This is a genomic window from Micromonospora sp. WMMB482, assembly GCF_019038635.1.
GTDB lineage: Bacteria > Actinomycetota > Actinomycetes > Mycobacteriales > Micromonosporaceae > Micromonospora > Micromonospora marina.
In genome coordinates this window covers 2102844-2216448 of the sequence record NZ_JAHOPD010000020.1, presented here as the reverse complement: position 1 = coordinate 2216448, position 113605 = coordinate 2102844, and the positions used below count along the sequence as shown (strand labels likewise).

Below are 113605 nucleotides of genomic sequence, written 5' to 3'. Positions count from 1 at the left end.
GCGTTCGTCGGCTACGCGATGCTGCCGAAGTCCTGGTTCGACTGGCTCTGACCGCGGCTGCCGGCTTGCCCGGCCCGGTGGTTCCGTGGCCCGGCATGGTCGTCGGCTTGCGCCGGTTCGGCGAGGTGGCGGTATCGCGGCCCGACGGACCCCGCCACCTCGCCGAACACGCGTCGATCAAGTGCGGGGTGGCCGGTACCGGGCGACCGCCCGCGCGGCCACCCGCTCGGCCGTCGCCGTACCGCCCGTCGCGGCCGCCAGCGCCGCCGCTCCCGGCAGCAACCGGGCGGCCAGCCGCAGCCCGAGCCAGCCGCCCGCCTGCGCGGCCATCGGCGTGGCCAGCCGCCAGGCCGCCTCCGCCGCCCGCCCCCACGGACCCTCCGCCGGAGCGTCAGCCGCCCGAGCCGCCGCCAGCGCCGCCCGCGCGGCGCCGTCGTCCGGGTGCACCAACGTCAGCACCAGCAGCTCGGCCGCCCGGTCCGGATGCGCCGGATCCCGCCCGTACGCCGCCGCCAGATGCAGCACCAGGTTCGCCTGCGTCCACAGCACTGTCGCCAGCTCCGCGACCGGCGCGAACAGCCCGGCGCCCGCTGCCAGCGCCCCACCCGTACCGGCCATCCGGACGAACCGCCGGGTCGCCAGCCGGGCCACCCCGTCGGCGTCCGCCTCCGGGTAGGCCTGACGCACCTCCTCCACCCACGCCGAGGCGCGCGGCCCGAGCGCGTCGACCGCCGCCAGGGCCAGCAGCTCCGGCGCGAACCCGGGGTGGTCGCGCAGCTGCGGCCCCACCGCCCGCCAGCCCTCCACCGGTGTACGCGCGAAGCCGGGTTGTGCGGACGCCCGCTCGACGACGGCCGGCTCTGCCCGAGGTGCCTGGCCGACGGCGGTGGGCTCGGATCCGGAGGCGGCACGCTTCGAGGCGGGAGGCTCGATCGCCGGCACGGTGGTGGTCCCGGAGGACGGCGGGGCGGCCGGTCCCGTGCGCTTCGCCGGGCTCGCTTCGCCCGCCGAAGGCGCGGCCTTGACGGCCCGGCGGGTCCGACCGGATCGAGGTGCGGTGGTCCGTTCCTCCGCCGCGACCGGCTCGGACTCGGCTGGCGCCTCCGGCTTCGGGGCCGATGCCTTCCGAGCAGTCCTCTTGACCGCCGGGGCGGCCTTCTTCACGGCCGGGGCAGCGTTCTTCGCGGCCGGAGCGGCCTTCTTCGCCGCGGGCGCGCGGCGGGTCCGCTTCGGGGTCTCCTCGCCGGCCGGTGGTGCCGGTGGCGCGGCCGAGCGCTCGGTGACCGGCGGCTCCCCCGCTTCCGGTGCGGCTCCGGGTGCCGGCAGCGGCTCAGCCGTCCCCGGGCCAACCGATCGAGTGCCGGGCGTGGCAGGTCCAGCGGCGTACCGCTCTGCGGACGACGTACCCGGACCGGTTGTGGCAGCACTCGGGGTGGCTTGCTCTGCGGACGGCGTACCGGAATCGGCTGCCGAGGAATCCGCGGCCGGACGCGGGCGCGGCGCCGGCGGTGCGTCGGCGTCCGGCGTCGGCGGCTGGAAGACGACCGTCGGCGCCGACCGGCGCGGACGCCGAGGCGGCGGTGTGTCGCTCGTCGCGTTCTCCGCGACGGGCTCAGGCGCCGGCGGCGGGCTGAAGGTGGGACGGGGGGAGCGGCTCCGCCGGGCCTTGGGTGCGGGCTCGCGACGGGGCGGATCGCTCGGCGGCTGCTCCTGCATATCGATGGAGCGTAGCCGTGGGCGTGATCCGGCACACGACGAAAACGCGGTCGGGGCGGTGCGTCCCGGTATCCGCTTTGCCCCGGGCGGGTGCGGGCCTGTATCCTCGGGCGCGGTGACCTCGGGGTCACCAGGGAGACTTCGCCTAGTCTGGTCTATGGCGCCGCACTGCTAATGCGGTTGGGGTCTTAAAGCCCCTCCCGGGTTCGAATCCCGGAGTCTCCGCGCGAAAGCCGGTTGTGTAGACTGGCCGAGCACCAGGCGCCCGTAGCTCAACGGATAGAGCATCTGACTACGGATCAGAAGGTTAGGGGTTCGAGTCCCTTCGGGCGCACAAGATCAGGAGGGGTCTGACCTGCCGTAACGGCGGTCAGGCCCCTTCACTGTCTGTCCCTTGTGGTCGGTTGGGTGCTCGGTGGGTGCTCGTGCGACGAGCGTCCCTCACGTCCGGCCCGGTCCGGTGGGCGGTTGTGCGTCCGCCGGGGTTTTGATCATGATTCGCTTGCCCGCCGACGAGCCCCAATGCTGGGACGCGGCGGTGTGCACTCGCCGCCGCTGACTGGGCCTGGTCGCGGTGGGGTTGGGTGGCATTCCCGCCACGGTGGATGTTGTGCCCGTCTGGCGTTGTGTGTGGGGGGCGTGGGGGTGTAAGTGGGGGATGGTGGTGGTTGCGTCAGGGCTGTTCATCACGGTTGTGGTGACCGCGGCATCGGTCACCGACAAGGCATCGGTGTTCGGCTGCTCGGCAAGGCGTCGCGCGCACCCTCGACGCTGGAGCCGCTCCTGGATCGACGCCGGGTTCAACAGGGTGTTTCCTTTTCCTTCGCCCCAGTCTGACTGATTGGCGCTCGAGCCCCGGCAGAGGAACATGTCGACTCGGGCCAGAAGGGCTCAGCGCGACCTCAGGCTCGCCACCTGAAACCCGTCCCAAGCTACGTCTCAGCCAGATTTGTGACAACGCGAAGCGTGAGAATGTGGTACCGCTTGATGTACGGGTAGTGACGATGCCTTGCCGCGTTCAGCGGTGAGTGACCAAAAAGACTCTTTGATGTTGATCTTAGTCGATGAGAAGAAATAACGTCTATTTGTCGCCACGGTAAGGAGGTGTGGTCATGCGCAAGGGCGTCGAGTGGAATTGAGATTGGTCTGACCGGCTAACGTGGAGCTCGTTGACCTTGCGATGTAGCCCACGGAGGCATGACTGATGTCGCTCCAGCGCCGGCGGGTAGCGCTGGTTGTGCTGACAGGATCCATCGCGGCGACGGCGCTGGCGTGCCTGGCGTGGGCGGTGGCTCAACTGCGCGCGCCGGTGTCGTCCACGCCTTGGATGTACGTCGTGGTGGGGATGGCGTTGATGGCGATGGGCGCGGTCCTGCCCATGCCACTGCCGTCCCGCCTGCCGATTAGAATCACCTTGATCCCGACCGCGTGCGTCGTGTGCGTGGCGGTGTTGCCCGCGCACTGGGTGGTGATTTGTGCCGCTTTCGGGGTCGCGGTTGGTCGCGCCGTGCGGCAGCCGTCTCACAGGGTGAGTCTGCACAAGCTCATCCATAACACGAGTGTGGATGTGGTCACCGCCTTCGTCGCGGCGGCCATGATGTACGTGGTCGATTTCCGTCCGGGTTCTGCCATGTTGGGTGAGGCGGGGCTGCAGCCGGTTTCGGTGATCGTCGCGTTCCTCGCCGCGGCGGTCGCGGCTCTGGTGTTCGAGGAATTGGCGACGGTCGCGGCGGTGACGTGGTCGACCGGTCAGCCGGTCATGGTGTCCGTGCGTTTCCTCTGGCGGACCCGGCTTGTCGTCGCCGTCGGCGAAGCGGTTACCGCAGTGGTCGTCGCTGCCGCCCTCATGATCGATTCTCGCGTCCTTATCGCGCTGCCGTCGACGATGATGGCACTGTATTTCGCGGTCAGTAATCGACTTCGGATCCGTGAGGAGCGCCGCGTCTGGTTGCGCCTGAACGCTTTGGGTAGCGCTCTGTCCTCTCGAGACACGGACGAGGTTCTGCACACCGCCGCGGCCGGTGCGGTCGAGCTGTTCGGCGCTCAGTCAGCGGACATCGAGCTCAGCCGAGACAGGCGGCTGGTCCGTGCGGTCTTGCGGGGGGATGCGGCGTTGGTCGCCTTTGACGGCGAGATAGAGGCCGCTCCGGACGAGGCTCCTTGGCAGATACTCTGGAGGCAGGGTTTCGGCGATCACACAACGGGCGTTGGCGGGGAAGTGCGGCTGCGGCTGGGTGGCTCCCAGGCGGCGCCCTCGGAGCGCGAGCGCGCGACGCTGCAGTCCTTCGTCGCGACGTTGTGCGCAAGCCTGGAAACCGCGCACGCGTACGGTCTGCTTGCTCGCGAGGCGACCCATGACAAGGACACAGGCCTGCCGAATCGGCTCGGGTTGACGCAATGGTGCGCGGCCCTGCCCGACGAGTCCTGCCACGTCCTGGTGGTGCAGGTGGAGAATCTGCAGTTCCTGGCGGACACCATGGGGCAGGAGCGGACGCGGGCGGTCCTCGCGCAGGTAGCTGGCCGGCTCCGGAAGTTGTCGGCGGACCATTCGGCTGGCGCGGCGCGTGTCGGTGATGCCACCTTTGCCCTTGTCCTGCGCGGGCTGACCAGCGACCTGGCTTACCAGCGAGCGTGCCGCGCGGTGGCTCTACTTCGCCAGGGCATCGAGATCACCGCCGACCGCGTCGACTTGCGGGTCAGCGCCGGCATGGCCTCGGGCGCACCGGGGCCGATGCTGCTGGACGCAGCTGAACGAGTCCTGTGGCGCGCGTTGCGTCGGGGTGAGGACAGGCTCGTCTCATACAAGGCGGGCACTGTCGGTGAGTGGTCGTTGGCCCGCGAGCTGACGCAGGCGAGGATGTCGATTTCCTGCGAGCCGGTGGTGGACCTGGGCAGCGGCCAGATCACCATGGTGCACACCGTGCCCCGCTGGTTGTATTCACGCAACGATCTGCTTGCTGCGGATGACTACGTCTATCAGCACATCAAGGACGTCGAAGGTTTGCAGGCGTTGGCGTTGCAGATCCTGGCGCGGTCACTGGTGGCGGCGGCTTCGTGGCGTGATGCGTTGCCCGACGCGGCGTTGATCGTGCCGCTGCCTTCCGCCGCGCTGACCTCGCAGTTCGCAGCCAGGGTGCAAGAGCTGCTACAGGTCCACGGGATGGAGGGGCCGCGTCTGGTGCTGGCGTTGAGTCGTCCGCCAGCAGTCTCCGACCCGGTCGTTGGCGGTTCGGGCGGTCGTAGTGCCGCTGAGCGCGTGACTGGCATGGGTGTGCGTCTTATGCTGGATAACTACGGTAGCCGGCACACCGATCTCGCGGCGCTGAGCGCCGCGGACTGGAGTTTTCTGCGCCTGCATCCGGCCTTCTCACTCGACGCGGGTTGGCGTCCGGCGAGGTCGGTCATCCGCGCGGCGGTGGACCTCGCTGCGGACCTCGATCTTGTTGCCGTCGCTGCGGGGATCAGCACTCATGAGCAGCGGCAGGAACTCGCCGTCCTCGGGTGTGCCTGTGGTAGCGGCGAGTTGTTCGGCGGTGAGATGTTCCCCAGTCAGATCCGCACGCATGCTCAAGCGTGGATCCCGCGCCCGCTCGGGCGGGCACCTGGTCAGCGCCGGCTACACCGGTTGGGCTGAGCGCGCAGCGGGTGGCAGGTCCGCTGGCGGCGGCACTATGGAGCTGCCGCCCGTCAGGTGGTACGTGCGTGACTGGCTCAACGCGGCTGGATCCACCGGCGCCCACCTGGCGATCTCCGCGGCCACGAGGGGGGAGTCGCTCATCGCCTGATCCACGCGGGCCAGGTGCCGCGCCTCAGCGCGTACATCGTGGCGGTTGTGGCGGGGCGGGGGCGGCTGCGAACCGCTTGCCGGCGGCGCCGTCGCCAGCTGCCGATGCCGCAGGGCCACGGCGATGGTCGCCGCCTCGGCCACCGCGTCCGTCGAGGCGGCGTCGAGGCGGTGGCGGCGGGCATGTGCGGTCGCGCTGGCGTGCACCTGTGTGCTGCACCAGGGACGCAGCGCCCGCAACACCTCGTGTATCTCAACGACAGTACGGTGGCGCTGGCGGTTACCTCCGATCTCGGTGGGAACCGGTGTGGCGGTGCTGGTGGTGACGATGGCGAGCTGCGGCATGCTGTCACGCAGAGTCATCCACAGGTGCAGTAGATGCCAGTCCGAACGGCGTTCAGCCCACCAGTTCGTCGTCACCTGGGGAAGCCATCCTGGATGGTCCGTCAGCTGATCGCTGTCGGCGTCGTCGTGAGCGGCAGCCCGAGTGAGTTGTTGATAGAGCAGGTCCGCGGCGAGTTCGGCCTCGGCCTCGACAACCCGGTCGACGCCGTCGTGCCAGATGTCACCTGGGTGTTCGAGAACGAGGTGGGCGAGTTCATGCAGCACGGTCTGGGTTCGGGTCACCGGCGGCAGTGAGCGGTCGACCAGGATGACGTCGCCCTCCGGCCGGTCGGTGATGAGAACGCCGGGCGGGTGACCAGCTTCCAGATCGACGTCGCCGACGACGAGGTTCTGGCGGCGGGCGGCGCCGATCGCGGCACACCAGGCATCGACGGTGTAGGGCGGACACGGATCAGGCAGACCGGCCCTCGCCAAGCGTCTCCGCAGGCGAGCCCGAGCCAGCAGCATCCTGACCTCCCGACACCGATGCCAGCGCCGATCAAAGGCCAGAGTGTAGCCGTTCCTGTCGGTATCCACACGTGCACGCGTTGTCAGGGTCACCATTGAGGACGGACGTCGGCTAGGCTCGCCGTCCACGAGCGATCCCAGCAGCCGACGGGAGCAGCGGTGACCGACCAGCAGAAAACCACGCCGACAACGCCCCGTCCCCGGGCCACTGTCGCCCGGATCTACGACTACCTCCTCGGCGGCAAGCAGAACTTCGAAGCCGACCGTCGCGCGGCCCGGGACATCCTGAGCAAGGTTCCCGCAGCGGCCGACCTAGCCCTGTCCAACCGGCTGTTCCTGCGCCGCGCCGTCCAGACGCTGGCCGAGGCCGGCATGCGGCAGTTCCTCGACCTCGGCTCCGGAATCCCCACCCAGGGCAACGTCCACGAGATCGCCCAGGCCGTCGACCCTGAGATCCGCGTGCTCTACGTCGACATCGACCCCGTCGCGGTGGTGGCGTCGAACCAGATCCTCGACGGCAACCTGCACTGCCGGGCGATCGAGGCCGACTTCACCCAACCCGACGTCATCCTCGACGCCCTCGCCGACAAGGACGCCGCCTCCATCATCAATCTCGATGAGCCGCTCGCGGTGCTGTACTGCTCTGTGCTGCAACTGATCCCCGACGACCAGATCGACGCAATCATCACGCCCATCCGAGACTTGCTCGTACCGGGCAGCGCCATGGTCATCAGCCATGTGGGCGTCGACGTGCCCGACCGCTGGGGCGAGTCGACCGTGCACCAGGCCACCGACGTCTTCCGCACACAGGCGGCAACGGACATCCACTTCCGCACCGACGAACAACTCACGGCGCTGTTCAGCGACTTCGAGATGATCGACCCCGGCCTCGTGCCACTGGACCGCTGGCGCCCCGAACTCAGCGAACCCGATCCCTTCGTCGCCGCGTCGATGCCCTCACCCATGCGCGGCGCGGTCGCGTTCCGCCGCTAAACCACCACCCCTCACCCGCACCCCCGCCCCAGCAGTACCTCGCCGAAGGACTGCCCGATCATCCGAGATCGACGGATAACCGGCAGTCCCGTGCAGCAGCTGGTCAAGCAGGCTCGCGTCGCGGGTATGGACCTAGGCCGGCCCGGACGGGTTGCTGCCCGGGGCCGACCACGACAGTGCTCCGAGACCGCCCTGGACGCTTCGATGACCGAGCACCTGGGCCATGACAAGTGTGAGCCGGCGGGCCACGATGGCGGCAACTTCGTAACAGCACCCCCCGGGGCTCCCAACTTTCCTGCGCCACACGGCCTGCGCGACGGCGGGCTCCCACCCAGGACCGGCTCCCGGCCGTGTGTTCCCGCGAGCCATGCGCCTCACGACGGCAACTGGCTCCCGCGTGCTCTTCACGTATCGCCCCGGACACGGCCTCACCTTCAGCCGATGCGGCCGGGTGCGCCCAAAAGGCCGGTCCAACCACAGTTGCCAGGCTTCGAACCACGGTTGACACGGCGTGTCGGCGCGTGCTTAGCTCACCACATCCCCAACTACGGTTAGGGAAGCCGCAACCACAGTTGCCCAAGGGCGTGGTGGGCGGCTTCGCCACCGGGTCACCGGCACCCGCCGGTGGCGGCGAGGCGCGGCAACGGCCGAAGGCCGCGCCGAAAGCGGTCATCTGATCGGCGGCGCGACATCCAGGACCGCGAGGCCGGTCGCGTCGCCGCCTTCAGGAGGCGCGATCACCACTGACACCACCTGCGAAACAGGCCGTCTCCGCCGCCGGCCGGCCGCTCATGGGCCGGGCACGCATCGGCCTACGCCTAGTGGTGGCTGTCGAGGCCAGTACGGCGTTTTCAAGAATGCGAGGCAGACGATGATCCTCTACAACACCGTCCTCGGCGTGGCCGCGGGACTGGCCCTGCTCACCCTGGTTCGGTTCTGGGGCCGTGTCCGCCAGTTCCAGCCTGCTGCGCAGGCCGCAGCCGCGCTGGCCAACCAGGCCACCAACAGCGCCAGAGGCTCGGCAGAGGACGCGGGCGGATCGGCAGTGGCCCTGGCCACCCGCCAGCAGACACTGATGACATCCCCGCCCGGCGACGCCGTGTCCGACTTCGACCCCGCCGACTACGCTCCCACCTTTTTCGTCCTCGGAGCCCTGCTCACCGGACTCGGCGGTGCGATGAGCCTGACCCACCCGCTGACCGCCAACCCGCCCGTCAACATCGCCTTCGGCGAACCCTGCCTGTGGCTGGGAGTGATGCTCCTCGCCGGCGCCATGCACCTGTGGCGCGGCGGCAAGCTCACCGCCGGAGCACTCAAGGCCATCTCACCGGTCGTGGTCGCCGTCGGGCTCATCCTGGCGTTCTGCGCCGCGGCGATCGTGCGGTTCAACCTCGTCGGCTCAGCCCCTGCCGAGGAACCGGTCACCGGACAGCTGCACAACTACCCCCTCGTGGAGAACACCTTCTTCTTCGTCCTGTATGCCCTAGCCGCCGCCGGCGCACTCGCCTTCCCTCGTGTAGTCGCAGGCACCAACCACCTGGCCTGGACGGTCATGCGGTCCTGCTGGACGGTCGCCGGAGTCAGCTTCGTGCTGTTCAGCGCGATGAACTACTACACCCACATCGGCCTGATGATCAACCTCTCGCGGTCGGGTCCTGACTTCCCGGTCTGACACCCCCGCTCCGACCTGCCGTACCTCTGCGCACCGCGGCGCAGAGGTACGGCCCACGTCGACCGCTGGCCCGCGCCCGGCGGCGCGGACCTGATCCACCCCTGCGACCGGGGGTCGAACTGCACCTCGTCCGCTTCGCCCAACGCCTGGCCAGCAACGGCATCCTGCACTCTTCGACGCGTTGGCCGCACGCCGCGGCACATGAACTTGAGTCACGCCCTGCCAGGGGTGCTGCCGTAGAACCACGGCCTGGGGTAGCGAGCCGGCGGGAGGCACCCGGCCGGTCGTGGTCGCGTCGCAACGCGACGGCGGCGAGGGCGGGTGGTGCGCAGATGATGCGCCCCGCGTTCAGGTGTGGCTGCCTCATGGGCCGACACACGAAGCAGCGCCTGGTCAGGGCATCCCTTGCATGCCTCTCCAGGCTGCGCGGCGGGATCTGAGCAGACGGCGGCGAAATTGCTGCCGATGTCGGCAGCAATTATCGACACGCTCTGCACGGCTGTGCTGAATTGGAGGCCGAAGCTGGTGCGGGCGCGCCAGTAATCGTTTCCACCGAATTCAGTCCGCCGCGTGTCGCGTTGTCGGGCTGATGACTCGCGTCTGGGTAGGTGCCCTTGATGATCAGTAGGAAGCAGGTCCGCCATCTGACCGCTGTGGCGCTGCTGGTGGTCGGCGGCGGTGGTGTGTGGGGGTCGGGGTGCGCCTCGAGCGGGGCAGGCACTGACCGGCACGAGCCGGGGCGGGCGTCATCGGGTCGGCCGGCCGGAGCACCCACGGCTACGCCGTCGGTCTCGTATCGTGCGGCGGACGATCTGTGTGCCCGCTTGGACCTGCGGGAAGTCGGGAAGCTGGTCGGGTCGACCGGTGACCAGCGCAGCGTCTCCGAGGGCGTGGGCCGACTCGCGGGAACGTCGTGCGCGGTCACGGTCGGGCGGCTACCTGACGGGGTGGTGGTAACGGTCCGCGCGGACATCGGCGGCCCGGGGTCCGGCCGAGTCATGTACGAGGGGCTGCGCCAGGCGCAGCCGGCCGGCCTGCCGGTGACCGACCTGCCGGGGCTGGGTGCCGCCGGGTACTTCTGCGTCGATCCCGTTGTCGGGGCGACGGTGGCCACGTACGACGCGAACGTCTACCTCACGGTCACCGCCGCCGCGCTGCGCCCGCGCGGTCGCCTGCCCGGGGCGGTGGCCTTCGCGTTGCGTGATACGGCGTCCTCCGCGCTGCAGGCGCTGCGCGCCTGACGACCCGCATTCCCTTGCTCCTCGAACTGATCCTTGTCTGGAGGTCTTGTCATGGTCACGTCTTCGCTGCCCGCGGTATTACCGGGATCTGGCGCTACCGATTACGCCCGGTACATGCGTACCGATGAGCTGCTGCGTTTGCAGAAGGAGCCGGCGCAGTGGGTGCATCCGGACGAGTTGCTGTTCCAGATCGTGCATCAGAGCACCGAGCTGTGGTTGAAGCTGACGCGTTCGCACCTGTCCCGGGCGCTGGCGCACCTGGCGGCGGGGCAGCCGGGTGCGGCGGAGCCGCTGGTGGATCGGGCGGCGGAGGCGCTGCGGTTGATCACTGAGCATCTGCGGATCCTGCGGTCGCTGCCGCCGGCGCACTTCGCGGTCATCCGCGGTGTGCTGGGTAACGGGTCGGGGTTCGAGTCGCCGGGCTGGCGGTTGCTGCGGGCGGCGACGACGGAGTTGGACATCGCCTACAGCCGGCTGTTGTCCTCGCTGCGGGTCACGGTGGCGGACGTGTACGGCGGTCAGCCGTCCGACCCGCTGTACCGGCTCGCGGAGGCGCTGGTCGACCTCGACGAGCGGATCGCGTTGTGGCGCACCGAGCATTACAGCGTCGCCACCCGTGTCATCGGCCACGAGGTGCGCGGCACGCGCGGCACCCCGGTCGACAGTCTCCCGGCGCTGATCAGCCACCGCAGGTTCCCCACCTTGTGGGAAGCGCGGACGGCGATGACGCGGGCCGGCTCGGCGGGTGGCTGCCCGGGCGGGGCGCGGTGAGCGCGCCGGTTCTGCGCGACTCCGCGCCGTCGCTGGGCGGGGTGCGGCAGCGGCTGGTCACCACGACGGCGGCGCAGACGCATCTCGCGGTGTGCGGTGTCGCTCCCCGCAGCCAGGATGTGGAACAGGCGCTGTCGTGGCTGATGCGGGATCTGTCCGGGCCCGGCTTCTGGCGCGAATGCGAGCAGCAGGTCGAGCGGGCGCGGGCGCTGTTCGCGCGGCTCATCGGCGCCGACGTCGGCCAGGTCGCGGTCCTGCCCAACGCCAGTGTCGCGGCATACCAGGCGGTGTCGCGGCGGCGGTGGCGGCGACGCCGGGACGTGGTGGCCACGCCGGCGGAGTTCCCCGGCGTCGCCCACACCTGGCTCAACCAGCCCGCGGCACGCGTGAGGTGGACCGGTCCCCCCGGCAGCGCGGTTCGCACCGCCGACTTCCTACCACTGATCACCGCCCGCACCGGGCTGGTGTCGGTGCCGGCCGTGACCTACCGCGACGCGACCGGTCTGGACGTGGCGCGGATCGCTCGGGCCGCGCACGACGTCGGCGCGCAGGTGTTCGTCGACGCCTGCCAGGCAGCGGGGGTCATGCCGCTGCAGGTCGACGCTCTGGGCTGCGACTACCTCGTGGCCGGCGCCGGCAAGTACCTGATGGGGCTGCCAGGTGTGGCGTTCCTCTATGTCCGCCATCCCGACGGGCCGCCGCCGGCTCTGACCGGCTGGCTCGGTCGCGCCGACCCGCACGCGCTGTGTGCCACCGTCCTGGACTGGCCGTCGCATGCCCGCCGCTACGAGACGGGCACCCCCTGTGCCGCCGCGGTGTACGCCGCCGTCGCGGGCCTGTGGCTGGTCAGCGGCCTCGACCTGGACCAGGTCCGCCGGCACACCCAGCGGCTGATCACCACGGCCGCGCGGCGCCTGAGCGCGCTCGGCGAAGTCGTGCGGATCGCGGTCGCTCCCGACGCGCAGGGCGCGCACCTGGCAGTGGTCGATCCGCAGGCCGAGACGTTGGCGGTGTGGCTCGGGGACCGCGGTGTCATCACCGCCCCACAGGCCGGCGTGCTGCGCCTGGCCGTGCACGCCTACAGCACCGACGAGGACATCGACGTCGTCTGCGACGCCGTCGCTAGCTACCGACGCCACCACCACCGCAGATCGGGAGGAATTCGATGAATCCCGCGCCCTTGCAGGACTGGCTGGCCCGCCGCGCACCCGCCGCGCGGTGTTTCCCCTACGACCGGGTCGTGGATGCCTACCAGCATCACGGCAAGCAGTTCGTGCCACGCGAGTGGACGACGCTGCTGCACCGCACCCGCCAGCGGCTGCCGAGCGTCCGCGGTGCCGATCAGCAGCTGACCGCCTTCCTCAGCGTCGCGCTGGACAAGGTCGATGACCGCTTCGACTACCGCACCTACCTGGGCCTGCGGCTGCTGCCGATCCCGGATCCCGACAGCGACACCGAGCCGGCGCAGCGGCTGCTGGCCCGCCGGGACCGGCTCCACGTGCTGCTGCTGGCCGACCTGGCCGCCTTCGAACTGCGGGCCCTCGACAGCCCCGGCACACCGCCGGGCGGCCTGCGCCCGCCGGGGCCGCTGGTGGCTAAACGCCTGCGGCACGCGATGCGCGCCGCGAGTCCCGCCCTGCACCGACTCTGTCTTCCCTTGCGCGAGGTCAACGACCCGGTGGCGCTGGCCCGCCGACTGGTGACCATGGCTTGTGTCGACCGCACCGAGGCGGAGCGGCTGATGCTGCGCACCAGCCTGCTGCCCGTGTCGACCGTGCACGACGAGCGGCTGTTCCTGCGCACCCTGCAATGCTTCGAGGTGACCCTCGGCCTGCTCGCCGTCGACCTCACCGCCGCCGTCACCGCCGCAACTGAGGACCGGCTGTCCACGGCCGGGGTCCGGCTCACCCTGGCCGCCCGGCTGCTGCAGGAGACCGCGCCCCTGTGGTCGATGCTGGCCACGCTGCAGCCGCAGGCGTTCCACCGGTTCCGCGTGCACACCGACGGCGCCAGCGCCATCCAGTCCCGCGCCTACAAACTGGTCGAGTCGCTGTGCCGGACACCCGAGCCGCACCGCCTGCGCTCCCCGGCGTACCTGTCCGTGCCCGACGTGCGCGACCGGATCCGGGCCGGGCAGATCAGCCTCGACGACGCGCTGTCCGCCATCCGCGCCGACCGCGACATCCTGGCCGAATCACCGACCCTTGCCGACGGCATCCGCGCCTTCACCGCCGCCATGTTCCACTGGCGGCGCACCCACTACCGCCTCGCCGTCAAAATGCTCGGCACCGAACGCCCCGGAACCGGCGCCACACCCGGCACCCCATACCTGCTGGACAGCCGCGACACCACCGTCTTCGGCGACCACACCACACCCCGCCCCATGGCCGACGTCCGATGACCACCAGCCCCGCCGCCGACGAGGCGCTGCACCGGCAAGCGCACCAGTTCCTGCGCCAGTACCACGACGAGACCAGCGCACCCGAGTTCGCCACCCGCTGGCGGCGGGTCCGCGCCGAGGTCGCCGACACCGGAACCTGGCAACCCACCCTCGACGAGCTGACCTACGCCGCCCGGGTCGCCTGGCGCAACGCCGGCCGCTGCATCGGCCGGGCCCGCTGGTCCAGCCTGACCGTGCGCGACCGCCGCGACACCATCACGGTGCTCGCGCTGCGACAGGAGCTGACCGGCCACCTCGACGAAACCACCGCCAACGGACGGGTCCGCTCGGTGCTCACCGTCCTGGCCCCCGCCACCGCCACCGCGCCAGCCCCACTGCGCATCATCAACCCACAACTCGCCCGCTACGCGGCCTGGCACACCGACGGCGGGGTCGTCGGCGACCCCGCCAACCTGCCCCTGACCGCCTTGGCCGTCCGCCTCGGCTGGACCGGCCCCACCCACCGCGGCGCCTTCGACCTGCTGCCCTGGATCGCCGCCACCGCCGACGGCCGGCTGCACCTGCTGCACCCCGACCACACCCGCATCCGCCAGGTGCCGATCCACCACCCCCACCACCCGTGGCTGGCAGACCTCGCCCTGCGCTGGCCCGCCGTGCCGGTCATCAGCAACATGACCCTGCACCTCGGCGGACTCCAGTTCCCCGCACCCTTCTCCGGCGCCTTCATGGCCAGCGAAATCGCCGCCCGCAACCTCGCCGACCCCGACCGCTACCACCAACTCCCCGCCGTCATCGACGGCCTCGGCCTACCCGACCACGACCGGCTCCGCGCCGACAAAGCCCTCCTCACCCTCCACGAAGCCGTCCTGCACAGCTACGAGAACGCCCGCGTGTCCATCACCGACCACCACCGCGAGAGCCGCGCCTTCGCCCGCTTCACCGCCCGCGAGGAAGCCGCCGGCAGAACCGTCACCGGCGACTGGAGCTGGCTGAACTCCTACCCCATGACGCCCCAGGACCCGTCCTGGCCCCGCTACTACGACACCAGCCAACCCACCCCGGCACTACGACCAAACCCACACACCCTCACCACCGGGTAGCCCGCAAGCCCGGCCAGGAACCCGCACCGCGTCGGCAAGCCGCTGTCCCCCCGGCCGCCGCCCCACCCACCCGCACCACCAGGGAGGACCCATGCCGACATCAACCATCACCGCACCGCCCCGACGGTGGGCAGCACGCCTGGCCGCGGCGGCCGTCGCGGCTCTCGTCGTCACCACCGGGCAGGTCGTCGTCGCCGCGCCGGCACACGCCGCCGGCTGCCGCTCCTCGCCGTACAGCGCGAAACTGTCCGCCGCCGACCCGTTCATGATCTACGACGGCCCCGACGTCATCAGCTACCCCAAGTACCCCAGCTACTACCGCACCACCAGCCAGTGCCGCGATATCCAGATCCGCAACCTCGGCGACGGCGACGACTGGGGACCCTTCGACGCCTGCATCAACTTCTACGGACACGCCACCTGCAACTACTGGACCCACGTGCCCACCGGCCAATGGCGCAACCTCGCCACTAACGTCAAAGACGGCACCAAGTTCTACATCTGGATCCGCATCGACCTCGGCCGCTACTACGGCTTCACCGCCGTCGGCGACTGGTAACCCCCAGCCCGCAGCACACGACATCCGAGCGAGGCGCCGCAACAGATCAAGCAAACCGCCCGCCGCCGCTCCCGCCCCTACGCCTAGATCACTCGGCCTGCCCGAGCCCTCACTGACAGCAGCAGGCAAGTCCACCCGAGCGGCAGCCCGCGGGTCGAGAACCTGGTCGGTACACGAGCGCAGGAGACCCGCAGGTCGGAGTCGGTATGGACGCGAGTCTGCCCACGGTAGCGGCCCAGGAAGGCGGACACCGCGGCGCGCAAGACGAGCTGATCGGTCGGCACGACGCTGCAAGCGGAAGGAGGAAAGGCAGCCATACATCACCGTGCGTCACCGACGGCGATGAACGCCAGCCCACCCGGAGCGGCAGATGCGTGCACGAAAGCTGGTCCCAACACACCGTGGGGGCGTCCGTTTCTGAGATGCGCCTTCGGCGCCGCAATGCCGGATGATCTCTTCGTGGAAATCACCCAACTGCTCCGAGCGGGAGTGACCAAACCGCACCCCGATCAGGCGGCCAGTGCCACCTGGCTGGCCACGGTGTACGCCAGCATCAGGGCAGTCGGCGGTGTGGTCACCACCTCGGTCGAGGAGCCGACTACCGGCCGAAATCACTACAGGGTCGGTGTGCGACTGCGTGATGGCAGGGCCTTGAGCATCCTCTTCAACGCTGCGGCATTCCTGGTCGCTGGAGCCGAACGACAAGATCCCCACATGGTCAACGCGGTGTTCGTCGACGTCCCCGGCGGGGAGATCTACCGCCGCGCAGCGCTGCGGCTCGCCACCACGGCAGAGCTGAATCAGCCGCTTGAAGACCGACACCTGCATCGTCTTACCGAAGAAGAACGCCAGGATGTCGCCTACCACCAACCGAGTCGGCTCGGTGACCTGCTCTTCAACTGGTTCGACTGAGCTAGCCCTCCGCTCTGGACATGCGGCATGAGCGGATGTCTGGACAGACAGTGCTGCCGGTCAGCGGGCCAGGACAAGCAGGGCCGTGATCATCATCTGAGGTTCGATGGTGGTTGGTCGGTCGCTCACCTGCCCATCGCCCAGTTCAATCACCCGCCATTCGCCGTCCGCGCGCAGAGCGAGGTCGACGGTGACGAAGGGCAGGCCGAGCCCGGCGATCATCGGTGCGATCGGGGCCAGGTCGATCCCGGCCGGCGCGGGATCGTGCGGGCTGTCGGGATGCGGTCCGATCAGGACGCACACACCGTCGACCCACCACGTTCGTACTTCGGCGGATGTGAAACGCTCGAAGCGCCGCAGTACGAAACCGCCCTCGAAGTCGTCGTCGCGCAGCTCCAGAAACCGCCTGGCCACGTGCCACGCAGCCGCGCCGTCCGCCAGGTCCGGGATGAACGTCGCCTCATGCCAGTAGTGCTTCATCGACTTGCTGTAGTCACGCAGCACCGCCGGTCCCGCGCCCAGCTCGACCCGCGCGCGGTCGAAGCCGGCCCGGTCCGAGCCCGTGGTCCACACCGACTGTGGGGTGGCCGCAGCCAGCGCGGCATACCAACCGGGTAGCTCGTGTGCCCGCCGGTAGTGCTCAGCAGTGGTCCTCAACACCACACCGCGATCGGCGAGCAACCCGGCGAACGCCGCGTACCGCTCGCTGCGCAGCATCCAGCCGCGGTACACGGCCGCACCACTGCCCGAAACCGAGGCGACCGCCCGTCGCGCATCTACGCCCCGCGCCAACGCATCGTGGTCGACCACCGCAACATCGATCCCGGCGGCACGGGCGGCCTGTGCCTCCACCGCGAAATGCTCGTCTGGGTGGCGCGGCCCTAGCGGGTTCGCGGGAACGAGAAGGATCACGCTCCTATCCTGCCCCACGCGGCCAATCGACCTCGACCTGTTGTCCCGGCCGCCACCCGAAACGCCGTACCCATCTCTGCGCTCAGACCTGTACGCCGAACAACACCTGGCGAACCATTCGCACTGACACGCTTCGATGCGTGCCGGGATTCGGTCTAGCGTCCGTGCCTGGCGGTCTACGACCGCTGGCTGGGCGGGTCACGCCCGTTGCGATCCCGGGCGATCGAGCCCTCACGTGAGACCGTGCGGCCCGGCCAGCCCTCATGCTCGCCGAACGGGACGCTGTTGGAGTACTACGCCGGCTTGGACTGGGGCGAAAGCCACCACGATCTCGCCGTGGTCGACGACCAAGGCCGCCTTATCACCCACACTCGCCTACCCGACAACCCCGAAGGGCTGGCGCACCTGTTGGCCGTCCTCGCCGCGATTCGGCGAAACCGCCGGTCGATTCCGATCGGTATCGAGACCGGTCGCGGTCTGATGGCCGCCGGCCTGCTGAAGGCAGGCCAGCCCGTCGTCGTGCTCAACCCGACCCAGGTCGCCAACTACCGCTCCCGCCTCGCCGTGCACCGAAAGAGTCAGACCGTGGCGACGCCCACCTGCTCGCGCACGTCCTGCGTGTCGACGGGACCGCACACCGCGCCACGCCAGCGGTGACCGCTCATGTCGCGGCGCTGCGGGAGGTGACCCGCGCCCACCGCCAGACGCTGCAGAGCGCCGGCCTGCTCGCCCGACGGCTGCGCTCCGTGCTGCGCGAGTACTACCCGGCCGGGGCCGCCGCCTGGGCGCACCTACCCGCCGGACTGACCCGGCCCGAAGCGCGGATCGTCCTCACCACGGCTCCCACCCCGACCCGCGCCGCCCGGCTCACCCAACACCGGTTGGAGACACTGCTCACCGCCGCCGGGCGCAGCCGACTCATCAGCGCGGAGGCCGCCCGCCTGCACGAGCTGTTCCACGCCCGGGCGCTGCGCCAGCCCGCCGACATCGAAGCCGCGATGGGGCACCGCACCGCCGCCCTGCTCACCCAGCTCGACGCCACCCTCACCGCCGCGCAGACCTTATGGGCCGAGGTCGAGGATCTGGCGCAGCGGCATCCGCAGACGACGATCTACCGCAGCTTTCCCGGCATGGGCGCCCTGCTCGCCGCCCGGCTCCTCGCCGAAATCGGCGACGACCCACAGCGATTTCCTCACCGCGCGTAGCCTGCGGGCGTTCTGCGCCGCGACCCCGATCACCTGGGCCAGCGGCACCTTCCACAAGGTCAGCCACCGCCGCAAAGCCAACCCGATCCTCGCCGAGACCGGACACCTGTGGGCCTTCGCCGCGCTGACCCGCTCACCCGGTGCCCGCGCCTTGTACGACCGCCGCCGCGCCGCCGGCGACCGCCACCCCGCCGCCCTGCGCAGGCTGTACGCGCGACTACTCGGCAGCCTGCACCACTGCCTCCGCCACCACCTCCACTACGACGAGACCATCGCCTTCCCGCCGCCGCCGGCCGAGGCCGCGGAGGCACAGGGCGGGACATGAGCCGGAGCCGGGGCGACGCCCAGGATCACCCCGGGCTGCGAGTCCTCGCGTGGGTACGGCGCGCCCCGGCTCCCCAGCATCGCCACCACTACGCCGATGACCTACCGATTGGTGACCGGGACCGGCGGTGTGCGGGAACTCGCGGGATCCTTCGACGCCCGGTAGGTCCCGACCGATGACGACAGTCTCCGCCTCGGGCATGCGCTGTCGTCCGTCCGCCGGATATGCCACGCCGCCCCGACTCGACGACGATCATCGGCATGTGTGAGCATGAGCTGGCGGCGACGTGGCGTCGCATCATTCGAGGTGACGGCAAGTCGTGGGTCGTGTTCGCCCATGGCACGTGCGTCGTTCTTCCGGATGCCGGGCCCGGGGTCGACCTCGCCGTTGCGGCCATCGATGTCCTGCGCGAGTACGGTCCCGTGCACGTCGGCTGACCGGCTGGGGACTTCGGCACCCTCACCCTCGATCCTGGCTTAGGTTGGATGGTCTACGGCCACCACAGCGACGTGTTGACCTACGTAGCGGCCGGCGAGGTTCTCGACAGCGGCGACCTGGCCGTCGGCCTGCACGGGCGTGGGAAACGAGACCTCGACGGCCGTGAACTTCACGTCGTTCACGTCGAGGACAGACGCTCACGGCAGAATCCGGTCTGAGCCCTCGCGGCGAGACAAGGAAGCGGGCCGTCATTCGCGGGAGAGTTGGCGAGTCAACTCACTGGCGAGCAGGGCCACCGCCGCGACCAGCGTGCCGATCGTGCGGCGCAACTCCGCGTTGTCCCTGGTCAATCGGTCGATGTCGAAGGACTGCGGTCCTGTCGACGCTGCGCTCGGCTCCGTGTGGTCCTGAGCGGTGCCGCGAGCGGCCGTGGGCGGCGCTGCGTCGTGCTCGCCGTCGGCCTCCGCCCTGCGGACCCACGCGCGCAGTGTCTCGGCCGACCGGATACCGAACCGCTCGGAGTTCGCGAGGATCGCCTGCCACTCGGACGGGTACTGATCGCGGGTGCTGAACAGCGCGCGCACCGCCCTTCGGCGAAGCTCCTGCGGATAAGGCCCGCGCACCATCAGATCCTCCTCACACGGTCATGGCCATAGGTTCATGGTGTCGAGCTACGGCGGCGTTGCGCCACTTTCGGTCATCCGAGCGCGGACACGCGTCCGATGGGTGCTCAAGGCGGTGGCGGCCTTGCGACGACTGACGAGCTGGTCCGCGCAGCACGCCTGGACGCCAGGCGGGGCCGAGGATCAGCCCGACCCGGTGGGCGGAGGTCACCGCGAGTCGGGTGGTCATCGGATCCTGCCCAGCGCCGCCAGCGGATCCTGACGGAGGCTGTCGCGGCTGTCGAAGCGCGCGTCGTGTGACTCGGCAGGCCGCGGGTTCGTAGCGGGTGGACAGCAACGGCGGCGGGCGAGCACGGCAACGGCTACGGCGGCGGGAGCCAGCAGATAGGTCGTGCTGAGGGCGGCAACGACGGCCACGGCCAGTGCCGCGACCACGGCGCAGGCGCGTTGACGTCGCTGGGGAAGCAGGCGCGCGGCTGCGGCGAGCCCGACGAGGGTGACGCAGGCGAGCAGCGCGGCGAACACTCGCATGAGCGCCTCGACGGTGACGGTGTGCGGTGCCACGACGGCGGTGACCGCGACGGTGGCGGCGGCGCCGGCCTGGACCAGGACGCTGCGGCGCGGTTCAGCGTCGTGTCCGGTCACGGCGAGCGCGGCGGGCAGGACGCGGTGGCGGGCCAGGGCCAGGCCGGCGCGGGCGCCGGCGGCGACGAAGGTGATGCTGGCGGCCACGGTGAACAGCACCGCCGCCACGGCGACGACGGTCGCGGCCCATGGCTGATCGGTGGGAGTGAGAAGACGCATCAGCGGCACGGGGGTGTCGCCGGCGTCATCGCCGAGGACACCGACGGTGCAAACGGCCAGGCCGGCGTACAGCGCGGCGACGACGGCCAGGCTCGCGCCTGCTGCCCGCCGTACCTGGGTGGGGTGGGTGTATTCGGCGGACAGGTTGGCGGTGGCCTCCCAGCCGCAGATGGCCGTGAACAGCACCGCGACGGCGCTGCCGACGCCGGCGAGGCCGTGCGGCGCGAACGGGGTGATCCGCTGCGGGTCCACGTGCGGGCCGGCGATGGTGAGCACCGCGGCCAGCATGGCGACCAGGACGCCGGTTAGCGCGAGTTGCAGCCGCGCCGACAGCCGCAGCCCGACGAGGTTCGCCGCGTACACGACGCCGAGCAGCGCCCCGGCCACGATGCCGGTCACCGTGGTGGAGACGCCGAGCGCGGCGGTGATGTAGCGGGCGCCGGCGATGCCGCCCGCGACCACCCCGGCCGGTACGGCGGCGTACAGCCAGCAGCCGACCACGGCGGCGGCTCGGGCACCGAAGGCACGCCGGGTGAACGCGGCGACGCCACCGGCGTCGGGGTAGCGGGCGCCGAGGGTGGCGAAGGACGTCGCGATCAGCGCGGACACGCACAGCAGCACCGCCCACGCCACCAGCGACGCCGGTCCGGCGACCTGCACCGCCATCGCCGGCAGCACCAGCACGCCGGGGCCGAGGACCGCGCCGACGCTCAGGGCCACGCCTCGCGCGGTGCCGATCCCGCCGCTCACCGGCTTGTCCCGGAAACCGGATGGCCGCCGGTGGCGTCAGCTTGCCGGGCCAGGGCGGCGAGGGCGACGGCGAAGTCGTTGTGCCGGGGCATGCCGGCGGCGGCGAACATCCGCGCCAGCTGGGCGGCGATGTCGCGGCGCAGCATCTGCGCGAGTCGGGCGCCCGCCGGGGTCGGCCGCACCACCGTCCGCCGCTGGTCGTGCTCGTGCAGCTCCCGCACGACCAGGCCGCGGTCGGTCAGCGTGGCGAGAGCGGCGGTGGCCGTCGACCGTGCGACACCGGCCAGGGAGGCGATGTGCGGAGGTTCGATCACCCCGCGGGCGCACACGAGAAGCAGCACGTCGTAGGTCGTCCAGGTCATCCCAACCTCCTGCAGGACCACGCGTTCCAGATGCGTGCGCACCGCCTGGGCGGTGCGGCACAGCTGCGTCACCGGATCGATCCCGGCCGGGCGGGCGGGATGACGTCGCGGCTGGGGCCGGTAGATGCGATCGGTTGGCCGGCGGGTCGTCGCGCTCACCGCGACCACCTGCCGCGGCGGGGCCGCCGTATCGTCAGCCGATCCCGGCGGCGGCGCCCACCACGCCGGTCGGCCGGCGGAGGCTGCCGCGGTGCCCGTACGCGGCCTGGGCACGACGTGTCCGCATGCATGTGTAGACCCCCTGTTCGTCGAGGTGAGGCGTGATGAGTGAGGGCGTTACCGGTGCTGGTCGTCGAAAGAGGCGGCGAGGGCGGCGTTGACGTGCCAGGCGAGCCGCCGGAGTTGGTGGTGAACATCCACCAGCACAGACCGCTGTGACTCGCACCGGTCGCGGGCCGACACGGCGACGAGGGCCTCGACGTCACCGCCGAGCCGCTGCAGCACCGCCCCGACCGCCGGGTGCGGCGCCGCGTCGCCCGCGGACGGTCCGGACGGAGGCTGCCGGTCCGGCACGGGCGGCGCGCTGCCCAGCTGCTGATTCGCGTCGTCCGCGTCGCTCGGTCGTTGCCCCATCGCCCCTCGACTCCTTCGCATCCGTTGTCGGTCGGGCCGCGGCAACGACCGACCGCACTGCCATTGATCGGTCAGCTCGGGGTTGCCGCGGGCAGAGGGTGCGGGAACCCTGGCCGGCGAAGCCCTCACCTCACCGGCCAGGTCCCGCCCGCCACGCGCGTCCTCACGGGGGTGAAGGACGATGCGGCGAGCGGCGCTCCCGCCTCGTGCGCCCAGGCCCGCGCGGCACGCGGAGGCGTGGCGGCGCCAGCGGCGTCTACGCGACGGCCGCCGGCTCGGGCGGGGCTCCCACCAGCGTCGGTGGTGCACGGAAGCGGGGCGCTCGCGGCGACGGCGTGTCCCCCTCTGACCGCCATCGCCCACGCACCGGGGTGCCTATCGCATGCGGCATCCCGATCCGCTACGCTGCCAACAACTAAAGTTCGATAAAGCCGAACCACAGTTGGTGAAGCGATACGGCGAGCTAAGCACGACACCACGATCTCGTCAACCACAGTTGGTTCAACATCAGACACAGTTGGGGAGGTCTGGTGAGCGAAAAGCCTGGTGAGGCGGCCGAGGACATCACCTCACGACTGATCCAAACTCGTCTGCGCGAGCTGTTCGAAGCCCGCGACGAAGCCCGCCCGCCCTACACCGAGACCGAAGTCGCCCGCGCGCTCACCGCGCGAGGCCACAAGATCACCGCCGAGGGCATCCGCAACCTCCTCCGCGCCGAGCGCGTCAACCCCAAGGCCACGACCCTGCGCGCCCTCGCCGAGTTCTTCAAGGTCCCCGCAGGGCACCTCCTCGGCGACGACGAACACGAGACAGCCAGCCGGCAGGCGAAAGTGATGGCCCGGTCCTTCGACGAGCTCAGCCCTCAGTCCCGGGCCAGCCTCGCGCGGGTCATCCGCGAATTCCTCAAAGTCGACAAGGCAGCGCGAGGCGACACCGACGATCACACGCCGCACGACCGGCAGCAGTAACGAAGCCGGTCTCACGCCGCCGAACGGAACAGGGAGTGACAACCCGCCGGGGACGATCACTCGTGTCCGAAGCCGTCATAGGCAAAAGGTCCAGGCACGTCAGCGCTGTCGAAGCGTCCACGGGCAACCCGCGGAGGACTGCCGACTGTGCCGGTCTCTGCCGGTCGGCGGCAGGCGGTTGCTCTGGATCGAGATCCGACGCCCGAGGGCCTTCAATGCCTGCCCGCGACAGGCGTAGCAGCGTCCCGATGCGCGTGACCCGGAAGCGGCGTCCGGCGACGATCACCTCGTCTACCGGATTGGCGCCGAGGCCTTCGACGGCCTGCTGATAGCGGCACGCCTGCACGTCGGCGAGACGGAGCCGGCGCGGCTCGATGTGGCACACCGGGCACTGCCCGACCGGATCACCTCAAGGGCTCGCCGAGCCTGGTCGGGCTGCTCCTGCATCGCGATGACGATGCACAGCTGGATCGGCCCGTACGGGTTGCCGAGGATCGGGTGACTGTTCACCACGACGATCGCGCCGAAGATCGCGATCACGGGTGCGATGCGGCGAAGTGCCATCGTGACCATGGCCGCCAGCACCACGAGCAGAGCGCCGTTCACCTTCAGCCCCGCTGACGGTGAACGGCGCTCTGCGTTCCGGCCACGATCAGCGTGCCGAGTACCAGGCACACCGCCAAGGCGGCACCCAGCACCAGGCCCAGACCCGACGGGCGAAGGCGGGAGGAGCCAACGTTTTCACGCCGGAACGCGCTGGCTGCGGATCCCCCGCCAGCCCATAGCGGGGATCGAGGAACCTGGACCGGCACCGACGGGCGCGGCATATGCAGGCGGTCGTCCCAGCCGGCTTCGACCAGCGGAGGCCGGACCGGCGGTCGTGCGCCGGGGTCCACAGGTGGCGGACAGGCGACATACAGTCCTCGCCGAGCCACCGCACTTAGCGTGATCGCATGAACGCGAGTGAGGAGACTTCCCGTGTCCAGGACGGATGAACCGCGCAGGTATCAGGGCCGACGGCTACCCCGGCCCGACGACGAACTCGTCGATCAGGGTCTGTCGTTCGACGTCGGTACGCTGCTGAGCCGACGTCGCGTGCTGGGGCTGTTCGGCGCGGGCGTGGCGGGGCTGGGTCTGGCCGCGTGCCGCAGTGGCATCAGTGACTCTCCGGGTTCGACGGGAGCGACGAGCGGCAGTTCCGGGCTGACCGAGATCCCGGATGAGACGAACGGCCCGTACCCGGCGGACGGGACGAACGGCCCGGACATCCTCGAGCAGAGCGGGGTGATCCGTCAGGACATCACCAGCAGCTTCGGCACCAGCACCACGAAAGCCGAAGGCATCCCGATGACGCTGACGCTGACCGTGCTGGACATGGTCAACGGAGGTACGCCGTTCGCCGGCGTCGCCGTTTATGTCTGGCAGTGCGACCGTGACGGCAACTACTCGATGTACAGCAGCGGCGTGGAGGACGAGAACTACCTGCGTGGCGTGCAGATCGCCGACGCCGACGGGAAGGTCACGTTCACCAGCATCTACCCCGCCTGCTACTCCGGCCGCTGGCCGCACATCCACTTCGAGGTGTACCCCAACCAGAACAGCATCAGCGACGCCGACCAGCGTCTGACCACTTCCCAGGTCGCCCTGCCGAAGAACGCCTCTGACACGGTGTACGCCACCACCGGCTACCAGGCGTCGATCGACAACTTCGCCAGACTGACCCTCGCCACCGACAACGTGTTCGGAGACGACGGCGGCGTCCACCAGATGGGTACCGTCACCGGTGACGTCACCAGCGGCTACCAGGTGTCGTTGACCGTGCCGATCGACACCAGCACCAAACCCACCGGCGGAAACGCTCCCAGCGACGGCGGTGCGCCGCCCAGCGGCGGTGCCCCCCCGGGCGGTGGCGCCCCTCCCGGAGGCGGAACCCCGCCGTCCGGCGCACCGAACGGTGGCATCCCCGGCTGACATCCGGTCGGCGGCGGCAACGAACGCCGGGTACCGCCGCCGGTCTCGTCCCCGTCGTCGCGCGTCGGCGCGGTCCGCGGGCGCACCCGGGAGACGGCCCGCCCCGCCACCTCCGCCACCTCCGCCACCTCGGGCGTCAGGCCGGACAGCTCGATCGTCTCGCCGGGTGTCCTCAGAATGTGGCCCACGTGCGCCAGGACCAGGCCGGCCACCGTCGTGTAGTCCCCGGCCTCAAGCGTGGCGGCACCGATGTCGACACCCACGTTGGCCAGGTCGTGCAGCGGGAAGGCGCCCGGCAGCAGCAGCGCTCCGTCCTCCTCCCGTACGACAGCCCGCACGTCGCGATCGGTCCGCAGAGCCGACTCCTCACGGCTCACGCGGAGGATCGGGCAGAAGGCTCCTCCCCGGCACGTTGAGGTCAAGCCCATTTCCTGGCCATCTGGGGAGGTCGCGCGCTCTCGTCGCTGGGCGGCGCCCGCAGGTGAGATGCGGCGTCGACGGAAAGGTGGCGCCAGCGACGGGTTACCGTCGCGGGGTGGACGTGCTGCTACGCGGCGGGCCGGGCGACGGCCAGGTCGTACCCGCAACCGGCGACGTCGCGCTGTGGAAGGCATGCCTGTACGACATCACCGGCGACTACGGCCACCGACGTCGCGGGCCGAGCCTGCGCATCTACCAGCACCGCCCCGACTGCTGCGAACCTCACGGCCGCGGCAGCGACGACCGCTGCGAGTAGCCAAGCCACCCACGACAGCTCATCGAACACGTGTACGATCCCGGTGTGGGAGAGGTGGTCAAGCGGTGGTGGAACGGCAGTTGGGGCCGGCTCACCCGACGCGACGTATGGCTCGTCCGCGAGAGCCGCTGGACCGTCGTAGCCCGCGCCGGAGACACCGACACCGGCAAAGTATTGCGCTGGACATACGACAACCGCGACGACGCCTCCGCCATGATTGAACGCCTCCTACGCGCCGACACCGCCGGCCAGTGGCGCGAGCGGCAGAGCGGTCCAACCCAGCCGGCAGACCCCCAGAGCGGCATCGGCCGACACGGAAGCAGCGGTCACACCCGATCCGGACGTCAGTACGTTCCGGCACTTTGCGGACTGAGACGAACGGTCGAACGCCTACTCGGTCCGAGCGTCTTTCGGTGTGGATCTAGGTGGTGCGTCAGGGCTGTCTCTGCTCAGTAACTGGTGGTGAGCTGTTCGGACTCAGGCAGCATGCGTAGCTGTGCGGCTAGGACGGTGTCTCGCGGTCCCGTGACGATGACTAGGGACTCTCCAATGTGGCCGCCGCATGCGGCCAGTGGAGCTTCGCTGGCCATGTCGGGGCACGCGAGGTAGAGCCATGCCGGTCCGCGCTTGCCGTCTATGGTCAGGGCGTGGGTGCCGGCGGGCTCGGGCGGATTGTTGGTGTCGAGCCGGTCGATGAACTGCGGTGGCGGTGGGCCGCTGCCCCACGGTGGTGCGCCTCGGCGCCCGGCGAGGGCCAGTTGGTGATTGATCAGCGTCGCCCAGAGGTGATGCACGACCGAGGCGCCTCCGGTGGCGTCGCGGACGGTTGTGACGTCGACGCTCGTGTTGTCGTAAAGTTCGTGGCCGACGCGGACCTCGACTGGTCGGGCGCGCCCCAGGCCGCGGGCGACGCCGTGCGTGTCGATAAGGGTCGTCTCGCTGTGCCGGCCGACCACGTGAGCGCGGTAGCGCGGGGCCTCCAGCATGGCGAATCTCGTCCCGAGCCATCCGTAGATTTCCTGGGACGTCGGCGTGGTGGTCCATGCCGCACCGGCCTGGCTGTCATCTGACGGTTCGGGGACATGCGCCATGCTGGGAGGCTTCCTCACATCGTTCGTACACGCGCTATGGGTTCCCGCTCATGTGCCGCGTCCGGGCGGGACTACAAGTATGCGCTGGCGGAGGGACCGTGGGAGTAGCAGATGGTGCCGTTGGCCAGGGTGGCGATGCTGCCTAGCAGCACGTCGGCGTACGCGTAGCCCGGGCCGCTGGAGGTGAAGCCCTTGCTCTTCGCCCAGAAGTGCGTGGGCGTGGACGGGTCGTTCCAGCTCTTGGTGCTGGCCCCGTAGTTGTCGATCACGCCGACTTTCCAGTTGGTGTAGACCGCACCCGGCCAGCCGGACCGGATGGTGTAGCCGGTGTAGATGGACGTGTAGTGCTTCTTGGTGTCCACCGCCGTGAAGTAGACGAAGGAACTACCGCACTCACCGGGCAGCTCGTTGAGGGTGGCGAACTCACCCTTCTTCACGGCGTACTCGATGCCCTTGCTGTCAACCCGCACTTCGTAGCCGTTGGCCGCGGCGATTTTGTGGTCGACGCCGACACGCTTCAGCGGCATGACGATGTAGGTGGAGGTCGGGTCGGGCTGCGTCGCGGTCGCCTGGGCGACTGCGGGCGACAGGCCGGCGGCCAAGGCCATACGGGGCCGAAGCGGCAGACCTCCCTGGGTGTGTGCGGCTGGCGTACCTCGCTCTGCACCGAAGCCTGTACGCCGACAGATGACGGTTTACCGTGTTTGGGGTGAGGATGGCGACCCACTCACTGCCGGAGCCCGACCTGCGCGCGCTGCTTGCTGTCGTGCTGGTGGTGCACGCCGAACTGCGCCTCGGCGAGCTTCCCGAGGGCATCTTCACGCGGCTCGCTCGGCGGCTCACCACCGACGGTCTGATACCCCGAGCGGCGTCGAAGGGCGAGGTCAATGCGCTACTCGGCGACCTGGGGCAGCGATTGCACTGGGCCATGAACCCGAATCCGGACCAGGCCTATCCCCGGCCAGCGCCGCGTCAGGTCACGCACTCCCTGCTGTTTGCCGCCGGAGAGGCAGCCGCTCGCGGGTTCCTGGTCAGCGCGACGGCGCTCGGCGGCACCGATGCCTGGGTGCGTCGAGAGCCGCGTCCAGGCACGGAGGAGCCGGGAGGCGCGAACACTCGGGGCGGCTCGCACGATGTCTGGCTCGTCGACGTGGCCTTCGCCGAACTGCCTCCGGATCCGGATTTCGTCGCCCGGCGGAAGCAACTTGCCGCCCTCGCGGCGGACCACGGCGGCCGATACATCGGAAGCCACTCGTGATCCGGGTCGCAGCGAGGGTGCGGATGGCGACAGTGGCAGGAGTACCGGGGCCTCGATACCCGACTCATCTCCAGCACCTCGGTGCGCGCCTGTCGTAGCGACCGGATGCTTCGTCCCGTGGCCGCAGCGTTGACGTGGATCGCTCTCGCTTGCCTGGGCAGCGGTTTCTTTCCGGCCGGGAAGCCGATCGACACGTGCATGCTGCCGGTCCTGGACCGGCCGTTTGTCGCCTTCGCGGTCGCCGCTCCGTTGCCGCTGGTCCCTCGGAGCCGGTGGTGGACAGCGGTGTGATGGTTCGGGTGTGCGGCGTCAGGGGCCGGCGACGGAGACCGCGAGGAAGGCCCCGGCCACGAGGTAGGGGCCGAAGGCGAGGTCACGCGGCCGGCGTAGCGTGAGGCGCATGAGGGCCTCGGGGGCGGCCAGCGGGTAGGGCAGCAGTGCTCCGTAGAGCACCGCGGGCCATCCCAGCGCGCCCAGGGCTGCGCCGAGGAACGCCGCGAGGCGGACGTCACCCAGTCCCACCGAGCTGCTGCCGAGGATCGCGAGGAGCAGGTAGCCGCCGCCTACCGCGCTGGCCGCCAGGCCCGCCCTGATGAGCGTCTGCGTCTGCCCCGTGGTGAGGGCGTGACCGGCGAGGGTCACCGCGAGCGCGAGCGCCGCGGTGCCGATGACCGGTGTCGGGAGTCGGTGCGTCACGACGTCCACCACAGACAGCAGCACGCCGGCGTACAGCACCACCAGCCAGCCGGCGGTCAGCAGCGGTCCGCCGGGCCGTTCACCGGTCAGCCGGGCTACGGCGGCTGAGGCGCCGGCGCCCGCACCGCAGGCCAGTGGCATCCACCACCGTGCGCGCACGGTGATGGGAAACCCGCTGGCAGGGCCGCAGAGGCGGGCGGGGAGCAGCATGCGCGCGGTTCGGGCGCAGGCGTGCGGCAGGGCCACCGCAGCCAGTGCCCCGCACAGCGCGCTGCACCACACCATCGCGCTCATCGCCGACCGCCGGGAACGCCGGCCTGCGCTCCGGCGGCACTGATCGCGGCGGGAGCCCGCCGCCCCGGGGTTCGGGGGGTCTGTTGCGGCGGTGTTCGCACACCGTTGGCACGCCGATCGTCCCAGATGACAGGTGGCGTCGGACGGAGCGCCCCGACTCGATACGACCACACCATGCAAGCAACCATAGTTGGCTGACGGTGAAGTGTGGTTGACGCCGGTGAGTGCTTTGTGCTTAGCTCGACCACGAAGGGCCAACTGTAGTTGGATGTTTGTTAATTGCAGTTCAGGCTGCGGGGTGTGGCGGATCCGACCGTCACGGCGGCGGTTCGGCAGTGTGCTCTCGCTTCTCGCGCTGTGCTCCACCGACCGGGCGGGGCAGCTCCGAATCTGAGCCTTTGCGCTGATGACGCGGCATCGCCCGCCCCACGACCACCGCTCCACCCTTACGAGGAGACGTGACTTTGATGACGACACCCAGCGGACAGCACCGGCGCGCCGGCCAGCCGTCGTACCGGCGGCGCCTGATCGTGATTCCCCTCGGCCTGGGTCTCACGGGGCTGATCGGCGCGTGCACCGCAGACGACACCGCCACGGAGCCGTCGGCGGCGAGCTCGCCGCCGTCAGGGCGGCCAGCCGTGACCTCGGCCGCTGGACGTGAGCAGGCGGCGTTGGACGCCTACCGGGGTATGTGGCAGGCGTACGCGAAGGCCGGTCTGACCGCGAATCCGCAGGAGCCCGACCTGGCCCGCTACGCCACCGGCCCGGCGCTGGCTCTGCTCACGTCGGGCCTGACGAAGCTGCGCGCCGACGGCGAGGTCATCAAGGGCCGGTACCAGTCGTCGCCACACGTCGCCGCCACACCCGCTTCGGCCGGGGACACGATCACCGTGCGGGACTGCCTGAACACCACCGACTTCCTCACCTACAAGGCGTCGTCCGGGGCGCTGTCCGACGACACTCCCGGCGGGAACCGGGCGGTGCTCGCCACGGTCACGCGCGACGACGACGGGTGGAAGGTGTCGACTGTCGCCGCTCAGGCGGTGGGGACGTGTTGAGCCACCGCGCGTGCGGTCTCGTGGTGCTGCTGGTCGCGGTTGCCGTCACGACATCGTCAGGCGTCGCGTTCGCCGACGACGGCATCGGCCGCGTCGACTGCGCGCAGAAGCCGTCGACCCCGGGCTGTGAGCTGACCGCCGAGGTTCCGGGTGTCGCGGGCGGCACGTCTGACGGCTCCGGCGACGGTTCCGGTGGCGCGAGCGGCAACGGCGACAGCGGCTGTTACTGGGCGCCGGTGCCCGATGATCGGCCGCCGCCTGCGGGAAAAAGGCCGCAGGGTGGCTGGTACGCGCGGACCTGCACCAGCGGCGGCATCGGTTCGCAGGGCATGCCGCAGTGGCTGGACCAGCCGCCCGGGGTGGACGTGGGGGCGTTGGCGCTGGCCGCGCGGTCGCGGTTGCGGCTGCCCGCGCCGGGGATCCACACGAACCCCGAGGGGACGCCGTTCGTGCTGGTGCGGGTGCCCGTGTGGTTATGGGTGGATCCGGTGTCGTGGGGCGCCCGGTCCGCGTCGGTGTCGGTGCCGGGGGTGGTGGTGACGGCCACGGCGACGCCGGCGAGGGTGCGGTGGTCGTTCTCCGACGGCACCCGCGAGGTGACCTGCGCCGGCCCGGGAAAACCGTGGACGCCGGGGACGGATCCGCGGGCGGCGTCGCCGTGTGGGCACACCTACCAGCGGTCGTCGGCTGCCGCGCCGGGTGCGGTGTTCCTGTTGCGGGCGACGGTGACCTGGTCCGTGGTGTGGTCCGGTCCGCAGGGTGGGGGCACGTTGGCGCCGTTGACGACGACGGCGAGCGCGCCGATGCGGGTCGCGCAGTCCCAGGCGATTGTCGGGAACGCCCGGTGAGCGTCACGGCCCACCGGCCGCAGCCGACCACCGCCGCACCCCCGCCCGCGCCGGGGTCGGGGTCGGCCCGGCTGCGGGTGAGGCGGCGCAGCGGGCGGCGGGTCGCCGCCGGGCTGCTGCTGGTGCTGGCGACGGTGTTGACGTTCTGGCAGGTCGACCTGCGCCGGCACGCCGGGGAGCAGTTCCTGGCCGTGACCCGGCCGGTGCCCGCCGGCGCGGTCATCGGCGAGGCGGACGTGCGGGAGGTGCGGGTGGCGAACCCGGATGGCCTGAACCTGCTGGGCGCGGATCGCCTCGGCGAGGTCGTCGGTCGCCCGGCGGCGGTTCCCCTGGCCGCGGGAAGTCTGCTGGTCGCGGGGCAGGTGGGGCCGCCGGTGTGGCCGGCGGCGGGGCAGGCGGTGATCGCGGTCGCGGTCAAGGCCGGCCGTGCCCCCGCCGGCCTGGTCGCGGGCGCGCGGGTGGTGGTGCTGGTCGCCCCCGCCGTGGATACCGGCCAGTCCAGTGTCGGCCCGCCCGCCGCGCAGGTCCGGCGGGCGGTGGCCGCCGTGGTGTCGGTGACCGAGGCGGAGCAGGGCGGGCAGGTGGTGACGCTGCTGCTTGCCGCGCAGGAGGGCGAGGCGGTGGCGTCTGCGGCGGGCGACGTGGCGCTGGTGCAACTGGGACCAGGCCGGTAACGAACGACAGGAAGGGTGGCGTCATGTTGGTGATGCTCGCGTCGGTGTCCGGGGCGCCGGGGGTGTCGGCCGCGGCGGTGGGGTTGGCCGCGTTGTGGCCGGGCGGGCCGGGTGTGGTGGTGGAGGCCGATCCGTGTGGCGGGGTGCTGGCCGCGCGGTTCGGGGTGGCGCAGGAGCCGGGACTGGCCGGGCTGGCGGCGGCGTCGCGTCACGGCCTGCCCGCGGGCGGGCCGGCGCGGTTCGCGCAGCCGCTGCCGCCGGGCGTGCACGCGGTCGTGGGGCCCGGCGCGGCCGACACCTGCGCGCAGGCGGTGTCCGTGCTGAGCGCCCGGCCGGACGTGGTGGCCGGGCTGGCGCCGGTGGTGATCCTCGACGCCGGTCGCCTCTACCCGGGCAGCCCCGCCTGGGGCCTCGTGCCACGGGTGAGCGTGCTGGTGGTCGTGACGGCCGGTGACACCGAACACCTCGACCACGTCGACACCCGGCTGCCCGCCCTGCGCGCACAGATGCGCAGCCCGCATCTCGGGGTGGCGGTCTGCGGCAGGAGCGCCTACGGGCCGCGGGAGGTCAGCGGACGGCTCGGGGCGCCGGTGTGGGCGCACCTGCCCGCGGACCGGTGGGGCGCGGCGGTGCTGACCGGCCGGTTGGCCGGGCCGGCGTGGACACGCACCCGCCTGGCGCAGGCGCTGCGCGGCCTGGCCGCCGCCCTCGCCGCACCGCCGCGGCAGCCGGCTGCGGCAGGCGCGGCGCTGGAGGTGGCGCGGTGAGTGCGCCAGTGACCGTGGCGCCGGACCTGGTGGCGGTGCTGCGGGCCCGGGTCAGCGACCGGCTCGCCGGGCACGGCGCGCAGCTGCCCGACGCGCAGCGCCGGGCGGTCATCGCCGGGTACATCGCCGAGGAGTTGCTCGCCTACGCCGGTGAGATCATCACCGCCGGTCGTACCCCGTTGTCGCGGCACGTCGAGGCGGCGCTGGCGCGGGCCGTGCGCGACAGCTTCCTCGGTCTGGGCGGTCTGCAGCCGCTGCTCGACGACGAGCGGGTGGAGGACATCTTCGCCAACGGCTGCGACAACGTGTGGATCCGCACCACCGACGGCCAGGTGTCACGGGTGCCGCCGGTCGCGGCCACCGACGACGAACTGGTCGACCTGGTGCGCACCGCGGCGGCGCGCAGCGGTCAGGAGGAGCGGCGCTTCGACCGCGGGTCGCCGGGCCTGTCGCTGCGCCTGCCGGGCGGGCAGCGACTGTTCGCGGTGATGGCCGTGTCGAAGAGGCCCAGTGTGTCGATCCGCCGCAACGTCCTGCGGCAGGTCACCCTCGACGACCTCGTCGCCCGCGGGGAGCTGACACCCGGGCTGAGAGACCTCATCCAGGCGATGGTGCGGGCCCGCAAGAACCTGGTGATCTGCGGCGGGACCGGCGCGGGCAAGACGACGCTGCTGCGCGCCGCCGCCGCCGCGATCAGCCCGTCCGAGCGGATCGTCACCGTGGAGGACGCGTTCGAGCTCGGCCTCGACGAGGACACCGACGCGCATCCGAACACCACGGCGCTGCAACAGCGCGAGCCGAACCTGGAGGGTGCCGGCGGGATCGACATGGCCACGATGGTGACGTGGGGGCTGCGGATGCGCCCGGACCGGGTCATCGTCGGGGAGTCCCGCGGCGCCGAGGCGGTGCCGATGCTGCTGGCGATGTCGCAGGGCAACGACGGATCGATGTGCACCGTGCACGCCTCCTCCAGCAAACAGGCCCTGACCCGGCTGGCGATGTACGTGATGCAGGCCCCCGAGAAGCTGGGCTTCGACGCGGCGAACGTGCTCATCGGTCAGGCCGTCGACTTCGTGCTGCACCTCGACGTGGCCACCGACGGCACCCGCGTGCTGTCCTCGGTGCGGCAGGTTCTGGAGACCGACGGCACGCAGGTGCCGTCCAACGAGATCTACCGGCCCGGCCCCGACCGGCGGGCCGTGCCGGGCGCGCCGCTGCGCGCCGACACCCTCGACGATCTGATCGCCGCCGGCCTGCACCCCGACGCGCTCACCCGGGAGCGGTGGTGACGGTGAGCCTGCTGCCGATCCTGCTCGCTCTGGCCTGCGCGGCCGGTCTGACCCTCATCGCCGACGGACTACGCCGCCGGCCGCCCGGCAGCCCGGCGAGACGGCGGCGGCCGTGGACGAGCGTCGACCGGGCCAGGCTGCTGGCCGCCGTCGCCGGGGGCGTTGGTGCCGGGGTGGTGACCCGGTGGCCGGTGGCGGTGCTGCTGGCCGGAGCCGCCGTGTGGGCGCTGCCCCGCGTTCTCGGCCCGGACCGCGAGCACACCCGCGCCGTGGCCCGGATCGAGGCGATCGCCACCTGGGCCGAGCTGCTGCGCGACACCCTGTCGTCGGCCGCCGGGCTGGAGCAGGCGATCACCGCCACCGCCCCGGTCACCCCCCAGCCGATCCGCCCCCAGGTGCAGGCCCTCGCGGGGGCGGTGCGCGGCGGCGCCCGCCTGCCGGACGCGCTGCGGGTGTTCGCCGACGACCTCGCCGACCCGACCGCCGACCTCGTCGTGCGCGCCCTGACACAGGCCGCCGGCTACCACGGCGGGCAGCTGTCGCAGTGCCTGACCAGCCTCGCCGTCACCGCCCGGGAGCTGGCCGGGATCAGGATGCGGGTGGCTGCGAAGCGGGCCGCGACCCGCACCGCCGCCCGCGTCATCACCGGCACCGCCGCCGCGATGGTCGCCGGACTGATCCTGCTCAACCGCGGCTTCCTCGCCCCCTACGGCACTGTCACCGGGCAGCTGGTGCTCCTCGTCGTCGGCGCCGTGTTCGCCGCCGGGTTCTGGTGGCTGGCCCGCGTCTCCCGCCTGCCCGAACCCCCGAGAGTCTTCGCTGGCCCCGCCGGGACCGCGCTCGGCGCGGGGCGGGCGTCGTGATCGTGCTCGTGTGCGGCCTGCTCGCCAGCCTCGGCCTGCTCCTTGCCGTCTCCGGTCTCGTTCCGGCGCGCCCCGGCCTCGGGGAGGCCCTCGACGCGCTGCGCCGCCCGCCCGCGCCGCCCGAGCAGCCGACACCGGCGCGGGTGCGGCTGATGGCCGCGCCGCTGCGCGCGCTCGGTCTGCCCCGGCGGCGGATGCGCGCCGACCTGGCCGTGCTCGAACGGCCCGTCGCGCTGCACCTGGCCGACCAGACCCTCGCCGTGCTCGCCGGCCTGGTCCTGCCGCCGGCAGTGATGGCAGCCCTCACCGCCGGTGGGATCACCTTCGCCACCGGCATGCCCGTGTGGGCCTGCCTGGCCGGCGCCGCCGGCGGCTGGTGGCTGGCCGAGTCCACGGTGCGCGCCGAAGCCGGACGCCGCCGCGACGAGCTGCGCTACACCCTGTCCGCCGTGCTCGACCTCGTCGTGATCTCCCTCGCCGGCGGCGCCGGCGTCGAGCAAGCCCTCGACGACGCCTGCGCCGACAACCCCGGCTGGGCATCGCAGCGGCTACGCCGCGCGGTGGACACCGCCCGCCTGCTGCGGATGCCGCCCTGGCAGGCCCTCGACCAGCTCGGCGTCGACACCGGCGTGGTCGAGCTGCAGGAGCTGGCCGCCACGGTGAGCCTCGCCGGCAGCGAAGGCGCCCGTATCCGCGACTCCCTGGCCATCCGCGCCGCGACCCTGCGCGCCCACCAAGCATCGGCCCTGGAAGCCCGCGCCAACGCCGCCACCGAACGCATGTCCATGCCGGTCATGCTCCTCGCCGCCGCCTACCTGCTGTTCCTGCTCTACCCCGCGGTGAGCACCGTCGACACGTTCTAAGGAGGCCAGCCATGTCGCTGATAAGCAGGTTCCTCACCCGGCTGACCCTGCTGCACCTGATGGCGGCCGACCGGATCCGCCGACTACGCCAGGGCGGTGACCGGGGCAGCGAAACCACCGAGAAGGTCATGTGGATCGCCCTGCTGGTCACCCTCGTCCTGACCGTGTACGGCGTCTTCCGCTCCAAGATCCTGTCAAAGATCAACGGGATTAGCCTGTGAACCGTCCCACCGCCCGGCGCAGCGACCGGCGACGTCGGCAGGCCTCGGACCGCGGGTCGGTGACCACCGAGGTGGTGCTGTACGCGCCGCTGCTGTTCCTGCTCGTCCTGCTCGGCGTGCAGATGGCGCTGTGGGCGCTGGCGCAGCTCGGCGTGCAACACGCCGCCAACCACGCCCTGCAGACCACCAGGGTGTCCGGCGGCACCGCCGCCGCCGGGCACGCCGACGCCACCGCCGTGCTCAACCAGGTCGCCGGCCACGTCGTCAGCGACGTACGGGTGTCCGTGGACCGCAGCGCCGACACCGCCACCGTCACCGTCGCCGGCCGCGCACCCGCCGTCATCCCCGGCCTGCGGCTGCCGGTCGACACCCGGGTCAGCGCGCCCGTCGAGAGATTCCGCCCCTGACAGGACGAGCCAGTCCCCTGCCCCGCCGACAAGGAGCACCGGTCATGCAACATCCTCCCACCAGCAGAACCCGCGCCCGCCGGCGCGCCGGCCCGGCCGCCGACCGGGGCTCGGTGAGCGTGGAACTGGCGCTGGGCTACGTCCCGCTGATGGTCCTCGCGGTCCTCGCCATCGTGGCCTGCCTGCGGCTGGCCTCCGCGGCGATCGACGTGCACTCCGCCGCCGCCGCGGCCTCCCGCCGGGCCTCTCTCGCCGACACACCCGCCGAAGCCCGCCGTAGCGGCGCCGACGCGGCCTCCGCCGCGCTCACCGCCCGGGGAACCACCTGCCAGCCCTCCACCGTCACCATCGACCCCGGCACCTTCACCCCCGGCGGGCAGGTCAGCGCCACCGTGACCTGCCGTGTACGGCTGGAGGACCTCTCCGGGCTGGGACTGCCCGGGACGGTGAGCATCTCCGCGACCTCCCACCAACCCCTCGACCCGTTCGGCGCGCGGCCGTGACCGGCCGCCGCGCCACCCGGCCACGCGACGACCGGGGACAGATCACCCCATGGACCGTGGTCGGCACGCTGATCGTGCTCATCCTCGCGGGCCTCGTGTTCGACCTCGGCGCCGCCATGGCCGCCACGGTGTCCGCCTACGACACCGCGCAGGCCGCCGCCCGCGCCGGCGCCGGCCAACTCGACCTGACCGCCCACCGCACCACCGGCGCCACCCGGCTCGACCCCGCCGCGGCCACCACCGCCGCACGGGCCTTCCTCGCCCAGGCCGGTCAACCCGGCGCGGTGTCCGCCACCACCGACGCAGTCACCGTCACCGTCACCACCGGCCACCGCACGCAGCTGCTGCACCTGGTCGGCGTCACCAGCATCCCTGTGACCGCCACCGCGACAGCCGCACCCGCAACCGGCGTCACCGCCCCCGAGTAAGCCCTTCCCCCGCGCCGAGGAGGTGCCATCGTGATCGCGACGCTGACCGGCGTCGTCCGCCGCGCCGCCGCAGCCGCCTTCTCGCTGCTGCTGCTCGCCGGCCCGCCCTACCTGCTGCTGCGCTTCACCGAACCGCCCCTGCCCGACCAGCCGCCCACCTGGGACACCGTCGTCACCACCCTGACCGGCCGCCTGAGCGACGACATGATCCTCACCGTGCTCACCGCCCTGCTGTGGGCCGCGTGGGCGTCGTTCGTGTGGTCGCTGCTCGCCGAACTCGCCACCGCCCTCACCGGCCGACGCCTGCCCCAGCCCCGCGCGCTGACTCCGGCCCGAGGCCTGGCCACCCTCCTCGTCACCATGATCACCGGCAGTGTTCTCGCCACCGCCGCGCACGCCGCCACCGCGCCCCCCGCCGCCCACGCGCGGCCCACCGCAGCCGCCGCCGTCACGACCGGTACCGACGAGCAAGCCGTCGCCAGGACAGCCGACACGGCACGAACGTCGTCGTCACCGGCGGGCACCGCCCAAGCGCGCGCCCTGGCGGACATCCCGGTGACGCTGGTCGCCAACGGCCGCCAGTACACCCACACCGTCCGCCGGGGCGACACCCTGTCGAAGATCGCCCAGCAGTGGCTCGGTGACGCCGACCGCTGGCCGGAGATCTTCGCCCTCAACCGGGGCACCCACTACCCGCACGTCGGCGGCACCCTGCGCAACCCGGACATCATCCACCCGGGCTGGACCCTCGACCTGCCCGACGACGCCACCCCGCCCGCCGGGCACCGCCCCCACCGGCCAGCACCACCACCCGAACCCCCAGCGCCGCCCATACCGGCACCGGCCGCCCCGACGCCCAGCAGCCCACCCCCGGCCACCGCCCCCTCCGGTAGCACCGTGGCTCCCGGCGAGAGCACACAGGCCACCCCAGACCACGGCAGCAGCCGGCCGTCGAGAGCCGACCGGGGAGTGTCACTGCCGACCGGCAGCTGGATCGACGTCGGACTCGCCGCGGCGATCATCGCCGCGGTCGCCCTGGTCTGGGCGCACCGGCAACGCCGCTACCGCCCACGCACACCGCCCGGCCCGCGACCCGACGGCGAACCCGCGGCGGCGCCCATACCCCGCGTCGTACGGCAGATCCGACGCGGCCTGCACGCCGACGCCACCGCCGTTCACCTGCCTCACCTGGACCCGCCCGAGACCAACGACAGCGAGGCCGTCGACGCCCCGCCCGGCGGTGACCACGACGCCGACATCTGCCCCACCACCTCACCGGTCGGCGCCGTCGCGGCAACACCGACCGCTGGCCTCGCCGGTCTCGATGCCGGGCCGGTGGCGCCGGCTCTGGCCCACCCACTGTCGGCGGTGTGGCCGCCCGCAGGCTTGGGCCTGACCGGGCCCGGCGCGGACGCCGCCGCTCGCGGCTTCCTCACCGCCGCCCTCGCCACCAGCGGCGACGAGCCCCCCGAGGCCCGCCCCACCGTGATCATTCCCGCCGGCACCGCCGCTACCCTGCTCGGCGCCGCCGCGATCGACCTGCCCCGCACCCCACGGCTGACCGTCACCGCCGACCTCGACGAGGCCCTGACCACCCTGGAACACCAGACCCTGCACCGCAGCCGGCTGGTCTACGACCACGAAGTCGACACCGTCGACGCCGTGCGCGCCGCCGACCCATCCGAGGAAACCCTCGCACCGATCATGCTCATCGCCGATGCCAGCAGCCGCCACGGACGCACCCGCATCTCCGCGCTGCTCGCCCAAGGCCAGCGCCTGGACATCCACGCAGTGTTCCTCGGCGCCTGGCCCGACGGCGACAACGCCATCGTCGCCGCCGACGGCACCGTCACCCGCGCACCCACCGACGCCCGCCACGGCCCCCACCCCGCCGACGTCGGACGCCTGGCCGTCCTCGACCCCACCGAAACCGTCGACCTGCTCGGCACCCTCGCCGAATCCCACACCGGGCACCCTCCCGCACCCGCGCCTGTCGAACCCGCACCACCACAACCCGACCCGCACCACGACCCGGCCACCCGCACCACGACACCCGAACCCGGCCCCATCGACCAGGAACCACCCGACCCCGAAACACCAGACACGGCCGCCGGCCCTCAACCCGACACAGCCGGCGACGACGTCGCAGGCCAACCCGACACCGCCCGCACCGGCAACCACCCCGAGCCGCAGACGCCGAACGCACCCCCCGAACCCGAATCACCCACCGACGCCCTCGACGCCCGGACTCCCGAAGCCGGCGCCGACGACACCTCCGCGAGCCGGGCTGAGCCTGCCGCGGACGACCCGCCACATCCCGACACCTCGCCGTGGCAGACGGAGCAAGCCGCCGCCGGCGCGAGCGCCGCGGCCCGCGTCGAGCGGGTGAAAGTGACCGTGCTCGGCCGGCCCGCCCTGGTCGACGCCAGCCACCCGCGCAGGCTGCGCACCAAATCGCTGGAACTGCTCGTCTACCTCGCCGCCCGCGACGGCACCGCCTCCACCGAGGAAATCCTCGAAGACCTGCTCCCCGAGGCGCCCAGCAGCAGAGCCCTGCACCGCCTGCACACCTATGTCTCCGACCTGCGCGCCGTCCTACGCCAGCACGCCGGGCCCGGCAGCTACCTCACCAACCCCCACCACCACTACCGCCTCAACCCCGACCGCTTCGACATCGACCTGTGGCGGCTACGCGCCGCCCTGCGCGCTCCCGGCAACGACCACACCCGGCTGCCCGCCCTGCGCCGAGCCGTCGACCACTACCGGCCCCTGGCCGAAGGCTGCGACTACGAGTGGCTCGACGCCTACCGGCACACCGCGCAACGCGACGCCCTCGACGCCGTCACCGCACTACTCGACGCCTACCACGACAACCCGAACGAACAAGCCGCCGTCTGCGCCGCCGCCCTGCCCCACCACCCCTACAACGAACAGCTCTACCAACAGGCCATGCGCGCCCACGCCGCACTCGGCGACCTCGACGCCATCCGCGCGCTACGCCGCACCCTGACCCAGCGCCTCAACGACATCGACGCCGAGCCGACCGAGGAAACCCTCCACTTGGCCCACCAGCTCATCGACGGCATCAGGCCCCAGCACCTCCCGCGGCCCTCCGACCGTCGGTCGGCATGACCCACACCGCCCCGCAGGCCAGCTCTGCGGCACCCGCCGCCGCCCGCGAGACCGGGCGGCTGAGCCTGCTGCGGTGGGCGGTACGCGCCACCCTGACCCTCGGCGTCGCCGCGTCGGTCGCCGCGAACGTCCTACACGCCCGACCGAACCCGATCAGCCAGATCATCGCCGCCTGGCCACCCCTGGCGCTGCTGCTCACCGTCGAGCTGATCTCCCGCGTGCCGCACCACCGCTGGCAGCTCGGCGCGATCCGCGTCACCGCCGCCACCTGCATCGCGGCGATCGCCGCGTGGGTGTCCTACTGGCACCTCGCCGGCGTCGCCGCTCGCTACGGCGAGAACAGCTACGGCGCCGCGTACCTCCTACCCCTCTCCGTCGACGGCCTCGTTATCGTCGCCAGCGTCAGCCTCGTCGAGATCAGCGCCCGCATCCGCGCCACCACCATCCCCGATGACACCATGTCGCTGCCGGCACCGACGTCGCAGATCGCTGAACCCTCGAACGCGGCAGCCGCTCAGGGCGCCGCGCCGACTGCATCCGCCAGTCAGGGCGAGAAACCAGTGACCGGAGCATCGCCGCAGCCACTCCCGCTCGCCACCGAGCCAGGCACCGCACCGGTCACCGGCGACAGCTCAGCCGTGCCCGCACCGGCGGCCGAAGGCAAGTCCCGCACCTGTATGGCCGACCTCGAGACCGAGACGAACCGTGAGTCCGTGCAGGCGGATGATCAACGCGGCGCCGGCACCGAGGAACATGCTGCGACGCCGCCGGCAGACACCAGCACCGCCGCTGCCGTGGCCTACTGGCGACACCACGATCCGCAGCTGCAACCCGCCGACGTCGCCGTACGCATCGGCAAGTCTGAACGCACCGTACGCCGCCACTGGCAACCGGCAACGCCGGGCCGCGCCGCACGTGCCAACGGCCGCTCAGCCCGCCAGCGCCGCCGCTGACCCCCATGGCGAGCGGAAGCCGGGCGGCTGCAGGGTGAACTACGGCAGGGAGCTGGCTGAGACCACGCGAACTATCCCAAACGCACGGCACGGCGGACGACGAAAGGCCCCGTGTTCTCACTCCAGGCCCGCCGAGCCGCCGAGAAGAGCCGGCCGCTCGCTAACGCTCAGTGACTGGCTATCGGTGTTGACCCCGGTGACGGCGTGGACATCGCTGGCGACACCCACAGCCCGAGCCGACGTAGGCGAGCGCACCCGGTCGTGGCCGGGATCCGAGCGCCGATAGGGGTGCCCGGATCCCGGCGGACCGCAGTTGGCGTGCTCTGTTACAGCTTGGCGATGAGCGGTTGTGCCTGCGGGGCGACGTTGTAGCCGTGGTCCCAGGGGAACCGGGCCTGCTGGTCGGGCCACACCAGCTGCTGGAGGCGGATCTGGTCGCGGCCGTAGCGGCTGATCGCCAACCCGGGCAACAGGTCGTCCGTCGGCGGCCCGTCGATGATGATCGCGTCGTAGCCGGCGATGAGATCGCTGATGCGCTGGCCGTGAGTGAACCGTTCGGCCTTGTCGTCGACCCGGCGGGCCAGGTCGTTGAGCAGACTGTGGGCGACCTCGGGTGGCAGCCCGGCGGTGATCAGTTCGGGGTAGTCGTGGGCCGTGAGCCCGACGGTGTAGGCGAACGGAGCGGTGGTGTCCGGGTCGTCGTCGGTGGGCAGGACGTACGTGACGGCCCAGCCGATGGTGTCGATGATCCGGTCTTGGCGTTGGAGGAAGTCGTCGGTGTTTGGCACGTGCTGTCTCCTGGTCATTCGGGCGTACGGGCGGAGTCCGGTCGGGTGGCTCGACGTCGACGAAGCCCCAGAGCCGTTCCATGACCTGGAGTTGCCAGGTGCGGTAGCGGTCGGCGAAACCACGGCAGACCGGGGGCGGGACCGGACTACCGGCGTAGGCCAGCGTCGAGTGGCAGATGATGTATCCCGCCGCACCCCGCGCCTCGGCGACCATCTGCTTGAGCCGGCCGGGGTCGAGGTGCATCGGGTTGCCAGGCTTGAAGATGCAGGTGGAGCACTCGCGGGCGAGCAGGCGAGTCTTGCGCAGATCCGGGTCGCCGACGCTGAGCCGGGGTGACCGGTCGGTACCCGGTTCGTCGACGGGATCGAACATGCTGTCCATAATCAACTCCTTGGCGTAACCGCGTGGGGCCCGCATCCGTCGATGAGGGCCCCGCGAATCCGAGTGAGCGGAAGGCCTCGGCGCCCGGGCGGCGCCGGTGTGGCCTGGTCAGAGCCGGCGCAGCCAGGTCAGCACCGTGTCGATGTCGGTACGGCGCAGCCCGTCGTACGGGTCGATCCGGTGGAGCAGGGTGGGTGCGCCGTCGGCGGTGCGCTGGTCGGCGGTGGTGCGGTCCTTGCCGCCGAACTCGTCGTCGAGGACGGCGAGTGGCCGTCGCGTGGCCCAGGGGTAGAGGGCGGTGAGTTTGCTCTGGTGGCCGAAGCGGACCCCGCCCGCCTGGACGGGGACGTGCGGCCAGGTGGTCGGCAGGTCGAGTCGTGGGGCGATCCACTGGGCGGCGAGGTGGTTCCAGTTGGTGCACCACACCGGTTGGGCGTGTTCGGCCAGTTCCCGCAGCCACGGCCCGTGGTCGGGGTTCAGCCAGACGGTGCCGGCGACGTGCTGCCCGTCGGGTCCGAGACCGTCGTAGCGGTGCGGCTGGTAGCCAAGCGCTGCGGCGTAGGCCGGGTTGACGGGGTTGAGGACCCCATCGACGTCGAGGGCCACGATCGGCGGAAGCTCTGGGTGTGCCAGGGGTCGGATGCTGGTCACGGCTGGGCCTGCTCGATGGTGATCGGGTGCAGGGGCACGATGAGCCGGTCGGCTGCGCGGCCGGGTCCGCCGTCGGGTTGCCACGTGTCGGCGGCGGCGTGGGTGGGGAACGGGCCGACGGCGGCGAGCCAGCCGTCGGCGCGGTCGAGCAGCACGAGGACGGCGGTGCGGGCGTCGTCGAGGGCCGGCCGCAGGATCGGGGCGAGGCCGGGTGGTAGGTCGACCCACCCGGTGGCGGGTAGATCCGTGACGGCGGGGTCGTGCAGCGGTACGGGCCTGGTCACGGCGAGCGTGGTGCTGTCGAGCGCGAGCGTGGCGGCGTAGGAGTGGGCTGCTTCGGCGCCGCTGGTGGGGCCGTGGGCGGCGAGGTCGCCGCTGGTGTGGACCGCGAGCAGCGCGTGCGGGTCGCGGATCTCCAGGGAGTCGAGGACGGCGAGGGTGACGGTGTCGCCGGTGCGCATGTCGCGCAGTGTGAGCAAGACCGGCCGTCCGTCCGGTTCCCGGTTCCAGGTGATGACGTCGAAGTGTTCGCTGGTGACGTCGTGCAGGCGCCGCCAGGCACGGTTGTCGGTGTCGAAGGGATGTTGGTCGTCGGTGCCGTAACGCATGAGGAACTCCTTGTGTTGGGCAGCGTCGTACCGCGTCCGGACCCGGGGTCGGTCAGGACGCGATGCATGCACGCTTCGATGGCGCGGGATGGTCAAGTCGCGGGGGCGGCAGCGAGGCCGTTCGGCGTCGGCCCTCCGCGGGATGCGAGTGGAACCGCCTGGGGCAGCGCCGCATTCCAGGCCCTGGTATGTCGTGGATCCCGGCGCACGGTGCGGGCCGCAGCATTAAGATCGCCGAGCCGTTTGCGCAGCTTGCGCTCGTGACGTACGCGTCCGCGACGGCTGAGAGGATGGGTTGCGCCTGTGCGTGCTGCGACGCAACCTCGCTGGTGCGGATCCGCTTGGTGCGGCAGAGTTCGTGGTTGTGGCGGGCGAGATCGCGCGGCTTATCGGGCTGCTGAACGACTCGACCCGGCAGCATGCAGCGGGCCTGGCCGGCTGCCCGGCTTGTGGACGTCGTCAACGACCTGGCTGACCACGATCAGGCGGTGCTGTACTTCCAGCTGTGGGCGGTCATCGACGGTGGCGCGTTCTGGAGCGGACACGAGCGCCTCGACGAGTCGCTCGACTTCGGCAAGCCGTGCGGGAGGTCATCGAGGATGCGCGGGAGGCCGCACTCATTGAGGCCGCCCTCGTGGTTGCGCGGCCGAACCTGTTCGCGACCGTGGAGTGGATCAATCGTGCGGATGCCTGAAAGTGAGGGAAACGGAGATACACCGCGCAAGTCGATGACCGGCGATGTGGTTGACATCGTCGCGCTGTCGCGGCTGTGGGATGAGCGGTGGCCAGGCTGCTCGAAGCTGCCGTACGGACTTCGAGGTCAGCATGGGGGCCGTGGTAGTCGTCGTAGCTCTCGCCGTCGTCCAGCGATATTCCTCAGCGCAACGCCACCTTCCTCGAAGCAGCACACGCCGTCGGGGTCGGGCGTCCGGTTCGGGCACGGCGACGGGTGAGGGGTGCGTCAGTACCCGAACTCATAGGTCTTTCCGATCAGCGACGGGTCGCTGCACGCGGTGACGGTCACGTCGTACCAGGAGTTGCCGCTGGTCCGGCCGGTGCCCGTGAACGAGAAAATGTGCTCGTACTCCCAGGCGTCCTGAGCATCGGCGTCGCCGTCAGCGGGCGGGGCCGGGATGAGAGCGCCGGCCACCGTGGTGGGGATCATGTCGCCGCCTTCGTAGCGGTTCTCGATCGCCAGGCTGATGGAGATCAGCTCGCTCGTCGTGGGCCTGCTGAATTCGGCGGGATCGTCGCCGAGATGGGACGTCTGTTCCATGGTGTCTGCCTTTCAACAGGGGCGACGCCCGATGACGACGCCCTGTGGCGTCCGGTGTCGGCGTTGTGCCAGTCGACGACGTCGGATCCCTTGAGTCGGGGTGCGGAGGTTCGACCGCGTTCGGCTCGTGGCGGAAGGTCATGGCACCTCCGATGGTGTGATCTCGGGAGAGTTCACGCGGCGCGTGGGTGGGTGCGGGAGGGCCGGAACCAGCCGGTGAGGGCGGAGGCGACGCGGGCGCGGGGGCGGGGGGCGGCGGTGGCGGCCTGTTGGGCGCGGTGCGCGTCGCGTGCGGGCGGGCAGGGGTACGCCTGGTCGGTGCAGCGCAGGTTGGTGCATCGGCCGGGGTTGCGGGGGTGGGGTTGGTGGGCGGCGGCGACGTCGGTGGCGAGGAGCCAGAGCAGGACGTCGGTGACCGTGTGGGGGATCGCGCGGCGGTGACGGGCCATGAGCGGTACTCCCTTTCCGTTGCGGGCGTGGTGGGTGGCCGCCTCCGTCCGCGGCTGGCGTCCGGGGTGCACGCCGTCGGGTTGCCGTGGGCGGTGGCGGGCCAGGTGCAGTGACGCTCGACTTCCGGTTTTGATCAAGTCGTCGCGACCTCATGGCGGGGTGCCGCCTGCTCCGCTTCGTGTGACTTCCTGTTTTAGCTGTCACTTTTCAGCGATAGCCGTCACCACAGCGATCGACCCGCCGCGCCACCCCGACCCCGGCGATCCGACCGGCCGCCCGCGTGAACACGCTGGCGAAACGCGACGTCTCGGTCGTCGAACGACGTGCTGGTTGAAGGAATCCGAAGCGGGCCGTATCAATGTCGGCGCTCCGACGAGAAGGGTGACTAATGTCGAGGACCGCACTCGTCGCATCGCCGGTCATCGTCAGCGAACAAGTCGGCTGGCGCGAGCATATTCCTTCGCATGTAACGGTCAATCCCTATAGATATCGCCGACAGGGCGGCATTTGCGTTTCTCGGCCTCGGCTCTTGTGGTTCGCCGAGTTCCTGCGCGCACCATGCCCACCCCCGATCGGTTAGTTCTAAAAACAATCTAGGGCCGCTCTTGCGCACGTCGACCAAGCCGAGATCGGTGAGAGCGTCACGATCGCGCTTGAGGATGGTGAGTCCGCAACGGTCCTGTAGCTCCCGACTGCTGGCTGGGCTTTTGCCGATAGACATCAGTGTTAGCAAAGCCATCCTCTGGCCCGCCGGCAACAATGGATTCCTGGGGCCGGGGGTAGCCGACGGAGCCGTGGCACTTGCAGTAGTCATCTGAGCCTGGTGCTGGAGGGTGCTGCCTATCGGGCGAGTCGGTTGGCGGGTTCTGGAGCAGATCGCACTCAGGGGACCACAGGCCGTCGCGTCCAGCCGTTGCCGATCCGGGATGACGATCTTCCAGCCATTCGAGGTCAGATCAACTTGCCCAGCCTCGATGTGGCCCCAGTAAGCGACTTTGTTGTCGACGTCCACCAGGACAAGTAGGACCGGCAGTTCGTACCCCAACCAGTAGTCAAGGTGTTCGGGGATTCCTCGGTACACCCACCCGTCGGGAGTCCGCTCACGAAACCACGATGATCCACTCTTGATCTGCGCACCAATCAAACGGCCTGTCGCCCTACCGGCAGTGCGCTGCTCGATGATCGCATCGATGCCAACATCACTGACCGGTTGTTCCCGGAAGATCCATTGGAGATGTTCATGCACGAACTGGTCGACGAGGGCGACGCCCAGGCGCGCCGTCAGCTGGCATTGATCGAAATGCACCAGCTCAGTGTGCTCCAGAACGCCCGACACGGGAACACCAGAGCTGCATCTGTCGAGGAACTGCTCCGGTTCACAGGCCCAACGCGCAAGCGCGCTCGCCGGAATCTATACGACAGCGTTCAAGCGTTGTCTGCGGCCTACGCTACGTGGTTGAGCGTCGGATTGCCGCTCGGGCGTCCCGGCCTCGACGGCGACAACTCGTACTCGGCGCCCCGTCCAAGTGACAACTATTGCTGAGCGTTGGTGACAACTACCGCTCGAAACCGCCGCCCGCGTCCAGGTCCCTTGGCGCGGCTGGTGACACCTACGCCTGGAAGTCACACTTCGGCGCGCCGGTGTGGGGCAGGCGGGACTGTCACGCCGCGTGTGGTGTCGCTGGCTGAGGTGTCACCGTCCGCTGAGCGGGCGGTGGTGGGCTACCTCGCGCCTGCGTCGCGGGGCGAGTGAACGGCTGGTAGTTCGGTTCAGGTGAGGTTGAGGCGGCGGCGTTCGGTGGCCAGGAGTGTGCGGGCGGGTTGGTGCCAGGTGTCGTCGTCGAGCGGGGCGGCGGTGGTGCCGTCAGCGAGGGCCTGGATGGTGGGGACCTGCTCGGCGTAGACGCCGCCGAGTGCGGTCAGGTCGGTGCAGGCGCGCGTGACGGCGGCGCGGGTCTTGGCGGTCCAGGGTCCGGGGCGGCCCCAGGTTTCGCGTCGGCGTCCGCGGATGGGGCCTTCGCAGAGGTGGTAGCCGAGCCACACCACTGGGGGGTGCAGGCCGGCGGCTTCGGCGAGCAGGGCGACGTTGTCGTAGTCGCCGGCTTGGTCGCCGCGGATGGGACGGTAGCCGATGGGTCGGGGGTTGGTGAGCAGCCGCCAGTAGCCGGGGTACACGGCGGTGGAGGCGACCATGTCCTTGGCGTCGCGGAACCCGCCGGCGGCCAGGGCGTGCGGGAGTTGGTCGAGGAGCAGGTGGGCCAGTTCGCGGCGGACGGCGGGCACGCTCGGGTCGTCGGCCCGCCAGTGGCGGCCCCGCCTGCCGGGTGTGCCGGCCTTCGGGGTGCTGTCCTGCCTATCGCCGCTGACCGGTTCGAGGGGTGGTAGGGCGTTGCCGTGGGCGAGGTGGCCGAGCAGGTGGGCGGCGAAGTCGCTGAGCATGTGTTCGAAGCCGCGGCTGCGGTCGTAGTAGTCGGGCACGGGTGTCCAGTGGCCGCCGCCGCGGTGCGCGACGCGGTGCGCGGCTTCGTGCAGCAGTACCAGCCGGGTGCGGTGCCGGTCGGTGAGCGCGTCGCGGTGGATGGCCACGTCGCCGGTCAGTGGCCGGTAGAAGCCTTCGGCGCAGGGGGATTCGTCGCTGTGGTCGTACACCTTGACCCGGTCCAGGGCGAACGGGCCGATCGCGCGGCGCACCAGTTCGCAGCTGTCGCGCAGCACCTCGCGTTCGGTGTCGGTCAACGCCTTGAGCGTGACCCAGCTGGTGCGGTTGCGGTTGCGGGTGTGGTGGCGCTGCTGGCGGGCCCGGGCCATCTCCACGCCCAGCAGACCCATCACGGCGGCCTGCTGGTGGCCGGCCAGGCCGGTGGTGGACAGCTCGGTGTAGCCGTTGTCCTTGAGGTCCAGTGCCGCTTCCTCGCCGCCGGGGATGGTGTAGTAGGTGTTCTCGGGGAGGTTGGCGCGTCCCCAGGTCCGCCAGGCGGCGCGGAGGCGGGGCAGGTTCACCGCGGTGAAGAACTGTTCCTGTTCGCGGAGTTTCCCGCCGTCGAGGACGTGCCGGGCGAACAGGCCGATGAGTGAGGGGTCGTCGCTGCCGGCGAGGATGTCGCGGACCGCGGTGCGCAGCGCGGCGGCCTCGACGACGGTGCGGTCGCGGTTCTGCAGCGCCTTGTGGTCCAGGGACAGGTCGTAGGAGGCGAGGAAGCCGGGCATGCGGGTGACCAGCACCCCGCCGATCCACACGCGTCCCGGTTCGCCGTCGCGCACGCACACGCCGGGCGAGGCGGGTGGCTGGTAGCCGGGCTCGGCCAGGGCGCGGAACCGTCCGATGGCCTCCTGCGCCAGCTCGCGACCGCATTCGATGGTGAAGACGGTGCCGCTGGTGCGGGTGTTGGGGTGGAAGTGGTAGACGAGGACTTCGCTGCCGTGCTGGGTGCGGGATGGGATGAGCCCGCCGAGCAGCTTGCGGCGCTCGACGGTGGGCACGAACCCGTAGGACACGGTGTCGCACCGCACGGCGCCGATGTGCGGGCTGCGGGCCAGCACGAGGCAGGCGAGTTTCTTGCCCTCGCCGAACTGGCCGATCTGCTCGTCGGTCTTGCTGGACATGCCGAGGATGAGGCCCTCTTCGGGGATGCCGGGGCCATCGTCGGCGATGGTCAGGATGCCGTCGGTCCAGCTGACCGCCGCGTTAGGGTCCTCGTCGAGGGCGTTGGCGATCAGTTCGGAGATCGCCCGCACGGGCGTCCATGACTTCACGTATTCCGGGGAGATGGGGTAGGCCAGGCTGTCGGCGTCCGCGGTGGTGCCGCTGGATGAGGCCGCTGTCGTGCCGGGGGTGCCGGGTGCGTGGGTGGGGTCGGACACGGGAGTTCCTCCGCAGAAATGGACTGATCCGCGACCGCGTTCGGTCGCGGATCAGCGAGGTGGAAAGGGTTGTGGTGCTGGTGGGGGTTGGCCGGTGGCGCGGTGCCCGGCGGGCCCCGCCGCTGCTCGGGGCGGGGCCGTCGGCTGGGTTGGTCAGGCGAGGCGGGGTGTGCGGGTGAACCGGTGGGTGAAGGTGCTGGTCTGGACCACCAGGTCCAGCCACTGGTAGCCGACGGCGTGCGCGCGCCGCATCTCCTCGATCAGCGGACGGGGTTCGTCGGTGAGGTGCAGGTGTTCGACGAAGTCGTCGCCGCCGAGGTCGGGGTCGCTGCGGTGTCCGTCGAGGCGGGGGTTCCAGCCGTGGGCGTGGACGGTGAGGTTCGCGCCGGGCCGGCCTGGGTCGGTCAGGCGAGGCAGGCCGTTGGACATCAGGTACACGCCGTGGTCGTGGACCCACTCCAACGCCCCGGGGCAGGAAACCCCGTCGTGCCGTTCGTCGAGGCTGGGGACGTGCTCGCTGGCGGCGGCGGCGTGTTCGGCCAGCCGCAGCGTCGCGGTCAGGTCGAAGTAGAGGTGCAGTGTCATCGCAGAGACTCCTGGGCGGTGTGGTGGTCAGGGCTGGTGATTGCCGAGGTGGGCGCCGAGACGCGGTCCTTGCCGTAGGGCGGTGATGGCGCCGGGGAGCTGGCGGCGTTGCCAGCCGTCAAGGGCGGTGGGCAGATCGGCGCCCCACCGGTGGTGCTGGGTGAGGGCGGTGGCGAGGGCGGCGGCCTGTTCGATGCCGTTGTTGGCGCCTCGGCCGGTGTGGGGGCGCACGGGGGCGAGGGCGTCGCCGATCAGCACCGCCCCAGCCGGCGCCGACGGGCCAGGCCATGCGGGTGGGCGGGTCGATGTCCATCACCGGCGCGGCCATCCGCACGGTGGTGGTTTGCACGGTCGCGGCGTGCGGGGCGGGCAGCACGAGGGCGGCGTGGGCGTCGACCAGGGCGCGGGCGGTGCCGGAGACGTGGCGGGGCAGGGCGAAGGTGCGCCGGTGCGGCGGGGCACCGAAGCAGTGGGTGTAGTCGGTGGCGCTGCAGGCGAGGTACAACGTCCAGTCCAGCCCGCCGGGGACCGGGGCGACGTTGTACTGGCAGCCGGGCCCGGGTTCCAGGCGCAGGAAGTCCCGCACCTGCGCGGGTGTGCTGTCGGTGTGCCCGCGGTGGGCGACGTAGCCGGCGTAGCGCAGCCGCCGCCCGGGGTCGAGCAGACGGCGGCCGGTGGAGGCCCGGCCGTCGGCGAACACCACCAGGTCCGCGGCCTCGTGACTGCGGCCGGCGAACAGCAGGTGCGGGCGCCCGCCGTGTTCGGTGAGGCCGGTGACGCGTCGTCCGGTCTGCAGGACACCTGCGGGTAGGCGGCGGGTCAGGGCGTGGTGCAGCAGCGACCAGGTGGTGTTGCGGCCCGGATACAGGCGCCGGGCGGTGTGGATGGGCTGCCGGGCGCGGACGGTGACTTCCAGGACCGATTCGGAGGGATGCGCGACGATCTCGTCCTGGCTGATGCCGAGGCGGTCGAGGACGTCCAGGGCGGGGTGTTCCAGTCCGATCAGCCCTCCGCCGCGCGGCGCCGCGGAGGGAGCAGCCTCGTACAGGGTGACCGGGAGGCCGGCCCGCAGCATGAGCAGGGCGCAGGTGGCGCCGGTCAGGGAGCCACCGACCACGGCGATGCGGGGCTGAGACGCTCGTGGCGGTGTGAGCGCCGGGGCGGCGGTCATCGCGGTGATCGGATTGTGCGGTTGAGTCATCCGGGGTTCCTTCCGTCGAGGGGGAAGCCCGGGCACGGCCGTACGGCCGTGCCCGGGCGGGTGCGCGACGTGCGCGAGGTGGCCGGGCATCGGCCGTGTGTGATGCGGTTCAGATCAGGTCAGCGCGTACCGTGACGAGATGGTCGGCGCGTCCGGTGCGCAGGCGTGACGGCTGCGGATGGGCGGGATAGCTACCGTGAAGGGCCGTTCAGGTGCCGGGGTGCAGCATCCGTGCCAGCGTGCGGAGCAGGTCGAGCATTTCGCTGGCGCCGGCCTGCGGGTCTTCGTCGATGGCGATGAGGCCTTCGGGTTGGTCGCGGAAGCGGGTGAGGAGGTAGGCGGTGCCGTCGGCGTCCACAGCCGAGATGTGCCGGACGCGCTGGGGTGGGTCCACGGCGTCGGTGACGGCGGCGTGCATGAACACCCAGGCCACGATGCGGACTGGACCGGTGGCCGTGACGAAAGTGGCCTGCACGATCGGGTTGTGCAGGTGGGCGGCGGCGTGACGCAGCACCGCGACCGGGTCGTCGGTGCTCGCCAGGTCCGTCGCGGCGGTGGGAGCGGTGGCCACGCTGATGTGCCGGGCGGTCGGGTCGGGATGCCCGGGGACCGGGGCTTCCCGCAGCACCGCCAGCAGGGTCGGACCGGGCCACGGGTAGGCGCGGTCGGCGTGCTGGTCCATGGCGTGCAGGCAGTACGAGATGGCTTGTTGCCGTGGGGTGAACACTCGTGCTCCGTTCATCGTGACGAGATCACTGGACTGGTGGGTCAGTTGGGGAGGACGCGGGCGCCTGGTGGGCCACGGCTCCGTACGGCAGGTCGCGGCCGGCGCTGCACCGCAGTGCCGTCTGGTGTCGGTGTCATCGGTATCCGTCGCGGGCGTGGAGCTGCTTGGTTGGTTCGTCGAGAAGGCGCTGGCGGCTATCCGAGGGCGAGAGGCGCCGCGATCAGGTCGGGCAGCCGTTCACGTTCGGAGTGGGCGGGCGGCAGTGGGCGAGCGATGGGTTACGCCTGTTCGAGGGTGGTGACGGCGGCGTCGGCGATGGCGTCGACGGCCTGGATCGGGTCGTCGACGAGCAGGGTGGTGGTGTGGGTGAAGGTGTGTCCGGGCAGGTCGACGGGTCGCAGCCACAGCACCGCGCATCCGGATCGGTGCAGGGTGGTGATGAGTCGTTGTGCCGGCTCGATGTCGGGCAGGTCGCCGTCGGAGACGACGGCGAGCATCCGCAGCCCGCCGGGCTGACGCAGCTGCAGGAGCTGGTCGCCGAGTTTTACCGCGTCGAGGAACGCGGTGGTGCCGCCGAGCGCGGACATCTGCAGGACCTGGGTCGGCTGCTGGCGGGGTGGCACGAGCACGGTGGCGCGTGAACCGAAGCCGATCATGGTGGTGGTGGCCTGGTTGGTGCGGGCGGCGTGGGCGAGGATCCATCCGGCGGAGGACATCGGCGCGGCGTAGGGGCGCATGGAGCCGGAGGTGTCGACGAGTACGCCCAGGTGCAGGGTGGGTTTCGGCGGCGGGGTCTGGGTGCGGCGCTGCCAGGGCGTGGCGGTGGGCAGGCTCCCGGAGGCGATCTGCGCCTTGGCGGTGATGGCGTGGCGGGTGCGCAGCCGTCCCGGTGGTGTAGGGCTGGGGCGGCTGTCGGGTTCGGGAACGTGAGTGCGGGCTTTGCGTAGTCGGGCGGCGAGCAGGGTCGCGGCGGCCCGCTCGGCGGCGGTGGGATCGCGGCGGGTCCAGGCCGCCGGCGCGTCGTGCTGGGACTGGATGTGCAGGTCGGTGTACTGAGCCGGGGTGAGTCCGAGGTCGTGGGCGAGGTAATCGGTGAGGGCTTGGGCGAGGCGGCCGGCGAACTGCCCAGCATCCGGCTGCGGGGGTTGCGGCTGGCGGTGGGGGTCGATGCCCAGGACGTGGCACCACCGCCACGCGAGGTCGATCATGGTGTTGGCGTCGGTGTCGTCGACGGTGTGCGCGTGCCGCCAGATGTCGCGCAGCTGCCGCAGGGTCTTGCGACCGAGGACGGCGGTGACGGCGGCGCGGACGCCTCGGATGTCCTTAGCGGTGATGATGCGGGCGTCGACCCGCGCCAGGAGCAGACCGGCGAGATGGGCGGCGTGCCAGGCGTCGTCCACGGGGGCGTCGTCTGGGTTGATCAGGGTGGTGACGGTGTGGCGCAGCCACCGGCGGTCACCGCGGCGTCGGCCGCGTTGCCGGTTCTCGGCGCGGGACTCCTCGAGCACGGCGGCGACGTCGGCGACGACCGGCGGGGTGCCGGGCGGGGTGTCCCACAGGCTGTGGGCGCCGTGGGCGGCCTCGTGGACCAGCAGCCCGTAGGCAGTGGGCACGACCTTCTTGTGACCGGCCTTGTAGGGGTCGGTGATGTCGGGCGCGCCGATGTAGGTGGCGTCGACCTCGACCCGGCGGGCCTTGGTTAGCAGGCGTGCGGGAGCGCCGCCGCCAGCGCCGGGAGCGACGTGGACGGTGAGGTCGTGGCGGCCGGTCAGGGTAGGCAGGTGCCGGGTCCAGGCGTCGCTCCATGCCCGCCAGTCCGGGCTGCTGGCCGGTGCGGTGCCCGCCGCGGTGCCACGGTGGGTGGAGGGATGAGGCATGAGGGTGGTCCTTCCAGGATGAGGGGTTAGTCCTTGTCGCTCCGCTACGCGAAGCGGCCCTAATCGGGAGGAGTAGGTCTACTTCCGGGTTAGCGCTGCTTGCCGAGGGTCAGCGGGATGACGTCCGCGCCGAAGCGCGCCTTGAGGACGGCGAGGACGTGGTCGCGGTCTTCGGCGGGGGCGCGGCCGGCGAGGTTCGCCACCGCGGCGACGACGCCGAGGGTCTTGCTGACGCGGGTGAAGCCGAGCAGCTCGCGTAGCTGCGGCGCCCAGCTGACCCGCCCGGCGGCGAGATCACCGTTGAGGGCGACGGCGGTCTCGACGGCGGGCCGGGGGACGCCGAGGTGACGGGCGAGGTCCCAGTCGGTGGTGACCTCGATGTGCACGTCGAAGCGGGACGCGAGGGCTTCGGTGAGGATCGCGCCGTGCACGCCGGGGTTGTGGCCGGCGACGACGTAGAACCCGTCGGCGGCCTCGACGCGTTCGTTGCGGTAGCCGGGGATGGTGATGACCCGGCGGCCGTCCATGGCCGGGTAGAGCACGGCGAGGACTTTCGGCGGGATGAGGGTGGCGTCGTCGACCAGCAGCGCCCGCCCCTCGCGCATCGCGGTCACCAGGGGGCCGTACACGAACTCGAAGCCGCCGTCCGGCAGGGGGATGAAGTTGCCGAGGAAGTCCTCCACGACGGTGTCGCCAGTGCCGGCGACGGTGAGCAGGTCGGGGTAGGCGGCCTCGACCAGGGCGGTCTTCCCGGTGCCGGGCGGGCCGTAGAGCAGCACCGGGATACGCTTGTCCCGCAGCCGTTGCAGCACGTCCACGTCGGTGGCCCCCGCCAGCTTGCGCGGGAAGTAAAACTCGCCGTTGGGTCGGGTGACCGGCTGCCGTCGACCCGTCCCGCGCTGTCCTTGGCGGGGTGTGCGCGGGGCGGGCGGCGGCATCGTACCGGCGGCGTCGATGCCGGCCTGGGTGATCTGGTAGCGGTGCGGGCCGGTCAGGTGGGTGGCGTAGCCGGCGGCGTTCATCTTCTTCAACACCTCGTACACCGCCCCGGTCGAGGGCACGTCGAGGACTTTCGTGAGTTCACCGACGGTGAAGACCTGATCGGGGTGAGCGGCCAGGTGCGCGGCGACCTTCTGGTACAGGTAGCCCGGCCGCCGGTTGCCGACAGGTGCGCTCGGGCCGGCGGGTGTGGCCGTAGGATTCATGCGGGTTTCCTCCCATTCGTCGAGGGGTAGGAGCCCGCGCGCCCCGTCTGCCGGGGCGCGCGGGCTATCGGTGTCCGCGCGCTGCGGAGACGGGTGATCACATGCGGCCGGGGGCCCGGTCGACGGGATGCCGCACCGGATCCGGCCCGGGAAGCTGCTGCCTGGACGCCCGTGAGCGGATCAGCAGGTGGTGGCCGCTAGTGGGTGCGGGCGAGATCCATCAACCGGTCGAGGCCGGCCGCGATCCGGCTGTGGGGTATGCCCGGTGGCGGCTGCGACGGTCGGCTGACGGTGGCCTGCCGCTCGCCGCGAACGCGCGAGATCTGATGGAGCTGCCCGTCGCAGTCGACGGCGGCGACGACGCGGGTCTCGATGCGCGCCGACGGCGGCGCCGTGGCGAGGTCACCGGGGCGGTAGTTCAGCGGCCCCTGGACGGCCCATGCTTCGAAGACCAGAGCGAAGGCGACGCAGCGCCGGCCGCCGAGGTTCAGCCACGCACGCAGCTTCGGGCGCGCGGCCGGGCTGGCGATCAGGTCGGCCAGGCTGTGCAGGATCACGCCCGGGGGCAGGGTCGGGTCGCCGTGGGCGAGGACCCGGTCGTGCCAGACGTTCGGGCCGAACAGTCCCGCGTCGACGTGCACGCCCTGACGCGGCGATGACGGCGGCAGGTCGAACACGCCGACCAGCGTGGGCGCAAGGTTCCATCCGCGACGTTCGTGCGCCGCCTCGACATCGATGAGGGCGCGGATCAGCGCGTCCCGGGTTCGAGGTTCGAGCACCATGGTTGTTCTCCTTGAGAGGGTGTGAGAGGTGTGGACAGGCCGGGCACCAGAAGGTGGGGTGGACGCCGTCGGCATGCGGCGTCGGCCGCCACCGGCCGAGGAGCGGCGCGGCGGTCGTGGCCGGCGGTGCGCGCGGACCCGGGAACTCGCGCGGCGCGTACTGCGGCTTCAGGTGCCGCCGACGACGATGTCGCAGCGGCGCGGATCCACTGCCAGCCACGGCAGGCCCCACCCGATCCGGTAGCGGCCGTCAACGGCTTCGACCCGGTGAACGCCGCCGCCCAGCGACAGCGGCCGGGAAACGGTCAGCACCCCGTCGTCGAGGTCGACACTGCGCCAGTCCCCGCCCACGTACTCGGCCATCCCGTCGAACGAGGCGGCGATAGCGTGCAGGGCCGCGCCGTCGACGCTGAGTTCCACGGCACCGTTCCACCAGCCCAGCACCACCGCGACATAGCCGAGGACGTAGCGGTCGACGCCGGGGGCGGGCTGGTAGCGCAGCCACGGCCCGGAGAACACCGCCGTGCTGCCTCGCGGGGGCAGGTAGTCAGGAGTGCGCATCGACCACCGCCACCGACCAGGCGTTCGGGTTGAACCGGTTACGTGGTCGCCACGAACGTCCCGGATACCGCCGCTGGTGGACCGCCCAGCCGGCCGGGCTGGGCGTGCGACGGGCCGGCACGGTGCCCGGGTCGCGGCGCTCGTGCAGCAGATCCCGGAAGACCTGCAGTAGCCGGGGCGGCACCGCGCCGGTGTCGGTGCCGGTGGGCGCGGCGTGGTCCGTGTCGAGCCACACCACCCCGGCGGCGTCGACCCAGGCGACCGGGGTGCGGCCCGCCGGGAACCGCCACCCGGGATGCAGCAGCCGCGGCAACGCCACGATGTCCCCCGCGTACGGCGCCCAGTCGGTGTGGTCCCAGGGCACCACTGTGCCGGGCCGCCGGCCCGCGGCGTCGGCGTCGGCGCAGTCAGGGCAGGTGACGTCACCGACGCGGGTGGTGCCGCCGCACGTGCCGCAGGCGCGCCAGTTGCTCGGGTCGGCGTGCGGCTGGTAGGTCGGGTCCCACGCGCCGGTGACCTGCCCGCCGAGCCGGTATCCGTCGATGGGGAGATGGCGGGCCAGCAGCCGCATCGGCCGGGTCAGGTGCGCATCGATCGTGTGCACGGTGGCGGTGGCGCGGACCAGCACCGCGATCAGGTGATGCGCCATCAGCGCGTCCCCGGCCCGCGCCCCGAGGCACGCGTGGCGGTCCGGCGGCCGGCGGCGGTGTACGGGGCGAGCGCCTCCCGCAGGCGCCGCAGGTTATCCGGGCCGAGGTCGATCTCGTAGACCACCCCGTCGAGAGCGAGGTGGTGGGTGGTGACGTTGTCGCTGCTGTGGTCGAGGTCGTCGGTGACCACGACAATGGTTCTGGTTGCCATTTCGGGGTTCCTTCCGATCGATGCAGTGCGGTGCCGCCCTCCGGTCGTTGTGGGTGACCGGGGACGGCACCGGCAGGGCGGTGAACAGCGGCCGGATCCGTGGCGGATCCGGCCTCAGCGGATTGCGTCATCCGGCCGGTGCAGACGGCCGCGTGGTGCGATGGCATGGGCAGCAGGCGGCGTGCACGGTGAGCAGGGCGGCCTGCGACCGCGAGTTGCCACGGTGTGGACACGGTGCGGCAGACACGCGCCGGGGCCGGCGGCCGACACCGCCGGATGGGCGGCTACGCGGGTGCGTAGGCCGCGGTGTCGCCACCGGTGGATACGCGCACAATGCGCTGGGGGGCGACCGGGATGATGTCCTGACGGGCGACGTTGGGCCACTGGTAGCCGTCGCCGCCGAGCAGCGCGAGGGTGTAGCGGGGGTCGTCGAAGCCGTCGATGACCACGTACAGGTGCTCGCCCATCTCGGCGGCCAGCGCCGCCGTGACGGTGACGATCTCCCCCGGCTCCAGCGCCCGCTCGTCGCGGTTGACCTCAGGCATCGGATGATCCTCCTGACAGGCTGACGCGGCCGGTGGTCGGCGGCGGGTCGGGGATGGTGCCGGCGATGCGGTCGCAGTCGTAGGGGTGCACCGCCTGCCAAGTCCAGTTCCAGCCCATCACCACGTACTGGCCGTCCGCGTCAGGGCTGATCCGGTCGACTGCGTCCGGGTCACCCTGGACGCGGCTGTCGTCGGCGACGATCACGTCACCGTCGAACCACATCCGCCCCAGCGACTCGTCGACCTGCCGGTCGGCGTCGCTGTCGGTGGCGCCGCCGTCGAGCAGGTGCCGCCGGTACCGGTCGCGGTGGGTCTGCTGGTCGGCGACGATCGCCTCCGCGACCTGCCGGGTGCAGCGGAACACCGCCCAGCCGTTCCACCAGTCGATGAGGGTGCCGGCGAAGCCGACCGGGAACCGTGCCTGCCCGTCGGCGTCGGGCGTGGCCGCCCAGTCACCGGCGAACACCCCCGGGCCGCCCACCCGCACCGCGTCGGGGTAGACGTGGCGCAGGTCCCGGTCGTCGCCGTCGGGGTGCAGGACCATCCGGCACTGCCGGGCGGTCTCGGCCTCGACACCGTGGTCGAAGCCGTCACACCACGCCTGCCGCGCCTGGTCAGCCTGCCGGCTGGTCAGGGCGGTCCAGGCGGAGGCGCCAGGTGGGGCGTGTTCGGCGTAGCGGGCGCGGCCGGCGGCGTCGTCGCGGTCGGCGAACGGCAGCCCGTCGATGTCCCGCCCGTCGGCGGTCTCGATCGCGGCCAGGACAGCGCGGGCGGCGCCCGCCACGTCGCCGTGGGCCCGGCCGCCGATCGTGTCCTGCGCCCACCACTGCGCGGCGTCACGGCCGGCCGCGACGCCCGCCTCACGCAGCGCGGTCAGGACCGGCTGCCAGGCCGGGTCCGGCAGCGGGCGGACGCGGTCGCCGTCGTCGAGGGTCATCGACAGCCGGGAGCCGCTGTCCCAGGCGACGTCGAGGATCCGCTGGTCGGGATCGTAGCCGCGAACGGTGCCCTCGTCACCGGGACGCAGCCGGGTGTAGGGGTCACTGGTGTGCCGCAGCGCGACCCGGTCGCCGCGCCGGTAGTCATCCGCCGCGGGCGGGCCTTCGGGGTGGCTGTTACTGGTAGGGCTTGTCATCGTGGTCGTCCTTGTCCTTGTCCTTGTTGCTGTGCTGTCGTCGTGCCGGTCCGAGCAGGGTGGTGATGGTGGTGGTGGCGTCCAGACGCCGGTGCGTGAGCCAGCGGTGTGGCGGTTCTCGCCTGCCCGCTGGTGGTGTCGTCGCGGCGGGCAGGTAGGCGTCGTGGGGCCGGTCAGCCTTCAAGGCGGATCTGATGCGCCCACACCGCGGTGGGGATTCCCGGTCGGGGTTCCCGGGCGCAGTAGGCGGTCACGGTGGGCGGGGCGGTCGCCCCGAAGACGGCCCGGTTGTCGGAGCGCACGAGCACGCGTTGCCCGGCGGGGACATCCACCGGCGCGGCCGGGTTGTCGCGCCAGTGGATGTCGGCCACGACGCGGCCGAACACCCAGCCGGCGAAGTAGGCCGTCGTGTACTGGGGATATCTGCCGTAGTCGGAGGCGATCTCGGCGATGCGCTCCCGCGCCTGTTGCAGAGTCAGGCCTTCAAGGAGGTCGTCGGGCACCGGCGGATGCTCGGCGAAGCTGACGACCTCGACCGCCACACCGGCCACTGTGTGTGGCGTGCCGCCGTCGCCGGTGACGGTGATCAGTCCGGTGTGGTGGTCGACGGCGGTGACGCGCTGCCGGGTGGCTTCGCCGGCTGGTTGGACGATGTCCCCGACGGCGATGGCACTGCCGGGATGACCGCGGCCGGCCAGGAAGGTTTCGGCGGCGACGCGGTCGAGGACCGGGCTGCCCGGGTCGTGGACGTAGGCGTCGAGGTCGACGGGCGCGGCCGGCGGCAGCGGCGGCGGCAGACGCAGGATGTAACCGGTGGGTTCGGGCGAGGGCGGCACAGACGTCGCGTGAAGTGCTCCTTCCAGGGAAGAGGGCGGGACGGGAACCGGCCGCGACCCGGGTTCGGGTCGCGGCCGGTGGTGAACCAGGTGGTGGGCGGTCGCGCTGGGGCTGCTCCTGGCAGCCCCAGACGCGGCCGTCGGGGGTGCAGGGCTGACCGGCGGCCATGCGGGTGAAGGCGTCACGCCAGTCGGTGTTCTCGCCGGTCGGGGCTGTGCAGCGGCCAGCCCTTCGGTGAAGCGGTGATCCTCGGCGCCCCGTGCGGTGCGGCACGCGTGCTCAGCCGGTGCTGCCCGACGCGCCGCCGGTGGCAGGTGGCGACGGCGGCCAGGGTTTGCGCACGAGGTGGTCACCGAAGATCGGGTCGGTGGCAATCAGGGATCCGCAGCGGTTGCAGGAGGTGATGGTGTCGAGGCCATAGCCGGCCATCGACGGCACCTCGACGTGGTCGATCTCGTCGACCGCGCCGCACACCGTGCACACCGTCATGTCCGGGCCGCCGCCGTCGTCGAGCGCGGGTGCGGTGACGAACAGGTCCTCAGCCGGGTCGAGGTGGTGGGCGCTGTGCCGTAGCCAGCGGCCGTGGACGGTCGCCTCGTATGCGACCAGCCGCTGGTGCTCCAGGTGCAGCAGGTACAGCCACTCCACCGGACCGTCGACGCCCTCGCGCAGCGAGCCCCGCCACAGGGTGTCGGGGCCGGTGGCGGTCGGGTAACCCACCCCGGGCACGGGCGGGTGCCGGTCCCACCGGCGGGCTTTCGGGTTGACGGCGAGCCTCAGCCAGGGGCGGGCCAGCAACGCGGCGGCCATCTTGTTGATGTCGCGGTCGAACGTGTCGGTCCAGATCCGGCGCAGCAGCGGAACCAGAACCTCCGGTGCCTCGCCGAGCTGGACGGGTCGGGCGGTGTAGGTGCCGCGGAACGCGGCGACACCGATCAGCGCAGGTGCGCTCACGTGGCTTTCCTCCTCAAGGGATGTGTGGATGGGGTTGCGGCGGTCGTCCCGGGCGGGACGGCAGCCGAGCTTGGGTGCCAGGGATGCGCCGGCATCGCCGCTCGGGGCTGTGTTGCGGCCGATGCGAAATCCGGCCGCGCCCTGAGGCTGACGGGGCGCGGCCGGGTTTCGGACGAGCTGAGGGTTGGCGGCCAGAGGTCGTGGCGGCGGCCGGTTCTACGCGGTCAGTCGGCGGGCGACGCGGACCCCAGCGCTTTTCGGATGGTGTCCAACGCTGCGGTGGCCTTGTCGCGCTCCCGGTATGCCTCGTCGCGCTCCCGTATCGCCGTCTCAGCGCGGCGCTGCCACTTGCCGCGCGATGCCGACAGTTCCTCGACCAGCCCGAGGTACGTGTCGATGCGGTGTTCCCGCGTGGGGTCGATGGCGTCGCTGATCGGCGGCTCCTGCTCGTCCTCGTGGTCGTCCGTGTCGGCGGCCGGCGTGGGGGGCGGCGTGAACGTGGCTGGCGGCACGGCCGCAGCGGCGAGCGTGAGCGGAGAGGCGACGGCCGGCGGCTCGTCCGCGGGTGGCGGGTTGTCCGGGTCCAGCCCACACACGCGAAGCCGTTTGAGCAGCGTTTCCGGGCGCATGTTGAGCCTCGCGGCGGCGTCGGTCAGGCCGATGGTCGGTTCGGCGCGCCGCAGTTCGCAAAACGCGTCCCGTGTCATCTCGGGCGTTTCACGGTTACGCTTCTGGATCTTGAAGCCGGTGGCCTTCAATCTGCGGGACAGGGTTACGCGGCTGATGCCCAATGTCGCCGCCGCGGCCTCGGCGGTCGGCTTCTTCTCGCCCCTGCGCTTGGCTGCCCGCACCAGCTTGTCGTAGGCGGCGCGGGTTTCCCGCGCCCGCGACATGAACGCCGCCCCGGTGGCATCACCGGGGTTCGAGGCCTGCGCCTGCACGCCCTCCGGCTCGGGTTCGCCCGAGGTGGGCGCCGCGGCGGCGCTGCCGGCGGAGGCAAGGCGGTTACCGTTGCTGTGGTCGCGGGCGAGGTGGCTTTCCACACCGCGGACCGTGCCGAACACCCGGTTGCAGCGGTCACATGCCTGCAGGTCGATGGTTCGGGGCGCGCCCGGCTCGCCGATGTCGACGGTGACGGTCATGAAGTAGTCGGCCCTGATCTGGCTTTCCGGCGTCGACCGTGACGTGTACGCGTCGGACAGGTTCGTCACCGGGTAGGGGCCGACGGTGCAGGCTTCCTTGTCGAACTGCAACGCCTCAAGCTCGGCGCGCTTGCTGCGGGTGAGGCTGGTCTGTGTCATCGTGACCTTCCTGTGCGGGTTAGCGGCCACGTCGCCCTGCGCGGCGCGGCCTGTCGGTGGCAGCCGGTGCGCGTGGTCGCCGCTGGTGATCGGCGTGTGCCCACCGGAGGTGCCGGTGTCGAAGCCGGTGAGGCCGACATCGACCCGGCACGCCTGGCGGAGTTGAGCGATCAGCCGACGTCGGCGATGCGGCGGACGGCCGCGAGTTGGCTGGCCCAGCCCCCGGTCAGGCGGCTGACCTTGACGACGTCGCCGGTGTGGGGTGCCTGGATCAGCAGTCCTTGGCCGAGGTACATGCCGACGTGGCCGGGGCGGGCGGCGCTGCCGCGGCTGCCGGGGATGAATAGCAGGTCCCCGGGCCGTAGGTCCCGGTGGTCGGTGACCGCGCTGCCGGCGTGGACCTGCTCGCTGGTGGTGCGGGGCAGGCTGATCCCGGCGGCCCGGTATGCCTGCTGCATCAGGGACGAGCAGTCGCATTGGCGGGCGGGGATGCCGGAGTGGGGTGCGGTGCAGTCCCCGCCGAAGGTGTACGGGGTGCCGCGCTGGGCCAGGGCCCAGCCGATCGCCGTCACGACCGGCAGCGGTGTGCCGGGTGGGAGCGTGAACCCGTCGGGTAGGGGCACCTGGTCGGCGCCGGGTTGGCCGTCGCCGCCGTCGAGCAGGCACAGCGGGTTGGTCATGGCCTGTTCGAGATCGACGGCGACGGGCCCGGCGGGGGTGCCGCCGGTGAGGACGCGCAGCAGGGCGATGGCGTCGTCTTCCCATGTGGCGTAGGCGCCGGGGAAGGCAGAGCGTTGCACGGCCTGCGCGGCGTCGGTCAGAGCCATAGCCTGCCAGCCGTCGACGGCGAGCAGGGCGGTGTAGAACCGTCCGGCCGCGTAGCGGGGGTCCTGGAGCTGGGTGGGTGTGCCCCAGCCTTGGGAGGGGCGTTGTTGGAACAGGCCGACGGAGTCGCGGTCACCGCCGGCGAGGTTGCGCAGGGCGGATTCCTGCATGGCGGTGGCCAGGGCGATGACCCAGCCGCGGGGCGGCACCGTGCGTTCGACGCCGACGGTGACGATGACGGCGGCGTTCGCGGTCTGCTCGCGGGTCCACCCGCCGGCGCCGTTCGCGGGCGGGGTGATGGTGGGGGTGGGCAGCAGCGGCTGCCCGCCGGGCCCGAGGGTGGTGTAGCAGCCGGCGGCGGAGGCGCCGCCCGAGGTGAGCAGGGCGCCGAGGCCGCCGGCGCACAGCGCCAGCAGCGCGGTCACGGCGGCGGCGACGCCGGCGAGCGCGCGGGCGCTCACCGGTCGTCCCGCACGGGGGTGGGCCGGTGCGGACGTTGGGCCGGCGGGGTGGGGGGCAGGTGCCAGCGCAGGGGGTAGGTGGCGATGCGGGTGCCGTCGCTGGTGTGCACGGTGACGGTGTCCGTGTCGGGGCGCAGGAGGTAGATCCACTCGGCGTCGAGGTGCCGGGCGTGGCACAGCGGGAACACGGTGACCGGCTCCGGCGGGTCGACGACTCCGTTGGTGGTGCTGGCCAGGGTGACGCCCACGCCGGCGACGGGCCGCTGCCCGGCCAGAGGGCTGGTGGTGGTGGTGACATTGGGATCGAGGTGCTCCCAGTCGTGGGCGAGGATCGCGGTGATGAGCGCGGCGGTGTCGTGGCGGGCGTGGCGGGCCCAGATCGCGGCGAGGGCCGGCAGGACGGCGGCCGGATGGCCGTCATCAAGCACGACCCGGGCCTGCACGCGGTGCGGCTGTTCGGGGGTGGTGGCGCCGATGTAGCAGTGGGTGCTCACGGGACACGGGCTCCTTCAACAGGCGGTACGGCGATGGGCGGCGGTCAGGGCTGACGAGCCTCGACCGGAGGTCGCCGGCGGACGGGCTGGGGTTGCCAGCCGAGGACGTGGTCGGTGGTCTCGACAGATCAGCAGCGGTCGCAGTGGGCGCCAGCGTCCACGCCACCGCCGTCGGGTGTTTCGGTTGGCGGTGACCGCGTCGAGGGCGTCGGGGGTGAGGCGGCGGATGGACTCGCCGTGCGGGTCGGACCTGGTGAACCCCGGCCGCCGCAGCTCGGCGAGGGTCATGACGGGCGGTGTCCGATGGGGCCGACGGTGGCGGTCAGCAGCGCCGCCAGACCTGACCGGGTGGCGGGGGTGTCGGCCGGGTCGGCAGCGTCGTCGACGAGGACGAAGGGGCGGTCCTCGTCGAGCGGGTGGGTGAGCTGGTAGACGCGCTGATCGATGTCGACGGCGTCGACCCGGCGTACCAGCGCGGGGCGGCCGTCGCGCAGGTGGATGTCGTGGTAGCAGACGGCCCAGGCCAGCAGCCGCACGTCCGGGGCGGTGGCGCGGGCCCGGGCGAGCATCGTCTGCAGGATCTTCTGGTACGGGGTGACGGTGGCCGGGTCGCGCAGCTGCTCGGCCAGGCGGTGCAGCAGCGCCGGCAGGCCGGCGGGATGCGCGAGCAGGTCTTCGGGATGCAGGGGGAACTCCAGGCTGCGCATCTTGCGCCGCCGTGGCAGGGCAGGGTTGAGGGGCCAGTCGTGGATGAGCAGCAGGGTCGCGGTGTCGCCCCAGCCGAGGTGCGCGGCGTCGGCGTCGGCTTCTTCGAGGCAGGCGGTGAGGGTGCGGACAGCGTTGGCGGACAACATGCGTGTTTGCCTTGTCAGGTGTGGAAAGGCGAGAGACCCCGCAGCCAGGACGGCTGCGGGGTCTTCGCTTGCGGGTTCGGCAAGGGCGGGATCAGCGGTGGTGGCGGTCACGGCTGCGCAGGGCGGGCGTGCGGTGGGGCAGGTACTCACGTACCCCGCCGTCGACGCGCTTCGCTTCGTACATGGCCATGTCGGCTTGGTGGAGCAGTTGTCGGGGGCCGGCAGCGGAGTAATGGGTGTGGGTGTGGCCGACGGAGGCTGTCACCGATAGGTCGCCGTTGACGACGCGGATCGAGTGGGCGGCGATGGCCTGCCAGGCGGCGTGGGCGGCGGTTTCGGTGGCTTCGCGGTCACCGGTGACGAGCAGCGCGAACTCGTCGCCGGACAGCCTGGCTGCGAGGATCGGGCCGGGCAGGCCGGCCAGCCGGCGGCCGACCTGCTGGAGCAGGTCGTTGCCGACCTCGTGACCGAGCCGGTCGTTGACGGTCTTGAAGTCGTTGAGGTCGAGCAGCGCGACTCCGGTCGGGGTGTTGTCGGCGAGGGCTGCGCGTAGCCGGTCGAGGAATAGCCGCCGGTTGGGCAGGCCGGTGACGTCGTCGTGGTTCGCCATCCGGCGAACCGTGGTCAGGGCCCGCTGTTGCCGCACCAGCGCGGGGATGGCGAGGGCGAGGCCGGCGAGCACACCGCCGAGGACGGCGGCGAGGTGGTGCATCATGGAAGCGCTCCTTTTCGCAGAAGGAGCACCGGGGCGGGCGGTGAGCGGTCAAACTTGTCCGCCCGCCTCCGGGCTACCTCGAACGTGGCTGGTTACGGGGTGGGGGCGAGCTGGACAGTGGCGGGCTTGTCGGCGGTGCGGATGGCCTTGCCGGCGATGACGAGCTTGTCGGCGGCGTTGGCGATCGCCCCGGCGCTGGCCTTGCGGGCGTCGGTGCCGGCGTTCGCGGCGTCGATGAGCCTGCACAGCTCGCCGGTCTTGAACGCCCGGTCGGGGTGCGCTTCGAGGACGTCGAGGACCGCCGCCCGCAGTGAACCCATCGCCCGGCGAGGGCGGGCAGCCGGGCCGGAGCCGCCGCGTGGCGTGGCCGCCTCCGGCGGGTCGGTCTTCTCGCCGGCCGGCGGCGTCTGCTCGTCGGTGTCCGCCGCGGGGTCGCTGGAGATCGCCGGCGCGTCGGGGGTGGGCTCCGTCTGCTGTGCGGGTGGGCAGTCGCTGCTGGCCGGCGGGTCGGCCGGCAGTGGTGGCGGCGTGGGCGCCGTGTCGATCGCCTCGGCGTGCTCGCCGCCGGCCTCGGACGTTCCGCCTTGGGGGGCTGGGCCCTCCTGCGGTGCGGCGGATGCGCCCGTGGGATCAGCGAGGTCGTCAGTGGACGGCGAGGGCGGACTGTCCGTGCCGGTGCCGGTGCTGGTGCCGGTGGGCGGCTGGGCGTTCGCGGCGCCGACGGTGGCGCGGCCGGCGTCGGTGAGCCGCCAGACGGCGCGTTTGCTGTCGGTGTGCACGCGTTCGGCCTGTCCGGTCGTCTCCCAGGCGCGCAGCTTCGACGTGGCGGTGGAGTAGCCGAGACCGGCTTTGTCCGCGACGGCGGCGGCGGTGTCCTCGCCGAGTTCGGCGAGCGCGGCGAGGACCTTGAACATCGCATGGGCCGGTGCGGGTTCCGGTGTATCGGTCATGGGCGGATTCCCTTCTGTGAGGTGAGGTCACCACTGATCCACGCTTCGTTCGCGGCGTGGATCAAGTGCGATTCGCGGGTTCGTGGGATCGGTGCGGGGCGCGGCGGGTGGGATCACCGGCGGTGGATGGCGGGAACCCGCGAGAGGCGGCGGGTCACGCCTGCGACGGCTCCCCGGGGAGCAGGTGCGGACGCGGCTGCAGTGCCGGCTTCCCCACCGATCGCTGGCTGTCGGCCTTGGTTGCGGCCGGTGCAGGATGCTGCCGAGGCTGCAGCGGTCATCCGGCGCTGGTTGGCGGCTGCTGTCGCCGGGCGCGGAGGTCGCGGAGACGGCCGGTCACGGCGGTCGTTTCGAGCCGCAGGCGGCTGCGCAGGGGCATGAACCGCCCGGCCCGCGTCGGACGGGAGACGGCGCGCCACTGCCACTGGTAGGCGCCGATGCTGTAGTAGCCGTCCCGGTCGGGGTAGCAGCGGTCATTGATGGTGAGGCGGATTCCGTCGCCGAGGTCCATCTCCTCGAGCAACACCAGGCAGGTGCCGTCGAAGCGCGGCAGCGGGTGCTCTCCCGGCATCGTGGCGGCCCGCCACGGCCCCGACAGGTCCTCGACGAGGTGCCGGGTGGTGTGCGGGTCGAAGCGGCAGATGAGATTCCCGTCTTCGCCGGTGTCGTAGCCGTCGGCGACCAGCGCGGGATAGCAGCGGTGGTCGACTCGGGGTGAGGTGACCACGGCTGGCCGCCACCTGGTGCCCGCGGGGGCGATCTCCGCGCGGTGGTCGACGAGGTCCACATGGGCGGCGTCGAGTGTCGTGCCGGGCCACACGTCGGTGTCGACCGCGAGCCAGGTGCGCTCCAGGCTGCGTCCGGCGCGCAGGACGTCGATCAGCCGCCGCCCGTCGGGGTCGGCGTGGCGAAGCGGAAGGTAGAAGTGCTGCTCGGGTGGCGGGGACTGGTCGACGCGCCGCCACGAGGCGCCGTCGGCGACCTGCTCGATGCCCGCGCTGGTGTGCCAGAGCGGCACGCCGTTGGAGCGCAGCGACCCGCTGCTGCCGCGGCGTCGAAGGGCCAGCGCCGCGGTGTTGTGCTCCCCGGCCGTCATCTGGGCGCGGGTGAGGCGGTGGGTGGGGCACGCGAGGGCGTGCTCTGCCAGTGGCAGTACGTCCTCGACGCGGAACCACAGTCGGTTGGACATGGTGAGGGAACCTCCTCGGGTGAAGGGAAAAGGGGGGTGGGAAGATGAACAGGGCGGCCTGTCTCAGGCCAGGGCCGGTGTCGCGCCCCTTGCCCGGGGCACCCCGGCATGCCGGGTGGCCGCTCGCGGAAGGCCCGGGGCCGCTCCTGCCTTCCGGAAGCCCGCCACGGCGTACGTTGAGGGCCGGCCCACGTGGTGTGGTGGCGGCCTGACGGGGCGGTACGGACGTGGCGGCGTGGCACGCGGGCGCAGGTGGGCATCGGCGCGGTCACCGATACGCGAGGCGGCCGGTCCGGCAAGGTGTGGGTCAGCTGCGTGCGGCAGCGAGCGGCCGGCGCAGGTCGCCGTAGATGCCTCGGTCTCCGGGCTGCGCGGGCGGCTGGTCCAGCACCCCGCCGGTCGTGGTGGCAGCGCCGCGGTAGCGCAGGATCTGGTAGCGGCGGCCGTGGACGTCGCAGGCGGTCAGGGACCGCACCGCGATTCCGTCGTCGTCGGCCGGCAGGCCGAGGGCGGCAGCATCACGGCGGCCCGACTCGCTGGTGTCCAGTCCTTTACCGAGAAACGCCACGGCGAGCAGGGGCCCGGTTGCGCGTGGACCCAGGCCCTCAGTGCGGTGACCTTGGCGGTGGCCAGCACGTCGACCACGGCGTGGAAACCGATCTGGTAGGGCAGCTTCAGCCGGGGGCCGAGCCCCGCGTGCAGCTGCCACACCCTCGGGTCGATGGGAAGTTCCTCGACGTCGAGGCTTCCCACGCCGGTGTGAGAGGTGGAGTCGAACAGGCCGAGCACCGCCGGGTAGGCGTCCCAGCCCTGCGCGTCGGCCAGGGCTTCAACGGTGGTCAGGGCGGTCGTGACGGCGGCGGCGTGCCGTTGCGGGTTCATCGCGTGCCTCCTTGTCGGTGGGTGGGTCAGGAAGCGGGTTGGTGCCTGTGCGGGCTGAGCACCGTCCGGACCGCGTGCCGGGGTCCCCGGGGTGCGGGGATGCAGGCGCGCGGTCCGGCGAGGTGTCTGTGGAGCGACCGTGATCAGCGGGGCGTGCGGCGCAGGCGGCGACGGCCGACGCCGACGGCGAGCGTGTGCGGGTCGACCAGGACCAGGGGCGCGCCGTCATCGAGTCCCTGGGTGATGAGGTCCATCAGCTGGGGGCCGGTGTTGGACAGCAGCGGCAGGCTCTGCGGGTCGCTGCCGTGCGGCAGCCGGACGGCGGGGACAGTGAGACTGGTGTTTCCCTTGACCGCTGCGGGCAGCGGGTGAGGGAACGGTCGGACGCCGTTGCCGGCCAGCCAGGCAAACCCGCCGAGGCGGTACAGGTGCAGCGCCGGCTCGGCCGCACGTGTCGGGCCGTCAGCAGATTCCGTGAGCAGGTTCCGGTCGGCGAGTACGGCGTGCTGCGCCTGAGCGGCGACCGCGGGCAGGTCGAAGTACAGGAAACGGGACATGGTGCTCCTCGGAAAGGTGTGTGTGTGATGGGTGGGGTGGAGCCGGTCGGGCAGCACACGTCCCCTGGGGTTGCGAGGGAAGACGGTGTGCTGGCCCGACCGGTCCAGGTGGTGCGCTGGGTGCTCAGCTGCGATGCGGGCGCGCGAGTTTGCGGACGCCGATGATCGACCCGTCCAGGTCGCGGACGGTGTCGTGGCAGACCAGCAGGTCGTCGCGGCCGGTTGCGGCCAGGCCGACGACCAGGGACACCAGGTAGTAGGTGCCCGCGGCCGGCGACGGCAGTGGCGGGACGCCGTGGTGTGTCGCGCCGAACGCGACTCGCTCGACGGGGATGTCGAGGCCGAGGTCGTCGGGTCCGACGACGTGTTGTCCCAGCCTCACCGGTGCGTGCTGCGGGGATGCGGGGATCACGCGCAGCGGCACGACACTGTCCGGCTCAATGCGATCCGGGGTGTCACTCGGAAAGACGCGGACCGGGTGCGGCGTCAGGTTCACGATGTGCGTCATCAGGTTCCTCCGATCGTTTCTGGGGTTGGTTGCCTGGTCCCTGCTGGTGGTTGCCGGGCGGCGCGTCTGGTGTCCCTTGGTTTCAGGGGTCAGGGCGCGCCGTCCGGTCGGCGGGGTGGTGCAGCGGGTTCCGCTCCGGCCGCGGTTACGGCGTTTGCAGGTCGATGGCGAAGATCTGCTGGGTGTGGTGCAGGGATTGCAGGTGCCGGTACGCCTGGTGCAGGTAGGTGATCCGGTCGGCGAGGTACGCGCTGGCCGGGGTCATCTGGGTGCCGTCCTCGGTGAGGAGGGCGTCGGTGCACAGCGCCCACAGGGCGCGGTAGTTGGCGTAGGCGGCGGCGCCGGCCTGGAACATCTCCAGGTCGTCGGTGTCGAGGTGTCCGGCGGTGTTGGCCGCGGCGTTGTGCAGGCGCATGGCGTGCACGCGCGGCTGCCGGTGGAACTCGGCGCTGGCGACGTCGAGCGGGTAGTCCGACGGGTCGCTCAGGTGCCGTTGCAGGAACACCGTCCACGGCGTGGCCGGGCGGGTGCCGGCGACGACGTGGGCCCACTGTTGGTGGCGCAGCATGGCGCTGACGTGCGCGCCTTCGCGCATGCCGGTGAAGTCGAGCAGGCGGATGGGGCCGCCGGCGCAGCACTGCGGGCCGGTCTTGGCCTTCTGCCAGTCGATGAGCTGGCGGCGCTGCCACACCCGGATGGCCGGGGTCACCCAGAGTCGGCGGCAGCTGCTGCCGGAGACGCCGAAGTGGCGCTCCAGGTTGCGGACGCCGGTGTGCAGGGTCGCGGCGAGGTCGTCGCTGACGCAGACGATCATCTGGCGGATGACGGCCTGCGGCACGACCACCGGACGCGGGCCGCTGGGCTGGGGCGCCGTGGTTTGGGCGGTGCGATGTTGCACGCGGCTGCCGTGGCGGGTCAGCGCGGTGCCGTTGGTCGGGGACATGGAGCCTCCTCGGGGGTTGGCGTCGTGTGGGCACGACGGCGGCCCGGCCCACCGGGTACGTGGGTCGGGTGATCGACAGGACAGGGATGTGCGGAGGTGACCTCGTCCACCGGGTGCGTGGAGCGGGGCCGGGTGGTGCCGGGCGCGCGGTGGCGCGCAGGTGGTTTGGTGCGACCTCGGAGGTCGCCGCGCGGTGTGCTGCCGACCGGCGTGAGCGGGTGGGCGGGGCGCACCGGGTGGGTGCGGCGAGGGATCCGTGAGGTGGGACCGAACCGGGTGGAGCGATATATGGGGTTGTGTTGGTGCCGAAACGGTAGCCCTTCGCACTCACAACGCCAGCAGGCCGCCGCGAGGGCGTCGCGGGCGGGTTGACCTGCCGTGTGAGAGATCATCCGCCGATGCGGGCGGACCGGCGGTGGATCGCTGTGAGTCGCTGTGAGTGGCGGGCCCGCCCACACCCGCCCGGCCGTGACTGACCCCTTTCCCGGACCGTTGTGGCGGCCGGGGTGGGGTTGACCTGCGGTGTGAGCGGTTGTGAGCGAGCCTGCGGGGCGGTCAGCCGTCGTCGGGGTCGTGGTAGCGGTTGGGGTTGGTGGGGGTGTCGGGGCCGTGGTCGCTGGGCAGTTCGTGCAGCCAGCGGCGGGTGAGCGGGTCGGGGTCGGTGGTGAGGGTCCAGGCGGGGCCGGCGGGGTGTTCGTGGTGCAGGCCGGTGGCCACAGGCATGGCGGTGGGCACGCCGGTGAGGGCGTCGAGGATGTTGTTCTCGCGGCGCCGGTGGGGCACGCGGATGAGGACGGGGTAGCGGGGCCCGAACTCGGCGAGACGTTCGTAGGCGCGCAGCTTGGCGAGCACGACGCGCAGCGGTTCGGTGCCGTTGTCGTGTTCGAGGAAGAAGCCGACGGTGCGGCCGGCGGCGTGCCAGATGCCGTGGCCGTCGGGTCGGACGCCGGCGAGGGCGTAGGCGGCGGTGGCGTGCTGCTCGGACCACCAGCGTGCGAGCCGGGCGCCGGGATCGGTGTGGGTGTAGGCGTGCAGGTCGATGAAGAGTTGGTTGGTGCCGAGCAGGTGGTTCAGCCGTGTGCTGCCGATGATGCGCTGGGCGCGTTCCACGCTGCTGCGCGGTGTGGGGGCGTCGGGCCGCAGGGGGTCGCTGTAGGCGCGGGGGTGCAGGTCGAGGCCGAGCGGTCCGAGGGCGTAGAGGTACTGGTCGGTGCCGGTGCGCAGGTCACCGAAGCGGTGCACCGCCTCGTAGCGGTGCAGGGTGGCCAGGCGCAGCAGCGCGGAGCGCTTGGAGGGGAACAGCGCGGCGGCGACCTGGTCGGCGGAGAGCAGGTAGTGCTCGGCGAGCCAGGCGAGCAGGTCGTGGTCGCGCAGGGTCAGCAGCCGCACGCGGGCCAGCCGCTCCTCCTTGGTCAGCCGTCGGGGACGCGGGTCAGAGGAGCGAGATTCGACAGGGTGAGAGTCGCGGGACACGAGGATCTCCTCAGCGAGATAGGAAGGAGGACTCCCTCCCTAGGGGAGGGAGTCGGGAACTGTCACCGCCGACGACCGGAGCCGGTGACCGGCGGTGCGCTGCGCGAACGCGCCACCTCGGCGGCCGGCTGACGGCGGGCGCGCGGTGGGGTGGTGAAGGCGCGGTGAAGACCCGGACGAAGGGGCTGACGAAGCCCTCCGGGTAGCCGCAGCCGGGGCCTGCACGCAGGGTCCGAGGCCGGCTGGCGCGGGAACCGCGGTGAGTTCTCAGCCGTCCCGCGCGTCGAGCCGGTGAGGCGTCAGGTGCGGGAGCGGTGGGGCCGCTGCGCGCGGCGGTCGCCGCCCGTGCGGTCTCCGCCCGTGCGGTCGCCGCCCGTGCGGTCGTCGGCGGGTGGCTGGGAATACTGTTCGACGAGAGCGTCGATGGCGCTCTTGTTCTGCGGCTTGACCTTGTCCTTGGCGGTCAGGCGGATGGCGGTGGCCTCCCCGATCACGGGTTTCGGGGGGCGGGTGCGCATGGTGAACGCCGGTGTCTGCCGTCCATCGGCGACCAGGCGGGTCGCGGTGGTGTAGGCGTCGAGGTGGGTGAGGTCGTGCTCGTCGAGTTCCGGCAGGGTGTGCCGTGCGAGAACGCGGGCGTCCTCGGGGGCGCAGGAGAAGTAGATCTTGTTACGGGCGTTGGCCGACGCGGCGGCGAGGAGGTCCTTCGGGAACTGCGCGAGGTCCTGATGCGACAGCACGAGCGACAGCCGGTACTTGCGGGCCTCGGCGAGCATCGTGTCGAGGCTGTTGGCGAGGGTGAGGAAGTTCTGGGCCTCGTCGATGATCAGCGTGGCGTCGCGGCGCTGGTCCGGGGCGAGGCGGGCGCGGGCGGTGGCGGCCTGCCACACCTGCGCCAGGATCAGCGACCCGAGCAGCTTGCTGGTGTCCTCCCCGAGCTGCCCCTTGGGGATCCGCACGAGCAGCGCCCCACCGTCGAGGATCTTGCCCATGTCGAAGCTCGATCGCGGGTACTGCATGGTGCGTTTGACGAAGTCGCGGAGCAGGAACGAGCGCAGGCGGGCCAGGACCGGGCCGATGACCTGGGAGCGCAGGGCGGGGTTGAGTTCGTCGTACCACTGCCAGAAGCCGTGCAGTCCGGCCGGGTCGTCGAGGCCGACGGTCATCGCGGAACGGAACTGGGCGGAGTTGAGCAGCGGGGGGATGTGCTGCAGGGTGACGTTGGCGTGGCGCAGCAGGGTCAGGCAGGCCACGCGCATGACGTCGTCCATGCGCGGCCCCCACGCCTTGGCGAAGATGGTGCCGAAGATCGACACGAGGTTGTCGACGACGAGGTCGTGGTCGTCGCCCTCTAGGGGGTTGATGGTGGGTGGGTTGGGCTGGTCGGGGTCGAACAGCACCACCCGGTCGGCGACGTCGGCGGGCAGCCGGTCGAGGATGTCCAGGACCAGGTCGCCGTGCGGGTCGATGACGACGGTGCCGCGGCCGGCGATGATGTCGTCGACGGCGGTGTTGACCAGCAGGGTCGTCTTCCCGGAGCCGGTGGATCCGATCACGTGCAGGTGGTACCTCGAATCGGGTACGGACAGGGCGACGGTGTGCCCGCCGATCTGCGCGTCGCCGAGGATCTTCGCGCCGCGTCCGCCGGCGGTGACGGCGACCGGGGCGGGCATGGACTTGGCGCGGGCCCGGTCCAGGCCCGGCACCGCCAGGTCCTGCGGCAGGGCGGCGAGCGCGGCCAGCTCGGGGCCGGCGGTGAGGAACCCGGCGCCGAGGCGCCGCTGGGCCAGCACGGCGAGCGGGTGGGGCATGCGGGCGCGGTGGGTGAGGCGGTTACGGGCGGAGTAGACGGCGAACGCCGAGGCGATGGTGTCGGCGACGCCGCGCAGCCGGGGACGCTGGTCGGTGCCGGCGCGGCGGGTGTCCTTGGCCACGGCGTAGCGCACGGCGGTCTCCCACAGCGGGTGTGAGGTCTTGTCGAGGATGGCCCGCACGTCCCGCTCGACGCTGGGATCACGCCGGGATGCCGGCGCGGCACGGACGGTGCCGGAGGGGCGGCCGGGCAGGAACGCGTCGATGAGCCACAGCAGCGGCGCCGCCGGGTTGACGACAGGCAGGGCGGTCTTGCCGTCGCGCAGGCGGCGGGCGGCGCGGCGGGCGCGGTGAGCGCGGCGTGCGCCGACGGGGCGGGCGAGGACCTGTACGCAGGCGTGCTCGTCGGCGCGCAGACCTGATCCGGCGGACATCAGCGCCCGCAGCGGGTCGGTGTCGTGGTCGCTGCGCAGCGGCAGCCACTCGGCGGCCACCGGCAGCAGGTGCCCGCCCACCGCCGCGAGGCCGACAGGAATGGGCGGGCCAGGGCTGTCGTCGGTGGTGCAGGCGGCGCCCGGCCACGCGGCCCGCACGGCGGCCTCGACCGCACCGGGTGGGACGGTGCCGGGCACCCACACGCAAATCAGCAACCGCCGCCCGGTCCACGTGTACTGCCACACCACGTGAGGGCTGCCATACAGCAGCCAGCGCCGCCGCGACGGGGTGAGGGTGCCGGCGAGGTTGGCCCACAGCGCGGCGCTGCTGCGCGGGTCGACCTCCGGCGGCGGGGCAACGGTGATCAGGCGGGCGCCGTCGGCGTGGCGGCGGTGCCGCCACGAGGCGAGGAGGTTACGGGCGGCGATGTAGCCGATCAGCGCGGCGACGGCGACGGCGAGCAGCCACGGCCGCGCCGCCGCCCATCCGGCGGCGTCGAGCACCCACCGAGTCGCGCCGTCGGGCGGCGGGATGCCCGGAACGCCCGGCCCCGGGGTGGGGGTGGGTGTGTGCGGGAGTGTGCTGGGCAGGTGCGTGAGGGGCGGGTTCACAGGTCCTCCTCGTCATCGAGCGCGGCCAGGTCCTGCGGACGGGTGGTCGCCATCTGGTGTTCGGTGTCGGAGGCGATCGCCTCGAAACTGGTCCGGTTCGCGCCGGCGATGAGCAGGCCGGTGCCGACGCGGGCGGCGAGCAGCAGCCGCCGCTCCCCGGCGGTGAGGCCGAACGCGTCGCCGACGGCGTCGATGGCCTGGGGTGCCTGTTTGAGCAGCACCTGGGTGGCGGCGTTGGCGACGACGGCCTGCCCGAGGTCGGTGCCCAGGACGTCGGCGACGTCCTGGGTGATCACCGCGAGGCCGGCGTGGCGTTTACGGGCGGCCTTCGCCATGCGGCACAGGAACTTCGCGCCTTCGCCGTCGCGCATGAGCAGCCACGCCTCGTCGACCACGACCAGCCGCCGGGTCGCCGCCGCGCCGGGGGCGTCGACGCGCCGCCAGATCGCGTCGAGGGCCAGCAGGGTGCCGACGGTGCACAGCTCGTCGGGGAGCTGCCGCAGTGACCACACGACCAGGTGCCCGTCGAGGCGGGTGGTGGAGGGCGCGTCGAACAGCTGAGAGAACGAGCCGTGCGTCCACGGGGCCAGGCGGGCGGCGAGCTGCCCCGCGGCCGGGTCGGTGTCGGCGTGAAGGCAGGCGGTGAGGTCGCGTAGCAGCGGGGCGGGCCGGTGGTGGGTGGCCGGGTCGGGGGTGATCCCTGCCTGCCGGTAGACGGCGAGGATCGCCCGGTCCAGTGCGGCGCGTTCGGCCGGTGGGGGCTGCTGGCCGAGCAGCACGCTGATGAGGGTGTGCAGGAACAGCCCGCGGCGGGTCAGCACGTCGGGCCGGGTGTCTGCGGCGGGCAGGTCGAGCGGGTTGATCTTCACGCCGGCGGCGCCGAGGCGTACGACGGTGCCGCCGACGGCGTCGGCGAGCCGGAGGTATTCGTCTTCGGGGTCGATGACGGCGATCTGCACCTGCTGGTAGAGGTTGCGCAGGATCTCCAGCTTGACGAAGTAGGACTTCCCGGCGCCGGAGCGGGCGAGCACGACGCTGTTGTGGTTCTCCTGCGCCCAGCGGTCCCACCACACGATGCCCTGCGAGTCGGGGTTCACGCCGTAGAGCACGCCGCCTTCGGCGGGTGGGTCGCCGGGCAGCGGGGCGGGCAGATCGGCGCAGGCGAGGGGGAACGCGGCCGCCAGCGCCTGGGTGTCCATGGTGCGGCGCATGCGCAGGCTGTCGGTGGCCAGCGGCAGGGTGGTGGTCCAGCCGGCGAGGTGCCGCCAGGTGGCGGGTTGCACCTCGATCAGGGTGGACGCGGCGGCGGCTTTCACCTGCGCGCACGCGGCGAGGAGTTCGTCTTCGGTGCGGGCGTGCACGGTCAGGTACAGGCCGACGCGGAACAGTTTGGCCTGCCCGCGGGCGAGCCGTCCGGCGAGGTCGGCGGCGTCGTCGGCGGCGGCGTCGACGGTCGGGTCGGTGAGTTTGCCGGCCGCGGCGTCGGCGCGGCGGCTGGACTCGAAGCGGGCGCGTTGGTTGCGCAGCCGGGACGCGGCGACCGGGGCGGGCAGCGGGTCGATGTGCAGGGCCAGGTCGAGGCGCCCCGGCCAGGACAGCAGCGGCTCCAGCCAGGCGTGGCCGACCTCGGCGGGATAGCCGGTGACCACGAGGGTCGCGGCGTAGCCGTCGCCGACCCGCAGCATCCGCGGGGTCACCTCCACCGAGGCGGGAGCGACGGCGCCCGCCAGTGACGAGCGCTGGCGGGCGCCGGTGTCGGCGCGGGTAGGGCGGCGGAGTCTCATCGAGGTTCCCTCCTGCGGGTTGGGGTGGTGGGGCCGGTGATGACGGCGTCGGGGGCGGCGAGGCCGCCGGGACGTGACGGCCGGTAGGGGTCGGCGGCGGCGGCGAGCGCCGCGGTGACCGCCGCGGCGTGCAGGGCGCGGGTGGTGACCCCGAGACCGGCCAGGGCGCGGGCGGTGTCGTCGGCGCGCCGGCGGGCGGCGTGCTCGCCGCGCTCACCGGTGGTGGTGCGGGAGACGATGAGGACCTGCCGGCGCAGCGGGTCCCGGCGGGTGGCGAGGTCGTCGAGGAACCGGGCGTGGTCGGCCGCCGCGTCGGCGAGGGTCGGATGCGGCAGCCCGGCCACGGCCTGCGTCAGGGTGCGGGCGGCGGAGCGCAGGTCGACCGGCTGCGCCGACACGACGATCTGCGTCGGTGTGGACAGGCTGTTGAGCCAGCGGCCGAACGCCTCGACCAGCGATGCCTGCTCCCCCGCGGTGCGCAGCGCCAGGTTGACGCTGGTCGCGGCGACCATCGCCGCCCGCGTGCCGCCCAGGCGGATCTCCCCGCCGTCGTCGATGGCGTCCGCGGGCAGCCTCAGCGGCGCCGGCACCATCACCCGGGTCGCCGGCGTCTGCACCCAGTCCGGCGTCGTCGACGCCGTGTCCGTCGTCGACAGGGCATGTGGGGCCCGGGCGTGCCGGACGGCGGCGAGCAGCCACACGTCCAGCGGCAGGCCGTCGCGGCGGCCGACGGCGACGCCCACGCTGAGACCACCGGCGAGCACCGCGGCGCCGACGAGCACCGGCACGGGCACGACGGTGTGCAGGCCCCGCCAGGCGCTGTAGAGGCCGAGGGCGGCGACGGCGAGGATCGCGAGCTGGCGGAAGGTCAACCCGTAGGCGACCTTGTCGGGGGCGTCGACGTCGGCGGGCATCCGCGTCCGACCCGTCTCGCTCTGATGCGTGTCGGTGGTCATCGGGTCACCGCCCGCACACCGCGACCGAGGCCGGGCACCGCTCGGGTGGCCTGCTGCACGACGATCACCCGCACCGCCGCGCCGATCATGCTGGCCCCGCCGCCGCTGTTGCCGGCGCTGACGTAGCGGCGCATCAGGTGCGGCACCCGCAGGGTGGTCCAGAGCATGACCATGACGACGAACAGGTTCAGCACCGCGCCGGGCTCGACCGGCAGGCCGAGCACGGGCAGCAGGTGCGCCGGGTCGGTGAGCATCCACTGCCCGGCGTACAGGGTGAAGCCCTGCACGACCGGCACCGCCAGGACACCGGCGTAGGAGCGCCACCACAGCCGCGCCAGCGGGTCGGTCTGCGGCAGCGCGTGACAGGCCAGGGCCAGCGGCGCGGCGGCGGTCAGGACCAGCACGACGGCGAACCGGACGATCATGCTGAACGCGGTCGCGGCCAGCAGCACGGCGATGATCGCCACGCAGATCACGAACAGCAGCGCCGCGGTCTTGTCCTGTCCCGCGGTGATGTGGGTGTTGATCGTTGTCCGCAGCGTGCCGCGGTGGCCGTCGGCGCCGGTGGTCAGCGCCGTGGTGAGGGCGTTGGCGAGGTCGATGAGCATGCCGCACCACAACTGGGAGAAGTGGGCGGCGACGAACGCCACGATCAGGCGGGGCAGCAGGTCCTTGATCGTGTAGCGGGAGCGTTCGTCGCCGCCGGTGGTCATGGTGAGCACGCCGGCGGCGACGAACGCCAGGACGAACACGGTGTCCACGACCCACACCGAACGGCCGGTCAGGGCCTGCACCTGCGGCAGGCCGGTGACGTCCGGGGTGATCAGCAGCGCGCTGCTGATCACCCCGAGCAGCGCGTCGAAGGTCGCGAGGATCGCGGTGGTGAGCCAGTCGAGGATCTGGCCGAGGACGTAGCTCACGGTCAGCCTCCGACGATGCCCTGGACGATTTCCAGCAGGACCGGGGCGAGCACGGCCAGGCCGTACCCGACCAGCGCGTTGCGCAGGGCGCCCTTGGCCCGGTCGACCTGCGCCGGATCGCCGCCGGCGGTGGCCCAGTACACGCCGGCGAGGACGAGGAACAGGGTGGCCAGCGCGGCGAGGATGCCGACCAGCCACATCCGCAGGTTGGCGATGACGACCGGCAGGGAGTTCACCGCCAGCGCGGGCGCTCCCGGGTCGGCGGACGCGGCGGCGGGCACGGACAGGACCAGCAGCACTGCGCCGGTCACCGCGGCGACGCGGCCGGCCCGACGCAGGCTCGGACAGTGGGTGAGGGCACGCACGCGTGCCGGGACGCGGAACATGAGACGGTCACCTCCGGCCCCGCAGGTGCGGGACGGGTTACGGGTGGATGGGGTGGACCGCCGCCGCGGGGCGCAGGCGTGGACGGCGTCACGACGCACCGGTCGTCCCCGGGAGGAGCACGTCCTCCCTTGTCGGGTAGAGGTGTGTTCGATGAGGTGTCAGCGCACCGAATTGCGCGGCACCCGGAGACGTCCGAGGCGTCAGGCGCGGCCCGACCGATGAAGGGCCCCGCCCCGCGGCGGCGGGCGAAACCCTCGCTGGCGCCGGGTGGCGGGCGGAAAGGTCTCGCACTGATAAAGCCGCGTTTGTGTGCTCCAGCGAACGCCTGCACCGCTCACAGCAACTCACGGAAACTCACCGCCACCGCCGACGGTCCGTGTCCTTATCTCAGTTGACCTGCTCTTTTCTCAATGTTTCTGCTCCGACTGGCAGGTTTTCTCAGTCAAGGTGCTCCGGCTGCCTGTGAGCGGATGGTCGTCAGGCGGTTTCTCGCATGGCTGACGCTCGTTTGTCAGCTTCGTGAGATCTTCTTCGCTAGCCCTGGCTGCCGTCGGTCCCGCGGCGGCGTCGGCATCGTCGGATGTGTGCTCGCGCGACCGCCGCGCCACTCACGGCAACTCGCAGCGCCGACCCCGACCGGGCGGTCCCCACGTCGCTGGGCTGCCTCGCCGCTCTCACCGGCGGCTCGGACCGCGGATGTGGACCGCCCGGCGCCATAGTCCGCGCGCCCCGCCCAAGGGGGACGCGTCCGTCCCCGTCGAGCGGTCAGGCTGTCGGTTCGGGTGGGTCCGTGGGCGTCAGGCCGCGACCGCGCGGGCAGCCTGTCCGGGCACTCCTCGCCGCGGGTCCGGTCACGGTGCCGGGTCATGCCCCAGTCGGCGAGGCGTGGCAGCCCGGACGGGAGGACCGGGGGTGCCGTCGCGGATCGCTCCAGTCGGCGCCATGGCCGCCGGTGGTGACACGGCACGTCGTGGACACGGTGGACAGTGTCATCGGCATCTGCCGGGGTCGATGTCAGCGGTTGGTGCCGCTGTGGCCGGCGCGCCGACGGCGAGTGTCAGGACACCGTTCGCCGGCGCGGCCGAAGCGTCCCGGCGCGGCCGGCCCGGTGGTGTGACCGGCACGTCGCGTCGTGTCCGGCGTCTGCGGCCGGGGACGCGGCAAGAGGTCACTGTTGTGGCGTCCCGCACCGGCGTGACGCGTTGGACAGCTGATGTCAAGGCGCAGCTCAGCGGCCCTGCCTGCGGAGGGCTGTCATCGGCGCCGATGGCTACTGAGCTGTCACGGCGCGGTAGCCACGCCGTCCGGCGGTGCGGTGTGGGCCGGCCGCGCGGCGGTGTCCCACCCGCGACCCCGGCGTGTCCGGCGAATCGATGGTGTTCGTTTCCGTCGTCGGGGCCTGGTGCCGCCGCTCATCGTGACAGCCGACCGGCGGGCGTCCGCGGTCATCTGCGCCGACTGTGCTTGCTTGTCCACCGGCATAGACGAGCGTCTGTGACATGGTCCGCGTCGGGGTGGCAGGCGGTGACGACGCGCACGCGGCCGATCCCGGTCGTCGTCACGCCACCGCGAGCGTGGGTGCCGCGGCGCCGCGGGGCCGGGGCGTCGTCGTCGGTTGCCGGTGGCGGGTCGGCTGGTCGCGCCCGTGTTGTGCTCTGGCGTCCGGGCACTGCCGCGGGCTCGGACGTGGGTCGCGGTGAGCGGCGTGCCGTCGCGGGTGTGAGTCGTTGTGAGTCGTTGTGAGTGGCGCGGTTGCGCTGCGGCAGCCGACGGCGGCTCGCCGCCGGCGCCTCGTCGGGAGCGGCCGAGATGATGGACGGCAGGCCGCTCACAGTCCTGCTCAGGGGCCTTCCCGACGCCGTCGAGCGGCACGTGTGGACGGCCGGTCGAGGGTGGCGAGGCGTGGCTGGCGTGTCGGGGCCCAGGCGGGGGCATTCGTGTTCTGACCTGCGGTGTGAGCGTGTGTGAGTGGACTGGGGCGTAATCGGTGCCTCGCCGTCGCTGGGAGCGGCGGCGGTCACCGACTCGTGAGGAGTACCCAGTCATGACCGCGACCTCAACCGAATGGCCGGACTCGCCGTTGGACGCCGTGCAGGTGGCGTTCGAGGCGTTGACCGGCGACCCCGATCCCCTGACGGTCGACTGCGACCTGGTCAATCCCGACGGCGACCTCCATGTGCCGGCGGGCGTGCTTTCGCTGACGGCGGTGCGGGACTGGCTGCTGGCGCACCCGCGCGACGTGCAGGCACGCGACGCCGTGTGGGCGGAGCTGGTCCGCAAGGCGCGCCTGGACGGCCCGCAGTGGGTCATCGCCGCGGTCGGCATGGCGATGCCCGTGCTGCGCCGCTACACCCGCCAGCTCGCCGCCGGCTACCGGGGTGACCTCGACGACCTGGAGGCGGAGATCCTGGCGGGTTTCCTGGCCGCGCTGCGCGACCGGGTGGACCTCGCCCAGCCTGCCCCGTATGCGGCGTTGTGCCGGTCGGGGTGGCGGGCCGGGTTCACGCTGTGCCAGCAGGCCTCGGAGTACACCACGGTCGACGACGTCGAGCACATCACCGGCCCGCGCACCCCGCGGATGCCCTACGGGCATCCGGATGTGCTGGTCAACCGGGCGGTGCGGCTTGGGGTGATCGACGCCGAGGACGAGTTCCCGTGGATCGAGGTGCGGCTCGGCCGTAAATCGGTCGAGACCGTCGCCGCGGGTCTGGGCATCACCACGGCGGCGATGCGGATGCGGCTCGGTCGTATCGACACCCGCATCGCCGAGGCCCTCGCCAGCGGGGTGCTCACAGGGGTGGCGTCCCCGCAAGCCGCCCAGGACCTCGCCGCGCAGGCCGCCCGGCGCGCGAACCTGCGCGCGGCCAGCCTGCCCCGCCGGTCGCCGGCCCGCCCGACGACGGGGGCCTCGGGGCAGGGGGCAGCCGCCGCCTGAGCGCGTCACCGCAGCAGCCCGCGGCGCCCGTACCGGCCCGGCCGGTACGGGCGCCGCCGCTGTTCCTGCGCCTCGCCAGCCCCGCGGCGGACCGGTCCGCCCTGCGTCCCCGGCAGCCGCGATGGTCGCCGCTCGCCGGGGATGCCGGGCCCACGACGCTGCCGCACGCGTCGACCGGCTCGCCGCGCCCGTGTCCCTCACCGAACGCACGTTGTGAGCGCGTATCCGCAGGTCAACAGCGTCGACAGTCGGACTGTCGGCGGCGGCCGTGAGTTGCGGTGAGCAGGGCAGGCGTTCGCTGGAGCACACAAACGCGGCTTTATCAGTGTCAGCGCACTGCACGCGCGGCGCGGAGCCGACACCTGATGAGCGAGCACCCGCCGCAGCACCACAACGTTCCTGTCCACCCGCTCGGCCCGCCCGTGGCCGACCCGACCCTGATCGACGTGGTCGCCGGTGAACCGCCGGTACCGGTCACCGTGTGGCGCACCGCCGCCGACCCGGGCGACGTCGGCCGCAGCGTCGGCGCCCGGCTGGCCTACCGGCTCGTGGCCGCCTACACCCGCCCCGGCGAGGCCATCGTCGACCTCACCACCGACCACGCGCTCACCGCCGTCTGCGCGGCCGGAGAGCGCCGTCACCACCCGGGCTGGTTCACCGAAGCGTCCAGCCTGATCATCGGACCGGTCACCCCGCCCACCCGCCGCGACCCCGTTGCCGACGACGGCGGCGACCCGGTTCCCGACATCGCCGCGTGGTTCGGGGACGACCTCACCGACGCCCCGCCCGCCAACCCCGGCACCCAGCCGGGACGCACGTCCCTGGCGGAGGCGACCAGCCTGGTCGTGGCGAGCTGGCCGCTGGACCGCGACGACGTGGTCAACCGGATCCGGCTGGCGTGGCTGCTGACCGTCTGCGCGCGGCTGCTGCGCCCCGGCGGCTGCCTCGTCCTCGCCGTCACCACCCCCACCACGACGGCGGCCGGCCCGCAGGACTTCAGCCCCGTCGCGACCGCCGCTGCCCAGGCAGGGCTGGGCTACCTGCAGCACATCGTCGCCGTCGGCGCCGACACCGACAGCGACCGGTTCGCCTACTACGCCACCGACGAGGAACTGCTCACCCTCACCCACCCGCGGTGGGTGGCGCACCTGCGGGTCCACGCGGACCTGCTCGTGTTCTCCCCCATACCGGGCGCACGGCGCCACGACGGGAGTGAGCGCCGTGACTGAGCACCCCACGCGCAACCCGGATCAGCCGGCCCGCGACGCCGTGCCGCCCGACGGGCGGCGTCGCCTGACACCACCGGAAGGGCTGTCGGTGTGGGCGACCGCGCAGCGCACCGGACCGGTGCAGCGACGCGGCCGGTACGTACCCGAATCGGTCAAGCACCCCGCGAGGATGCTCCCGGCGATCGCCGCGCACGCCGTGCACGCCTACACCCGGCCCGGCGACCTCGTCCTGGACCCGATGTGCGGCATCGGCACCACCCTCGTCGAGGCCATCCACGCCGGCCGCGACGCCATCGGCGTGGAGTACGAGCCTCGCTGGTCAAACATCGCCGACGCCAACATCACCCACGCCCACCACCACGGCGCCACCGGCCGCGCGTCAGTGGTCCGCGGCGACGCCACCCGCCTGGCCGCGCTCCTGCCCGCCGCCCTGACCGGGAAGGTCGCGCTGGTGGTCACCAGCCCACCGTATGGGCCGACCGTGCACGGCCTGGTCCGTCCCGGCGCCGACGGCGTGGCGAAGTTCGACAACGCCTACAACGACGGCGCCGACCGCGGGAACCTCGCCTACCGCGACCTGACCGGTCTCGCCGACGGATTCGCCCACATCCTGGCCGGCTGCGCCGTGCTGCTGCGCCCCGGCGGCACCGTCGTGGTCACCGCCCGGCCGTGGCGCAAGCACGGGCAGCTGGTCGACCTGCCCAGCGCGGTGATCGCCGCCGGCCTGCGCGCGGGCCTCGTGCCCACCGAGCGGTGCGTCGCGCTGCTCGCCGCGGTCCGCGACGGCCACCTCGTCGCCCGCCCGTCGTTCTTCCAGCTCCAAGCCATCCGCAAGGCCCGCGCGGGCGGCACCCCGCTGCACCTGATCACCCACGAGGACGTGCTGATCTTCCGCCAGCCGCCAGCGGTAGACCACTCGGGTTCAGAATTCCTGAACCCCGCCGAGGGCGGGGTGGTCGCGTGAGGGCAATCAACCACCGCTACCTGAGCCTCGGCGCGGGCGTGCAGAGTTCCACGGTCCTGCTCCTCGCCGCCCGCGGCGAGATCCCCACCTTCACCGCGGCGATCTTCGCCGACACCGGCTGGGAACCCGCCCCCGTCTACGCCCACCTCCGCCGGCTGCAGCAGATCGCCGCCACAGCGGGAATCCCTGTCGTCCGGGTCACGGCCGGCGACATCCGCCGCGACGCCCTCGACCCCGGCCACCGCTTCGCCAGCATGCCCCTGTTCACCCTCGGCCCCCACGGCGAAAGAGGAATGGCCCGGCGCCAATGCACAGGCGAATACAAGATCAAACCCATCAAGGCGGAGGTGCGGCGCCGGCTCGGCTACCCGCACCCGAGGCGGGTCCCCGCCGGCCTGACCGCTGACATGGCGATCGGGATCAGCCTCGACGAGATCGGACGGGCCCGCGACGCCGACGTCGCCTACATGCGCAACACCTTCCCGCTGCTCGACCTCGGGTGGCGGCGCGAGGACTGCCTGCGCTACCTCACCGACAACGGGTTGGCCGACACCCCGCGCAGCGCCTGCGTCGGGTGTCCCTTCCGCACCGACGCGGAATGGGCGCGGCTTCGCCGCGACGACCCCACCGGGTGGAACGACGCCGTCGCGTTCGACGCGGCGATCCGGCGCGGCTCCGCGCGGGCCAACGCCGCTGGGCGGCCCCTACGGGGCCAGTTCTTCCTGCACCGCCAACGCGTCCCCCTCGACCAGGTCACCCTGCGCCCCCGCGTCGACGTCGACGGTGACGTACCGGGGTGCGGGCCGTGGACCTGCCCGCACACCGACCCGCCCGTGACGGCCGGCGACGACACGGCGGCGACGCCGGGACGGGAGGTGCGCCATTGAGCCGCACCTCCCGCCCCGGATCGGATCACTCTGCACCGGCTACGGCGGCCTCGACATGGCCGTCGAGCTGGTGCTCGGCGGCCGGCTCGCCTGGTACGCCGAAACCGACCGGCACGCCGCCGCCGTCTGCGCCCACCACTGGCCCGCCGTGCCGAACCTCGGCGACATCGGCGCCGTCAACTGGACCCGCGTCGAGCCCGTCGACGTCCTCACCGCCGGTTTTCCCTGCCAGGACATCTCGAATGCCGGCAAACGCGCCGGCATCACCGGACAGCACTCCAGCCTGTGGAGCGCCGTCGCCGACGCCGTTCGCGCGCTTCGACCGCCGCTCGTGTTCGTGGAGAACGTCGCCGCGCTCCTGCGGCGAGGCTTCGACGTCGTCGAAGCCGACCTGGCCGCGATCGGGTACGACACAAGCTGGACGTGCCTACGCGCATCCGACATCGGCGCCCCTCACCGCCGCGACCGGCTGTTCCTGCTCGCCGTACCCACCGGCCAGGTTCGAGGGGGTGCCGACGTTGCCGACACCGTGCGCCCGTGACGGCAAAGGTCGCGGCCACCCATACGGGCTGCCCGACCTGATCGAACCGGACGGCAGCCGCCACGGCCTGCTGCCCACCCCCACCGCCGCCACCTACGGATCGAACACGTCACCCTCGGCCGGAGCGGCGCGCCGGCCGAGCCTGGCCGGCATCGCCGGGCAGCTCCTGCCCACCCCCACCGCCGGGGGCGGCACCGGCTACATGAGCGGCAGCAACCGCGACACCTGGCGGCCGACGCTGGAGTCCGCGGTCCGCGGCTACCAACCACACCCCGGCGGCAAACCCACGGACGTCCAGCCGCTGCTGCCCACCCCGCGGGCCAGCGACACCGGCACCCCCGGACGCAAAGCCGGAGCCGGGTTCCGGCCACCGTTGTCCCAGGTCCTGCTGCCGACCCCCCGCGCCACCGACGGGACGAAGGGCTGCCCCGGGCAGCGCGGCTCGCACGGCGACTTCACGCTGCCCTCGGCGGCAGTGCGGGTGCCCACCCGCACCCTGCCCACCCCCGCCGTCGCGTCCGATGCCCGCGGACCGAGCCAGCACGGCGACGGGGAGGCGGACCTACGCACCACCGTCGCCGGCACCGACAACCTTGACGAGGGCCGGTGGGGAGGGTACGCCGCCGCCGTCGCCCGCTGGGAACTGATCCTCGGCCGCACAGCACCCGAGCCGACTCAGACCGGGCAGCACGGCAAGGCCGTGCTCGCCCCACCATTCGTCGAATGGCTCATGGGCCTGGACCGGCACTGGGTCACCGCACCCGAGCTGGCGTTGCCCCGCACCCGCGCGCTACGGATCCTCGGCAACGGCGTCGTCCCCCAACAGGCAGCAGCCGCCCTACGGCTGCTGCTGTGCCCACACCGCTGGCAGGCACCCTCATGAGCGCCGCCAACCATCACCCACCAGACGCCCTGGCCCGGTGCGAGTACCACCAGGAGGGACCCGTCACCCTCTACCTCGGCGACGCGCAGCACGTGCTCGCCGCCATGCCCGATGCCTCGGTCGACTGCGTCGTCACCAGTCCACCGTTCTGGGGTCTTCGCGACTACGGCGCGGGCAACTGGGACGGCGGCGACCCGAGCTGCGCCCATGAGGTGCGGCGTCGTCTCGACGGCACACGCTGCCCGCGGTGCACGGCCGTGTGGTCCGACCCGCAATACGGACTCGAACCCACCCTCGACGAATACGTCGACCGGCTGGTCGCCGTGTTCACCCACGTGCGGCGGGTACTCGCACCCGCCGGCACCTGCTGGCTCAACCTCGGGGACAGTTACAGCAGCGCCTCCGGCGGCGCACCCCGGGCAGGCCGGCCACAACCCGGAGGTCGGCGACCGCCGCGCCCCCGCGCGCAGGACACCCTTGCCCCGAAGAACCTCCTCGGCGTGCCCTGGCGGGTCGCGTTCGCACTGCAAACCGACGGCTGGTGGCTGCGCAACGCGATCATCTGGTCCAAGACCAACCCGATGCCCGAGTCCGTCCGCGACCGCCTGTCCACCACCTACGAACTGATCTTCCTGCTCACCCCATCACCCACCTACCACTTCGACCTCGACCCCATCCGCATCCCCCTGACCCACCCGGCAGCCGCCGACGGCACCCGAGTCATCGGTGGCGCCCGCAAAGGCACCACCGGCGGCATCGCCGCGACCGCCCGCCGCCGCGGCGCCACCGCCTACGGCAGCAAGTACACCGCCACTGACACCACCGAACCCCGCGCCTCGGCAGGCAACCTCAAACCACTCGGACACGCCCACACCACGGCACACCGGCGGGGCCGCAACCCCGGGGACGTGTGGCGCATCGCCACCCGCCCCTACCGCGGCTCCCACATCGCCCCGTTCCCCATCGACCTGCCACTACGAGCGATCGCGGCCGGCTGCCCAGCCGACGGCGTGGTCCTCGACCCGTTCTCCGGCGCCGCCACCACCGGCCTGGCCGCGATGCAACTCGGCCGCCGATACCTCGGCATCGACATCGCCGCCCGGTTCCACGACGAGGCCATCACCCGGCTACGCCCACACCTCCCACAGGCGCGGCCATGAGCCTGCGCCTCGTGCCGGTTACCTTCGCCCAAGCCAGCCAGTTCATCACCGACTGGCACCGCCACCACCGCCCATCCCGAGGCCACAAGTTCTCCCTCGGCATCGCCGAGCACGACGTCCTCGTCGGCGTGGCGGTAGTCGGCCGGCCCGTCGCCCGGCTACTCGATGACGGCCACACCCTCGAAGTCACCCGCGTCGCCGTCGCCGACAGCATCCCCAACGGCTGCAGCATGCTCTACGGCGCCGCGTGGAGAGCCGCGAAAGCCCTCGGCTACCGACGCCTGGTCACCTACACCCAGCATGGCGAGTCCGGCGCCAGCCTGCGGGCGGCTGGGTGGCGCGTCGTCGCCGCCCGACCACCGCAACCGGGCTGGTCACGACCCAGTCGCCCCCGCGTCGACCACGGCACGGCCGAGATCGCGCGGAGCCGCTGGGAGCCGTCGAGATGACCACCGGACCAGCGAGACATCCGTCCGAAGGGCCCGCCACCGTGGCGGGCCCTTCCTGTCTGCCAAAGGACGAGACCTCATGGACAGCACGGCCCGCACTTCCGCAGAAGACGCCCCGGTGCCCGCTTCGGTGTGGACCGTCGAGCGCATCCGTGCGCTCGGGGCGGTCACCGATGTCGCCACCGTCGGCGAGATCTTCGGCTTGTCTCGCAGCAGCGCCTACGAACTGGCACGCGGGAACCGGCTACCGGTGCCGGTGCTGCGGGTCGGATCCCGCTACCGGGTCTCCGTCGCCGCGATCCTCACCGCCCTCGGCGTTCCCACCGAGCACCCTGCCCCGCCGCTCACGACTTGATCACGCCGCCGGAACGAGCGGTGATCACTACCCGACGGACACCCGACAATCCGATGCTCGCCGCACCGGTGGGCATCGGCGAGGAGAGAGAACTCGTCATGGCAGACGGATCCATCACCAAGCGCTGCGGCTGCCGCAAAGACGGCAAGCGCCTCGGCGCCCAATGCCCCAAGCTGCGCCGCGGCAACGGCTGGAACCCCCACCACGGCACGTGGCGCTACCAACTCGAACTCCCGACCAACGCTGCCGGTGCGCGGCGGCAGCTACGGCGCACCGGCTTCGACACCCGCGACGAAGCCGCGCAGGAACGCGACCACGCCCGCACGCTACTCGACCTCGCCGGCCGCGACGAGATGCTGCGCCGACAGATCGCCGACCTGCTGCAGGCCTGCAAGCCGAACCAGCCGCTTCCCGACACCGACCACGTCGCCAGCCGCATCCGCGCCGACGTGCCCGCCGACAACCGGCTCACCCTCGGCGAGTACCTCACCGAGTGGATCAAGGGTCGGACCAAGCTCGCCCCCGCGACCCGGCGCAGCTACCAGGACCACATCGACAAGTACTGGACGCCGCACCTGGGGCAGGTGGCGTTGCAGGAACTCGGTGTCGCGCACATCGAGTCGGTGTTCGCCACGATCGACGCCCGCAACGCCGAGATCCTCGCCGCCAAAGCAAGCCCGGCCAGGGAGATCCGCGAAGCGGTCAAAGGGATCCGCACGGTCGGCGAAGCCAGTCAGCAGCGGATCCTCGCCACGCTACGCAAGGCGCTCAACGACGCGCGCCGGCTCTACCGCCACAAACTGGTCGAGCACAACCCGGCCGAGTCGGTCGAGCTGAAGTCCGGCAGGCCGCCGAAGCCTCGGCTGTGGACCGATGTGGCGGTCAACCGGTGGCGCCGTACCGGCCAGCGGCCCAGCCCCGTGATGGTCTGGACACCGGCGCAGGTGGGCGAGTTCCTCGACTTCGCCGAAGCCCAGGATCCCGAGTTGTACGCCCTGTTCGACCTGGCCGTGCACCGTGGGCCACGCCGGGGCGAGTTGTGCGGCCTGCACGACTACGACGTCGACTTGGAAGCCGCCGCCATCACCATCACCACCCAGCGCACCAGCGTCGGCTACAAGATCGTCGAAAAGGCGGTGAAGTCGGCGGCCGGGGACCGAGTCGTCGACCTCAGCGACGCAAGCGTCACGGACCTGCGTCGGTACCTGTCCCGCCGGACCGCATGGAAGGTCGTCGCCGGTGACGCCTGGGTCGACAGCGACCTCTTCTTCGTCAGGCAGCGCGACGGCAAGCCGTGGCACCCGGAGACGGTCACCGGCCGGTTCGACCGCATCGTCAAACGCAACGGGCTGCCGCCGGTACGGTTCCACGACCTCCGGCACGTCGCCGCGACCCTGATGCTCGCAACCGGGGCAACCATCAAGGAAATTCAGGACACCCTCGGCCACTCCTCCTACAACCTGACCGCCGACACCTACACCTCCGTGCTGGCGGACCTGAAGAAAACCACGGCGGAGGCGACGACCAAGCTGATCCCGCGCCGCAACCGCCCGAAGGCGGCGTAACGCCTCGTCGGACCGCAACGAGCGCCCGGCCGCACCCCGACCTATGACGAGGTGTCGGCGAGCCAGCCCATCAACTGCGGCGGCGTAGCCGGTGACCGGCTTCCAGCACACGGTGGCCCGCTCGGTGCAGCGCCACCAAGATCGCGGTGAGCGACGACGGGACAACGAACCGCGTGTCGCGTCCCGCTGTGACCAGTCGGCAGGTAAATTCTGCACAGGGCCAAAAGACTAGGGCCGACTAGAAAATTCAGATGGCATGTGCGGCGCGCACTTGCCTAAACCCCCCGAAGGAAGAGGAGGAGCGCACTCATGGTGCGTTCGCAAAAGATGGCGCAGGACCGTCGGCCGACGGCGGAACCGGCGTCCGCGGCCCAGGTCGTCACCGTGGTGGCGGTGGACGACGTCGGCCCGGTCGGGCGGCGCGCCCACTCGGCCCGGTCCTGCGGCAGCTGCGGGTCGCTGGGGATCGGCGTGGCCGTGGCGGTGCCTGTCGGCACTCAAGTCGACCTGAAGACCGCTGTCCTGGTGGGGTTGCTGGCCATCATGGTCGCGTGGCTGGCGACGCGCCGTCCGGCCTTCGTCGCGGAGGTTCGCGTGGCCAACGGAGCCGCGGGGCGGCCGCGCCAGGGCGACCGCTGTGCCCACGGTGCCCATGCGGGCGCGCTCGGCCCGCGGCACCTGCGGGAGGGTTAGGCAGGTGGCTGCTCCCGCAGAGACGTGGCGATGTCTTGGAGTCTGCGGCGAGAGTCGTCGTCCCTCGCCGCTTGGCGGTACAGGTCCTCGAAGGAGGCCTTATAACCGGCGACCACCGCGGGATCCTCGACGAGTGCGACGTCGTCCGGCAGGCTGTCGAGGTAGACCACGTCTGGATCGACCTCCGACTCGAACTCATGCAGAGAGAACGGGCCGACGAGGACGGAGTCGGCGGCCGTGTCGCCCGGGAGTACCACGAGGTCGAGATCAGGCAGCCGGGACAGGATCTGTTCGATCTGTTCGATCATGAGGTCCGTGTTCTCCACGGACTTCAGGGCGCGCTCGTCCAGCACGATCCGTACGTCACACCGCCTCGCCCGCGAAAAGACCCGGCCCTGCCGAGCCAGGCGCAACTGCACGCGGGCATCCGCCGCCGCATTGTCGACGCGAAACTGTGGCCCCGTGGTCACCACCAGCCGGGCGTAGCTCTCCGTCTGAAGCAGCCCCGGTATGAGGAAAGGATGGTACTGGCTGATGCGCCGCGAGTCGTCCTCATAACCGAGGAAGTCCATATAGGACGGCGAAACAAACTCCCGGTACTCCGCCGCCCAGTGACGCCGGCGCGCCAACCTGGCCAAGTCAAGCAGACTGCGGACCCGATCGGCGTCACGCACCTGATAGAAGTCCAGCAGAGCACGCAGGTCGTTGACCGAGATGCTGACCGAGCCGTTCTCGATCCGCGTCATCTTCGACAGCGACCAGTCCATCTCCTGGCGCACGTCCTCCAGTGAGAGTCCCCGCTCGAGTCGCAACTGGCGCAACAGCAGGCGCAGCCGCCTGCGATTCGTGGTCGGCCCCTGCCCGCCCGTCGTCACGTCCATGCCCTCCAGTCAGCAACTGCAGTAGGCAAAATGAATGAGGAAACCTGCCTAAAGCAATTATCTTTGGGCTGTCGGCTCGCCGCTGAGGGAAATAAGCTATCAGACCAAACCTTCGGACGCTGAATCGGGTGAAAGAGCCAGACATTCATGGCCGAAGCGGCCATGACCCTGCTACCGTTGTTACATAGCGCTACGCGCGCAGAGACGTTCCGTAAAGGCTGCCCCACGCCCGGCGTCGACCCCGGTGCGCGCTCCCCAACAGCGTTTACGGAAGAAATCACCGGCGTCGCGCTGTCATTCATCAATCGCCCCAATGCAAACGTCGAATCCAGGGAAGGTCAGGAAATGGAAGAGGCCCGAAACGCGCATCCTGTCTGGACCCGCCGAAGCTCTCGATGCCAGAACGACCACTGCGTCGACGTGTCTCGTTACCCCACGAAGGTCGAGGTGTGCAACTCTGCAGCTCGCGATACGACCCTGTCATTCACAGACAACTCCTGGCGAACATTTCTCCAAGCGCTCAGAAATACCACGCTCCAGCTTCCCAACACGTAACTGCCCACCCCCTCCACTCGTCACGACCGCACCCCGTCAATGCCCAGCGATAGGCCTCGGGCCTCCGTGCTGCTGTCGGCTTGCCGACACTCGCAGCGAAGGAGGCCCGGGTCGTGGCGCACAGGGCATCCGCCCCTGCTCCCGCATCCAGTTCCCACGTCACCCGCGCATGGATTGCTCGGGCCCACCGATGCTGTCTCGTCCTGTTCATGAGACTCTACGAAAACCTGGGCCGAGGGGATAGGCGACACGGCGGCGCCTTGCAGACCACTATCGACGCCGCGTCTCGCCATGAAGTACCTTCGCGCCTAACCGAGCAGCGCAGCCAACGGCATAAGCATGCCGCACACGCGCATTAACGAGAATTAACCGCCAGCCTTGAGTGGACACCCCACCTGAAACGGAAGTTGTGAATAGACCGGCGGAATGCCGTGCGCAGGTTCACCGTTTCCCGTGGCGCAACAGCGGGCGGGCGTGTCGTTCTGGGAGAGATCGCTGTGGCGTCACAGGATGCTTGCCATGGGTGATGAGGAGCAGCGCGCGGTGGTGGTGCTGCGCGTGCAGCGGCGTGACGACCCGGTCGGGGCGGTCACCGAGGACGACGCGGCGCGGCGTGGCGCGGCCTACCCGAACATTCGCATCGGTGCCCCGCTGTTCGGGCACGCGGTGCAGGCCGACGCAGGACGGTGGCGGGTGCACGCGGTGGTGTCGGACACGCCCCAGGGCGCCCGGGACAACCTGGCGCACCGTTTCAGGGAACAGCGAGACGAGACGAACGACCCCGCCGTTGTCGTGGAGCTGGCCGCCGTGCTCGACGTCTTGGACCGGGAGAAGGTCGATGAGGTGGTGGTCGACGGCCGCGTGCACCGGATCGTGCGGGTGGACACGTTCGCGCGGTTCGGGTCCGACGGACCCGAACCGCCCCGGCCCACCGACCGCGACCCCCGCGACGCCGCAGACCACGACAGCTTCCTCGACGAGAACATCGTCATCGACCCGGACGCCGCGACCGGCATGGGTGAGGCGATGCTGCGGGCCGAGCTGATCACCGCGCACTACCCCCGCGCCCAGGTGCCCGCCGACGTGTACGCCGACAGCGTCGCCGCTGTCACCTCCCACCCGGTCGGCGTCGTCCTGCCGACCCGCTACGCCGCCGCCGAATGCGTCGACGGGTCGTGGCGGCCCTACAGCCGCGCCGTGGCCACACCCCAGCTGGCCCGCGACGAGATCGCCTTCGGTCTTCGCCACATCGAACCGCGCCTGCGACGACTCACCGACGAGCAGGCCACCGCCTACCAGCAGGCCGCCGACAACCTCGACGCCGACCCCGTCGATGAACTCACCGTGCTCGGACACCGCCTGCGGGTCACCCGCATCGAGACCCTGCTACGCCTGTCCACCGACGGTCCCGAAGGACCCCGCCCATCAGACCCCGACCCGGACCAACCACCCGCCGCCGACCGACACCAGCAGGACTAGCGAGGCACCCTCGGACGTCTGTCCGACCAGCTGATGCCTCCCGGCGGTCGCGGCCGGCGCGGCGCCCGCGACCACCACCCGGTAACGCGGTCCTCCGCCTCGGCGCGGTGACGACGGTTTGGCAGCGCGGGGAGGGCATCTGCCCGTGGCCCGAGGGTCACGGCCCTGTCGCCGAACCGCAACTATCATCGATGATGGTCTTTCTTCGTCCGCTTGTCGTCGAGGAGGACTTGATGCCAGAGAAGTCCAGTAGCGCGCCCACGGTGTGGCGCCGAGTCGTCGCGGTGGCAGCCGCCGCCGTCCTGTCCGCCGGCGTCGCGGCCGTGGTCGGGGCTGGCCCGGCTGCGGCGACCCCGCCGGGAATCCCGTCCAAAGCCACCGCCCAGTCCCGGCTCAACGCGCTTACCGTCGCCGCCGAAGGTTCGACCAGCGGCTACTCCCGGAGCCTGTTCCCGCACTGGGTCACCATCAGCGGCAGTTGCGACACCCGCGAGCAGGTTCTCAAACGCGACGGCACGTCCGTGGTGGTGAACTCGTCCTGCCAGGCCACCTCCGGCCGCTGGTACTCCCCGTATGACGGCGCGACCTGGACCGCCGCGTCCGACGTCGACATCGACCACGTTGTGCCGCTGGCCGAAGCGTGGCGTTCCGGCGCCAGCAGCTGGACCACCAGCCGGCGGCAGAGCTTCGCCAACGACCTGTCCCACCCGCAGTTGATCGCGGTCACCGACAACGTCAACCAGTCCAAAGGCGACCAAGACCCCTCCACCTGGCAGCCGCCCCTGTCGTCCTACCGCTGCACCTACAGCAAAATGTGGATCACCGTGAAGCACACCTGGGGACTACGCCTGCAATCATCAGAGAAGACCGCGCTGCAGAGCATGCTGAACACCTGCGCCTCCTGAGCGACATCCACGGTCGTCCCGGCGGCGGCGCGCTGATGCGCGTCTGAGCCGGGACGACCGCTGACTGGATCTACCCGGAGCGACGCACCCTCGCCGCACTCCCACCGATTGCCGCTCCGAAGCCCCGAGAAGTGGGCCACTTCGGTGCCCGGCCGATCATCCCGGACGGGCGTAGGCGCGGGCCGGGGTCTCCGTCACCCGCGTCGCGGCGATCCTGCTTGCCGCGCATCCGTGACCGCGCCGGGACGAACATGCCCGTTCGAGTCGCACGGCCGCGCCGATGGCCCGTTGATGCCGTTCTCCATGCCTGCCATCGTGCGTCATCCGGCGCGACGGCGACACCCCTGGATAGCCGGCTGCCGGGCCCGGCGGACGGCAGCAAACGGAATACGACGAAGACGGGGGTCGCGCTCTCGGACATGGCGGCAGGGGCAGGGGAAGCAGTGTCGGCTGAAGGGCACGCCCCGCACCCGGAAACCCTGCGGTGGCCCAGGACACCAGCCGTACGCACTGGGGTCGTGCACTCGGCAGGCGCCGAGCCGCCGGCGGTGGCGAAGCTTCGCCAGGTGCCGGTGCTGGTCAATGACGATCAGGGGAATCACCCGACCCGACTCCGATGGAACTCAGCCGCGGGCACGGCTGGCGTCGAGCAGCCGACCGGGCTGCGGGACACGTGCGACGTCGTAGTCGGCCGGCCCACGCGAGGCTGCTCCGGCGGCGGGAGGTCCACCCTCCCCGGGCCGCCGCGGCGGCCCGGGGTGTGCACCGCCTTCTGGGCAGAAGCGGCCGACCGGCAAGGCCGAGATCAACGATCGCCGTCGTGGTAGCCGTCGTAACTCTGATCGGGTGGAACCGGTTAGGACTGGGCGACGTCCCATCCCCGACCGCTCCTTTTGCCAGGAGTATCCCGACTGTGGAGAATGAGCATGTTCCGTACTCCCGCCCTGTCTGCCCTGGCCGCGCTGCCGATGCTCGTCGCGTGTGCGGCGCCCGGCGCTTCGGCGTCCCCGCACCCACCACCGAGCTCGCGGCAATCCCTGTGGCCGCAGCAGCAGGCTCTCACAGACGCCGCAGTCGTCGTTGACTCTGCGGCTGGCGCGCGCTGGCCGGATGCGTACGCCGGCGTCAGTCTCGATGTCGCCGGCGGCGTGCTGCTGGTGCACCGCATCCCGGCGGCCGGGCTGGACGCTGCGGTGCGCGACCTGGCAGCGGGGGTGAGGGTCTGGTTCGTCGACGCCCGGCACTCCGCCCGCACACTCGACGGGTGGGCCGGACGGGTCACCGCCGACGTGGGGTACTGGCAGCGCCGCGGCGTGGTCGTGCACAGCGTCGGCACGGACATCGGCCAGTGCGTTCGGGTGGAAGTGGCCAACCCGGGCCGGGACTCCGCGCCGATCATCGGCCACTACCGGCCCATGGCGCTGTGCGTGCGGCAGGGGTCGCCCGCGGAACCGCTCCCGGCGGGCTGACCGGGCCGGGGTTGGTAGGCCGGGCCGGCAGACGTCGATGACGCCGGATCGGAGCAGTCCGACTTCTCCGCCTGATCGTGAAGCGAGCCCCTTCTGCGTCTGGACTATGCGTCACCGGAGCATCACGATGGGGTGATGGGTGAGATGCGTCCCCGGTGGGCGAAGTTGCCGCCGGCTGAACGAGACCGTCGACTGGCGCAGAGCGCTGCTGATCGGGCGCGAGCCGGAGGCGCGGGTGCGTCGCCGGTCCTGCCGGAGTTCGAGCGTCGGCGTCGCCAGTCACAGAGTGACGCCGCCCGGGCCATGCCGCGGCGCTGGGCGGGCCTGCCGCCGGAGGAGCGACGGCGTCGGCAGTCGCAGAGCGACGCGGCCAGAGCCAAGGCTCGCAACGGCGGGCCACAACGTGCCGGCATGCGGAGCGACGGGTTCGACCCGGCCACCGATGAGACTCTGCAAGCGATGTGGAACACGATCGACGATGGGGGCTATGACTTCATGTCGAAAGACGACTGGTGACCGGAGTCGGAAGGCGGGTGTCGATCCTTGAGTCGCCGTCGATGCTGGCTGGACTCGTTGTCGGCGGGAGATGAGTAGTGCCGCACGAATCGGCGGGGATGACCTACCGTCCGAGCTGCTGGTCGGAGGGGGATCGACGTGGCCCGTAACACAAAGCGTCACCGGCGGGAGCCGGTGCGGCATCCTATTCCGGCGGCCCGGCTCAAGGCCGTACCTCGTCGACCCGGGTTCGACCCGGACAATCCCCGGCTGCCGGCCTTTGCGGTCAGCGGGATGGCGGCGGCCCTGGCACGGTGCCCGGTCGAGATGGTGCCGCTGTACGCGGTGGTGGCCGTGGTGCATCAGTCAATGAGCGGCGCCCCGGTCAACTCTTGCGTACCGATCTGCTATCAGCTCGCCATCGCCCTGGAGCATCTCGGCTTTGACAGCGAGGTGATGGCGGCTTACGCCGAAGTGATCCAAGGCGATATCGCCCACGTCAGTCTCGGCGTGCGCGGCCGGGCCGCGGTTCGGGATGATTTCACCACCAACGGCCATGTGGTGCTGTGGGCGGAGTCGTTTGGTCGGCTGCTCGATCCCACCATCGCTCAGCACCCGGCGCTGCTGGCCGCCGCGCACGGCGGCCAGGACAAGCAGGGAGCGCCGCTGTCCGTGCCGGTCCAGGGCGGCCGGAGCACGCTGCTGCGGGGTGCCGTCGGCGCGATCCGACCCCCGTTCCAGATCAACTACCTTGTCCAGCCGCAGTACACGACCGCCTTCGACCCGTGGCTGGCCGAGTTCGGCGACGCCGTGGAGTACGGCGGACTGAGCTTGGCCCACACCACGCTGGGCACTATCGTCGGCGCCGCAGACATCCGGAATCTGCGCGAGCTGCCGCAGCTGTATCCGCGCCTGGGTGCTCTGCTCGCTGGCGCCGAGCACCTGCCGGCCGTACCCGAGCAACCGCCCGCCTCATGGACTCGACTCAGCGACTCCGCCCGGACCGGCCAGTCCGGCCCCGGGTCAACTTCGACAGGCAGCCGTCCTCCTTGAGCCGGTTGAGGCCCTGAAGGTGATGGGCATCGTGCGGGAAGCTCGCGGCAAGGCCGGCCGAGTCGGAGGCTCACGGCTGGATCCGGGTAGAGGGCGGGAAGCTTCACGCCGTCTATCCGGCATCCGGCGTTAGGGGCGTGAGCGTGGGGGGATGGCTGGGGCGGTCATCGTGAGGTATCGGTAGCCGAGTTCGGTGAGTTTGTCGGCGTTGAGGCAGTGGCGTCCGTCGAGGACGAGGGGTGAGCGCATGGTGGGGGCGAATTTGGCCCAGTCGAGGTCGCGGTAGTGGGTCCATTCGGTGGCGACGACGATGGCGTCGGCGTCGTCGAACACGTCTTCGACGTGGTCGGTGAGGTGCTCGGCGAGGGTGGGTTGTTCGCGGCGGAAGCGATCGGCGGCGACGGGGTCGTGCAGGGTGATCCGGGCACCGCGTTCGAGGAGCAGGTTTGCGATGTCGATGGCGGGTGAGTCGCGTAGGTCGTCGGTGTCCGGCTTGAACGCGAGGCCGAGAATGCCGATCTTGCGGCCTTTGATGATGTGGAGTTCGTCGAGGAGCCGGTCGACGACCTTGGTGCGCTGGCGGTGGTTGACGTCGCGGGCGGCGGTGACGATCGGCATGGCGAGGTGGTATTCGCTGGCGGTGGCGATGAGCGCGGCGGTGTCTTTGCCGAAGCAGGATCCGCCCCAGCCGATGCCGGGGTTCAGGAAGCGGGGGCCGATGCGGGCGTCGAGGCCGGTGCCGCGGGCGACTTCGCGGACGTCGGCGCCGACCTTGCCGGCGATCGCGGCGATCTCGTTGATGTAGCTGATCTTGAGGGCGAGGAAGGCGTTGGCCGCGTACTTGATCAGCTCGGCCGAGGCCAGGTCGGTGGAGACCAGCGGCACGGCGCTCATGCCGGCAGGGCGGGGCAGCACGGTGGGCGGGGTGAAGGACTGGTTGAGAATGGGTCGGTAGAGCTGGTTGAGGAGATCCAGGCTCTTCTGGTTGTCGGAGCCGATGACGATGCGGTCCGGGTAGAGGGTGTCGGCGAGCGCGGTGCCCTCGCGGAGGAACTCGGGGTTCGAGGCGACGGCGAATCGACCGTCGGGGCGGTGCCCGTGGTGACGTTCGTACGCTTCGCGCAGGATCGCGTCGACCCAGTTGCCGGAGCCGATCGGGACGGTGCTCTTGTTGACCACGACGGTGAAGTCGCCACGCAGGTGTTGGGCGACGCTCTCGGCAGCGGATCGCAGGTACTGCAGGTCGGGGTTGCCGTTGTCGAGTTGCGGGGTCTGCACGGCGATGAACACGACGTCGGCGTCGGGTACGCCGGCGGCGTAGTCGGTGGTGAACGTGATGTGGGGTGCGGCCTGTTCCAGGAGCGTTTCGAGGTGGGGCTCGTAGATCGGGCAGTGGCCGCCGCGGAGGGTGTCGATCTTCTGGGTGTCGAGGTCGATGCAGGTGGTGTCGTGGCCGAGGAAGGCCAGGCTGACGCTGGTGGTGAGGCCGACGTATCCGGTGCCGACAACACAGACCTTCATTGCGTGTGTCCTCTTCCCGTCAGCGCGAGCGACGTGTGGTGAATGCGAGTTCGAGATGTCAGCGGTGCCGCTGGTCAGCGTCATCGGCGCGCCACCGGTGCGGCGCGTTCGTCGGCCTCGGCGTGGAAGCCTGAGCCCGCCTGTTGCACGCCGGAATGATACATATCAGCGGCAAGCGGCGGGTCGTGTCCGGGTGGGCGAATGGTCAGGAAGTGGCGGTGGTCGCGCTGCTGTCCAGGTGACCGAGCAGGGTGTCCTTCTGGTGGAGGTAGGCGCGGTTCGCGGGGGTGACGAAGCCGGATAGTGGGACGCGGTCGACGGTGATCCTGGCGGCGCGGAGGGCGTCGATCTTGCGGGGGTTGTTGGTGGCGAGGTGCACGGCGGTGACGCCGAGCCAGGTCAGCGCGTCCGCGGCCGGCTGGTAGTCGCGGGCGTCGGCGGGTGCGCCGACGGCGGCGTTCGCGGCGACGGTGTCGTGGCCCTGGTCCATGAGGGTGTAGGCGCGGAGTTTGGCGGCCAGGCCGATGCCGCGGCCTTCGTGGCGCAGCAGGTAGAGAAGGATCCCGTAGTCGCAGGCGCCGATCCTGTGCAGGGAGGTGGCCAGTTGGGGGCCGCAGTCGCACTTGAGGGAGCCGAGGAGGTCGCCGGTGGCGCAGGCGCTGTGTATCCGGACCAGGGGGGTCTGCCCGTCGGCGGGGCGGGGGCGGTGCACGGCGGCGAGGACTTCCTCGGGCCCGGTTTGCGGGCCGAAGACGTGCAGTTGGAGGTGCCCGTGTGGGGTGGGCAGGTCGCAGCCGGCGAGCCGGATGGTGGTGGTCATCGTGTCTCCTGCGGGGTGGTGCTGTCGGGTGTGGGTTTGTGGGCGATGAGCAGGATGTGTTCGGACATGCCGAGCAGGCTCGGTTCTGCCTCGACGCGGCGGATCGCGCGTAGCAGCAGGTCGCGGCGGGGTGGGTCGCGCAGGCGTTCGGCGAGGTCGGGTAGCAGTTTCGCGGCGCCTTCGACCGTGAGCAGGGCGTGGGGGCGCAGGTCGGCGGTGGTGGCTTCGGCGGCGAGTCCGTCGGGGGTGTGGAAGTAGCCGGTGGTGAACAGCCTTCGGTCGCCGGTGGGGTTGCGGTGTTGTCCGTCGTGCAGATGCCGGGCCAGCATGGTCTCCACTGCCGGGTCGTCGTAGAGGTTCTTGGCGAGGTACTCCCAGGTGGTGTAGAAGCGGGATGTCGCTGCGGCGGCGAGCACACCGCCTGGGACGAGGACGCGGTGCGCCTCTGTCCAGGCGTGGGCGCGGTCGGCGGCGTCGGTGAGGTGGTACAGCGGGCCGAGCAGCAGCACGGCGTCGCAGCTGCCGGAGCGCAGCGGCAGCTGGCGGGCGTCGGCGCGCAGGATCGACGTCAGCGGCGCCTCGGCGTGGGCGGACGCGGTGGCGGCTTGCTGCAGATGCAGGGGGACGGGGTCCACCAGGTGGACCCGGTAGCCGTCGGCGGCCAGCGCGAGCGCGTACGCGCCGGGCCCGCCGCCGACGTCGGCGACCGTTCCGGTGCGGGGCAGGTGGCGGGTCAGGATGTCGCGCGTGCGCAGGTACTCGACGCGGCGGCGGGGGTCGGCGAGGCGGGCCTGTTCGGCGCCGTGGGAGTAGAAGGCGAGGATCTCTGGGTTGATGCTCGTCTGCCCGGCGTCGGGGGTAGGGCGGGTCACGGTGCCGCCTGCGACGGGTCCAGGAGCGTGAGGAAGCGGTCCTGGAACTGTCGGCGCAGGCGGGTCTGCTGCGCCGACATGGCCGGGCCGTGGAACCGGTCGAGGATCGAGGCGACGCCGCCTGCGATGGCGGGGCTGCTGCCGATGGCGCTGAGCAGCTTGAACTGCATCACGAGATACACCGGCTGGCGGCCGGGCGACCTGTCCGGTTGGGGCGGGGACCAGAATCCGAGGTGGTAGTCCAGGCCGGCCAGGGTCAGGCACCGGTTCGCCAGGTCCATGTCGGCGCGCATCAGGGTCATCTCACCGGGGGTGACGTCGCGCAGCAGCGACCGCAGCACGAGCAGGCCCCGCCGGCTGGATTCGCAGAGCCAGGCGAGGTCGTCGAGGTTCGCCGCGACCTGACCGGGCGGCAGCAGCCCAGGGCGGCTCCACGGCAGGGCTTCACCGGCAGCCGGGCTGCCGGTGAAGCACTGCCGGAGCTGCGCGTACGCGCCTGCGGCCACGTCGTGCAGGTGGACGAGGAGCCGGGCGCAGGCGGCCTGGTGCAGGAAGTCCCAGCCCGGTACCGCGACCTTGAGTCCAACCGGGCCGCCGTCGCGGGGCAGATCAGCCTCGCCCGCGAGCCGGCACCCGGCGGGCAGCGGTGTCGTCTGGAGCGCGTCACGCATGATCTGCGCGGCGAGGTACGCGATGGGGTCGACCAGCGCGCGCCGCCGGTGCAGATCGGTGACCTCGCCCAGGGCCACGATGGGCGAGTCGCGGTAGGCGGTGGCGGGCCAGCAGTTGAGGTGCCAGTGCATCCGCTTGTCCCACCACTGCCCGTTGTCCCGGTCGACCGTGGCCGGGTCGTAGTTCGTGCCGATCATCAGCTGCGCCCCGTCGAGGGCAAACCGGCGCCGCGTCGCGCGGGCGTGGACGTAGCGGACGAACTGCCCGCAGAACGTGAGTAGCGTCCGCAGCAAGGGCTCGGGCACATCGGCGACCGATGAGGCGATGGTGGTGTCGTCGCCGATCGTGGCGAGCAGCATCAGGTCGTAGACGCTGTGCGGGAACGCCTTGTCGATGACCGCGATCCGGCCCCCGCCGTCCCCGGATGGGTATTCGCGCAGGACGCGCGGGCCGTAGTGGTCGCGGTAGTGCGCGCTGAGGTTACGCACGTCCGGTGGCGGCGCGGGCAGGCGCGGCATCGGGAGGCGAGGGATGACCGGCAACCGCATCGCCGCCGCCGGATACAGCGGGGCGAACCGATCGGTGATCGGGCGGTGGGCGGGGGCGGCGGTCATGCCCGGCCGCCGGCCGCGATGGCCTCGCCGGCGGCGACGCCCATCATGGCGGCCTGCACGATGCCCTGAGCGATGCCGGCGGCATCACCGACCACGTAGACCGGCAGGCCCGGCACCCTGCAATCCGCGTCGACCGGAACCCGGTCCCACAGGAACTCGACCTCCGGCCCGATCACCAGGACGTCATCGGTCAGATCCTCCACCGACAGGCCCGTGCCGGCGTGCTCCAGGATCGAGCCCATGACCCGGCGGAAACTCCCGACGAGGCTGGCGTGCTCGGCGGCGGTGAACAAGCTGTCCAACCGGCCGGTGCTCAGATCCTTCACGGACGGCTCGAACGTCACCGCCGCCGCCAGCTCCGGCCAGCTGCGCGGCTCGTCCGTCCTGGCCATGAACGCGCGCAGGCTCTGCGCGACCGGCCGGCCGGCGCTGAGCCGCCAGTAGCCGGACAGGATCTCGGCCCGGACGTCGGCGCTGGCACCGGGGCGGGCGAGCTGGCACAACAGGCCGAAGTTCGCCGCCAGCGGACGCATCCCGGGGCTGCGTTCGGTGGTCTCGTGCCCGTCGAGCGTGATCACCTCGCGCCCGAACGACCGCTGGTAGTTGGTGAACTTGATCCGCCCACCGTTCGGGCCGCCGCAGAAACAGAACGTCTTCGTCTTGTGCTCCACCCGCTCCAGCTGGGTGATCTTCAGATCGGGGTGCTCGACACCGATCGCGGCCAACACCTCGGCCCTCGTCTCCAGACGCACACCCAGCGACAGGTCCGGCGCGATCGTGGACACCCCGAACGCCGCCAGCAGGTTGTGCGTGCTGGTCACCCCGTGCCGGCCCGTGGCCAGCACCAGCTGCGCGGCCTCGACCGCCACGGGACCACCCGGCGTCGCGACCGTCACCGTCAGCCGGCCGTCGGTGACGGCGGCGCCGACCAGCTCCGACTTCTCCCACACCGTCAAGGCGTCGTCGCGGAACCCGTGCAGCGCCGTGAGCATGGTCCGGACCTGCGTCTCGCCCAGGACCGCGACCGGGTACTCCCGGATCGCCAGCCCGTTACCGGCGAACGCCTCGAGCACCGGCGCACCCAACCTCGTTCCCTGCAACACCGGGCGCTGCGGCAGCGGCGCGGTCAAGAACCGGAACGCGCGCTCGCACAACTGCCCGGCGCGGGCCTCACCGAAATGATCGACAAGACGCCGGCCCGAGGGCAGCAGACTCAACTTCACCCCGTCGCCGTAGTGCACACAGCCACCGAAACCGCTGATCACGTTGCAGATCCCGGCGCACCCCGTGCACCGCAACCCCCGATCCACCGGACACGGCCGATTCCGCAACCCTCGCCCGGCCTCCAGCAGCAACACCCGCCGCCCCGGCGACCGGCGCACCACCGTCTGGGCGCAGGCCAACCCACCCGGGCCGGCACCGACGACAACCACATCGACGAACATCGCAGATCCCTTCTGGCCGGCGGCCGACCTACTGGCGTCGCGGCCTTGGTCAGGCGGCAGACACCGCAGGCGTGACGCCCCGAGACGAGGGAGGCGGAGCCTGGGTGCGCGCCGCCCCGTCCATCGACTCTCGCCGCCGCCAGACGCTCCCCGCAGCGGCCGACGCGGTGTCAGGGGTGCGGTTCACGGCGCACCTGGTGCGGTTGGTGCGCTTGCTTCTCGACCACGAACCGGGCCGCTACTGTCGAGCCCGCCGCCCTACCTCCGGCGCCTGAAACGGGAGGCCCCGACCATGGAAGCCGCGCCAGCCACGTCCCGGAGCAACCAACGCCTGTCCGATCTGCTCCACGAGGCGCGATGGCGACCGGAGGCCCTGGCCCGACGGATCAACCTCGTCCTGGCAGCACGCGGTAACAGCCGCAGAGTCCACGCCAAGACCCCCTACAAGTGGATCGCCGACGGCGCCGTGCCGCACGGCGACCTACCCGAACTCGTCGTCGAGCTGCTCTGCGCCCAACTCCACACCGACCTGCAGTACGCCGACGTCTGGGGTCAGGCCGCGCCGCGGCCCCAGCCCGGCCTGCCCGCCGACCACGCGATGGATCTACCCTGGGACAGCAACGGACTGCTCAGCCTCGTAGGAGGACCAGTGCCGACCCGTCGCACCATCATCGCCGTCACCGGCGCCGCGCTGACCGCCCCCGCCTGGGCCGCGCTCCACCAGCCCGCCCCGAACCTGGCCGCCGCCGCAGGCGACGGCGGCCCCGTCAGCCCGCCCCTGCTCGACATGATCGACACCGTCGTCGCGCAGGCCCAACAACTCGACGACAACCAGGGCGGCGCCGCACGAGGCTTCGTCAACGACCAGTTCGCCGCCGTCGCCCGGCTCCTGCGCCGCGCCTCCTACAACCCTGCTGCGGGCCGCCGCCTGGCCGCCGCCCTGGCGCAGCTCGCCCAGACCGCCGGCTTCATGGCCTTCGACGCAGGCGACGACGGCGTCGCGCAACGCTGGTACCTCACCGCCCTACGCGCCGCTCACGCAGCCGCAGACCCGGGGCTCACCGCCAGCGTCATGGCCCTCATGTCCAACCAGGCCGCCGACCGAGGCCACGCCCTTGACGCCCTGCAACTCGCCGCCGCCGCGCAAGAATCCGCGAAGGCCACACCACCTGCCGTCCGCGCCCTGGTCGCCGCGCGTAGCAGCCTCGCCCACGCCGTCGCCGGTGATCTCACCAGCTACACCAGAACCCGTCACGACACCCTCGAACTGCTCGACACCACACCCGACACGCCGCTACCCGGATGGGCGTCATACATCGACCGCACCGAACTCGACGCGATCACCGGCCGCGGCCTCGTCGTCCTCGCCGAGCGCGTGCCGGCCCGACGCAAACAACTGCTCCACCAGGCCGGCCAGCTCCTCCACGCCCGCGCACACACCAGCCCCACCGACGCGCCACAACGCTCCGCGCTACGCCACGGCGCATGGCTCAGCCTCGCCCACACCGCCACCGGTGACCTCGACAGAGCGGTCACCACCGCCCGACTCGCCCTCACCCGCCTACCCGCCGTCCACTCCGTACGCAGCATCGCGCTCCTGCAGCGACTCCACGACGAACTCGCCCCCGCCGCACCACGCTCGCCAGCCGTCCGCGACCTCATCAACCAACTACGCAGCCTGCCCACACCAGCACCACCAACCACAGCCAGGCCGCGTCCGTGACGGACGATTCTGCGTCCGGCCCGGGGCCGGCCAATCACGCAGGTCGAGGTCGAGCTGACCAATCCGGGACAGCTGCGGCGTATGGGACTCCACGACGGCCGGAAAGGCTGCGGGCCCGGATCTACGAGCCACGGCACCGCGGCGGGATCCGGCTGGAGCGGCACCGGCGTGCGCGACTTCTACGCTGGCCTTGCGGAGACGCTCGTCGGGGGCGATCATCGTGGCGCCCGGCCTGCGCAGGCTGGTCAGGGTGTGTGCGGCCGAGGCGCGCCCTGTCTTCGCCGTGGATGCTGTCCTGGGCGAGGCGATGGAGTGTGGCACAACGGCCCTGCCGGCGCGGCTCGATACCATCGCACAACTGATCGCCCTGAATGCCCGGGCACGCCCGGCACGAGTGACTGTCGGCGTGCGCTGGCGAGTGGACGCTCCGCTCGTAGGGCTACCCGGTGTACGTCAACCAGGAACCGAACCTGCGGCTCGCGGTTACGACCGGCTAGGAGAACTGATGTGATCGGCGCGGACGACGATCTTGACCCGGCTGCCCGGTCCGCCGCCCAGCGGATCGCCTTCCAGCTCACCTACGCCCGCGCTGACATCCCACGCCGGTTCGAGCCCGGCGAGTTGTCCGGCCCTGACATTCCCTGCGCCTACGGCAGCGTCTTGGCCCAGTCAGGCGGCTGGGAAGTGCCGGAGGACTGCGGGGCGCCCGGCCGCACCGAGGCGGAGTGGGTGGACCGGTTCGCCAGCTACGCGGTAGCGGAGGCCACGCACGAGGCGTTGGAGTGGTTCCGGGTCGACGGCAGGCCGTGGCTCGATCCCCACGGACGCGCGGCGAAGCAGATTCACGCCGCGGTGGACGAGTTGTGCGACAAACTCGCCGAGGTCCGCCGCACCCTGTTGATGGAACCGAATCGACGGGAGGAGCACGCGTGTGCGGACTCAGTGACGACACGGTGTGCGATCGGCATGCCCACGTCATCACCGTCCTCATCGACTCGGTGACCAGGGCTGTGCCGTGGGGTGGCGACGGAGGTGTGTCGTGGTGATCGACGGTTCGGACGTCTTGCGGGCCGTGACGGCGTATCTCGATGTCTATCCGGGCGACGCCGTGTCGCTGTCGGTGCCGGTGCAGCTGCTGGCTGAGGGGGGCGGGTTGCACGTCGCGGTTCGACCTGCCGATGCATGTGACGGTGGGTGCGTTGTTGGTGCGGGGTGGGGCTGAGGTGTTGCTTGTCGATCACCGCGCTTACGGGATTCTGTTGCAGCTGGGGGGGCACCTTGAGCCGGCTGATGCCACGCTGCTTGATGCGGCGGTGCGGGAGTTGGTGGAGGAGACCGGTGTGGATCCGGCTGGGGTTGTCGTGGCCGCGCCGTTGCCGGTGTATGTCGAGTACGGGCGGGTGCCCGGCCCGGCCCGGCAAGGGGGAATTGGAACACTTCCATCTCGACGTCGGGTACGTGTTCGTGACCTCTTCGGCGGATGTGGGGCGGGTCCAGGAGTCGGAGGTGCGGGGTGCCGCCTGGTATCCGCTGGTGGAGGCCGAGCGGCTCGTGGGCCGGCGTATCGCGCGGGCGGCGAGCGCGCTCGCGTGACCTGGTCGACCGCAGTGGAGTGGAGTCTGTTCGAGCTCCGCCTTCATCGGGTTGAGGCGTGCTTTGAGGGGCGGTCATCGGCGGGTGCCGGCGGTGATCCGGAGGTCCCAGCCGGGTGGGTCATCCTCGTCGTTGGGGACGAGTCTGGCGTCGAACCATGCGGCGTCGGGTCGTCCTGCCTGTTCCCAGTGGTGCAGCCAGGTCCGCAGCGCGGTCAGGGACGGGGATCCCGGGGCGTCGGCGAGGATGGTGCCGTCGGTGAGGACGACCGCGGCGGTGGTCGCGGTGGTGTGCCCTATGCCGCGTGTGCCGTCGTGTAGGGCGGCGAAGGTGCGGTGTGGGCCGCCGGCGATGACGGAGTAGGCCGTCCATGACAGCCAGTCCAGGGGCGCGCGGTGGTAGGTCTCGGTGTGGCCGGGGTTGAGCAGCAGGTGCAGGGCGGTGCGGGCGCCGGTGTGGTGCGGGTCGTCGTGCTCGCGCCAGCCGATGGATATCCATGCCGGTTGCGGCTGGTCGGTGTGGTGGTCCACCCAGCGTCCGGGCAGGGTCAGGGCGTCGTCGACGGCGGTGGCGGTGCTCTGGGCGTAGCCACCGAAGGTGACGGTCTCGACGCGTGGTTGTCCCGCGGTCAGGGTGATGGTGGCGATCAGGGTGGTGGACGGCTGGACGGCGATGGGCAGGCAGGCCACGATCCGGCCGTCCGGGGTGAGTTGATCCACCCACGCCCGGGGCAGCCGTGGGGGTGCGCACCAGGCCGCGATGCGCTGGTAGGGGGCGTGCGGCGGGTAGCCGTTCATGCCGTCGGCGAGGTGGCAGGTGATCGTGGTGACGCCGCGACGGCGGTGCAGCCGGTTCGCCCATGCGACGAGGTGATCGCTGATGTCGACGCTGGTCACGCGCCCCGACGCGCCGGCTTGGGCGGCGAGCAGCGCGCCGGAGTATCCGGTGCCGGTACCGATCTCCAGCACGTGGTCGCCGTCGCGAATCTTGAGGGCGGTCACGTCGCGTTGGATGGCTTCCGGCGCGGATCGGTGCAGGGTTTCACCGCGTTCCTCGTTGTGGACGTAGTAGGACTCGGGGACTCTGCCGAACGGCGGTTCGGTGATGGTCACAGGTACTCCTTCCGGAACGGACGATGGGGTGGGCCGGGCGGTTTCGGGTGATCGGGGTGCGGATCTGGTCCGACTTCCGTGCCGGGTCGAGGGGCTGGCCTTGGATCGGCGTGGGTCGCTGCGGTGCTCGACCGCGTCGGCGGCCCGCCCGGGTGTCGGTGCCCGGCTAGAACAGGCGGGGCTGTGCGTCGGTGTGGCGTGTGTCGGGAGTTATCGGGATGCCGGCTCGCCGGATGAGCTGTGCCAGGGACGGCGGTGTGTCCCACAGCCGGGCGCCGAGTTCTGGTAGCGCGAGGGCGGCTGCGGTGGCGTCCCAGAGAGCCCGGTGTGGCCGGCTGCCGGCCGCGGCCGTGTCGACGCGGGTTGTCAGGCCGAGTCGGTCGATGACGGTGGTCAGGCTGTGCCCGGCGCCGGGGGCGATTGCGCGCGACAGGCGCAGGGTGTCCAGGAGGCCGGCAGGACGCAGGTGAGGGAGTCGTCGTCGGAGCAGGCGCCAGTCGACGGCCACGTGGTGGCCGATGAGGTACCGGCCGGTAACCCGGCTGGTCACGTCATGTTCGAGGTCGGCGAGGGTCGGTGCCGCGCGCAGGGCGGCCCGGCTCACGCCGGGTGGTAGCCGGGTCTGGTGGTCCAGTGGGCGGGCGGGGTTGACCAGCGTGGCGAGGGCCGCGTCTGGTTGTGGCGTGCCGTGGTGCAGGGGGACGAGAGCGATTTCAAGGATGGTCTCCTCGTCCCGGTCCTGCCCTCCGGTGCCTTCGAGGTCGACGCCGACCAGAGCGGCGTTGGTCCAGCAGGTCGCGGTGTCGCTCATCGGCGGTTCTCGTTTCGGTGAGATGCGGTCGGCGGTCCTTCGTGCTCCCCGCCCTGCGCGGGGGCGGTGACTGCGGGCGGCTGGGGTATGGCGGGTGTGCGCTCGGCGGAGGCGCAGGGCGGCGGGTCGGTCTGGGGCGCGCCGCCAGGGCAGGAGCGCCACGCTGGTGAGGGTGAGCGCGGCGGTTGCGGTGATGGCGGTGCGGGCATCAGTAGCGGCGACGATGATGCCCGTGGCCAGAACGAAGACGGGCTGGGTCAGTTTCGAGGTGATCGACCAGGCCGTGATCACCCGGGACATCCGCTGCGCGGTGGTGTGGTTCGCGCGGTAGCCGGCGAAGACGGGGTTGAACGAGCCGGCGAAGAACAGCAGCAGGGTCTCCGCGATCACGATCACGACCAGCCCGGGGGTGCCAGGCGGGGCGGCGGGGATGAGGCCCATCCACAGGGCGCGGCCGGCTCCGGTGGCCAGCAGGACCGGCCGCAGACCGTAGTGGCGCACCAGCGGTCCGGCGGCGAGGGAGCCGAGGATGCCGCCGAGGCAGGGCAGTCCGAACGCCAGACCATACTGCCATGGCGGCAGGTGCAGGTCGCGGAGCATGAACACCGCGACGACCGGGGCGGCGGCCATGATGCCGCCCCCGAAGATCACCGCATTGACCAGCAGCGCACGCAGCTCGCCATGACCGAGGATGTACCGCCAGCCCTCGACGGCCTCCCGCGCCCGGCCTGCCCTCGCGGGCCGTACCGGTGGCGGTGGTTCCGGACCGCGCAGCAGGCGAACAGCGACGGCGGACAGCAGGAAGCTGCCGGCGTCCACGGCGACGGACGCGGTGGCGCCGAGCCACGACACCAGCACACCGCCGGCGGGCGAGCCGGCGCTGTGGGCCATCCACTGAGACGTCTCGAACCGCCCGTAGACGGTGACCCGATGCGCGGCGGGCACCAGATCCCGCAGGTGGGCGCTGCTGGCAGCGGCGAACACGATGCCGCCCGCCGTCTGCGCCACGGCGACCACGCCCAACTGCCCGTAGGTGAGCCGGCCGAGTAGCGCGGCGGCGGGAACGCTGGCCAGGGCCGCGAACCGCAGAACGTCTGCGCCGATCATGACCGGCCGTTTCGGGCGGAACTCCACCCACGGCCCCAAGGGCAGCGCGACGGCGGCGCTGGCGACACCGGACACCACCGCGAGCAGGGACACCTGCAGCGCGGAGCAGTCCAGCAGCACAACCGCGACCAGCGGCAGGGCGCCGGCACCCACGGCGGAGCCCAGCTCGCTGATCGAGTACGCCTGCCACAAGCGACGCACATCCGCGCCCCACGCCCGTGCCGCCGGGGCACCGGCCAGCCGCCGGGCTGTGGTCTGTCCCCGTGGGCGGGTCTGAGTGTGTTGAGGTACGGCCTGAGTCCGCACGTGGTGTCAGCAGACCGCTGTGGTGGGGGCAGCGGCTTGGTCGGTTTTGCGGGCGCAGTGCCGGCAACGCTGTGGGCAGGGCGTCTGCGGTGTCGCGGTGGTGAGGCCGCTGGTGTGCAGGATGGTGGTGACCGTTTGCTCGAAGGTGCTGGTTTCGTCGATGACGGTTTCGTCGGTGACGTCGAGCAGGTTGCGGTGGGTGTACCAGTGGCGCATCTCGTCGGGGGCGACGGGGATGGGTTCGGCCCGGTTGAGGTGGCGGCGGACGGTTTCGTCGAAGGACACGTCCAGGTAGAACACGGCTACCGGTCCGGGATGACGGTCGATGAGGTGGTGCAGGACGGTGGCGTAGCGCTCGGTGTGCAGGATGCCTTCGAGGATGACGTGGTAGCCCAGGTCGAGGGCGGTACGGGCGGCCGAGGTGATGAATGCTGGGGCGACAGGGTTGATGTGTGTGCTGTCGTGTTCGCGCAGGAGCGTTCGGCGGAGGTAGTCCTGCTCCAGCAGCGCGGCGCCGCGACCGTAGCGGCGCCGTACCTCCCGTGCGGCGGACGTCTTTCCGCTGCCGGAGTTCCCCCGGATGATCACCAGCGTCGGCGAGCCCGGGGAATTGCGTCCGATGCAAGAAGTGTCGGCGTGCTGGCCCTCTGGCATGGGGAACTTTAGCAGTCACACCCACCCTTCCCGGCGACGCTCCGAGCTGCATGTTTGCCGCAAAGATTGCATGTGATGCAGGATTCACGCATCGAGCGGAGGGGTGCGTGGCTAGGGATGGATGATCATCCGGATGGTGCGGCGCAGCTGGAGTTGGCTGCTGGGGTGCGGTTGTTGCATCCGGAGGACGCGGTGTTGCGGGCGATGTTGTCGGGGTGGGCGAAGCAGCAGCTGGGTGGTCGGCGGCTGGATCGGCGGACGATCGCGGCGCGCGAGCGGGTCATCGACGGGTTCGTGGCGTTTACGAATGAGTACCCGTGGCGGTGGACGGCGGCGCTGGTGGATGAGTGGACGACGCATCTGATGGCGGAGCGGCGTCTGGCTCGCTCGACGATCCGCGGGTATCAGGGGGCGTTGCGGCTGTTCTGCGACTACTTGGTGTCGCCGTACTACGGGTGGGCGCAGGAGTGCCTGCAGCGGTTCGGTACGCATCCGACGCAGGTGTGCCATGAGTGGAACACCGCGGCGCATCTGGTGGAGTACGAGGGCCGTCCGGGCCGGCGCCCGTTGACGCGGGAAGAGGTACAGCGGCTGTTCGACTATGCCGATGATCGGGTGGAGCGGGCGGTGCGGCTGGGCCGCAAGGGGGCGCTGGCTGCGTACCGGGACGCGACGGTGTTGAAGACGATCTACGGATGGGGGTTGCGCTGCACGGAGGTGTCCCGGCTGGATCTGGTCGACTTCTACCGCAATCCGCAGGCGCCGGCGTTAGGCCGGTTCGGGATGGTGCACGTGCGTTACGGCAAGGGCACGCGCGGGTCTGGGCCGAGGCGGCGGATGGTGGCCAGTTTGATGCCCTGGGCGGTGGAGGCGCTGGAGGACTACGTGGTCAATATCCGGCCCCGGTTCGGGTTGGGCGAGCATCCGGCGGTGTGGGTGACGGAGCGGGGCGGGCGGTTGCGGCCGCGGGAGATCGAGGAGCGGTTCGCCGCCTACCGTGACGCCCTCGGCTTGGACGGGAACCTGTCGCCGCACTGCCTGCGGCACTCGTACGTGACGCATCTGATCGAGGACGGGGTGGACCCGAAGTTCGTGCAGGAGCAGGTCGGGCACGTGTTCGCTTCGACCACCGGCCTCTACACGCAGATCAGCGCGGCGGCGATGAACACGATGATGGACCGGGCGTTGCACTTGGTGTTGACGGTGGAAGGGGCGGCGCGGTGACGGCGAAGCTGGACTACCGGTGGCGGCTGCGGGAGGTGATGGCCGAGCGGGGCATGTTCTCCACCACGGACCTTCGCGGGCCGCTGACCGAGCGGGGGATCGACCTGTCGGCGAGCCAGGTCTACCGACTGGTGGTGGAGAAGCCGGAACGGTTGAGCCTTCGCACGTTGATGGCGTTGCTGGACATCCTCGGCTGCCAGATGACCGATCTGATTGTTCCGTTCGCCGCTGCGGGATCCGGCCGGGCCCGCAAGGCAACTGCGGGCGACGGGGCGCCGGCCGGTGGCCGCGGCGCTGAGGCGGGCGTGGGTGAGCTGCGGCCCCGGCGGGCTCGGATCACGCCCACCCAGCCGTGACAGCCGGGGCACCACCACGGTTTCTGACCGAACCCCGTGCCCTCATCGTCGAGGTCGTCGCGGATGCGGAACCGCTGCTGGATCCGGCCGGGATCGGCTCGGTGATCGATCAGGTGGCGCCGACGCGGGCCGAACTGCGGCGCCTGGCCCGGGCGCTGCACGCGGATCCGGGGTTGTTGACCTCGGGTGAGCCGGACGGGCCCCGGCTGTTGCAGGATCTGATCGGCGCGCTGCTCACCGCTGGCGCGCGTCACGTTCGATCGGCGTGTTGCGCCCGCTGCCGTCGGATGCGGCCGCTGCGGCGTCGCATCGAGGACCGGTTGGTCTGCGCGCCGTGCGCGAATGCGGCAGCCGTGCGCCGGGAGGCGTGCTCTCGCTGTCAGCGAGAGCTGCGGGTGGACGGCCGGGACGGGGCCGGGGCGCCGTTGTGTGCGGCGTGCACCCGGCAGCAGCGCGGCGCGGATCCCCTCGGTGAGCTTGTCGATGGCCTCGACCGGCTCGGCACGGGCCTGCCGCCCTCCGCGTTGCGTGAGCTGATCCTCGCAGCGTTGCCGCGGCCGCACCAGCAGCGCACGGTCGCCGCGGACCTTGCCGCCCGTCCGACCGCGCTGGCCGACAACGCCGCGCACGGCTCGCATCACCTGGTTCTGCTGGCCGAGGCGTTGATCGCAGCCGGCGCTACCGGCGTCGCCCCACCGGCCTGCCCGTTCTGCCGGCAGCGGGCGAAGATCCGGCTCCGTCGCGACGGGCTGCGCTGCTGCAAGCGCTGTTACGAGGCGAGCAGGTCGCGGCCGTGCACGCGGTGCGGGCAGGTCAAACCTGTGGCTGAGCGCACGGCGGACGGTGCCGCGTTGTGCAAGGCCTGCGGCCAGCGCGACCCGGTGAACTTCGACGTCTGCGCCCGGTGCGGGCAGCACGCCCGGCTGGTCCCGACCGACAGCGGTGAACGCTGCTGCCGGGCCTGCTGGCGGGCACCGATAGCGACCTGCTCGATCTGCGGACGCCGGCGGCCTTGCCACGGCGCCAGCGGGCCGAGCCCGCGCTGCGAGACCTGCGTCAAGCGGTTGAACACCGCTGCCTGCCAGCGCTGCGGCATCACCCGAGTCGTCTTCGCCCGCACGGCACAGGGTCAGCCGCTGTGCCAACGCTGCGCCGGACCCCGCGAGCGGTGCGTCCGCTGTCACCGGGTCCGGCCGGTGGTGGGCCGCCCACCGGACGGCCCGGTCTGCGGGACCTGCTGGCGCCGCGACCCCGCCGCCACGCACCCGTGCCAACGTTGTGGCACCGTCACCTGGCTGCACCACTTCGGACTGTGCGCGGCATGCGCCTGCCCCGGAGTGCTGCGCGAGTTGCTCACCGCCGCCGACGGCACCCTGCGACCGGCCGCTGCAGCGGTGCTCGACGTGCTGGCTGGCGACGACGACCCGGCGGCCGTGCTCAAATGGCTGCAGGCCCCCACACCCCGAGCTCTGCTGGGCGCCCTCGCCGAACAGGCCGGGCCGCTGCAGCACACGACCCTGGACCGGCTGCGCCCGACGAAGGCCGCTGACCGGCTCCGCGCGCTGTTGGTGGCCCGCGGCGCCCTTCCGGCCCGAGACGAGCACCTCGTCCTGCTCGAGCGCTGGATCGACACCGCGACCGCCGCCATCACCGACGTCAACGACCGTCGGCTCGCACGCCGCTTCGCCACCTGGCACCACCTGCGCCGGCTACGCCAGCTCTCCGCATCCGGCCGGCCAACCGGCTACGGCCAGATCAGCGCGGCACGCGGCGATCTGGCCGCCGCCATCGCGTTCCTGGCCTGGCTGCGCACACAGGGCACGAGCATCGCTACCGCCCAGCAGGCCGACGTCGACGACTG

At 71.7% G+C, this 113605-nt stretch carries 115 protein-coding genes, 2 tRNA genes and 3 pseudogenes (2 of these 120 only partly in view); 59 read left to right on the top strand and 61 right to left on the bottom strand.

Annotated features, from left to right (window positions below; all coding sequences use genetic code 11):
• Positions 1 to 51: the final stretch of a CPBP family intramembrane glutamic endopeptidase gene (locus KSK32_RS11285; protein WP_216931040.1), read on the top strand. Its footprint begins 723 nt before the window's first position; the window shows 51 of its 774 coding nt (coding positions 724-774); its start codon lies beyond the left edge, outside the window; the stop codon is at positions 49 to 51.
• Positions 52 to 177: 126 nt separating this feature from the next.
• On the opposite strand, the gene KSK32_RS33355 is transcribed toward KSK32_RS11285, so the two are convergent.
• Positions 178 to 807 carry a hypothetical protein gene (locus KSK32_RS33355; RefSeq protein ID WP_254187018.1) on the bottom strand — a complete coding sequence of 210 codons (630 nt, stop codon included), beginning with the start codon at positions 805 to 807 and terminating at the stop codon, positions 178 to 180.
• Between the two features lie 1043 nt (positions 808 to 1850).
• Here KSK32_RS33355 and KSK32_RS11275 point away from each other — a divergent pair.
• From KSK32_RS11275 to KSK32_RS11265, 3 genes are all read left to right on the top strand, one after another.
• Positions 1851 to 1941: transfer RNA gene (locus tag KSK32_RS11275), tRNA-Ser, on the top strand.
• Positions 1942 to 1977: 36 nt separating this feature from the next.
• Positions 1978 to 2050, top strand: a tRNA-Arg gene (locus tag KSK32_RS11270).
• 870 nt (positions 2051 to 2920) lie between these two features.
• Positions 2921 to 5350: an EAL domain-containing protein gene (locus tag KSK32_RS11265; RefSeq protein ID WP_216931036.1), complete on the top strand. Its 2430-nt coding sequence runs from the start codon at positions 2921 to 2923 to the stop codon at positions 5348 to 5350.
• On the opposite strand, the gene KSK32_RS11260 is transcribed toward KSK32_RS11265, so the two are convergent.
• The gene (locus KSK32_RS11260; RefSeq protein ID WP_216931034.1) at positions 5333 to 6352 is read right to left on the bottom strand and encodes a DUF6545 domain-containing protein; all 1020 of its coding nucleotides are present in this window, start codon (positions 6350 to 6352) and stop codon (positions 5333 to 5335) included. The genes KSK32_RS11265 and KSK32_RS11260 overlap by 18 nt on opposite strands.
• 159 nt (positions 6353 to 6511) lie before the next feature.
• Here KSK32_RS11260 and KSK32_RS11255 point away from each other — a divergent pair, with 159 nt between their 5' ends.
• The 9 genes from KSK32_RS11255 to KSK32_RS11215 all read left to right on the top strand — a co-directional run bounded on the left by KSK32_RS11255 (position 6512) and on the right by KSK32_RS11215 (position 16001).
• A complete protein-coding gene (locus KSK32_RS11255; RefSeq protein WP_216931032.1) occupies positions 6512 to 7345 on the top strand; it encodes an SAM-dependent methyltransferase in 834 nt (277 codons plus the stop codon).
• Between the two features lie 898 nt (positions 7346 to 8243).
• On the top strand, positions 8244 to 9017 hold the full coding sequence (locus KSK32_RS11250; protein ID WP_216931030.1) for a DUF981 family protein: 774 nt from the start codon (positions 8244 to 8246) through the stop codon (positions 9015 to 9017).
• Between the two features lie 824 nt (positions 9018 to 9841).
• On the top strand, positions 9842 to 10258 hold the full coding sequence (locus tag KSK32_RS11245; protein ID WP_254187017.1) for a hypothetical protein: 417 nt from the start codon (positions 9842 to 9844) through the stop codon (positions 10256 to 10258).
• A gap of 51 nt (positions 10259 to 10309) precedes the next feature.
• Positions 10310 to 11029: a tryptophan 2,3-dioxygenase family protein gene (locus KSK32_RS11240; RefSeq protein ID WP_216931028.1), complete on the top strand. Its 720-nt coding sequence runs from the start codon at positions 10310 to 10312 to the stop codon at positions 11027 to 11029.
• A complete protein-coding gene (locus KSK32_RS11235; protein WP_289256541.1) occupies positions 11026 to 12198 on the top strand; it encodes an aminotransferase class V-fold PLP-dependent enzyme in 1173 nt (390 codons plus the stop codon). Before KSK32_RS11240 ends, KSK32_RS11235 begins: the two co-directional genes overlap by 4 nt.
• The gene (locus KSK32_RS11230; RefSeq protein WP_216931026.1) at positions 12195 to 13430 is read left to right on the top strand and encodes a hypothetical protein; all 1236 of its coding nucleotides are present in this window, start codon (positions 12195 to 12197) and stop codon (positions 13428 to 13430) included. Before KSK32_RS11235 ends, KSK32_RS11230 begins: the two co-directional genes overlap by 4 nt.
• The gene (locus KSK32_RS11225; RefSeq protein ID WP_216931025.1) at positions 13427 to 14530 is read left to right on the top strand and encodes a nitric oxide synthase oxygenase; all 1104 of its coding nucleotides are present in this window, start codon (positions 13427 to 13429) and stop codon (positions 14528 to 14530) included. Before KSK32_RS11230 ends, KSK32_RS11225 begins: the two co-directional genes overlap by 4 nt.
• Positions 14531 to 14621: 91 nt before the next feature.
• Positions 14622 to 15089 carry a hypothetical protein gene (locus KSK32_RS11220; RefSeq protein ID WP_216931023.1) on the top strand — a complete coding sequence of 156 codons (468 nt, stop codon included), beginning with the start codon at positions 14622 to 14624 and terminating at the stop codon, positions 15087 to 15089.
• Positions 15090 to 15548: 459 nt separating this feature from the next.
• The gene (locus KSK32_RS11215; protein WP_289256540.1) at positions 15549 to 16001 is read left to right on the top strand and encodes a hypothetical protein; all 453 of its coding nucleotides are present in this window, start codon (positions 15549 to 15551) and stop codon (positions 15999 to 16001) included.
• A gap of 60 nt (positions 16002 to 16061) precedes the next feature.
• Here the strand turns inward: KSK32_RS11215 and KSK32_RS34170 are convergent, their stop codons facing one another.
• On the bottom strand, positions 16062 to 16913 hold the full coding sequence (locus KSK32_RS34170) for an ATP-grasp domain-containing protein (RefSeq protein WP_216931019.1): 852 nt from the start codon (positions 16911 to 16913) through the stop codon (positions 16062 to 16064).
• Positions 16914 to 17198: 285 nt separating this feature from the next.
• Between KSK32_RS34170 and KSK32_RS11205 the strand changes: the two genes are divergently transcribed.
• The 4 genes from KSK32_RS11205 to KSK32_RS11190 all read left to right on the top strand — a co-directional run bounded on the left by KSK32_RS11205 (position 17199) and on the right by KSK32_RS11190 (position 18880).
• Positions 17199 to 17570: an IS110 family transposase gene (locus KSK32_RS11205; protein WP_254187804.1), complete on the top strand. Its 372-nt coding sequence runs from the start codon at positions 17199 to 17201 to the stop codon at positions 17568 to 17570.
• A complete protein-coding gene (locus tag KSK32_RS11200; protein ID WP_254187803.1) occupies positions 17513 to 18118 on the top strand; it encodes an IS110 family transposase in 606 nt (201 codons plus the stop codon). Before KSK32_RS11205 ends, KSK32_RS11200 begins: the two co-directional genes overlap by 58 nt.
• Positions 18119 to 18269: 151 nt before the next feature.
• The gene (locus KSK32_RS11195; RefSeq protein WP_216931015.1) at positions 18270 to 18443 is read left to right on the top strand and encodes a hypothetical protein; all 174 of its coding nucleotides are present in this window, start codon (positions 18270 to 18272) and stop codon (positions 18441 to 18443) included.
• A gap of 260 nt (positions 18444 to 18703) precedes the next feature.
• Complete coding sequence (locus KSK32_RS11190) at positions 18704 to 18880, top strand: hypothetical protein (protein ID WP_216931013.1); 177 nt, start codon at positions 18704 to 18706, stop codon at positions 18878 to 18880.
• 249 nt (positions 18881 to 19129) lie between these two features.
• On the opposite strand, the gene KSK32_RS11185 is transcribed toward KSK32_RS11190, so the two are convergent.
• The 4 genes from KSK32_RS11185 to KSK32_RS11170 form a co-directional block, all read right to left on the bottom strand.
• Positions 19130 to 19507 carry a hypothetical protein gene (locus KSK32_RS11185; RefSeq protein WP_216931011.1) on the bottom strand — a complete coding sequence of 126 codons (378 nt, stop codon included), beginning with the start codon at positions 19505 to 19507 and terminating at the stop codon, positions 19130 to 19132.
• Positions 19508 to 19729: 222 nt separating this feature from the next.
• Positions 19730 to 21058, bottom strand: a complete 1329-nt coding sequence (locus KSK32_RS11180) for an APC family permease (RefSeq protein WP_216931009.1) — start codon at positions 21056 to 21058, stop codon at positions 19730 to 19732.
• Complete coding sequence (locus KSK32_RS11175; RefSeq protein WP_289256539.1) at positions 21055 to 21492, bottom strand: MarR family winged helix-turn-helix transcriptional regulator; 438 nt, start codon at positions 21490 to 21492, stop codon at positions 21055 to 21057. Before KSK32_RS11175 ends, KSK32_RS11180 begins: the two co-directional genes overlap by 4 nt.
• A gap of 264 nt (positions 21493 to 21756) precedes the next feature.
• Complete coding sequence (locus tag KSK32_RS11170) at positions 21757 to 22053, bottom strand: hypothetical protein (protein WP_216936515.1); 297 nt, start codon at positions 22051 to 22053, stop codon at positions 21757 to 21759.
• A 530-nt stretch (positions 22054 to 22583) separates the two neighbouring features.
• Here KSK32_RS11170 and KSK32_RS11165 point away from each other — a divergent pair.
• Positions 22584 to 23021 carry a hypothetical protein gene (locus tag KSK32_RS11165; RefSeq protein WP_216931006.1) on the top strand — a complete coding sequence of 146 codons (438 nt, stop codon included), beginning with the start codon at positions 22584 to 22586 and terminating at the stop codon, positions 23019 to 23021.
• Here KSK32_RS11165 and KSK32_RS33345 read toward each other — a convergent pair.
• Both KSK32_RS33345 and KSK32_RS11160 read right to left on the bottom strand, forming a co-directional pair.
• Positions 22957 to 23307, bottom strand: coding sequence for a DUF5954 family protein (locus KSK32_RS33345; RefSeq protein WP_289256648.1), 351 nt, complete (start codon positions 23305 to 23307; stop codon positions 22957 to 22959). The two genes, KSK32_RS11165 and KSK32_RS33345, sit on opposite strands and share 65 nt — an antisense overlap.
• A 5-nt stretch (positions 23308 to 23312) precedes the next feature.
• Positions 23313 to 23627 (bottom strand): hypothetical protein, encoded by a 315-nt coding sequence (locus tag KSK32_RS11160; RefSeq protein WP_216931004.1) that lies wholly within the window; start codon positions 23625 to 23627, stop codon positions 23313 to 23315.
• A 372-nt stretch (positions 23628 to 23999) separates the two neighbouring features.
• Here KSK32_RS11160 and KSK32_RS11155 point away from each other — a divergent pair, with 372 nt between their 5' ends.
• Complete coding sequence (locus KSK32_RS11155; protein WP_216931001.1) at positions 24000 to 24992, top strand: intradiol ring-cleavage dioxygenase; 993 nt, start codon at positions 24000 to 24002, stop codon at positions 24990 to 24992.
• A gap of 92 nt (positions 24993 to 25084) precedes the next feature.
• On the opposite strand, the pseudogene KSK32_RS33340 reads toward KSK32_RS11155, so the two are convergent.
• A pseudogene (locus tag KSK32_RS33340) lies at positions 25085 to 25420 on the bottom strand (transporter associated domain-containing protein); the annotation flags it as partial.
• Positions 25421 to 25527: 107 nt separating this feature from the next.
• On the opposite strand from KSK32_RS33340, the gene KSK32_RS11145 reads away from it, so the two are divergent.
• A complete protein-coding gene (locus KSK32_RS11145) occupies positions 25528 to 25728 on the top strand; it encodes a hypothetical protein (RefSeq protein WP_216930999.1) in 201 nt (66 codons plus the stop codon).
• A 449-nt stretch (positions 25729 to 26177) separates the two neighbouring features.
• Here the strand turns inward: KSK32_RS11145 and KSK32_RS11140 are convergent, their stop codons facing one another.
• Together KSK32_RS11140 and KSK32_RS11135 are read right to left on the bottom strand one after the other, a co-directional pair.
• Positions 26178 to 26819, bottom strand: coding sequence for a hypothetical protein (locus KSK32_RS11140; RefSeq protein ID WP_216930997.1), 642 nt, complete (start codon positions 26817 to 26819; stop codon positions 26178 to 26180).
• A gap of 71 nt (positions 26820 to 26890) precedes the next feature.
• Complete coding sequence (locus KSK32_RS11135; protein ID WP_216930994.1) at positions 26891 to 27421, bottom strand: hypothetical protein; 531 nt, start codon at positions 27419 to 27421, stop codon at positions 26891 to 26893.
• A gap of 107 nt (positions 27422 to 27528) precedes the next feature.
• On the opposite strand from KSK32_RS11135, the gene KSK32_RS11130 reads away from it, so the two are divergent.
• The gene (locus tag KSK32_RS11130; protein ID WP_216930993.1) at positions 27529 to 28077 is read left to right on the top strand and encodes a hypothetical protein; all 549 of its coding nucleotides are present in this window, start codon (positions 27529 to 27531) and stop codon (positions 28075 to 28077) included.
• A 309-nt stretch (positions 28078 to 28386) separates the two neighbouring features.
• Here the strand turns inward: KSK32_RS11130 and KSK32_RS11125 are convergent, their stop codons facing one another.
• Positions 28387 to 29067: a prepilin peptidase gene (locus tag KSK32_RS11125; protein WP_216930991.1), complete on the bottom strand. Its 681-nt coding sequence runs from the start codon at positions 29065 to 29067 to the stop codon at positions 28387 to 28389.
• A gap of 638 nt (positions 29068 to 29705) precedes the next feature.
• Between KSK32_RS11125 and KSK32_RS11120 the strand changes: the two genes are divergently transcribed.
• From KSK32_RS11120 to KSK32_RS11060, 13 genes are read left to right on the top strand one after another with little or no spacing between them, the layout of a single operon-like run.
• The gene (locus KSK32_RS11120) at positions 29706 to 30125 is read left to right on the top strand and encodes a hypothetical protein (RefSeq protein ID WP_289256536.1); all 420 of its coding nucleotides are present in this window, start codon (positions 29706 to 29708) and stop codon (positions 30123 to 30125) included.
• The gene (locus tag KSK32_RS11115) at positions 30119 to 30973 is read left to right on the top strand and encodes a hypothetical protein (protein WP_216930983.1); all 855 of its coding nucleotides are present in this window, start codon (positions 30119 to 30121) and stop codon (positions 30971 to 30973) included. The genes KSK32_RS11120 and KSK32_RS11115 overlap by 7 nt, the downstream gene beginning before the upstream one ends.
• Positions 30970 to 31647, top strand: coding sequence for an SAF domain-containing protein (locus KSK32_RS11110; protein WP_216930982.1), 678 nt, complete (start codon positions 30970 to 30972; stop codon positions 31645 to 31647). The genes KSK32_RS11115 and KSK32_RS11110 overlap by 4 nt, the downstream gene beginning before the upstream one ends.
• Positions 31648 to 31670: 23 nt before the next feature.
• Positions 31671 to 32414: a hypothetical protein gene (locus KSK32_RS11105; protein ID WP_216930980.1), complete on the top strand. Its 744-nt coding sequence runs from the start codon at positions 31671 to 31673 to the stop codon at positions 32412 to 32414.
• The gene (locus KSK32_RS11100) at positions 32411 to 33703 is read left to right on the top strand and encodes a CpaF family protein (protein ID WP_216930978.1); all 1293 of its coding nucleotides are present in this window, start codon (positions 32411 to 32413) and stop codon (positions 33701 to 33703) included. The genes KSK32_RS11105 and KSK32_RS11100 overlap by 4 nt, the downstream gene beginning before the upstream one ends.
• Positions 33704 to 33705: 2 nt before the next feature.
• On the top strand, positions 33706 to 34566 hold the full coding sequence (locus tag KSK32_RS11095; RefSeq protein ID WP_289256647.1) for a type II secretion system F family protein: 861 nt from the start codon (positions 33706 to 33708) through the stop codon (positions 34564 to 34566).
• Positions 34563 to 35429, top strand: coding sequence for a type II secretion system F family protein (locus tag KSK32_RS11090; RefSeq protein WP_216930976.1), 867 nt, complete (start codon positions 34563 to 34565; stop codon positions 35427 to 35429). The genes KSK32_RS11095 and KSK32_RS11090 overlap by 4 nt, the downstream gene beginning before the upstream one ends.
• An 11-nt stretch (positions 35430 to 35440) precedes the next feature.
• The gene (locus tag KSK32_RS11085; RefSeq protein WP_216930974.1) at positions 35441 to 35650 is read left to right on the top strand and encodes a hypothetical protein; all 210 of its coding nucleotides are present in this window, start codon (positions 35441 to 35443) and stop codon (positions 35648 to 35650) included.
• A 59-nt stretch (positions 35651 to 35709) separates the two neighbouring features.
• Complete coding sequence (locus KSK32_RS11080; protein ID WP_216935998.1) at positions 35710 to 36057, top strand: TadE/TadG family type IV pilus assembly protein; 348 nt, start codon at positions 35710 to 35712, stop codon at positions 36055 to 36057.
• Positions 36058 to 36101: 44 nt separating this feature from the next.
• Positions 36102 to 36560 (top strand): TadE/TadG family type IV pilus assembly protein, encoded by a 459-nt coding sequence (locus KSK32_RS11075; RefSeq protein ID WP_254187015.1) that lies wholly within the window; start codon positions 36102 to 36104, stop codon positions 36558 to 36560.
• Positions 36557 to 36988 (top strand): pilus assembly protein TadG-related protein, encoded by a 432-nt coding sequence (locus tag KSK32_RS11070; RefSeq protein WP_216930972.1) that lies wholly within the window; start codon positions 36557 to 36559, stop codon positions 36986 to 36988. The genes KSK32_RS11075 and KSK32_RS11070 overlap by 4 nt, the downstream gene beginning before the upstream one ends.
• Before the next feature lie 30 nt (positions 36989 to 37018).
• Positions 37019 to 40120, top strand: coding sequence for a BTAD domain-containing putative transcriptional regulator (locus KSK32_RS11065; protein ID WP_216930970.1), 3102 nt, complete (start codon positions 37019 to 37021; stop codon positions 40118 to 40120).
• Positions 40117 to 41073 (top strand): DUF2637 domain-containing protein, encoded by a 957-nt coding sequence (locus tag KSK32_RS11060; RefSeq protein WP_216930968.1) that lies wholly within the window; start codon positions 40117 to 40119, stop codon positions 41071 to 41073. The genes KSK32_RS11065 and KSK32_RS11060 overlap by 4 nt, the downstream gene beginning before the upstream one ends.
• A 326-nt stretch (positions 41074 to 41399) precedes the next feature.
• On the opposite strand, the gene KSK32_RS11055 is transcribed toward KSK32_RS11060, so the two are convergent.
• From KSK32_RS11055 to KSK32_RS10865, 39 genes and pseudogenes are all read right to left on the bottom strand, one after another.
• Positions 41400 to 41861, bottom strand: a complete 462-nt coding sequence (locus tag KSK32_RS11055) for a DUF4262 domain-containing protein (RefSeq protein ID WP_216930967.1) — start codon at positions 41859 to 41861, stop codon at positions 41400 to 41402.
• Positions 41862 to 42351: 490 nt separating this feature from the next.
• Entirely contained in the window at positions 42352 to 42894 is a 543-nt protein-coding gene (locus tag KSK32_RS11050; RefSeq protein ID WP_216930965.1) for a hypothetical protein, read from the bottom strand.
• A complete protein-coding gene (locus KSK32_RS11045) occupies positions 42891 to 43502 on the bottom strand; it encodes a hypothetical protein (RefSeq protein ID WP_216930963.1) in 612 nt (203 codons plus the stop codon). Before KSK32_RS11045 ends, KSK32_RS11050 begins: the two co-directional genes overlap by 4 nt.
• 961 nt (positions 43503 to 44463) lie before the next feature.
• On the bottom strand, positions 44464 to 44778 hold the full coding sequence (locus KSK32_RS11040; protein WP_216930961.1) for a hypothetical protein: 315 nt from the start codon (positions 44776 to 44778) through the stop codon (positions 44464 to 44466).
• Between the two features lie 173 nt (positions 44779 to 44951).
• On the bottom strand, positions 44952 to 45227 hold the full coding sequence (locus tag KSK32_RS11035) for a hypothetical protein (RefSeq protein ID WP_254187013.1): 276 nt from the start codon (positions 45225 to 45227) through the stop codon (positions 44952 to 44954).
• A 386-nt stretch (positions 45228 to 45613) separates the two neighbouring features.
• On the bottom strand, positions 45614 to 46564 hold the full coding sequence (locus KSK32_RS11030) for a DUF4365 domain-containing protein (RefSeq protein WP_216930959.1): 951 nt from the start codon (positions 46562 to 46564) through the stop codon (positions 45614 to 45616).
• A gap of 434 nt (positions 46565 to 46998) precedes the next feature.
• Positions 46999 to 49089 carry an ATP-binding protein gene (locus KSK32_RS11025; protein ID WP_216930957.1) on the bottom strand — a complete coding sequence of 697 codons (2091 nt, stop codon included), beginning with the start codon at positions 49087 to 49089 and terminating at the stop codon, positions 46999 to 47001.
• Positions 49090 to 49242: 153 nt separating this feature from the next.
• A complete protein-coding gene (locus KSK32_RS11020) occupies positions 49243 to 49674 on the bottom strand; it encodes a DUF3085 domain-containing protein (protein WP_216930955.1) in 432 nt (143 codons plus the stop codon).
• A gap of 27 nt (positions 49675 to 49701) precedes the next feature.
• Positions 49702 to 50875 (bottom strand): annotated as a pseudogene (locus KSK32_RS11015) (FAD-dependent monooxygenase).
• 208 nt (positions 50876 to 51083) lie between these two features.
• Positions 51084 to 51602 carry a hypothetical protein gene (locus KSK32_RS11010; protein ID WP_216930953.1) on the bottom strand — a complete coding sequence of 173 codons (519 nt, stop codon included), beginning with the start codon at positions 51600 to 51602 and terminating at the stop codon, positions 51084 to 51086.
• A 278-nt stretch (positions 51603 to 51880) separates the two neighbouring features.
• A complete protein-coding gene (locus KSK32_RS11005; RefSeq protein ID WP_216930951.1) occupies positions 51881 to 53479 on the bottom strand; it encodes a VWA domain-containing protein in 1599 nt (532 codons plus the stop codon).
• A gap of 89 nt (positions 53480 to 53568) precedes the next feature.
• Positions 53569 to 54684: an AAA family ATPase gene (locus tag KSK32_RS11000; protein ID WP_216930949.1), complete on the bottom strand. Its 1116-nt coding sequence runs from the start codon at positions 54682 to 54684 to the stop codon at positions 53569 to 53571.
• A 197-nt stretch (positions 54685 to 54881) separates the two neighbouring features.
• Positions 54882 to 55466: a hypothetical protein gene (locus KSK32_RS10995; protein WP_216930947.1), complete on the bottom strand. Its 585-nt coding sequence runs from the start codon at positions 55464 to 55466 to the stop codon at positions 54882 to 54884.
• A 168-nt stretch (positions 55467 to 55634) separates the two neighbouring features.
• Positions 55635 to 56027, bottom strand: coding sequence for a hypothetical protein (locus KSK32_RS10990; RefSeq protein ID WP_216930945.1), 393 nt, complete (start codon positions 56025 to 56027; stop codon positions 55635 to 55637).
• Positions 56014 to 56676 (bottom strand): hypothetical protein, encoded by a 663-nt coding sequence (locus KSK32_RS10985; RefSeq protein ID WP_216930943.1) that lies wholly within the window; start codon positions 56674 to 56676, stop codon positions 56014 to 56016. Before KSK32_RS10985 ends, KSK32_RS10990 begins: the two co-directional genes overlap by 14 nt.
• Complete coding sequence (locus KSK32_RS10980; protein ID WP_216930941.1) at positions 56676 to 56888, bottom strand: histone-like nucleoid-structuring protein Lsr2; 213 nt, start codon at positions 56886 to 56888, stop codon at positions 56676 to 56678. The genes KSK32_RS10985 and KSK32_RS10980 overlap by 1 nt, the downstream gene beginning before the upstream one ends.
• Before the next feature lie 284 nt (positions 56889 to 57172).
• Complete coding sequence (locus tag KSK32_RS10975; protein ID WP_216930939.1) at positions 57173 to 57433, bottom strand: hypothetical protein; 261 nt, start codon at positions 57431 to 57433, stop codon at positions 57173 to 57175.
• Positions 57426 to 58568, bottom strand: a complete 1143-nt coding sequence (locus KSK32_RS10970; RefSeq protein WP_216930937.1) for a DUF4314 domain-containing protein — start codon at positions 58566 to 58568, stop codon at positions 57426 to 57428. The genes KSK32_RS10975 and KSK32_RS10970 overlap by 8 nt, the downstream gene beginning before the upstream one ends.
• A complete protein-coding gene (locus KSK32_RS10965) occupies positions 58549 to 58752 on the bottom strand; it encodes a hypothetical protein (RefSeq protein ID WP_216930935.1) in 204 nt (67 codons plus the stop codon). The genes KSK32_RS10970 and KSK32_RS10965 overlap by 20 nt, the downstream gene beginning before the upstream one ends.
• Positions 58742 to 59404 (bottom strand): hypothetical protein, encoded by a 663-nt coding sequence (locus KSK32_RS10960; RefSeq protein ID WP_216930934.1) that lies wholly within the window; start codon positions 59402 to 59404, stop codon positions 58742 to 58744. The genes KSK32_RS10965 and KSK32_RS10960 overlap by 11 nt, the downstream gene beginning before the upstream one ends.
• A gap of 280 nt (positions 59405 to 59684) precedes the next feature.
• Positions 59685 to 60359, bottom strand: coding sequence for a hypothetical protein (locus KSK32_RS10955; protein WP_216930931.1), 675 nt, complete (start codon positions 60357 to 60359; stop codon positions 59685 to 59687).
• 224 nt (positions 60360 to 60583) lie between these two features.
• A complete protein-coding gene (locus KSK32_RS10950) occupies positions 60584 to 61660 on the bottom strand; it encodes a hypothetical protein (RefSeq protein WP_216930929.1) in 1077 nt (358 codons plus the stop codon).
• Between the two features lie 170 nt (positions 61661 to 61830).
• On the bottom strand, positions 61831 to 62946 hold the full coding sequence (locus KSK32_RS34365; protein ID WP_216930927.1) for a C40 family peptidase: 1116 nt from the start codon (positions 62944 to 62946) through the stop codon (positions 61831 to 61833).
• The gene (locus tag KSK32_RS10940) at positions 62943 to 63440 is read right to left on the bottom strand and encodes a hypothetical protein (RefSeq protein ID WP_216930925.1); all 498 of its coding nucleotides are present in this window, start codon (positions 63438 to 63440) and stop codon (positions 62943 to 62945) included. The genes KSK32_RS34365 and KSK32_RS10940 overlap by 4 nt, the downstream gene beginning before the upstream one ends.
• Before the next feature lie 284 nt (positions 63441 to 63724).
• A complete protein-coding gene (locus KSK32_RS10935) occupies positions 63725 to 64294 on the bottom strand; it encodes a hypothetical protein (RefSeq protein WP_216930923.1) in 570 nt (189 codons plus the stop codon).
• A 91-nt stretch (positions 64295 to 64385) separates the two neighbouring features.
• Positions 64386 to 65009, bottom strand: coding sequence for a GGDEF domain-containing protein (locus tag KSK32_RS10930; protein ID WP_254187011.1), 624 nt, complete (start codon positions 65007 to 65009; stop codon positions 64386 to 64388).
• 92 nt (positions 65010 to 65101) lie between these two features.
• The gene (locus KSK32_RS10925) at positions 65102 to 65959 is read right to left on the bottom strand and encodes a MarR family winged helix-turn-helix transcriptional regulator (protein WP_216930921.1); all 858 of its coding nucleotides are present in this window, start codon (positions 65957 to 65959) and stop codon (positions 65102 to 65104) included.
• Between the two features lie 277 nt (positions 65960 to 66236).
• A complete protein-coding gene (locus tag KSK32_RS10920; RefSeq protein WP_216930919.1) occupies positions 66237 to 67148 on the bottom strand; it encodes a hypothetical protein in 912 nt (303 codons plus the stop codon).
• A gap of 307 nt (positions 67149 to 67455) precedes the next feature.
• Positions 67456 to 67623, bottom strand: a complete 168-nt coding sequence (locus tag KSK32_RS10915; RefSeq protein WP_216930917.1) for a hypothetical protein — start codon at positions 67621 to 67623, stop codon at positions 67456 to 67458.
• On the bottom strand, positions 67611 to 68030 hold the full coding sequence (locus tag KSK32_RS10910; protein ID WP_216930915.1) for a hypothetical protein: 420 nt from the start codon (positions 68028 to 68030) through the stop codon (positions 67611 to 67613). Before KSK32_RS10910 ends, KSK32_RS10915 begins: the two co-directional genes overlap by 13 nt.
• A gap of 143 nt (positions 68031 to 68173) precedes the next feature.
• Entirely contained in the window at positions 68174 to 68587 is a 414-nt protein-coding gene (locus KSK32_RS10905; protein WP_216930913.1) for a hypothetical protein, read from the bottom strand.
• 124 nt (positions 68588 to 68711) lie between these two features.
• Positions 68712 to 68969 (bottom strand): hypothetical protein, encoded by a 258-nt coding sequence (locus tag KSK32_RS10900; RefSeq protein ID WP_216930911.1) that lies wholly within the window; start codon positions 68967 to 68969, stop codon positions 68712 to 68714.
• Between the two features lie 271 nt (positions 68970 to 69240).
• Entirely contained in the window at positions 69241 to 70038 is a 798-nt protein-coding gene (locus KSK32_RS10895; protein WP_216930909.1) for a hypothetical protein, read from the bottom strand.
• A 555-nt stretch (positions 70039 to 70593) separates the two neighbouring features.
• Positions 70594 to 71436, bottom strand: coding sequence for a replication-relaxation family protein (locus KSK32_RS10890; RefSeq protein WP_374226745.1), 843 nt, complete (start codon positions 71434 to 71436; stop codon positions 70594 to 70596).
• 374 nt (positions 71437 to 71810) lie between these two features.
• Positions 71811 to 74291: a type IV secretory system conjugative DNA transfer family protein gene (locus tag KSK32_RS10885; RefSeq protein ID WP_289256646.1), complete on the bottom strand. Its 2481-nt coding sequence runs from the start codon at positions 74289 to 74291 to the stop codon at positions 71811 to 71813.
• A gap of 74 nt (positions 74292 to 74365) precedes the next feature.
• Positions 74366 to 76153, bottom strand: coding sequence for a VirB4 family type IV secretion system protein (locus KSK32_RS10880; RefSeq protein WP_216930908.1), 1788 nt, complete (start codon positions 76151 to 76153; stop codon positions 74366 to 74368).
• On the bottom strand, positions 76150 to 77109 hold the full coding sequence (locus KSK32_RS10875; RefSeq protein WP_216930906.1) for a PrgI family protein: 960 nt from the start codon (positions 77107 to 77109) through the stop codon (positions 76150 to 76152). The genes KSK32_RS10880 and KSK32_RS10875 overlap by 4 nt, the downstream gene beginning before the upstream one ends.
• Entirely contained in the window at positions 77106 to 78029 is a 924-nt protein-coding gene (locus KSK32_RS10870; RefSeq protein WP_216930904.1) for a conjugal transfer protein TrbL family protein, read from the bottom strand. Before KSK32_RS10870 ends, KSK32_RS10875 begins: the two co-directional genes overlap by 4 nt.
• A 2-nt stretch (positions 78030 to 78031) precedes the next feature.
• The gene (locus tag KSK32_RS10865) at positions 78032 to 78415 is read right to left on the bottom strand and encodes a pilin (RefSeq protein WP_216930902.1); all 384 of its coding nucleotides are present in this window, start codon (positions 78413 to 78415) and stop codon (positions 78032 to 78034) included.
• Positions 78416 to 80460: 2045 nt separating this feature from the next.
• On the opposite strand from KSK32_RS10865, the gene KSK32_RS10860 reads away from it, so the two are divergent.
• The 11 genes from KSK32_RS10860 to KSK32_RS10810 all read left to right on the top strand — a co-directional run bounded on the left by KSK32_RS10860 (position 80461) and on the right by KSK32_RS10810 (position 90077).
• Positions 80461 to 81351 carry a hypothetical protein gene (locus KSK32_RS10860; protein WP_216930900.1) on the top strand — a complete coding sequence of 297 codons (891 nt, stop codon included), beginning with the start codon at positions 80461 to 80463 and terminating at the stop codon, positions 81349 to 81351.
• Positions 81352 to 81716: 365 nt separating this feature from the next.
• A complete protein-coding gene (locus tag KSK32_RS10855) occupies positions 81717 to 82580 on the top strand; it encodes a hypothetical protein (protein ID WP_216930898.1) in 864 nt (287 codons plus the stop codon).
• Between the two features lie 40 nt (positions 82581 to 82620).
• The gene (locus KSK32_RS10850; protein WP_289256645.1) at positions 82621 to 83544 is read left to right on the top strand and encodes a TRM11 family methyltransferase; all 924 of its coding nucleotides are present in this window, start codon (positions 82621 to 82623) and stop codon (positions 83542 to 83544) included.
• Positions 83541 to 84431 (top strand): hypothetical protein, encoded by an 891-nt coding sequence (locus KSK32_RS10845; protein ID WP_216930896.1) that lies wholly within the window; start codon positions 83541 to 83543, stop codon positions 84429 to 84431. The genes KSK32_RS10850 and KSK32_RS10845 overlap by 4 nt, the downstream gene beginning before the upstream one ends.
• Positions 84427 to 84972 carry a DNA cytosine methyltransferase gene (locus KSK32_RS10840; protein ID WP_289256644.1) on the top strand — a complete coding sequence of 182 codons (546 nt, stop codon included), beginning with the start codon at positions 84427 to 84429 and terminating at the stop codon, positions 84970 to 84972. The genes KSK32_RS10845 and KSK32_RS10840 overlap by 5 nt, the downstream gene beginning before the upstream one ends.
• Positions 84941 to 85855, top strand: coding sequence for a hypothetical protein (locus KSK32_RS10835; protein WP_374226705.1), 915 nt, complete (start codon positions 84941 to 84943; stop codon positions 85853 to 85855). Before KSK32_RS10840 ends, KSK32_RS10835 begins: the two co-directional genes overlap by 32 nt.
• Complete coding sequence (locus KSK32_RS10830; protein WP_216930891.1) at positions 85852 to 87015, top strand: site-specific DNA-methyltransferase; 1164 nt, start codon at positions 85852 to 85854, stop codon at positions 87013 to 87015. The genes KSK32_RS10835 and KSK32_RS10830 overlap by 4 nt, the downstream gene beginning before the upstream one ends.
• Positions 87012 to 87464 (top strand): XF1762 family protein, encoded by a 453-nt coding sequence (locus KSK32_RS10825; RefSeq protein ID WP_216930890.1) that lies wholly within the window; start codon positions 87012 to 87014, stop codon positions 87462 to 87464. Before KSK32_RS10830 ends, KSK32_RS10825 begins: the two co-directional genes overlap by 4 nt.
• A gap of 79 nt (positions 87465 to 87543) precedes the next feature.
• Entirely contained in the window at positions 87544 to 87819 is a 276-nt protein-coding gene (locus KSK32_RS10820; protein WP_216930889.1) for a helix-turn-helix domain-containing protein, read from the top strand.
• Between the two features lie 98 nt (positions 87820 to 87917).
• On the top strand, positions 87918 to 89384 hold the full coding sequence (locus KSK32_RS10815; RefSeq protein ID WP_216930888.1) for a tyrosine-type recombinase/integrase: 1467 nt from the start codon (positions 87918 to 87920) through the stop codon (positions 89382 to 89384).
• Positions 89385 to 89693: 309 nt separating this feature from the next.
• Positions 89694 to 90077 (top strand): hypothetical protein, encoded by a 384-nt coding sequence (locus KSK32_RS10810; protein ID WP_216930886.1) that lies wholly within the window; start codon positions 89694 to 89696, stop codon positions 90075 to 90077.
• Here KSK32_RS10810 and KSK32_RS10805 read toward each other — a convergent pair.
• Positions 90074 to 90958, bottom strand: a complete 885-nt coding sequence (locus tag KSK32_RS10805; RefSeq protein ID WP_254187010.1) for a DUF5753 domain-containing protein — start codon at positions 90956 to 90958, stop codon at positions 90074 to 90076. The two genes, KSK32_RS10810 and KSK32_RS10805, sit on opposite strands and share 4 nt — an antisense overlap.
• 147 nt (positions 90959 to 91105) lie before the next feature.
• On the opposite strand from KSK32_RS10805, the gene KSK32_RS34945 reads away from it, so the two are divergent.
• The 6 genes from KSK32_RS34945 (at position 91106) to KSK32_RS10775 (ending at position 96914) form a co-directional block, all read left to right on the top strand.
• Positions 91106 to 91513 carry a DUF397 domain-containing protein gene (locus KSK32_RS34945; RefSeq protein WP_216930884.1) on the top strand — a complete coding sequence of 136 codons (408 nt, stop codon included), beginning with the start codon at positions 91106 to 91108 and terminating at the stop codon, positions 91511 to 91513.
• 519 nt (positions 91514 to 92032) lie between these two features.
• Positions 92033 to 92992 carry a DUF5954 family protein gene (locus KSK32_RS10795; protein ID WP_254187009.1) on the top strand — a complete coding sequence of 320 codons (960 nt, stop codon included), beginning with the start codon at positions 92033 to 92035 and terminating at the stop codon, positions 92990 to 92992.
• A gap of 233 nt (positions 92993 to 93225) precedes the next feature.
• Positions 93226 to 93897, top strand: coding sequence for an HNH endonuclease family protein (locus KSK32_RS10790; RefSeq protein WP_216930880.1), 672 nt, complete (start codon positions 93226 to 93228; stop codon positions 93895 to 93897).
• A 1148-nt stretch (positions 93898 to 95045) separates the two neighbouring features.
• A complete protein-coding gene (locus KSK32_RS10785; protein ID WP_216930879.1) occupies positions 95046 to 95366 on the top strand; it encodes a hypothetical protein in 321 nt (106 codons plus the stop codon).
• 135 nt (positions 95367 to 95501) lie between these two features.
• Complete coding sequence (locus tag KSK32_RS10780; RefSeq protein WP_216930877.1) at positions 95502 to 95882, top strand: hypothetical protein; 381 nt, start codon at positions 95502 to 95504, stop codon at positions 95880 to 95882.
• 273 nt (positions 95883 to 96155) lie between these two features.
• Complete coding sequence (locus KSK32_RS10775) at positions 96156 to 96914, top strand: hypothetical protein (protein WP_216930868.1); 759 nt, start codon at positions 96156 to 96158, stop codon at positions 96912 to 96914.
• Between the two features lie 129 nt (positions 96915 to 97043).
• On the opposite strand, the gene KSK32_RS10770 is transcribed toward KSK32_RS10775, so the two are convergent.
• The 5 genes from KSK32_RS10770 to KSK32_RS10750 form a co-directional block, all read right to left on the bottom strand.
• A complete protein-coding gene (locus tag KSK32_RS10770) occupies positions 97044 to 98435 on the bottom strand; it encodes a UDP-glucose/GDP-mannose dehydrogenase family protein (protein ID WP_216935987.1) in 1392 nt (463 codons plus the stop codon).
• Between the two features lie 205 nt (positions 98436 to 98640).
• Positions 98641 to 99255, bottom strand: coding sequence for a GTP cyclohydrolase II (locus KSK32_RS10765; protein WP_216930866.1), 615 nt, complete (start codon positions 99253 to 99255; stop codon positions 98641 to 98643).
• Positions 99252 to 100127 carry a class I SAM-dependent methyltransferase gene (locus tag KSK32_RS10760; protein ID WP_216930864.1) on the bottom strand — a complete coding sequence of 292 codons (876 nt, stop codon included), beginning with the start codon at positions 100125 to 100127 and terminating at the stop codon, positions 99252 to 99254. The genes KSK32_RS10765 and KSK32_RS10760 overlap by 4 nt, the downstream gene beginning before the upstream one ends.
• Complete coding sequence (locus KSK32_RS10755; RefSeq protein WP_216930857.1) at positions 100124 to 101413, bottom strand: hypothetical protein; 1290 nt, start codon at positions 101411 to 101413, stop codon at positions 100124 to 100126. Before KSK32_RS10755 ends, KSK32_RS10760 begins: the two co-directional genes overlap by 4 nt.
• Positions 101410 to 102858 carry an NAD(P)-binding protein gene (locus KSK32_RS10750; RefSeq protein ID WP_216930854.1) on the bottom strand — a complete coding sequence of 483 codons (1449 nt, stop codon included), beginning with the start codon at positions 102856 to 102858 and terminating at the stop codon, positions 101410 to 101412. Before KSK32_RS10750 ends, KSK32_RS10755 begins: the two co-directional genes overlap by 4 nt.
• Before the next feature lie 292 nt (positions 102859 to 103150).
• Here KSK32_RS10750 and KSK32_RS10745 point away from each other — a divergent pair, with 292 nt between their 5' ends.
• From KSK32_RS10745 to KSK32_RS10730, 5 genes and pseudogenes are all read left to right on the top strand, one after another.
• Positions 103151 to 104581, top strand: a complete 1431-nt coding sequence (locus tag KSK32_RS10745; protein ID WP_216930852.1) for a hypothetical protein — start codon at positions 103151 to 103153, stop codon at positions 104579 to 104581.
• Between the two features lie 507 nt (positions 104582 to 105088).
• On the top strand, positions 105089 to 105583 hold the full coding sequence (locus KSK32_RS10740; protein WP_216930850.1) for a hypothetical protein: 495 nt from the start codon (positions 105089 to 105091) through the stop codon (positions 105581 to 105583).
• Positions 105584 to 105620: 37 nt separating this feature from the next.
• Positions 105621 to 105803: a hypothetical protein gene (locus KSK32_RS10735; protein ID WP_216936514.1), complete on the top strand. Its 183-nt coding sequence runs from the start codon at positions 105621 to 105623 to the stop codon at positions 105801 to 105803.
• Positions 105760 to 105891, top strand: a pseudogene (locus tag KSK32_RS33325) (NUDIX hydrolase); the annotation flags it as partial. The gene KSK32_RS10735 and the pseudogene KSK32_RS33325, both read left to right, overlap by 44 nt.
• A 118-nt stretch (positions 105892 to 106009) precedes the next feature.
• Complete coding sequence (locus tag KSK32_RS10730) at positions 106010 to 106174, top strand: hypothetical protein (protein ID WP_216936513.1); 165 nt, start codon at positions 106010 to 106012, stop codon at positions 106172 to 106174.
• Between the two features lie 74 nt (positions 106175 to 106248).
• Here the strand turns inward: KSK32_RS10730 and KSK32_RS10725 are convergent, their stop codons facing one another.
• The 3 genes from KSK32_RS10725 to KSK32_RS10715 all read right to left on the bottom strand — a co-directional run bounded on the left by KSK32_RS10725 (position 106249) and on the right by KSK32_RS10715 (position 110164).
• Positions 106249 to 107286, bottom strand: coding sequence for a protein-L-isoaspartate O-methyltransferase (locus KSK32_RS10725; protein ID WP_216930848.1), 1038 nt, complete (start codon positions 107284 to 107286; stop codon positions 106249 to 106251).
• 166 nt (positions 107287 to 107452) lie between these two features.
• On the bottom strand, positions 107453 to 109405 hold the full coding sequence (locus tag KSK32_RS10720) for an MFS transporter (protein ID WP_216930846.1): 1953 nt from the start codon (positions 109403 to 109405) through the stop codon (positions 107453 to 107455).
• A 111-nt stretch (positions 109406 to 109516) separates the two neighbouring features.
• The gene (locus tag KSK32_RS10715) at positions 109517 to 110164 is read right to left on the bottom strand and encodes an AAA family ATPase (protein ID WP_216930844.1); all 648 of its coding nucleotides are present in this window, start codon (positions 110162 to 110164) and stop codon (positions 109517 to 109519) included.
• Positions 110165 to 110281: 117 nt separating this feature from the next.
• On the opposite strand from KSK32_RS10715, the gene KSK32_RS10710 reads away from it, so the two are divergent.
• From KSK32_RS10710 to KSK32_RS10700, 3 genes are all read left to right on the top strand, one after another.
• The gene (locus KSK32_RS10710) at positions 110282 to 111388 is read left to right on the top strand and encodes a tyrosine-type recombinase/integrase (protein WP_216930842.1); all 1107 of its coding nucleotides are present in this window, start codon (positions 110282 to 110284) and stop codon (positions 111386 to 111388) included.
• Positions 111385 to 111744, top strand: coding sequence for a helix-turn-helix transcriptional regulator (locus tag KSK32_RS10705; RefSeq protein WP_289256319.1), 360 nt, complete (start codon positions 111385 to 111387; stop codon positions 111742 to 111744). Before KSK32_RS10710 ends, KSK32_RS10705 begins: the two co-directional genes overlap by 4 nt.
• Positions 111745 to 111845: 101 nt before the next feature.
• A protein-coding gene (locus KSK32_RS10700; RefSeq protein ID WP_216930840.1) for a hypothetical protein crosses the window boundary here: on the top strand, positions 111846 to 113605 show its 5' portion. 688 nt of this gene lie beyond the right edge of the window; 1760 of the gene's 2448 nt are visible here — the first part of the coding sequence; it begins with the start codon at positions 111846 to 111848; its stop codon lies beyond the right edge, outside the window.

Bases quoted from the DNA above. Each gene is read 5' to 3' on its own strand.
- KSK32_RS11265 (WP_216931036.1), top strand. From the start codon at position 2,921: ATGTCGCTCCAGCGCCGGCGGGTAGCGCTGGTTGTGCTGACAGGATCC.
- KSK32_RS11260 (WP_216931034.1), bottom strand. From the start codon at position 6,352: ATGCTGCTGGCTCGGGCTCGCCTGCGGAGACGCTTGGCGAGGGCCGGT.
- KSK32_RS11240 (WP_216931028.1), top strand. From the start codon at position 10,310: ATGGTCACGTCTTCGCTGCCCGCGGTATTACCGGGATCTGGCGCTACC.
- KSK32_RS11230 (WP_216931026.1), top strand. From the start codon at position 12,195: ATGAATCCCGCGCCCTTGCAGGACTGGCTGGCCCGCCGCGCACCCGCC.
- KSK32_RS11225 (WP_216931025.1), top strand. From the start codon at position 13,427: ATGACCACCAGCCCCGCCGCCGACGAGGCGCTGCACCGGCAAGCGCAC.
- KSK32_RS11220 (WP_216931023.1), top strand. From the start codon at position 14,622: ATGCCGACATCAACCATCACCGCACCGCCCCGACGGTGGGCAGCACGC.
- KSK32_RS11190 (WP_216931013.1), top strand. From the start codon at position 18,704: ATGTGTGAGCATGAGCTGGCGGCGACGTGGCGTCGCATCATTCGAGGT.
- KSK32_RS11185 (WP_216931011.1), bottom strand. From the start codon at position 19,507: ATGGTGCGCGGGCCTTATCCGCAGGAGCTTCGCCGAAGGGCGGTGCGC.
- KSK32_RS11170 (WP_216936515.1), bottom strand. From the start codon at position 22,053: ATGGGGCAACGACCGAGCGACGCGGACGACGCGAATCAGCAGCTGGGC.
- KSK32_RS11140 (WP_216930997.1), bottom strand. From the start codon at position 26,819: ATGGCGCATGTCCCCGAACCGTCAGATGACAGCCAGGCCGGTGCGGCA.
- KSK32_RS11125 (WP_216930991.1), bottom strand. From the start codon at position 29,067: ATGAGCGCGATGGTGTGGTGCAGCGCGCTGTGCGGGGCACTGGCTGCG.
- KSK32_RS11105 (WP_216930980.1), top strand. From the start codon at position 31,671: ATGTTGGTGATGCTCGCGTCGGTGTCCGGGGCGCCGGGGGTGTCGGCC.
- KSK32_RS11085 (WP_216930974.1), top strand. From the start codon at position 35,441: ATGTCGCTGATAAGCAGGTTCCTCACCCGGCTGACCCTGCTGCACCTG.
- KSK32_RS11075 (WP_254187015.1), top strand. From the start codon at position 36,102: ATGCAACATCCTCCCACCAGCAGAACCCGCGCCCGCCGGCGCGCCGGC.
- KSK32_RS11060 (WP_216930968.1), top strand. From the start codon at position 40,117: ATGACCCACACCGCCCCGCAGGCCAGCTCTGCGGCACCCGCCGCCGCC.
- KSK32_RS11045 (WP_216930963.1), bottom strand. From the start codon at position 43,502: ATGCGTTACGGCACCGACGACCAACATCCCTTCGACACCGACAACCGT.
- KSK32_RS11040 (WP_216930961.1), bottom strand. From the start codon at position 44,778: ATGGAACAGACGTCCCATCTCGGCGACGATCCCGCCGAATTCAGCAGG.
- KSK32_RS11035 (WP_254187013.1), bottom strand. From the start codon at position 45,227: ATGGCCCGTCACCGCCGCGCGATCCCCCACACGGTCACCGACGTCCTG.
- KSK32_RS11020 (WP_216930955.1), bottom strand. From the start codon at position 49,674: ATGACACTGCACCTCTACTTCGACCTGACCGCGACGCTGCGGCTGGCC.
- KSK32_RS11005 (WP_216930951.1), bottom strand. From the start codon at position 53,479: ATGCCTCATCCCTCCACCCACCGTGGCACCGCGGCGGGCACCGCACCG.
- KSK32_RS11000 (WP_216930949.1), bottom strand. From the start codon at position 54,684: ATGAATCCTACGGCCACACCCGCCGGCCCGAGCGCACCTGTCGGCAAC.
- KSK32_RS10995 (WP_216930947.1), bottom strand. From the start codon at position 55,466: ATGGTGCTCGAACCTCGAACCCGGGACGCGCTGATCCGCGCCCTCATC.
- KSK32_RS10990 (WP_216930945.1), bottom strand. From the start codon at position 56,027: ATGCGCACTCCTGACTACCTGCCCCCGCGAGGCAGCACGGCGGTGTTC.
- KSK32_RS10985 (WP_216930943.1), bottom strand. From the start codon at position 56,676: ATGGCGCATCACCTGATCGCGGTGCTGGTCCGCGCCACCGCCACCGTG.
- KSK32_RS10980 (WP_216930941.1), bottom strand. From the start codon at position 56,888: ATGGCAACCAGAACCATTGTCGTGGTCACCGACGACCTCGACCACAGC.
- KSK32_RS10975 (WP_216930939.1), bottom strand. From the start codon at position 57,433: ATGCCTGAGGTCAACCGCGACGAGCGGGCGCTGGAGCCGGGGGAGATC.
- KSK32_RS10970 (WP_216930937.1), bottom strand. From the start codon at position 58,568: ATGACAAGCCCTACCAGTAACAGCCACCCCGAAGGCCCGCCCGCGGCG.
- KSK32_RS10950 (WP_216930929.1), bottom strand. From the start codon at position 61,660: ATGACACAGACCAGCCTCACCCGCAGCAAGCGCGCCGAGCTTGAGGCG.
- KSK32_RS10935 (WP_216930923.1), bottom strand. From the start codon at position 64,294: ATGTTGTCCGCCAACGCTGTCCGCACCCTCACCGCCTGCCTCGAAGAA.
- KSK32_RS10930 (WP_254187011.1), bottom strand. From the start codon at position 65,009: ATGATGCACCACCTCGCCGCCGTCCTCGGCGGTGTGCTCGCCGGCCTC.
- KSK32_RS10925 (WP_216930921.1), bottom strand. From the start codon at position 65,959: ATGACCGATACACCGGAACCCGCACCGGCCCATGCGATGTTCAAGGTC.
- KSK32_RS10920 (WP_216930919.1), bottom strand. From the start codon at position 67,148: ATGTCCAACCGACTGTGGTTCCGCGTCGAGGACGTACTGCCACTGGCA.
- KSK32_RS10910 (WP_216930915.1), bottom strand. From the start codon at position 68,030: ATGAACCCGCAACGGCACGCCGCCGCCGTCACGACCGCCCTGACCACC.
- KSK32_RS10905 (WP_216930913.1), bottom strand. From the start codon at position 68,587: ATGTCCCGTTTCCTGTACTTCGACCTGCCCGCGGTCGCCGCTCAGGCG.
- KSK32_RS10895 (WP_216930909.1), bottom strand. From the start codon at position 70,038: ATGTCCCCGACCAACGGCACCGCGCTGACCCGCCACGGCAGCCGCGTG.
- KSK32_RS10880 (WP_216930908.1), bottom strand. From the start codon at position 76,153: ATGAGACTCCGCCGCCCTACCCGCGCCGACACCGGCGCCCGCCAGCGC.
- KSK32_RS10875 (WP_216930906.1), bottom strand. From the start codon at position 77,109: ATGACCACCGACACGCATCAGAGCGAGACGGGTCGGACGCGGATGCCC.
- KSK32_RS10865 (WP_216930902.1), bottom strand. From the start codon at position 78,415: ATGTTCCGCGTCCCGGCACGCGTGCGTGCCCTCACCCACTGTCCGAGC.
- KSK32_RS10860 (WP_216930900.1), top strand. From the start codon at position 80,461: ATGACCGCGACCTCAACCGAATGGCCGGACTCGCCGTTGGACGCCGTG.
- KSK32_RS10855 (WP_216930898.1), top strand. From the start codon at position 81,717: ATGAGCGAGCACCCGCCGCAGCACCACAACGTTCCTGTCCACCCGCTC.
- KSK32_RS10830 (WP_216930891.1), top strand. From the start codon at position 85,852: ATGAGCGCCGCCAACCATCACCCACCAGACGCCCTGGCCCGGTGCGAG.
- KSK32_RS10825 (WP_216930890.1), top strand. From the start codon at position 87,012: ATGAGCCTGCGCCTCGTGCCGGTTACCTTCGCCCAAGCCAGCCAGTTC.
- KSK32_RS10820 (WP_216930889.1), top strand. From the start codon at position 87,544: ATGGACAGCACGGCCCGCACTTCCGCAGAAGACGCCCCGGTGCCCGCT.
- KSK32_RS10815 (WP_216930888.1), top strand. From the start codon at position 87,918: ATGGCAGACGGATCCATCACCAAGCGCTGCGGCTGCCGCAAAGACGGC.
- KSK32_RS10810 (WP_216930886.1), top strand. From the start codon at position 89,694: ATGGTGCGTTCGCAAAAGATGGCGCAGGACCGTCGGCCGACGGCGGAA.
- KSK32_RS10805 (WP_254187010.1), bottom strand. From the start codon at position 90,958: ATGGACGTGACGACGGGCGGGCAGGGGCCGACCACGAATCGCAGGCGG.
- KSK32_RS34945 (WP_216930884.1), top strand. From the start codon at position 91,106: ATGGCCGAAGCGGCCATGACCCTGCTACCGTTGTTACATAGCGCTACG.
- KSK32_RS10795 (WP_254187009.1), top strand. From the start codon at position 92,033: ATGGGTGATGAGGAGCAGCGCGCGGTGGTGGTGCTGCGCGTGCAGCGG.
- KSK32_RS10790 (WP_216930880.1), top strand. From the start codon at position 93,226: ATGCCAGAGAAGTCCAGTAGCGCGCCCACGGTGTGGCGCCGAGTCGTC.
- KSK32_RS10780 (WP_216930877.1), top strand. From the start codon at position 95,502: ATGGGTGAGATGCGTCCCCGGTGGGCGAAGTTGCCGCCGGCTGAACGA.
- KSK32_RS10775 (WP_216930868.1), top strand. From the start codon at position 96,156: ATGGCGGCGGCCCTGGCACGGTGCCCGGTCGAGATGGTGCCGCTGTAC.
- KSK32_RS10770 (WP_216935987.1), bottom strand. From the start codon at position 98,435: ATGAAGGTCTGTGTTGTCGGCACCGGATACGTCGGCCTCACCACCAGC.
- KSK32_RS10765 (WP_216930866.1), bottom strand. From the start codon at position 99,255: ATGACCACCACCATCCGGCTCGCCGGCTGCGACCTGCCCACCCCACAC.
- KSK32_RS10755 (WP_216930857.1), bottom strand. From the start codon at position 101,413: ATGACCGCCGCCCCCGCCCACCGCCCGATCACCGATCGGTTCGCCCCG.
- KSK32_RS10750 (WP_216930854.1), bottom strand. From the start codon at position 102,858: ATGTTCGTCGATGTGGTTGTCGTCGGTGCCGGCCCGGGTGGGTTGGCC.
- KSK32_RS10745 (WP_216930852.1), top strand. From the start codon at position 103,151: ATGGAAGCCGCGCCAGCCACGTCCCGGAGCAACCAACGCCTGTCCGAT.
- KSK32_RS10715 (WP_216930844.1), bottom strand. From the start codon at position 110,164: ATGCCAGAGGGCCAGCACGCCGACACTTCTTGCATCGGACGCAATTCC.
- KSK32_RS10710 (WP_216930842.1), top strand. From the start codon at position 110,282: ATGGATGATCATCCGGATGGTGCGGCGCAGCTGGAGTTGGCTGCTGGG.